We start from the raw sequence: 112,015 nt of genomic DNA, 5'->3' as shown, positions 1-112,015 counted from the left end.
CGAGACCTGGAGCTTCAACCGGACGGTCGGCGAGCGCACCGAGGCCAACGGTTTCGTCGACGGCGTCATGATCTACGACGACCAGTACCGGAAGGCGCCCGGCGGCGGCGTCTCCGCCGTGGCCACCACGGTCTTCAACGCCATGTTCTTCGCGGGCGTCAAGCCCGTCGAGTACGGCGCCCACTCCTTCTACATCGAGCGCTACCCCGAGGGCCGCGAGGCGACGGTCGCCTGGGGCAGCCTGGACCTCAAGTTCGCCAACGACTCCGGCAAGGCCCTCTACATCCAGGCCGAGTCCACCGACACCTCGCTGACCGTCAACTTCATCGGTACGAAGAAGTACGACGAGATCACGTCGGTCAAGGGTCCGCGCACCGCCGTGCGGGAACCGGAGACGAGGGTGAGCACCGACGAGCAGTGCGTGCCGCAGACCCCGCTCGAGGGCTTCGACGTCACCGTGGAGCGCGTCTTCCACGACGACGGCCGGGAAGTGAAGCGCGAGCCGTTCCGCACGCACTACAGCCCGCGCGACGAGATCACCTGCGACTAGAGCCGCGGGGCAGCACCCCCGCACGCCCGGACAGGTCCACGGGGGACGCCCGGACGGCCCCGGCGGCTCGCCTTCAGATCGCCGCGCCCGCCTCGGGGGCCATTTCCCCCGCTCGGCCGCGGGCCGGTGTCCGGTGACCCTCGGCGGCGGCGTGCGCCGTCGCTCCGGCGGCGACGGTTGCGGCGGGGGCGGCGCGTCGGCCGCGTCCGGCCAACCGGCATCCGACACACCCGGGGTGGCCTTCCGCGGCGGCCGCGTCCCTCACCCGCCAGTCGCGCTCGGAGAGGGGCCTGGGCCCGCCGGCCTTGCCCCACCCGGCCAGGTGCAGCACCCAGGTGACGCAGGCCGCGAGGGCGATGAGGCCCGCCCCCAGAGCGACTCCCGGGTACCACGTGGTGACCATCGAGCCGCCGGACACCACGCTTCCCGCGAGCGCCGTACCGGTACCCGTCCAGCCGGCGACGGTGTGGCCGTGGTCGTGGCCGCTGTGGGTGGGGTTCATGACGTGCTCCCGTGGCTTTGTATCTTCGGCAAGGACACCGAGCGACAAGACTCTTAGCTTCTAAGCTAAGTTTCTTAGATACTAAGGAGATAATTGGTGGAGGGCAAGCCGCGTCACGACGCGACAGCACAGGAGGCGCTGGACGCGATGGATCGCATGGTCGCCCTCGCCCTGGTGTCCCAGCACGACATCGCCCAGAGGCTCGGACTGAACGTCACCGACCTGACGTGCCTGGGGCATGTCATCGGCGCCGGACCACGGCACCTGACCGCCGGTGACCTGGCGCAGCACGCCAACGTGACCACGGGTGCGATCACCGGAGTGATCAACCGTCTCGAACGTGCCGGTTACGTGAGCAGGCAACCGGATCCCGCGGACCGACGCCGGGTCCGGGTGGTCCTGGACGAGCATGCCGCCGCCCGGGTCTTCGCCGTCTACGGCCCGCACTACCGGCGGTTGGCCGAACTCGCCGCCGACTACACGCCACAGGAGACCGCCGTACTGGCCGACTGGTTCACCCGGGCCAGGCAGGCCATGGAGGAGTCACTCGACGAGATCCGCGAACCCTCGTCCGCCGGACCGGACGCCCCACGCCCCTGACCACCGCCCCGCACCGGGGGACCGGTCACGGTGCCGGGCGGCGGCTGCCTCAGGGACGTGGGACGTTCCGCAGGTTGGCGCGGGCCAGGTCGAGCATCCGGCCGACACCGCCGTCGAGCACGGTCCGGCCGGCGGCGAAGGCGAAGCCCTTGACCTGGGCGGCCGAGATGTGCGGCGGGATCGACAGCGCGTTGGGATCGGTCACCAGGTCGACCAGGAAGGGCCCGTCGTGCGCGAGCGCTCGCTCGAGCCCTTCGGCGACATGCTCGGGGCGCTCGACGCGGATCGCCTCGATGCCCGCGCCGCGGGCGATCGCCGCGTAGTCCACCGGCTCGTGGTCGGTCTCGTGCTCGGGCATCCCCTCGACCAGCATCTCCAACTTGACCATGCCCAGGGAGGAGTTGTTGAAGACGATGGTCTTCACCGGCAGGTCGTGCAGCTTCACCGTGAGCAGCTCGCCCATGAGCATGCCCAGTCCGCCGTCACCGGACATCGAGATCACCTGGCGTCCGGGATGGGCGAACTGCGCGCCGATGGCGTGCGGCAGGGCGTTGGCCATCGTGCCGTGCAGGAACGAACCGATGACCCGGCGCCGTCCGTTGGGGGTGAGGTAGCGCGCCGCCCAGACGTTGGACATGCCGGTGTCCACGGTGAACACCGCGTCGTCCGAGGCGAGTTCGTCCAGGACGGAGGCCGCGTACTCGGGGTGGATGGGGGTGTGCCGCTCGACGTCGCGGGTGTAGGCGGAGACCACCTTCTCCAGGGACTTGGCATGCTTGTGCAGCATCCGGTCCAGGAAGGCGCGGTCCCGCTCCACCTCGACCAACGGCAGTACGGACCGCAGCGTCTCCCGGACATCGCCGTGGACGCCGAGTTCCAGCACGGTGCGACGGCCGAGGCGGCCCGCGTCGTGGTCGATCTGCACGGTCCTCGCCTGCGGCAGGAAGTCGTTGTACGGGAAGTCGGTGCCCAGCAGGACGACCAGGTCGGCCTCGTGCATCGCGTCGTAGCACGCGCCGTAGCCCAGCAGACCGCTCATGCCCACGTCGTACGGGTTGTCGAACTGGATCCACTCCTTGCCCCGCAGGGTGTGCCCGACGGGGGCGGCGGTCCTCTCCGCGAGCGCCATGACCTCGGCGTGCGCGTCCCTCACTCCCGCACCGCAGAACAGCATGACCTTCCGGGCCGCGTTCAGCTTCTCGGCCAACGCCCCGACCTGCGTGTCCGGCGGGACGACACGCCCCCGCTCGGTGACCAGGTCGCTGCTCCCCGTCGGGTGGGTCGCCTCGTCGTGCGCAACGTCGCCGGGTATGACCAGGACGGACACCGCGTTGTTGCCGAGGGCCCGCTGCATGGCGATCCGCAGGATCCGGGGCATCTGCCCGGGGGTGCCGATCATCTCGCAGTAGTCGCTGCACTCGGTGAACAGCCGTTCCGGGTGCGTTTCCTGGAAGAAGCCCGTCCCGATCTGATGGGACGGGATGTGCGAGGCGAGCGCCAGCACGGGCGCACCGGAGCGGTGCGCGTCGTAGAGCCCCTGGATCAGGTGCGTGTTCCCGGGACCACAGCTTCCGGCGCACACCGCCAGTTTGCCCGTCAGCTGCGCCTCCGCCGCCGCGGCGAAGGCGGCGGCCTCCTCGTTGCGTACGTGCACCCACTCGATGCCGTCGGTGCGGCGCACCGCGTCGACCACCGAGTTCAGGCTGTCCCCCACCACGCCGTAGATCCGCTCCACGCCGGCCTGCCGCAGAATGTCGACCATCTGCTGAGCCACTGTCGGATTGCGCATGTCCGGTTCTCTCCCGTCGGGTTGCACGTCTGCCCCACACCACTCTTGACCACCTCAATATAGTTGACGCATCTACTTCATGAGCGGGAGCGCCGTGGTCAGCCGCGGTGATCCGCCGGGAGCCATGACATTGACGTGCGGGACGATGGGGAACGGCGGACGCATGCCCGGGCTCAGCAGGTGGTGGCGGCTCAAGAGCACGCCGGAGAAGGTGGAGACGTACACGCGGTGGTCGTTCCACTTCTGCGGGGTGTGCGAGACCGCCGGCATCGGTCTGACGACGTACCTGAAGGTGGGACCGCCGCTGGCGACCGTGTGGGCGCTCATGGTCGTCACGCATGCCGTGGCGTGCACGGCGACCGTCGCACGGACGCTGGACTGGGCGCTCGGGCGCCGGGCCCGGCCGGTACGGGAGTTGTGGGGGCTCGGGGGCCTCACCGCCGTCCTCGCGGTCGCCTCTCTCGTCATCGGGAAGCACGGTCCGGCGGGCGAGAACGTCGAGAGCACGGCCCTCGGCGTGTGCCTGGGGCTGCACGGCTTCGGCGTGGGCGTGATGGCGCTCGCGGTGCATCACGACCGGCGGCATGTCGTCGGACTGGTGAGCGGTTCCGCAGTGGGCGCGGGGGCTGTGGCCTGCGCGGTGGGCCTGCCGTGGCCCGCCGCACTGACCACGGCGGGCCTTCTGCTGGTGACCGGGGCGTTCCTCGCCGCCACCGGGCTCTTCTCCGTCTGGCTGCTCGAGGCGGTGCACGCGCTCGACGACGCCGACGAGGCCCGGGTCGGGCTCGCCGTCGCCGAGGAGCGGCTGCGGTTCGGCCGGGACCTGCACGACGTGATGGGCCGGAACCTGGCGGTGATCGCGCTGAAGAGCGAGCTGGCGGTCCGGCTGTCCCGGCGCGGCCGGGTGGAGGCGGCGGAGCAGATGAGCGAGGTGCAGCGCCTCGCTCGGGAGTCGCAGCGGGAGGTCCGGGACGTCGTGCTCGGCTTTCGGAAGGCCGCCCTGGAGGTGGAACTGGCCGGTGCCCGGGGGGTGCTCTCGGCGGCGGGCATCGAAGCGGTGGTCATCGGTGAGACGGCCGGCCTGACCGCCGAGGTGCAGTCGGCGCTCGGCTGGGTGGTGCGGGAGGCGACCACGAACGTGCTGCGGCACGGCGACGCGCAGAACGTCGCGGTGACGGTGCGGGCCGAGGAGGGGTGGGTCGTGCTGACGGTGGAGAACGACGGGGTGACGGAGCGGACCGGGGAGGGCCCCTCGTCGGGCTCGGGCGGCTCCGGGCTCGCGGGACTGCGTGAACGGCTCTCCGCGGTGGACGGGACCCTGGAGGCGGGGCCCGCCGGCAAGGGCATGTTCCTGCTGACGGCCGCGGTGCCGCTGCCGGTTGCCGCGGCCGGGACCGCTCCGGAGGCCGCCTCATGACGACGGCCGTCGACTCGCCTCGGCGTTCCGGGGCGGAACCACTCAGCCGAGTTGCGGTTTCAGCCACCGTAGGACCTCAGGGGTGACCGGGTCGGTGATGTCGGCGAACTCGTCGTGCCGCTTGAGGAACTTGGCGACGTAGGGGCAGACCGGAACGATCCGCATCCCGGATGCGCGCACGTCGAGGAGTGCCTGCCGGACCAGGTGCGGGGCCAGTCCCCGGCCGGCGAACGCCTCGTCGATCTCCGTGTGGAAGAAGACACGTTGCACGCCCGCGTCACGGTAGGCGGTCAGACCGGCACGTCGGCCGTCGACCAGGATCTCGTACTGGCGTTCGGCGTCCGCCCGTTCGACGACCGCGGGGGTGGTGGACTCGCTCATGCTGTGCCTCTCCTGGGGGACGTGAACGGGGACATCGACGGGGACCTCAACGGGTCGGCGGGTTCCGGCGCGGTGTGATCACGGCGTTCGGCAGGGCCGGAGCGGGAAGGCGGCCGCCGGGGAAGTCCTCGATCAGGCCGAAGCGGTCGGAGGATGCCTCCCAGTCCTCGCGGGCCTTCACCACGTCCTCGTGGCTGCGGCCGATGAAGTTCCACCACATGACGATCGCCTCTCCGAAGGGCGGCCCTCCGAGGAGGATGGTCCGCGCCGGCGCGTCGGTCTCGTTCACCATCGTCAGGGTCTCCGCTCCCCGCGGGACGAAGCCGAGGTCGGCGGGCCGCACCATGGTGTCGAACAGGCGGACGTCCCCGCTGTCCACGAGGAGACCGTGCTCGAAGGCCCCGTCCACACCGAGGGTGAGGGTCGCACGGGGTGCGAGGACGATCTCGGCGCCGAGTAGCGGCGTGAAGGTCCGGACCGGGGAGGTGCGGCCCAGCAACGACCCCAGGAAGACCCTGATCTCAGCTCCGTCGGCCTGTACGGCTTCGGGCACGTGGTGCTGGAAGTCCCGGGCGGCGTCGCGGTGTTCTTCGGGCAGCGCCACCCACAACTGGACGCCGTGCAGCACGGTGGTGTGCGGGGTGGAGACCTCCGAGTGGGCGATGCCGTGCCCGCCGGTCATGAGGTTCACCTCGCCGGGCCGGATCAGGGCGTGGGTGCCGAGGGTGTCGCGATGCTCGATCTCTCCGCCGAACAGCCAACTCACCGTCTGCAGACCGGTGTGCGGATGCGGAGCCATGACCATGCCGCCCGACACGGCGACGTCGAGCGGACCGTAGTGATCGACGAAGCACCAGGCGCCGATGAGCGTGCGCGCCCGCTGGGGCAGCGTGCGCCGCACCCGCATCGCACGTGGTCCGCCGAGCGGGACCTCACGCGCCGACAGGACATCGACCCGGGGGGCACCGGCCGGCCGGTCGCCTCCGACGAGCGGGCCGCCGCTCGGAGCCTCGGTATCGCCTTCCGGACCGACCATCGAGAGCACCTCTTCCGTTCTGTGGTTGTCATGTCGGCGTTCGACGCCGCGGGGCCGCAGGGGCGGAGCCGAACGCTCTCCGCCGACTGCCCGGCTCCTCAGTCGCTGACCTTGCTGCGGGACTGGTACAGCAGATCCTGGTACTCGGGATGCCGGTTGATCCAGCCCGCGAAGAAGGGGCAGGTGGCCAGCACCCGCAGACGCGCGGCGCGCGCCTCGTCCAGGGCCGTGCGGACCAGCGCGGACCCGACCCCCGCCCCCTCGTACTCCGCCTCGACCTCGGTGTGCACGAACGCCACGAGTTCCGCCGTACGGATGTACTCCGCGACGCCCGCCACCTTGGATTCCCCGTCGACACGGGCTTCGTAGCGCTTCGCCCCGGGTACGTCGCTCACTTCGATCGTCATGCGTGCGTCCTCCTCGTCGGGCCCGATCCCGCACGACACGGCGGGATCTCGGGGCCAGGGCGCCACCCTAACCTCATCAGGTTGACACATCAACCTATCCATGGCGAGAGCGGTGCCCGCGAAGGGTGCGTCCCCGGCGCCGCTGGATGAGGTGTCAACGATCTCGTTAGACTTCCGCCATGGACGCACAGCCGCGCTGGCTCGACCCGGAACAGAAGGCCGCCTGGGACAGCTTCATCCGCATGCAGGAGAAACTCATCGGCCGGCTGTCCCGACGCGTCCAGATCGACTCCGGATTGTCGGCGGCGGACTACGTGGTGCTCGTCAGCCTCACCGAGAGGGGCAACGGGCGGATGCGCTTCCTCGATCTGGCCAAACTCGTGGAGTGGGAGAAGAGCCGGATGTCCCACCAGATCACACGGATGGCGAAACGCGGGCTCGTGGCCAGGGAGGAATGCCCCGACGACGGACGGGGAGCCTTCATCGTCGCCACCCCGGCCGGTCACGAAGCCATCGAGGAGGCCGCACCGCAGCACGTCGAGCACGTCCGTCGCCTCTTCGTCGACGCCCTCACCCCGAACCAGCTCAACACGCTCGGCCGGCTCTCCCAGCGCGTCCTGGACCACATGGAGAAGCAGCCGGACTGACCGGAGCCCCACGACAGGGCGGCCGACGCGGCCACCAGGCACGCGAGGGCGCGAGCAGGCGCAGCAGAAGACAGCCGGACGGACCGTCGTGCCCTGGGGCCCGGCGGGAAACGGACATGGAGGACCAGTGCGGCCGATCATCCCCGACTATCTGGCAGAGGTGCTGCGAGATGTGGAGTCGGACACCTCGGGAGAGCCGGCGGGGTACATCCCCGAGTTGGCGGCGGCGGACCCCGACCGCCTCGGTGCGGCCTTCGCCATGCTCGACGGAGAGGTCTACGGCGCCGGTGACATCGATATCGAGTTCACCATCCAGTCGATCTCCAAGCCGTTCGTCTACGCGTTGGCCCTGGCCGATCACGGGTTCGCCCCCGTCCTCGCCAAGGTCGGCGTCGAGCCCTCCGGCGAGGCGTTCAACGAGATCTCCCTCGAAACCGGGACCGGGCGCCCCCGCAACCCCATGATCAACGCCGGCGCGATCACCGTGCACTCGCTGGCCGGCGCGGAGGACCTCACCCCGGAGCAGCGTGTGGAACGCGTGCGCCGGGGCCTCTCGGCGTTCGCCGGCCGCCGGCTCACGATGGACGACGCGGTGTGTGCCTCGGAGATGGAGCACGCGCACCGCAACCTCGCCATCGCCCACATGCTCCGCAGCCACGAGGTCCTCACCAAGGACCCCGGGGCCGTCGTGGAGGGCTACACCCGCCAGTGTTCCGTGCTCGTCACCACGCGCGATCTGGCCATCATGGCCGCGACCCTGGCCAACCGCGGGACGAACCCTCTGTCGGGCGAGCAGGTGGTGCCGGAACCGGTGGTGCGCCAGGTGCTGAGCGTCATGTTCAGCTGCGGCATGTACGACGCCGCCGGTGACTGGGCGACCCAGGTCGGCATCCCGGCGAAGAGCGGGGTGGCGGGCGGCCTGATCGGAGCGCTCCCCGGACAGATCGGCATCGCGACGTTCTCACCGCGACTGGATCGTCACGGGAACAGCGTGCGCGGGGTGTCCCTGTTCGAGCGCTTCTCCTCGGACATGGGTCTGCATGTGATGGAGACCCCCGCCGCCGCGCGTGCCGTCGTGCGGTCCCACCATGTCGTGGGCAGCGGACCGGACGCGCTGCGGGTCCTGCAACTCCAGGGCGGCATCGGCTTCGCCGGAGCCGAGAGAGTGGTCCAGGAGGCCATGACCGTCCCGCCTTCGGACACGAGGGTGGCTCTGGACCTGACCATGGTCCATTCGATCGACGACGTGGCACGGCGCGTGCTGCTGGAGGTCGCGCGCCGGCTGACGCTCAGCGGCCACGAGGTCCACCTCGTCGACCCGGAATCGGTCGTGCCCGACCCCGACCCCGGAGACGGGGGCCGAGTCACGGTCGTCGACACCATGGACCAGCTCGTCAAGCCGACGCGGGACGACCCGGCGCGGGAGCAGTCCGGCGGCACGGCGAATCCCCCGACTCGCCTGAGCTGACGGCAGGTTCGCGCACGCGGACAGGGCGCCGGGCAGCAGGTCGTCCTGGGCCACGGAGTCGACCTCCGGTGTCGACACCGTGGCCGCCGACGCCGGGATCGACGCCGTGTCCGCCGACGCCGGGATCGACGCCGTGTCCGCCGACGCCGGGATCGACGCCGTGTCCGCCGATCAGCGGCTGTCAGACCTGGTCACCGGGGGGCGTGGCCAGGAGCTGCGTCTCCCAGGCGAAGGCCACCCCGCTGGCGCCGCCGTGCCGCGCCTGGACCTCGGCGACACCCGCCACGGTCCGCTCGCGGGCCCAGTCCCGCTGCCACTCGCCCAGCACGGCCATCCAGGTGATCGGCACCACGCCGGCCTGGATCATGCGCTGCACCGCCATGTCGTGGGCCTCCCTGGAGACACCGCCCGACGCGTCGGTGACCACGAAGACCTCGAAGCCCTCCCCCACCGCCTGTATCGCCGGCATGGCCACACAGATCTCCGTCCACAGACCGGCGATGATCAGCTTCTTGCGTCCCGTCGCCTTCACGGCGTCCACGACACGCGCGTCCTGCCAGGTGTTGATGAAGGTCCTGTTGATCGGCTTCTGCTCCGGGAACACCGCTTGCAGCCCCGGGAGGATGAAGCCGCCGCGCTCCTCCAGGACGGTGGTCAGAACGGTCGGAACGTCGAACACCTTGGCTGCCTCGGCGAGCCCCACGGCGTTGTTGATGACCATCGTCGGTTCGTGGCTGTGCAGGTTGGCGACCTGGAACGGCTGGTGGTCGACGAGGACGAGCACACTCTCCTCGGGCGTCAGCAGCGCGCCGAGTCCGGCCTTGACCCCAGTACTCACGAGATTCCCCTTCAGGCACTTCGCGTCCGCGGGTCTCCGGCAGTGCACCGACGTCCCGTGGCCCCGAGTGAGGCGGATACGGGACGACCGGGCCGGCGCCCCGCACACCAAGTGGTTGACGCGTCACCTACGCTAGAGGCAACTGGTTGATGGGTCAACCATGCCCGCCGGGCACCCGGCGTACCGATGCGCCTGACCACCGAGCGCCTGCTGGACCCGATCGGCGCCGCATTCGACGCGGCGTAGTCAGCACCGCATCAGCACGGGAGAGGTGAAGACGGGAGCCAGCATGGTGGCCGCACGTATACCCGGTCCCTCAACTATGGTGCCCCGCCACATGTGCGCTCGACCTGCGCGTTTCTACGGTGTCCCGAAACGTACCCGTCCCCACCGCACACGAGGAAGTGGCGCACATGGCCTCAGCAGCATCCGCTCCCCCGACACCCGGCAACCTCAAGCGCATCGTCGCCGCCTCCCTCATCGGCACCACCATCGAGTGGTACGACTTCTTCCTCTACGGTTCCGCCGCCGCCCTCGTCTTCAACAAGCTGTTCTTCCCGGACTCCGACCCCCTGGTCGGCACGCTGCTGTCGTTCCTCACCTATGCCGTGGGCTTCGCGGCGCGTCCCCTGGGCGCCCTGGTGTTCGGGCACTACGGCGACCGGCTCGGGCGCAAGAAGCTGCTGGTGCTCAGCCTGCTGCTGATGGGCGGGGCGACCTTCGCGATCGGGCTGCTGCCCACGCACGCCACCATCGGCACGACCGCTCCCGTGCTGCTGACCGTGCTGCGGCTGGTCCAGGGTTTCGCGCTCGGCGGCGAGTGGGGCGGGGCCGTCCTGCTGGTGTCGGAGCACGGGGACGCGCGGCGGCGCGGTTTCTGGGCCTCCTGGCCGCAGACCGGTGCGCCGGCGGGGCAACTGCTGGCGACGGGTGTGCTGTCGCTGCTGACGGCTCTGCTGTCCGACGCCGCGTTCAACAGCTGGGGCTGGCGGATACCGTTCCTGCTCTCGGGCGTCCTCGTGATGGTCGGCCTGTGGATCCGGCTCTCCGTCGACGAATCACCCGTCTTCAAACAGGCGTTGGCCCAGGCCGAGACGCGCAAGGCCGAGGCCGAGCCGCTCCCCCTGGTCGCCGTCATGCGGCACCACTGGCGCGACGTCCTGATCGCCATGGGCGCGCGGATGGCGGAGAACATCAGCTACTACGTCATCACGGCCTTCATCCTCGTCTACGCCACGACCGCCGCCGACGTGTCCAAGCAGACCGCGCTCAACGCGGTGCTCATCGCGTCGGCCGTGCACTTCGTCGTCATCCCCTGCTGGGGCGCGTTGTCGGACCGGATCGGCCGGCGCCCCGTGTACCTGCTGGGCGCGGCCGGGGTCGGGCTGTGGATGTTCCCGTTCTTCATGCTGATCGACAGCGGCGGCTTCGGCAGTCTGCTCCTCGCGGTCACCGTGGGCCTGGTGCTGCACGGCGCGATGTACGCGCCCCAGGCGGCCTTCTTCTCGGAGATGTTCGCGACCCGGATGCGCTACTCGGGTGCCTCCATCGGGGCGCAGTTCGCCTCGGTCGCCGCCGGTGCCCCCGCACCGCTGATCGCCACCGCGCTGCTCAGCGCGTACGACAGCTCCACCCCGATCTCCCTCTACGTCATCGCCTCGGTGGTGCTGACGCTGATCGCCGTGGGTGTGGCCAAGGAGACCCGCCACCGCGACCTCGCCGAGGTCGAGCCGTCCCCCGCGGACGGGGACGCGGGCGAGGCCGGGCTCAGCCAGGAGGCGGAGGCGGCGGCCTCCCGCGCACCGGGCGCGCGCAGTCTCTGACCCGCTCCGGGACCGGCCCCCGCACGCCCGTGCGTGCGGGGGTCAGTGCCGTGTCGGCGTCGCCGATGCCGTCGGCGTCGCCAACCGGTGGAGTCTGAGGGCCAGTTGGATCTCCAGCGCGCGGTCGGGGCTCTGCCAGTCCTCGCCCAGCAGGCGGCCGACGCGCTCCAGCCGTTGGGCGACCGTGTTCACGTGGACGTGCAGTTCGTCCTTGGTGCGGGCGGGGCTCATGCCGCAGGCGAAGTAGGCGTCCAGGGTGCGCAGGAGTTCGGTGCCGCGGCGCGTGTCGTAGGCGACGACCTGGCCGACGGTGCGCTCGACGAAACCCGTGACGTCCTGGTCGCCGGCGAGCAGCAGGCCCAGGAAGCCGAAGTCCTCGGCCGCGGCGCCGTCGCCGGAGCGGCCCAGCAGGCGCAGCGCGTCGAGGCAGCGTCTCGCCTCGGTGTACGCGGTGGCCACCGCGTCGGGGCGGGCGGTGAGATCCTCCACGGGGGCCGAGGCTCCGACCGTGACCGCCTCGTGGACGGCCGTCCCGAGGTGCCGGGCGGTACGGCGGGCCAGGTCCGTGGCGCCGTCCCCGGAGGTGAGGGGGAGCAGCAGCACGGTGCCGCCGTCCCGGGCGGCGGCCAGCCCGTGACGGGTCGCGGCGAGGTGGGAGGCGGCGGCCCACAGGCGTCTGCGCGCGTCCGCCTCCTGGTCGGCGTCGGCCGCGGTGGCGTCGAGGCGGGCGGCGAGCACGACGTGCGTGGCGTCCAGGTCGGCGCGCAGCCGGCGGGCACGGTCGCCCAGGAGGCGGGGGTCGCGGTCGCGGGCGTCGAGCAGGTCGTCCAGCAGCTCGCCGCGGACGCGCTGCTCGGCCTCGGCGGCGGAGCGACGGGCCAGCAGCAGGAGGGAGGTGACCATCGCGGCGCGTTCCAGGGTGCGCTGGTCGACAGGGTCGAGTCCCGGGTGGCCGCGCAGGACGAGTGCACCGAGCAGTTCGTCGCCGGCGGCGACGGCGGCGATCCAGTCCGCCTGGTGGGGCACCGCGTGTCCCTCGGCGCGGGAGGCCTCCAGGGCGTGCGCCGGTGCCGCGGCTGCCTCGGTGAACTGGACGGTGCCGTCCAGCACCTGGGAGACGGCGGCGGCCACGTCGTGGACGCCGCCGCCGCGCAGGACGAGTTCGGCGAGCCGGTCGTGGACGTCGGAGGCGCGCTCGATGACACCGCTGCGGTCCTGGATGATCTCGTTGGCCCGCTCCAGGTCCGCGAGGGCCGAGCGGGTCTCGGCGAGCAGGTTCGCGGTGTCGATGGCGGCCGCCGCGAGGGCGGCGAAGGAGCCCAGCAGGGCGATCTGCTCGCGCTCGAAGACGCGGGCCCGCCGGTCCGCGGCGAAGAGCACCCCGATCACATGGTGGCCGAGCATGAGGGGGACGCCGAGGATCGCGACGAGGCCCTCGTCGCTGACCCCCGCGTCGATGGTGCGGGTGTGCTGGAAGCGGGCGTCCTTGAAGTAGTCGTCGGTGACGTAGGGGCGGGCGGTCTGGGCGACGAGGCCGCCGAGCCCCTCGCCCATGCCGAGCCGCAGCTGCTGGAAGCGCGCCGCCACCGAGCCCTCGGTGACCCGCATGTAGGTGTCGCCGCGGGCCGGGTCGTTGAGACTGAGGTAGGCGACGTCGGTGCCGAGCAGCGAGCGGGCCCGCTGCACGATCGCGCGCAGTACGGCGTCCAGGTCGCGCAGTCCGGCCAGGTCGTGGGCGGTCTCGAAGAGCGCCGACAGCTCGGCCTCGCGGCGTCGGCGGCCCTCCAGCTCCGAGCGCACGCGGAGCGCGAGGCGCTTGGCCTGTTCGAGCGCGGCGAGTCGCTCCGCCGGTCCCCCCTCGGCGCGGGCCAGCAGCTCCGGCTGCTCGTAGGCGTCGGCGGAGGCGCCCCGGGCCAGCAGTTCGAGGAAGGGTGTCTCGACGGCGGCGGGCCTCCGGTCCGCGGCGTCGCCGGCCGGCGCTCCGGCATCGTGGACGGAGCGCTCGGCGGACTGCAGGTGATCGCGGGACATGCTCACAGGATTCCCCATCGCACGGTCGTCCCGGCAGCCCTGTGGACAACCCGGCGCGGACGGTCCGGGTTGTCCACAGGGCCGCCGGGGGTGCGGGCCGGCACGCGGTTCAGTGCGCGGTCCAGCCGCCGTCCAGGACGAGTGAGGTGCCGGTGACGAAGGAGGCCTGCGGGCCGCACAGGTAGGCCACGGCCTCGGCGACCTCCTCCGGTTCGATGAGCCGGCGCAGCGCGCTGTCCCGCAGCATCACGTCGGTCAGCACCTGCTCCTCGGGGATGTCGTGCGCCCGGGCCTGGTCGGTGATCTGCTTCTCCACGAGCGGTGTGCGCACGTAGGCGGGGTTCACGCAGTTGGAGGTGACGCCGTGGGCGGCGCCTTCGAGGGCCGCTGTCTTGGACAGGCCCTCCAGCCCGTGCTTGGCGGACACGTAGGCCGCCTTGTAGGCCGAGGCCCGCAGCCCGTGGACGGAGGAGATGTTGACGATGCGTCCCCAGCCCTGCCCGTACATGTGGGGCAGGGCGCCGCGGATGAGGCGGAAGGGAGCCTCCAGCATCACGGTGAGCACCGTGTGGAAGACGTCGGGCGGGAACTCCTCGATGGGCCGCACCAGCTGGAGTCCTGCGTTGTTGACGAGGACGTCGGTGCCGGCGGCGGCGCGTTCGGCGGCGTCCAGGTCGGTCAGGTCCAGGACCTGGGTCTCCACGCTGCCCGGGAGGTCCGCGCAGCTCCCGGCGAGCGCGTCCAGGCCACCTGCGTCCCGGTCGATCGCTCTGACCTCGGCCCCGGCCGCGGCCAGTCGCAGCGCGCAGGCACGGCCGATGCCGCCGGCGGCGCCGGTGACGAGGGCGGTACGGCCGCCGAGGTCGAGCGAGGGGGCGTGGGGGGCCGGGAGGACACTGGGCGAGGTCATGCTCCGACCCTAGGGAGGGCCCCCCTCACACCCCATGTGGGCACGCCCCATATTTCAGAGGCAGTCAGTGGTCTCGAACCATGTGGGTGCGTCGGACAGCGCCTGCTTGATGCGGAGCTGCCCGAACGGCCCGAGGTCGGGCAGCGCGTCCACCGCGAACCAGCCGACCTCCAGCGACTCGTCGTCGTTGACCCGGGCCTCCCCGCCCACGGCCCGGCAGCGGAAGGTGATGTCCATGAACTGGCAGACGTCGCCGTTCTCGTACGTGACCGGGTTCAGTGCCTGGACGAGCACCAGGCGCTCCACGGCGCAGCGGACGGCGGTCTCCTCCTCCACCTCGCGCACGGCGCAGGCGGCGGGCTGCTCCCCCGGGTCGGGGATGCCACCGATCAGCGACCACCGTCCGTTGTCGGATCGTCGGCCGAGCAGGACCCGGCCCTCGTCGTCGAAGACCACGGCGGTGACTCCGGGGAGCCACAGCAGCTGATGCCCGGCGGTGGCGCGCAGGTCGAGGAGGAAGTCGGGAGTAGCCATACCCCGACCCTAACGGGGCTCCCGGGGCTCCCCCGGTGCCCCGGCGGGGCGTGCGGTCGGCGTACGGCTACACGCCACGGGCGCGCCGCCCGCGCACACCCGCGCCGACGGCCCAGCCGAGCCCGCCGGCCGCGACCAGCACCAAGGCGATCTCGGGCACCACGCCGAGCCGGGTGGCGGGGGTCAGGGAGGAGCGCAGGGGCACCTCCTGCACCAGGGAGTCCGCCACGAACATGCCGGTCCGCTGGGTGATCGTCCCGTCCGGCATGATGATCGCGCTCACGCCGCTGGTCACCGGCACGGTGACCGTCCGGCTGTGCTCGACCGCACGGACGCGGGACATGGCGAGCTGCTGGTAGGTCATCTCGCTGCGGTCGAACGTCGCGTTGTTGCTGGGCACGGAGATCATCCGGGCGCCGTCGGTGACCTCGGAGCGCACGGCCCAGTCGAAGGCGGCCTCGTAGCAGGTGACGAGCCCCACCTTGGTGCCGGCCATGGTGAACACGCCCGGCTCGGTGCCCCGGCTGAAGTCCTGGCTGACCATCGAGGTCCAGTCGTCGTTGATCGCCCCGATGAGCGAGCGCAGCGGCAGGTACTCGCCGAACGGCTGGATCTGCCGCTTGTCGTAGGTGTCGATCGGGCCCTTGTCCGGGTCCCACAGGATCTGCTCGTTGAGCAGTTCACCGTCGCGTTCCACGACGCCGCCGACCGAGACGGGCGCGCCGATCGCCTTGACGGCGCGGTCGATGACCGCGCGCGCGTCGGCGTTGGCGAACGGGTCGATGTCCGAGGAGTTCTCCGGCCAGAGCACGAGATCCGGCCTGGCGACCCTGCCGGCCCTGACCTCGGCGGCCAGCCGCTCCGTCTCGCGCGCGTGGTGGTCCAGGACGGCCCGCCGCTGGGCGTTGAAGTCGAGGCCGGCCCGGGGCACGTTGCCCTGGATCACGGCGACGGTCGCGGTGCCGTCCTCCGCCGCATCGCCGACCAGGGGCCGGGCCGCCACGGCTCCCACGACGGGCGCGGCCACGCAGAGCAGGGCCACCGCGGCCGCGCCGCGCCGTACCTCGCGGGTGCGGCGGGCCCGCACGGCCCACCGCGCGGTCTCGGCGAGGCCGAAGCCGCACAGGACGACCGCGAACCCGAGGACCGGGGTGCCACCGACCGCGGCGAGCGGCAGGAACACGCCGTCCGCCTGACCGAAGGCGACCTTGCCCCAGGGGAAGCCCTCGAAGGGCACCCGCGCGCGTGCGGCCTCCCCGGCGGTCCACAGGGCGGCGGCCCACACCGGCCACCCGGGAAGCCTGGACACCGCGGCGACGCCCGCGCCGACCAGTGCGAGGAAGATCGCCTCGATCACGGCCAGGGCGAGCCAGGGGCCGGGGCCCACCTCCACGCCGGTCCACACCAGCAGCGGCAGCAAAAAGCCCAGACCGAAGAGGTAACCGAGCCCGAGGCCGGCCTTCCAGCCTCGTCCGCGCAGCACCCAGCCGAGGACGGCGAAGGCAGGCAGGGCCAGCCACCACAGGTCGCGCGGCGGGAAGCTGACGTAGAGCGCCACTCCGGAGAGCGCGGCGGCGGCGGCCGGGAGGAGGCGCGGGAGCCGGGCGGCGACGCGCGCGGCGGGCGTGGTCCGAGGCTGCGTCCGATCCGACTCGCCGACGGAGGTTGCGGTGGCTGTCACCCCCCGGAGTGTACGGCGGGTGAGCGCGCCGCCGACAGCGCGGTGGCCCCGTGACCGGGCCGGACGCGCTGTCCGGCGCGGTGCCTACGGCGCGGGCTCGGCGGACGGGCCGGGGGCCTTCGGACGCAGCCGGTTCTTGATGACCTGGACGGCCGCCTCCGCGTCGTCCACGGTGATCGTGAAGGTGTGGCCGTCGCCCAGGCGCAGGATCAGGCCCTCCCCGCGCCGTACGACGACCGCGGTGCCCTTCTCGGGCCGCCAGCGGTATCCCCAGCCGCCCCAGTGACGCGGGGTGACGTGCGGGGCGAACTCCGCGCCGACCACCTGGGAGAGCGGGATGCGGCGACGGGGCACGCCGATGTGGCCGCAGCGCACCTCCAGGCACTCCTCGTCGACTCTCAGGGCGACGTGCACGAAGGCCAGCGTCCCGAAGAGCACGAGGAGGCCCGCCGCGATGCAGCCGACGACGGCCATGGCCAGCGGGGCGACGCCGGACTCCCAGGCCGACTCGACGGCCAGCGCGATGCCGAACGCCACACAGGCGGCGCCGATGAGCGCCAGGAACCACTGGACCCGGTTGGTGGCGCGTCCGGTCCAGACGTCCGGTGGGGGGATGGTCTCGCCGTGGCGATGCCTCATGGCTATGAGGTTACCCAGGTTTCGCTGCGTGGGTAGTCGGTCGCACAGGGTGACTGGGCCGACCGGGCGTGCCGTCGGTCAGCGCGCGGGCGTCACCGTGCGCAGGAGCCGGCCCTCGTCGTACGTCAGCGCGGCGGCGGGCAGCACGCCCTCGCGTCCGCTGAGCAGCACGGTGAGGGTGCCCTCGGCCGGGGCGCCCGGCTCGGGACGGGCCCCGATCCGGCGCAGGGCCTGCGCCGCGACGGCGCCCGCGGAGCCGTGCAGGACAAGGCGCGGGGCCCCGGGGCGCTGCACGGCGGCGCGGATGCGTTCGGCGACCAGTTCGTAGTGGGTGCAGCCCAGGACGACGGTCGTCACGTCGTCGGGGGTGAGGGCGGCCGCCGCGGCGACGGCCGCGGTGATCGCCGCCTCGTCCGCGTGCTCGACGGCGTCGGCGAGCCCCGGGCAGGGCACCTCGGTGACCGCCGCGCCGCCACCGAACCGCTCGATGAGATCGCGCTGGTACGGGCTGCCGGTGGTGGCGGGCGTCGCCCAGATCGCCACGGGCCCGCCGCCCGCCGCGGCGGGCTTGATCGCCGGGACGGTGCCGACCACCGGCAGTGCGGGCTCGAACCGTTCGCGCAGCGCGGGCAGCGCGTGCACGGTGGCGGTGTTGCAGCCGACGATCAGGGCGTCCGGACGGTGCGCGGCCGCGGCCTCGGCGACGGCGAGGGCGCGCCCGGTGAGGTCGTCGGGGGTGCGCGGACCCCAGGGCATGCCGTCGGGGTCGAGGGAGAGGATGAGATCGGCGTCCGGTCGCAGGCGCCGTACCGCGGCGGTGGCCGCCAGCAGGCCGATTCCGGAGTCCATGAGCGCGATCTTCACCCGGCCACCATAGTCGATGGTCCGCCGCGGGCCCCTGTCGTGGGGCACACTGCGCACGTGAGCGCCGATGTGTGGTCTTCCGCCGTGACCGTCGTTCCCGCCCTCTCCCTCGCCGCCTGGCTGTGGCTGCTGCTCGCCCGGGGCTTCTTCTGGCGTACGGACGTGAGGCTGCCCGAGCTGCGGGAGCCCGCCGACTGGCCCTCGGTGTGCGTCGTCGTCCCGGCGCGCGACGAGGCGGCCGTCCTCGGTGCGAGCCTGCCGTCGCTGCTGGGTCAGGACTACCCCGGGCGGGCGGAGGTCTTCCTGATCGACGACGGCAGCACCGACGGGACGGGCGGGCTGGCGTGCGAGCTGGCCCGCGAGCACGGCGGGCTGCCGCTGACGGTGGCCTCACCGGGGGAAGTGCCGGCCGGCTGGACGGGCAAGCTGTGGGCGGTGCGGCACGGTGTCGGCCTGGCCCGGGGGCGCGGACCCGAGTACCTGCTGCTGACGGACGCCGACATCGCGCACGCCCCGGACAGTCTGCGACGGCTGGTGGCGGCGGCCCGCACGGGCGGTTTCGACGTCGTCTCGCAGATGGCCCGGCTGCGCGTGGAGAGCGGGTGGGAGCGGCTGGTGGTGCCTGCCTTCGTGTATTTCTTCGCGCAGCTGTACCCGTTCCGGTGGATCTCCGGGGAGCGCGGGCGTCGCGGGACGGGAACGGCCGCCGCGGCGGGGGGCTGTGTGCTGATGCGCGCCGACGCTGCCGAGCGGGCGCGGATCCCGGACGCCATCCGGCACGCCGTCATCGACGACGTGGCCCTCGCCCGGGCCGTCAAGGGCCGCGGCGGCCGCGTCTGGCTGGGTCTCGCGGACGGGGTGGACAGCGTGCGCCCCTATCCGAGCCTGCGCGACCTGTGGCGGATGGTCTCGCGCAGTGCGTACGCGCAACTGCGGCACAACGTGCTGCTGCTGGCCGGGACCGTGGCCGGCCTGGTGCTCGTGTACCTGGTGCCGCCCGTGGCCGTGGTGGTGGGCGCGGTGACCGGGTCCGCGGCGGCGGCCGTCCTCGGCGCCGCGGCGTGGCTGGTGATGGCGGGCACCTACCTGCCGATGCTCCGCCACTACCGGCAGCCGGGGTGGCTCGCTCCGCTGCTGCCGTTCACGGCGTTCCTGTACCTGCTGATGACGGTGGACTCGGCGGTGCAGCACCACCGCGGGCGCGGTGCGGCCTGGAAGGGCCGCACCTACGCACGTCCCGCGGTCGTGCCGGACGAGGGCCGGCCCGCCGCGGGTGGCTGATCACTTCCGGCCGGGGGTCCAGTTCATGCCCCACCCGTAGGCGTGGTCGACCGTGCGCTGCGGGCTCACGCCCCGCTCGGGCACCAGGTAGCGGGCCTCGCGCTGGACGACCAGGTCGCTGCCGGTGCTGGTGATCAACGCGAGGGCGCAGACGGTCGAGGGGACCGTGCACTCGTCGAGCGAGAAGTCGATCGGGGCGCCGTACTGCGGTTGGAGGGTGACCGTGGCGTGCAGGTCGGCGAAGGAGCGGGCGCCCTCGTAGATGGTCACGAAGACGAGGACGCGCCGGAAGTACTGCTTGTGGTCGAGGTTGACCGTGAGGTTCTCGCCGCTCGCCACGGCGCCGGTGCGGTCGTCGCCGTCGAGGTGGATGAAGGGTGGCTGGTGGAGGGCGCCGAAGGCGTTGCCGAGGGCCTGGACGACGCCTTTGCTGCCGTCGGTGAGTTCGTACAGGCAGCACAGGTCGAGATCGAGGTCGTCGTGCATGGCGACCGGGCGGCCCAGTTTGCGGGCCCAGCCGGAGAACTGCTTGCGCACCTCCCAGTTGAGGTTGACCCGCAGGGCGCCGGAGGTGCCGCCCTGCTTGGTCAGGGAGACGGAGGGCGCCGCCTTGGTGAGCGTGACCTTGGTCAGCCGGACCGGCTCGGCGGGGGGTGCGGCCGGAGCGGGCGGCGGGGCGGTGGCCGGCCGCGTCACGGCAGGGGCCGGGGGCGGCGCGGTGGGGGCCGGCGCGGCGGCCGGCGGTGCCTGCTGCGGTTCGTCCACCGAGATGCCGTAGTCCGTGGCCAGGCCCTCCAGCCCGCTGTCGTAACCCTGGCCGACGGCCCGGAACTTCCAGGCACCCTGGCGCCGGTAGAACTCGCCGAGCACGAAGGCGGTCTCCACCGTCGCGCCCGGGTTGTCGAAGCGGGCCGCCACGGTGTTCCGCGCGGCGTCGCGGACCTCGATGTACAACTCCGGCACCCTGCCGAACGATCCACCGTCGGAGGAGGCCGCGAGGATGACGGTCTCGATCGCGGGCTCCACGCGCGTGAGGTCGACGAGCAGGCTGTCGGTCACCCGGCCGCCTGCCTCCCGCTTGCCCTCGTGGCGGACCGCTCCGGAGGAGTGTGCCGACTGGTTGTAGAAGACGAAGTCCGCGTCGGAGCGGACCTTCCCGCCCACCAGGAGCAGGGCCGAGGCGTCCGCGTCGGGCACCCCGGGGCCGGACCGCCAGCCCAGCTCCACCCGCAGCGCCGTCGTCGGCACCGGGGTGTTGGAACCTTTCGACATCGACATGTCCGCCCCCATCACGTTCCACCGAGCCGGGCCGTTTCCCGGCGGGTCCGCCAGTTTTCCGCGTCAACCCGCTCCCCCGCCACCCACCCCTGGCGAGGAGTGTGCGAAGACGGGGGGACAACCGCCGGTAACCCGCCCGGAACTCGGCCTTTACCCCTGGAGAGCGTGGCGTGACGCCCCATTTCGGCGCGTTCGCTCCCATTGGTGGTACCAGGGCGTCGCGGACACGGAAAACAACCCTCTTATCGGTCTCCCCAACCAGCACATCGTGGGCTTAACTTATGTGCCATGACCTCCCCCCGCTCCACTTATGGCGGCGGCTACTACTCCGCCTCCTTCCCGGACACCCCGATCTACGACTCCCTCGTCGCCGAACGGGGCACTCCGCAGATCGCCCCGATCCGGGTTCCGGCCGCGTACGACGCGCCCAGCCACCTGCCGGCCCTCCCGTCGGCCCTGCCCGCCCTCCCGGCGGCACCTTCGCAACCCTCCTACGGCTACCCGCAGCAGGCCCAGCCCGCCCCGCTGCAGCAGGCCCCCGCCGCGTACATCCCGCAACAGGCGACCGCGCCCCGCGGGTACCCCGGCCCCCAGTACCAGCAGCAGCCCCGGCCGGCCGCTCCCGGCCCGGCGGGCTACGAGGCGATGCGTCCCGCGGCACCCCGGCCGGCGCCGGCGCCGTACCAGGACCCGTACCACCAGCAGCAGTACCGCGGCTACTGAGCCGACCCCGGGGTCTGTCGGTGCCACCTGGCACGATGGCGTCATGGGGAACGCGCGACTGCAGTCGATCCACGTCCATCCGGTCAAGTCGTCCCGGAGCCTGTCGCTCCGGGAGGCCGTCGTGGAGCCCTGGGGGCTGGCCGGAGACCGCCGCTGGATGCTGATCGACGACGGGGGAAAGGTCGTCACGCAACGCCAGCAGCCGCGCCTCGCCCTGGCCGCCGCCGAGCTTCTGCCCGGCGGCGGCCTCCGGCTGTCCGCGCCCGGCCGGGAGCCGCTGACGGTGCCGGTCCCGCGCGCGACGAGCACCGTCGTCACCCAGGTCTTCCGCGACAAGGTCGAGGCGGTCCCCGCCGAGGACGAGTCCGCGCACGCCTGGTTCAGCGCCTTCCTCGGCATCGACGTGCGGCTGGTGTACCTGGACCACCCCGCCACCCGCCGGCCCGTGGACCCGCAGTACGGGCTGCCCGGGGAGACCGTCACCTTCGCCGACGGGTATCCGCTGCTCCTGACGACGACGGCCTCTTTGGACGCCCTCAACTCCCTGATCGCCGAGGGGGAGCACGCGGACGAGGGCCCGCTGCCCATGGAGCGCTTCCGGCCGAACGTGGTCGTCTCCGGTACCGCGGCCTGGGCCGAGGACGACTGGTCCCTCGTCTCCGTCGGCGAGGTCACCTTCCGGGTCGCCAAGCCGTGCGGACGCTGCGTCGTGACCACCACCGACCAGGGCACCGCCGGGCGCGGCAGGGAGCCGCTGCACAGCCTCGGCCGGCACCGCCGCGTCGACGGCAAGCTGGTGTTCGGGCAGAACCTGGTGCCGGTCGGCCGCGGCACGGTCCGGGTCGGCGACCCGGTACGGGTCGTCGAGTGACCCGTCGCCCTCCCACGGACGGATTCCGGTCAGGCGCCGGAGCGCGGGAACCCGGGCCACGGCCCGGGGCGTTGGGGTTCATGAGAGTTGCGCGAGAAGCGCGGTGGGGGGTCGTCCGCGCAGGACGGAGTCCCCCCGACGGCCCGCGTGGGTACGACTCGGCCGGGGGCGAGCGGGAGGGGTGAGCTGACCGTGCGGGCGATCGGAGGGCTCTGGCACTGGCGGCACAATCCGCTGTGCCGCAGGACCGACCTCTCCGAGGCCTGGGTGGCCCTGGCCGGACTGCTCTCGATCCTTCTCGTGGCGCCCCTGATCGGCGTGGCCGTGGGCGGGGCGGTGCAGGACGTCCTCCAGCGCTCGGTGCGCGAGCAGCACGAGTCCCGGCACCGGGTGACGGCCACGGTGATACGCACCCTGGAGCGTCCGCCGCTGACCCTCGACCCGGAGGGCGCGGCCGGCGGGGACCTGCGCAGCCGGGTCCTCGCCGGCTGGTCCGCGCCGGACGGCTCGCGACACGAGGGGCCGGTCACGGCCGGCCTGGACGACCCCCACGCAGGTGACCGCTTCGCACTGTGGACGGACGGGCAGGGCAGGGCGGTGGCCCGGCCGCTCGACTCCGCCAGCGCCACGACGCACGCCGCCCTCGCCGGGCTCGGCGCAGCCCTGGGGACCGCGGCCCTGGTCGAGGCCGGTCGGCGGTTCGTCGTCTGGCGCATGGTCCGCCGCCGGTACGCCCGCCTGGACCAGGAGTGGCAACGGGCGGGGCCGGACTGGGGCAGGGCCGGCACGGGCAGCTGATGGGCTTCCGCCTCCGGTCAACTCACCACCTGCGCGCACGCTACGGTGGACCGGCCGAACCGAATCGGCGACGACCCGCGTACGACGAGGTGGGGGCACAGCAACGCCATGGCACAGGGCACGGTCCAGGTGACGCACACCGGCACCTCGCGGTGGCGGCGCCGCACAGGTGAGTACGCATCGCTCGCCGCCGCCCTGGAGGCCGCGGCCGACGGGGACGTCCTCACCGTCGCCCCCGGGACCTACCGGGAGAACCTGGTCGTCCAGCGTGCGGTGACCCTCCGCGGGCCCGAGGGCGGACAGGGCTCGGTGCGCATCGCGCCGGTCGACGGTGTCCCGCTGACCGTGCGGGCCGCGGCGGTGATCCAGGACCTGCACGTGGAGGGCCAGGACGCGGCGGCTCCCGCGGTCCTCGTCGAGGACGGTACGCCGGAGCTGCTGGGCCTGCGGGTGGTGGCGCGTTCGGCCTCCGGGATAGAGGTGCGCGCGAGCGCGCGTCCCACGGTGCGACGCTGCACCGTCGACAACCCGGCCGGTGTCGGTATCGCCGTCCTCGACGGCGGGGGCGGTGTCTTCGAGGAGTGCGAGGTCGTCTCGGCCGGTCAGGCGGGCGTCGCGGTGCGCTCCGGCGCGCACCCCCGGCTGGACCGCTGCCGGATCCACCACGCGGCGGGCTCGGGCCTCACGGCCACGGGCGAGGGTTCCGCGCTGGAGGCCGTGGGCTGCGAGGTCTACGAGGTACGGGGCAGCGGCGTACAGGTCACCGGCCGCGCCACCGCGCACCTGACCGACTGCGACGTGCACCGCACCACCGGCGACGGCATCACCCTCGACACGGACGCGGTGCTCACCCTCGCCGACTGCCGGATCCACGACATCCCGGAGAACGCGGTCGACCTGCGCTCCCGCTCCGTCCTCACCCTGACCCGCACCACCGTCCGCCAGTTCGGCCGCAACGGCCTGTCGGTGTGGGACCCGGGCACGCGGGTGGACGCCAACCAGTGCGAGATCTTCGACAGCACCGGCGACTATCCCGCGGTCTGGGTGAGCGACGGCGCCACCGCGGTGCTCGACTCCTGCCGGGTGCACGACGTGCCGGACGCGCTGTTCGTCCTGGACCGCGGCTCCCGCGTGGACGTGGTCGACAGCGACCTCTCCCAGGTCCGCAACACCGCGGTGTCGGTCAGCGACGGCGCCACCGCCCAGCTCGACGACTGCCGCATCCGGGACGCGGCGACCGGCGCCTGGTTCCGCGACCACGGCAGCGGCGGCACCCTCAACAACTGCACCCTGGACGGCAACCGCACCGGCGTGATCGTCACCAAGGGCGCCGACCCGACCATCGAGCGCTGCACGGTCGACTCGCCCTCGGAGGCGGGGGTCTACGTGTCGGCCGGGGGCCGCGGCAGCTTCCTCGGCTGCCGTGTGACCGGCAGCGCCGGCTACGGCTTCCACGTGATCGACGGCTGCCGTACGACGCTGCGCAAGTGCCGCACGGAGCGGTGCGCGCGCGGCGGGTACGAGTTCGCGGACGCCGGCCCGGACGCGGGGTCCGACTCGGGTCCGCTGGTCGAGGACTGCACCAGCGACGAGAGCGGCGGTCCGGCGGCACCCGCGCCACCGGAGCCGGTCGTGCAGACCGCGGGCCGGTCCGCGGGGCTCCTCGGTTCGATCCCCGGCCAGCGCAGTACCGAGCAGGAGTCCCTGATCGCGGACGCCGGACCGCGGGAGCCGGCCCGCACGTCGAAGGAGGTCCTGGGCGAACTGGACGCGCTGGTCGGCCTGGACAGCGTCAAGCGCGAGGTGCGGGCCCTGACCGACATGATCGAGGTGGGCCGGCGCCGCCGGCAGGCGGGCCTGAAGGCCGCCTCGGTCAAACGCCACCTGGTCTTCACCGGCTCCCCGGGCACCGGCAAGACCACCGTCGCCCGGCTGTACGGCGAGATCCTCGCCTCCCTCGGCGTGCTGGACAAGGGGCACCTCGTGGAGGTGTCCCGGGTGGACCTGGTCGGCGAGCACATCGGCTCCACGGCGATCCGCACCCAGGAGGCGTTCCAGCGGGCGCACGGCGGCGTGCTGTTCATCGACGAGGCGTACGCCCTCTCCCCCGAGGACGCGGGCCGCGACTTCGGCAAGGAGGCCATCGACACGCTGGTGAAGCTCATGGAGGACCAGCGGGACTCGGTCGTCGTCATCGTCGCGGGGTACACGGCGGAGATGGAGCGGTTCCTGTCCGTCAACCCGGGGGTGGCGTCCCGCTTCTCACGGACCATCACCTTCGGCGACTACGGGCCCGAGGAGTTGCTGCGGATCGTGCGGCAGCAGGCCGACGAGCACGAGTACCGGCTGGCGCCGGGTACGGCCGAGGCGCTGACGGAGTACTTCACCGCGCTGCCGAAGGGCCCGGCCTTCGGCAACGGCCGCACGGCACGCCAGACCTTCGAGGCGATGGTGGAACGGCACGCGAGCCGGGTCGCCCAGCAGCCCGACCCCAGCACGGACGACCTGACGCTGCTCTACGCCGAGGACCTGCCGGAGCTGCCGTAGCGCACCGGCGGTCGCCTCAGCAGGATCCGGGCCCGTCGTCCGCCGCCGGAACGGACTCCGGCCGGCCGGTGCGGCGCGGGGCGGGCACCTCCGGGCGCAGCCGGGCCAGCAGGCGCCGCCGCTCCTCGGCGAAGGCCGGATCGGCCTGGTAGTCGGAGTGACCGAGGATCGGTGCCGGCAGGGGGTGCAGTGCGGTGCGGCCGTAGCTGAGCGGGTCCTGGAGGGGGGCGCGGTCCACGGCGGGGCCCGAGTCGCCGGGCAGCCGCACCGGGCCGCCGATCGGGTCGGTGGGCCGGTACAGGTTGCGCCAGCAGTCGACCTCCGCGTGCAGGGAGTCGAGCGCGGCCGGTCCGAAGTGGGCGGGGAACCAGCGGCCGTACAGCCGCTCCAGCGGGGAACCGTAGGTGAGCAGGGCGACCCGCTTGCGGGCCGACGGCTCCAGCTGCCAGGCCGCCGAGGCGGCGAGGACGCTGCCCTGGGAGTGCCCCGAGATGACCAGCCGTCCGCCGGTCGCCCGGGTCCAGGACGCCATCCGCCAGGTCAGGTCGGGGACCGCGCGCTCGGCGTAGCAGGGCGGGGCGAAGGGGTGGGCGGCGCGCGGCCAGAAGGTGCCGACGTCCCACAGGATGCCGATCGTGCGCCGCGCGGAGGCGTCCTTGTAGGCACGCCTGCCCCAGGTCACGAACAGTATGAAGCCGAGGCCGATGAGCCAGGAGCCCAGGGCCTGCGCGGTCTCGGCGGCGCCGTGCACGGCGGCGGGCGTTCCCCGTGCGGCGTCGGCGGGCGACCGGTCGGTCGTCATCGCGCCGACCAGGGCCGCGGCGCCCAGCAGCAGGGTGGCGGCGGAGGTGATCGCGACGAGGAGGGGCGCCCGGTCGGTGAGACCGGCCGTGGCGCGGGCGAACGCGATGCGCCGGGTGCGTCCCGGGTCTCCGGCCTCGTCGGCGTGGCCGTCCTCCACGGCGGCCCGTTCGGCGCGGACGAGGCGCCAGGTGTGCCGGGCGAGGACGGCGCACATCAGCAGCACGACGACGAGCAGCGGCGGGATGACGGACGCCTGCCAGGTCAGCAGGACGGGCGGGCCCTCGATGGAGGCGTCGGTGCCGTCCAGCCAGTCGGACACGCGCTGGGAGACGCCGCCGGACATCACGCCGCCCAGCGCGCAGGCCAGCATGGCGACGGCGGGGCCGCCGAGGCCGCGGATCGCGGCGCGGGCGTCGGGGAGGCTGCGGTGCAGCAGGTGCGCGACCACGGCGAGCACGATGACCAGCAGGCCCTGCGTCAGCGCGAGCCCGCCGAAGGCCGTGTCCCCGGGCAGCCGGCCGGCCGACGTCCACCCCGGGCGGGCCCAGCCGCCGTACAGCAGGGCGCCGGCGAACAGGAGGAGGGCCGCGAGCGGCAGGCGCCGGACGAGGCGCTCGTCCAGGGCCCGGTCGAGGCACCTCTCGCTGCGGCCACGGCGGCAGACCACGGCGACCACGGCGACTGCCCCGGCGGTCAGCGCCGCCGTCAGGAGCCAGCCCAGTGTGTCCAGCGGCGCGGGTCCGCCGTCCCGGCGGTCGAACCGGGCCGCCGGTACGCCGACCGCCGCGGCGACCGTCAGCAGGGCGGCGGCGGTGTGCGCGGCGCGCAGCCGGGCCACCAGGCGGCGGCCGTACCAGAATCCGGGCCGGCTCAGGGCGTTGCGGGCGGGTTCCTCCTCGGGTGCCGTGCCGCGGTCGATCGGCTGCTGGGACTCGTACGCCCGCCAGGTGCGCAGCGACAGGTACCACAGCAGGCCGGTGAGCGCGGCGGGCACCGCGGCGGCCAGGGCGAGCCTGCGGCCGGGCGCGCTCCACCAGCCGCCGTCCGACATCGCCGGCGACAGGAACCCCAGCCAGGAGTGCCGCTCGGCGCAGCGCAGCGTGCCCGCGCACTGCCAGGCGACGAGGTCCAGCGCGACCTCGCAGGCCGCGGCGACCAGCAGCACCGTCAGGGTCAGCCCGGCGAGCCGCACCAGCAGGCCGTAGAGGCGGACGGTGCGCGTCCTGCCCTCGGCGGTGGGCCGCATCCAGTGGGCGAGGTTGACCACCATGAAGGGCAGGAGGAGCAGCCACAGGGCGCGGGTGCCGTTGCCGGAGGTGAGGTTGCACCAGACGTAGGCCTCGGGCACCGGCCGGCCCCGGTAGTCCTCCGGCCGGGACTCGGCGTCGGCGTCCTCGGTGCGCCGGAAGACGGCCGCGACGTCGTCGCCCGTGACGCGTACGGTCCGCGGGTCGTCCAGCATGTCCGCCGGGGTGGTGCCGCCCACTCCGTGGACCAGGAGTTCCAGGGCGGTGCCGGCTCTCCCGTCTTGCCCGCCATCGGGCCCGGGGGTGTCCGGCGTGTGCGTCCCGGCCGGTTCCTGCGCCTGTTCCACTGTCCGCACTCCCCCGTGACGCGCCGTCGGCTCTGTCCGCGCGGGCACAAGGATCTCCGTTGCGCGGACGTCGCACACCCCTCGGCACAGGATCTCCCCCGAACCGTGTGACAGGCGACACCGGAACGGGACAGAAATGGCATGTGCGCGGCAGACAGGCGGTGGCGCGGCCCGTGGCACGGCGTGCGAGGATGGGACGTCCGCGCACCGGAGCGGGGAGAACTCCTCGTCGGAGCCGGTGCGCCGGGTGTGGCGGACGGTGTGCGGCGAAAGGACCGAGGCGTACGTGAGTGAGAATCCGAACCTCCTCGCGGAGCAGCGGCGCGCCCTGATCCTCGACGAGGTGCGCCGCCGGGGCGGGGTCCGCGTCAACGAGCTGACCCGCAAGCTCGGCGTGTCGGACATGACGGTCCGCCGCGACCTCGATTCGCTGGCCCGCCAGGGCGTGCTGGAGAAGGTGCACGGCGGTGCGGTCCCGGTGGTCGAGGCCAGCACGCACGAGCCGGGGTTCGAGGCGAAGTCGGGTCTGGAGCCGACCGCCAAGGAGGACATCGCGCGGGCCGCGGCGGAGCTGGTCGCGCCGGGCGCGGCCATCGCCCTGTCGGGCGGTACGACGACGTACGCGCTGGCGCACCGGCTGGTGGACGTGCCGGATCTGACGGTGGTCACCAACTCCGTGCGGGTGGCCGACGTGTTCCACGTGGCCCAGCGCACCTCGGGGGCGAGGCAGGGTGCGGCCACGGTGGTGCTGACGGGAGGGGTGCGCACTCCCTCCGACTCCCTGGTGGGACCGGTCGCGGACCAGGCGATCGCGACGCTCCACTTCGACGTGCTGTTCCTCGGTGTGCACGGGATATCGGCCGAGGCCGGTCTGTCGACGCCGAACCTGGCGGAGGCCGAGACCAACCGGCGGCTGGTGCAGTCCGCGCGGCGTGTCGTGGTCGTCGCCGACCACACCAAGTGGGGGGTCGTGGGACTGAGTTCCTTCGCGGGACTGGAGCAGGTGGACACCCTGGTGACCGACGCCGGTCTGCCGTCGGACGCCCGCGCGGAGATCCCGGAGCACCTGGGCCTGGTCGTGGCCGGAGACGTCGCGGCCGACGAACCGGAGACGGCCGGCTGAAGCCCCTCCCGTCCGGTCCGGCCCCGCTGACACCGGGGCGGTCCGCGGCTATCGTGGCGCCACCCGCCCGGTCGCCCGCGTCCGCGGCTCTGCCCAAGGGGGTTGCGTCCATGGCTCGCCGTCTGCGTCCGGTGGGACTCGGCTTCGTCGAGACGGCACCGGTACGCCTGGTCTTCGCCAGGGAGATCTCCGCCTCTCCGGATGCGGTCTTCCGGGCGCTCGCCGAGGACGTGCGGGGCTGGCCCGCGTGGTTCTCGGCGGTGACACAGGCCCGGCCCATAGGCGAGGGAGCGGGACGCGAGATCCGGCTCAGGGGCGGGACGCGCTTCGTGGAGACCGTCCTGACGGCCCGGCGGCCCGAGGTGTACGCCTATCGCGCGGACGTCACCAACGCGCCCGGCGCCCGGGCCCTGGTCGAGGAGTGGCGGCTGGCGCCCGCCGGGACGGGTACGCGCGTGCGGTGGACGTGCGCCGCGGACGGTACGGCTCCGTTCCGTTTCGTGCTGAACCGTGCCCGGCCGGGCCTGGGACGCGCCTTCCGGGACGCGGTCACCTCGCTGGACCGGCGCCTGACCCGTCCGTAGCCTCCGGCCGGGGGCGGGTCAGACCGGCCACTCCCCCGTGCGCAGCAAGGACTCGATCGCCGCCGTGTACGGCCCGATGTCGAGGCCCTGGCCGGCGAGCCAGGCGTCCGAGTAGTACTTGTCGAGGTACCGGTCCCCCGGGTCGCACAGCAGCGTCACCACGCTGCCCCGGCGGCCCTCGGCCACCATCTCGGCGACGATCTTCAGCGCGCTCCACAATCCGGTGCCCGTGGAACCGCCCGCCTTGCGGCCGATGGCCCGCTCCAGGGCCCGGACGGCGGCCACGCTCGCCGCGTCCGGCACCTTCATCATGCGGTCGACGGCGCCGGGCACGAAGCTCGGCTCCATCCGGGGCCGGCCGATGCCCTCGATACGGGAGCCGCAGTCGCAGGTGACGTCCGGATCGCCGGTGGTCCAGCCCTCGAAGAAGCACGAGTTCTCGGGGTCGGCGACGCAGATGCGGGTGTCGTACTGCATGTAGTGCACGTAGCGGGCGAGGGTGGCCGAGGTCCCGCCGGTGCCGGCCGTGGCGACGATCCACGCGGGTTCGGGGAACCGTTCGAGCCGCAGCTGCCGGAAGATCGACTCGGCGATGTTGTTGTTGCCGCGCCAGTCCGTGGCACGTTCCGCGTAGGTGAACTGGTCCATGTAGTGGCCGCCGGTCTCGGCCGCGAGGCGGGCGGACTCCTCGTACATCCGCCGGGAATCGTCCACGAAGTGGCACCGTCCGCCGTGGAACTCGATCAGACGGATCTTCTCGGCGCTGGTCGTGCGCGGCATCACGGCGATGAAAGGCACGCCGATCAGGTTCGCGAAGTACGCCTCGGAGACGGCCGTCGAACCGCTGGACGCCTCGATCACCGGATGGTCGGGCCGGATCCAGCCGTTGCACAGGCCGTAGAGGAAGAGCGAACGGGCGAGCCGGTGCTTGAGGCTGCCGGTGGGATGGGTCGACTCGTCCTTCAGGTACAGGTCGATGCCCCACCGCTCGGGCAGCGGGAAGAGGAGCAGGTGGGTGTCGGCCGAGCGGTTGGCGTCGGCCTGGACCTTGCGCACGGCTTCTTTCAGCCAGGCTCGGTAGGCGGTGTCGCTGTGGTCGACGTCGAGGGTGGCGCCGGTACGGGTGTGCTGGGGGGTGCTCACGAGGGGCTCCTTACGCTGCGCGCCGACGGCGCTTCACGCGGCCGACGCCTCGATCATAGGCACCTGCGGCACGCTTCTCACCTGCATAAACACACCTTTGACGGCACCAAAGGCAGGCCTGGGGCAGGGCGTCCGGCCCGGTGGGGGGCGCATTCGCGCGAATGCTCCGGTCGCCCTCGGAAAGGGAGGGTGCGTACTGGTGCTCGGCGCGTGGTGCGGGCAGACTGCCAGCGGGCGGGACCGGGTTCCCGTCGCGGACGCACACGGGAGCACGACACGAGCCGGCCGTACCGGGGGCCCAGCGCGGTACACGGTCCGGCCGATCGAGGGGCAGGGGGGCGACGGCATGGCGGAGCCGGAGTTCAGGGCCACGGGGGTGCGGATCGGCAAGCGGCTGCGCTCCCTCACCCGGGCCGGGACGGTCCGGATCAGCGGTGGCAGGGTGGAGTTGCTCACCAGCTACGGCAGTGAGATCGACAGCGCTCCGGTGCAGGCCGTGCGTGCCTCCCGGCCCTGGTTCGCACCGGAGGACCGGGCACTCGCCGACCTCGACGGCAAGCGCTACCTGCTGACCCTCGGCGAGCGCGACCCCGCGCCGGGTGAGCCGGGGCCGCCCGCGGCCCGCCGTTTCATCGAAGCGGTGCGCAGGGCGGCCGGGCATCGCGGTTGAGATGTCCGTAAGTTGCGGTGCCTCACCCCTTGCGTCACTCTGGTCTCACGTCACTCTGGGTTTACCGGCGATAACGCTGCGAACCAGCCCGCCGGCCACGACAGCAGGCGGCGGCGTGCCGCGTGCGCCCTGCTGGATCCGAACTCCGTGTTCTTCCGGACCTCTATGTCGGGGAGTCGCAGCCGTGATCAGTCACCCAAGCAGACACTGCACGGTGGAGCTCCAAGCCCTGCCGTCGCGGATCGGCCAGGTCCGCAGAATCGTATCTGCGCAATTGCGCTACTGGCATATGGACTCCCTGATCGACCGGGCCGCGCTCGGCGTGACGGAGTTGCTGACCAACGTCCATCTGCACGCCCAGCCCGACAAGACGTGCACCGTGGAGATAGAGCTGCTCCTGGACCGGCTCACCGTCTCCGTGCGGGACCACGATCCGCGCCTGCCCGTGGTGGACGACGCCGAGCCGCTGGCGACGTGCGGGCGCGGGCTGTCCATGGTGGCCTCGCTGAGCGAGAGCTGGGGTGCCCGGCCGGACGGCGAGTCCGGCAAGGTCGTCTGGTTCACACTCCCGACGGCCGCCGGTGCGCCGCTCACCGCGCCACCCGTCTCCGCCCGTCCGCCGCGGCGCCTGGTCGAGGAGGTGCCGGCCGCCGCCTTCGCGGCGGAGGTCGAGCACTCGGTCGACCTGCGCGCTCCCCAACCCGCTCCCGCCCGGTCGGCCGTTGCAGGCTGACCGGGCGGTGACCCCTCGCTGTCGCGGGCCGTGCGGTGGGCTGCCTCGCGGGCTGCCGGGCGGGTGACGCGCCGACCGCGAGCGGTTCGGTGCCGGGGCTTCGTGCCGGTCGCCTTGCGCTGGTTGCCGTGCGCCCGTGCGCCTCGTTCCGCGCACCCGTGCGTCTCGTGGCGGGTGCCTGGTGCCCGGTGTCTGGTGCAGGCTCGTGGACAGGGTGTCGGCGAGCCCGGGTGGCCGGCGCGGCGGCAGTGCGCATGTCTCGCGGGGTGTGCCCCCTGGCCTCCCGGGACCGGGCGGCGCGCACGACCGGGACTCCGGCCGGGCTACGCGGAGCAACGTCGTAGGCTCGCAGCCATGTTGAGACTCGGTATCCCCGTCATCGGCGTCACGGACCTGCCCCGCGCCGTGGAGTTCTGGACCGCGGCCCTGGACCTGGTCGTGGCGGAGGAGTGGACGAGCGAGACGTGGCGGACGCTCGCTCACGCCGACGGCTCCGGGCGGGCCCTCGGTCTGATGCGCAGCGACTCTCCGGCCGAGCCGCGCCCCCGCCTCCACCTCGACCTCTTCACGGACACGGAGGAGGAACAGCGGGCACAGGTGCGGCGGCTGATCGGCCTGGGTGCGCGCGCCGTCGAGTGGGACCTGTACCCGCCGGACCCCGACTTCGTCGTCCTCGCCGACCCGGACGACAACGTCTTCTGCGTCGTCGACCTCAGCCGCGCCCCCAGCGGCGGCAGCCGGCCGACGCCCTGACCGGACGGGTCCGCCCGCTCCCCGTCCCGGGCACGCCCCGCTAGGGCCTGTCCGACAATTCCCGTCGTCGCCCGGAGGGCGGCCTCGCGGCGTCAGGTGCGTGCTCTGGGGGTCCCCCCGGCCGGAGGCTGGGGGGTGCCGGGCGCAGAGCCTTGTACTGGATGTACTTGGCTCTGCGCCCGGTGCGGCGAGAGTGCGTGCATGGCGTCGCGAGGCAGGCGGGATTGTCGGACAGGCCCTAGGCCGACACGCCCAGCGGGTCGTCGAGGACCGGCTGCCAGGCCAGTTCGGCCGCGCCGACCAGGCTGTTGTGGTCGAGGCCGCAGGGCAGGATGGGGACCCCGCCGCTCTGCCCCCACAGGCTGCGGTCGGCGACGACGGCGCGCAGGCGCTGGGGGTCTGCGTCCAGCAGTGACCGGTGGAGTCCGCCGAGGACGATGCGGTCCGGGTTCAGGATGTTCACCAGACCGGCGAGACCGAGCCCCAGCCGGTCGATGAGGGTCTCGGTGGCGGTGCGGACGGCCGGGTCGGTGTAGTGGTCGCGGATCAGGTCGTGGGACTGCTGGAGGAGGGACACCTCGGGTCCCGGCTCGCGGCCGGCCGTCCTCAGGAAGGCCAGGGGGTCGGTCTCCACGTCCAGGCAGCCGCGGCTGCCGCAGTGGCAGGGGCGGCCTTCGGGGTTGACGGTGAGGTGGCCGACCTCCAGGGCGAGACCGGAACTGCCGCTGTGCAGGCGGCCGTCGAGGACGAGCGCGCCGCCGACGCCCCGGTGGCCGGTGGCCACGCACAGCAGGTCGCGCGCGCCGCGCCCGGCGCCGTGCCGGTGCTCGGCCAGCGCCGCGAGGTTGACGTCGTTCGCGGCGAACGCCGGTCCCTCGATACCGGCGGCGCGCACCTGCTCGGCGAAGATCCGCCGCACGGGCGCGCCGGCCGGCCAGGCCAGGTGCAGCGGGTTCAGGGCCAGACCCTCCGGCTCGGCGACGGCGGACGGTACGGCGAGCCCCGCACCGACGCAGCGCCGCCCGGTCTCCCGGAGGAGTTCGGCACCCGCCTCGACGACGGAACCGAGCACCTTCGCCGGGTCGGCGTCGACGACCTCGCAGCCGGGCGCGGTGGCGACGATGCGGCCCCCGAGACCGACCAGGGCCGCGCGGAACCCGTCGGAGTGGACCTGGGCGGCGAGGGCGACCGGCCCGTCCTCGGCGACCGCGAGACGGTGCGAGGGGCGGCCCTGCGAACCGGCCGCCGCGCCGGGCCGCGCGTCGACCCTGATCAGGCCCAGCGCCTCCAGTTCGGCGGCGACCGCGCCGGCCGTGGCGCGGGTGACGCCGAGTTCCGCGGTGAGGACGGCCCGGGTGGGGGCGCGTCCGGTGTGCACGAGTTCCAGCGCGGGTCCGAGCGCGCCGCGCCCCCGGTCCAACCGCGTCCTGGAGGTGGTCCCTTCCCCCGCCCGGGGGTCCGCCTTGCCGGTCATGGGGGCGAGTCTAGGCTTTGGAAGCCGCTGACCCGCAGCGTGATGTTCAGACGCCCGGAGAGGCCCAACGCGGGCGGCGCGGTGCCCGCGTGCACCCGCGGCACCCCGTGGTACGCCTGCCGGGACGGCCCGCCGAAGACGAACAGGTCGCCGCTGCGCAGCTCGACGTCGGTGTAGGGGCGGGTGCGGGTGTCGGGGTTGCCGAAGCGGAAGACGCAGGTGTCGCCGAGGCTCAGGGAGACCACCGGCGCGTCGGACGTCTCGTCGGCGTCGCGGTGCATGCCCATGCGGGCGTCGGCGTCGTAGAAGTTGATCAGCGCGATGTCGTAGGGCGTCTCCGCCACCGCGTCGGCGCCCAGCGCGTCGGTCACCGCCCGGCGGCCCAGCTCGCCCAGCCGGTCGGGGAAGGGCTTCACGGGCGCGCCGTCGCCGTCGACGACGGTGCGGGCGTAGCCGTACGGGTGCCAGTGCCAGCCGAGGCACACCTGCCGGGCGCTCATGGTGCCGCCGGGGGTGCGGACCGTGCGGAGTCCGGCCGGGGGGCGGGCCCACGCGCGGCAGGCGTGCAGCAACTCGCGCTGCCGCCCGGCGTCCAGCCAGTCCGGCACGTGGACGGCGCCGGGCGCGATCTCGGCGGGGGCCCTGGGGAACAGCTCGGCGTCCATGCCTCCCATCCTGCCCGGCCCGGCCCCGCTCCGCCCGACCCGGCCTGAGCTGCGGCTCGGCTAGCCTGGTCGCACGATGAACGACCGCGACGACCGTATGACGACACCATGGGGCGAGCTCGTGCTCGCCCGCTTCCCCGAGGACCCGCGTGAGCGGCTCCGTGCCTGGGACGCCTCCGACGAGTACCTGCTCCGGCACCTCGCGGAGCGGGAGGTCCCGCTGTCCGGCACCGTCGTGGTGCTCGGCGACCGCTGGGGCGCGCTGGTGACGGCGCTGGCGGCGCACCGGCCGGTGCAGGTCACCGACTCCCACCTCACGCGGGAGGCGACCCGCGCCAACCTGGAGCGGGCCGGCGTCGAGCCGGGTTCGGTGCGCCTGCTGACCACGCAGGACCCGCCGCCGGACCGCGTCGACGTGCTGCTGGTGCGGGTGCCGAAGAGTCTGGCGCTGCTGGAGGACCAGCTGCTGCGGCTGGCGCCCGCCCTGCACGAGGGCACGGTCGTCGTCGGCACCGGGATGGTCAAGGAGATCCACACCTCGACGCTCAGGCTCTTCGAGCGGATCGTCGGGCCGACCCGGACCTCGCTGGCCGAGAAGAAGGCCCGGCTCGTCTTCTGCACGCCCGACGTCTCGCTGACGCGCCCCGCCAACCCGTGGCCGCTCGCCTACCGGCTCCCCGACGACGTCGGTCCGTTCTCCGGCCTGGAGGTCGTCAACCACGCCGGTGTCTTCTGCGCCGACCGCCTCGACATCGGCACCCGCTTCTTCCTCGGGCACCTGCCGAAGGCGGGCGCCCGGCGGGTGGTGGACCTGGGCTGCGGCAACGGTGTGGTGGGGACGGCGGTGGCGCTGACCGACCCCGGGGCCGAGGTGCTGTTCACCGACGAGTCCTTCCAGGCCGTGGCCTCGGCGCGGGCGACGTACCGGGCGAGCGGGGCCGCGGGGAAGGCCGAGTTCCGGGTCGGTGACGGGCTGGACGGGGTGCCGGACGGCAGCGTCGACCTGGTGCTCAACAACCCGCCCTTCCACTCCCACCAGGCGACGACGGACGCCACCGCCCGGCGGATGTTCGCCGACGCGCGGCGGGTGCTGCGCCCCGGCGGTGAGCTGTGGGTGGTCGGCAACCGGCACCTGGGCTACCACGTCACCCTGCGGCGGCTGTTCGGCGGCAGCCGCCTGGTGGCGAGCGACCGGAAGTTCGTGGTGCTGAAGGCCGTCAGGAAGTAACCGCCAGGAAGCAGCCGTCAGGAAGCGGTCGGGGCGACCACCCGGATGATCGAGGCGACCGTCCGCACCATGGCCTCCCGGCCCGCGGTGAGGTAGCCCCGCGAGTCGGCCGCGTCGGGGCGGGCGGCCAGGTACTCCCTGATCGCGCCGGTCATGGCGAGGTTGAGGGCGGTGCCGACGTTGACCTTGGCGATGCCGCCCGCGACCGCTGCCCTGAGCTCGTCGTCCGGGACCCCGGAGGAGCCGTGCAGGACGAGCGGCACCTCCAGTGCGGCGGAGAGTTCCTTGAGCAGGCCGTGGTCGAGGGCGGCGGTGCGGGTCGTCATCGCGTGCGAGCTGCCGACGGCGACGGCCAGGGCGTCCACGCCGGAGTCGGCGACGAAGGCCCGCGCGTCGGCGGGCCGGGTGCGGGCTCCGGGAGCGTGGGCGTCGAGCGGCGCGGCGGCCCTCCCTCGCCCGTCCGGCCCCGTCTTGCCGCCGACCTCCCCCAACTCGGCCTCGAGCCAGAGCCCCTGGGCGTGCGCCCAGTCGGCGGCGGCCCGGGTCGCCGCGAGGTTCTCCGCGTACGGCAGCCCGGAGGCGTCGTACATCACGGAGCTGAACCCGGCGTCCGGGGCCTGCCGCAGCAGGCTGTCGCTCTGGACGTGGTCGAGGTGCAGCGCGACGGGAACGGCGGCGGCCTCGGCGGCGGCGACGGCCGCGCGGGCCAGCGGCAGCAGGCGGCCGTAGCGGTACTTCACGGCGTTCTCGCTGACCTGGAGGACGACGGGGCTGTGCACGGACTCGGCGCCGGCCACGACGGCCTCGATGTGCTCCAGGGTGATGACGTTGAAGGCGGTGACGGCGGAGCGCGCGGCGGCGGCGCGGCCGACCAGGTCACCGGTGGTGGCGAGGGGCACGGCTCTCCCTTCCCGGGCGTGCGAACGCGGGTGTCGGGGTGGGTGTCGGGGCGGATGTCAGGGGGCGAGGATCACCGAGCGGGTGAGGTGCCGGGGCCGGTCCGGGTCGAGGCCCCGGGCGGCGGCGACGGCCACGGCGAGCCGCTGGGCGCGGACCAGTTCGGCGAGCGGGTCGAGGTCTCCGGGCACCCACAGCGCGCCGGTGTCCCGGACCTGGCCGGCCAGGCCCTCGGGTGCCTCGCCGAGCATCCAGGTCGCCGTGCCGGCCGTGCTGATGCTGATGGGACCGTGTCGGTACTCCATCGCCGGGTATGCCTCGGTCCAGGACAGGGAGGCCTCACGCATCTTCAGACCGGCCTCGTTGGCCAGTCCGACGGTCCAGCCCCGGCCGAGGAAGGTGAACTGGGTGCACTCGACGAGCCCTTCGGGCAGCTCGGCCGCGAGGGCGGTCCGGGCGTCGCCGACGACCGCGTCGGTGTGCAGCCCCAGATGGGCGCGGAGCAGGGTGAGGGCGGTGGTCGCGAACCGGGTCTGCACGACCGAGCGTTCGTCCGCGAAGTCGAGCACCACCACGTCGTCGGCGGTGGCCATGACGGGCGTGTCCGGATCGGCGGTGAGCGCGACGGTACGGGTGCGGCCCCGGAGCGCGGCGAGCAGCTCCAGGACTTCGGTGGTGGTGCCGGAGCGGGTCAGGGCCACGACGCGGTCGTACGCGCGCCCCCGCGGGAACTCGGAGGCGGCGAAGGCGTCCGTCTCGCCCAGTCCCGCCTCCTCGCGCAGTGCCGCGACCGACTGCGCCATGAAGTACGAGGTGCCGCAGCCGACGACGGCCACCCGCTCCCCCGCCGCGGGGAGCGCCGCCGTGTGCCGGGCCGCCTGTTCGGCGGCGCGTGTCCAGCACTCGGGCTGGCTGTTGAGCTCGTCCTCGACGTACGTCATGCCGCACACTCCCCGGTTCCTGGCGCCTCGATCAGCAGGCTGATTGTTCCTGCAAGATATAGCGGCCTTTCAAGCACAATCAAGCAATTCGAGCAAAGAGTGCGGTGCGCTAGGGTCGCGGGAGATCGAGGAACGGAGGCGCGGATGTCGCGCGACGCCCGCTGGAAGGCGCTGCTGGAGCTGCTCGTCGAGCGCGGCCGGCTGGACGTCGAGGAGGCGGCGACCGAACTGGAGGTCTCGGCCGCGACCATCCGCCGCGACTTCGACCGGTTGGCCGAGCAGCAGATGCTGGTGCGCACGCGCGGGGGCGCGGTGGTGCACGGGGTGTCGTACGAACTGCCGTTGCGCTACAAGACCGCCCGGCGGGTCTCGGAGAAGCAGCGCGTCGCGCAGGCGGTCGCCGCCCTGGTGGCACCCGGCGAGGCCGTGGGGCTCACCGGGGGCACGACCACCACCGAGGTGGCGCGTGCCCTCGCCGTGCGCGCCGATCTGGCCTCCGGTACGCCCGCGTTGACCGTGGTCACCAACGCGCTCAACATCGCCAACGAGTTGGCCGTCCGGCCCCAGTTCAAGATCGTGGTGACCGGCGGGGTGGCCCGGGCGCAGTCGTACGAGTTGATCGGGCCGCTCGCGGACGGGGTGCTGGGGCAGATCACGGTGGACGTGGCGGTCCTGGGCGTGGTCGCCTTCGACGTGGCGCACGGTGCCGCCGCCCATGACGAGGCGGAGGCCGCGATCAACCGGCTGCTGTGCGAGCGCGCCGAGCGCGTGGTGGTGGCCGCCGATTCCAGCAAGCTGGGCCGGCGGGCCTTCGCCCGGATCTGCGCGGCCGAGTCGGTGGACACCCTGGTCACGGACGGCGCGGCCGACCCGGACCTGGTGCGGGGCTTCGAGGAGGCGGGGGTCCGGGTCGTACTGGCCTAGCGGCGCACGGGCGTGACCTCTGGGGCCCGCGATCGCACCGGCCCGGGGGCGGGCGTCAGTGCCCGTGCCCCTCGGAGTGCTCCGTCTCAGCGGTCGGGTCGGAGGGCTGGGTGCCCGGCGCCGTGCCGGCCCGCACGGTGAAGGCCGCGGTGTGGACCGTGCCCTGGTGCCGGAAGTCCAGGAAGAGGCGGTAGGTGCCGGAGCTGGGCGCGGTGGCCGTGAAGGAGACCTCCGGGCCGGACTTCGTGGCGCCGTCGCCGGGTTCGCCGTTCGGGTGGACGTGGAGGTAGGCGAGGTCGCCGGAGCGCAGGGCGACCAGGTGGCCGTAGGCGCCGAGGTACGGCTGCAGGTCGGTGACGGGCCCGCCGCCGCGGGAGACCCTCAGCTTCAGTTCGCTCGCCCTGCCGGGGCGCAGTGTGCCGTCGAGCCTGACCTGGTAGTCGCCGGTCCGGACCGTGCTCTTCGGGGCCGGCAGGGGCGCGGGGTCGAACGGGCCGGATGCGGCGAGGTCGGCGCCGAGGGTGAGGTTTCCGGCACCCTTCCGCGCGGGGGTGAAGTCGGCGAAGACGCGGTAGCCGCCCGCGCGGGGCAGGTCGACGGGGGTGCTCCAGGTGCCGTCGGCGGCCCGGGTGGGGTGCAGGTGGCGGTAGGTGGTCAGGTCGCGTGAGGCGAGGACGAGGTGGAGTTCCTTGTCGTGCTCGCGCTGGTACGCGGTGACGGCCCTGTCGTTGCCGTCCCGGACGGTGAAGCGCAGTTCGGTCCGCTGACCGGCGGTGACCCGCGCGGTGGAGAGGTCGAGGGTGTAGCCGTTCTCCGAGATCTGGAGTCCGCCGGGCGGGGCGCTCTCCGGCTCCTCGTGACCGCCGCCCTCCTTCCGTTCCTGCTGTTCCGCCGAGGGCCGGCTGTGTGACTCGTGGGGCGCGGGCGCCTTGTCGGCGACGACCGGGTCCACTCCCCTGCCTACGCCGTAGGCGGTGCCGAAGGTGGCGGCCAGCGCGGCGGCGAACGCGGTGATCCTCAGTCCGGTGTGCATGGCGGTCGGTCCCCTCTGATGCCGGGCCTGGCGCTCGTACGAGGCCCCTTCATACACTTCACCATACCCCGGGGGGGTAGGCAGTCAAGTGCTGGGAAGGCTTGCTCTCGGTACCCCCTAGGGGTATACATGGTGGACGCGCCGGGATACCCCCGGCCCGTACCCGTACCCCCTCACGGAGGAAGCCATGACCTCGACCGCCACCACCCCGGCCACCCCGGCCGTCAGCGTCGCCTACGCCGTCGCCGGCATGAGCTGCGGACACTGCGAGGCGACGCTCACCCGGGTGATCGGCGAGCTGGACGGCGTCACCGACGTCGAGGTCCGGCTCGCCACCGGCCGCGTCACCGTGACCGGCACGGCCGAGCCGGACGACGCCGCGATCGCCGAGGTCGTCGAGGGCGCCGGTTACGAACTGACCGGTCGCGTCTGACCGGCCCGCCCTCCCCCACCGCCGCACCGCCGGGACCCGCGCACCGGGTCGCGGCCGACGCCCCCGCACCAGGAGCTGCCATGACGACCAGTACGACCAGCGCACCGGCCGAGGTGGAACTCGCCATCGGCGGCATGACCTGCGCCTCGTGCGCGGCCCGGATCGAGAAGAAGCTCAACCGGATGGACGGGGTCACCGCCACCGTCAACTACGCGACGGAGAAGGCCAGGGTCAGCTACGGCGCCGGCGTGTCCGTCCCCGAGCTGATCGCCACGGTCGAGGCGACCGGTTACACGGCCCGCGAGCCGGAGCCGGCGCACACCGCGTCCGAGTCCGGCACGGAGCCCGCAGCGGCCGCCGACGAGCTGCGGCCGCTGCGGGAGCGGCTCGTCACCGCCGTGGTGCTGAGCGTCCCCGTCATCGCGATGGCGATGGTGCCGACGTTGCAGTTCGAGTACTGGCAGTGGCTGTCGCTGACCCTGGCGGCGCCCGTGGTGACCTACGCCGCCTGGCCCTTCCACAAGGCCGCCGTCACCAACGCCCGGCACGGCGCGGCCACCATGGACACCCTGATCTCGGTCGGCACGTCGGCGGCGTTCCTGTGGTCGCTGTGGGCCCTGTTCCTCGGCACCGCCGGCACCCCGGGCATGACCCATCCCTTCGAGCTGACCATCGCGCGCACCGACGGCGCGGGGAACATCTACCTGGAGGCCGCCGCCGGGGTCACCGCCTTCATCCTGGCCGGCCGCTACTTCGAGGCCCGCTCCAAGCGCAGGGCGGGGGCCGCACTGAGGGCGCTGCTGGAGCTGGGCGCCAAGGACGTCACGGTCCTGCGCCACGGCCGCGAGGAGCGGATGCCGGTCGCCGAACTGAAGGTCGGGGACCGCTTCCTGGTCCGTCCCGGCGAGAAGATCGCGACCGACGGAAGGGTCGCCGAGGGCACCTCGGCCATCGACGCGTCCATGCTCACCGGTGAGTCGGTTCCGGTCGAGGTCGGCGTCGGTGACGCGGTCACCGGTGCGACCGTGAACGCGGGCGGCCGGCTGGTGGTCGAGGCGACGCGGGTCGGTGCCGACACCCAGCTGGCGCGGATGGCGAAGCTGGTGGAGGACGCCCAGAACGGCAAGGCCGCTGCCCAGCGGCTCGCCGACCGCGTATCCGGTGTCTTCGTCCCCGTCGTCATCGCCCTCGCGCTGGCCACCCTCGGCTTCTGGATCGGCAACGGCTCCGGGCTCACGGCCGCCTTCACCGCCGCCGTGGCGGTCCTGATCATCGCCTGCCCCTGCGCCCTCGGCCTGGCCACCCCGACCGCGCTGATGGTCGGCACCGGACGCGGTGCCCAGCTCGGCATCCTCATCAAGGGTCCCGAGGTGCTGGAGTCCACCCGCCGGGTCGACACCGTCGTCCTCGACAAGACCGGCACCGTCACCACCGGCCGCATGACCCTGCTCGCCGTGCACACCGCGGGCGACGCGCGGGAGGACGACGTGCTGCGCCTGGCCGGCGCGCTGGAGCACGCCTCCGAGCACCCGGTCGCCCGGGCCGTCGCCGACGCGGCACGCGAGCGGGTGGGTGCGCTGCCCGCCCCCGAGGATTTCGCCAACGCCCCGGGGCTCGGCGTGCAGGGCGTGGTCGACGGCCACGCCGTCCTCGTGGGGCGCGAACAGTTGCTCGCGGAGTGGGCCATGGAGCTTCCGGCAGGCCTCGCACGGGCCAAGGCCGAGGCGGAGAACGCCGGCCGGACCGCGATCGCGGTCGCCTGGGACGGCGAGGCACGGGCGGTGCTGGAGGTCGCCGACGCGGTGAAGGAGACCAGTGCCGAGGCGATCGCCGGGCTGCGTGCCCTCGGTCTGACGCCGGTACTGCTGACCGGCGACAACCGTGCCGTGGCGCACTCCGTCGCCCGCGAGGTCGGCATCGACGCCGAGCACGTGATCGCCGAGGTCATGCCGCAGGACAAGGTCGACGTCGTCAAGCGGCTTCAGGGCGAGGGCCGTTCGGTGGCGATGGTCGGCGACGGGGTCAACGACGCCGCCGCGCTCGCCCGGGCCGACCTCGGACTGGCCATGGGCACCGGCACCGACGCCGCCATCGAGGCCGGTGACCTCACCCTCGTCCGGGGCGACCTGCGGGCCGCCGCCGACGCCATCCGGCTGGCCCGCAGGACCCTCGGCACCATCAGGTCCAACCTGTTCTGGGCCTTCGCCTACAACATCGCCGCCCTGCCGCTCGCCGCGGCCGGCCTCCTCAACCCCATGATCGCCGGGGCCGCGATGGCGTTCTCCTCGGTCTTCGTCGTGGGCAACAGCCTGCGCCTGCGGAGCTTCAAGGCGGCGAACTGACCCGTCTCGCCCCCGGTCCGGGCGAGCGGGGTGTCCGTATCGAGCAGCTCCGAGCAGACCGGAGCGGGCCGGCCCTCACCGGTCGGCCGGCCGCTCACGCCGGCCGTCCCCCGGACGGCCCCCGCCGGCGCGCCCCGCGCCCGCGGACCGGCCAGGCTGGTGCGCCGACGGACCCGCCGCCCCGTCGGGCGTGCCGCAGACCCCCTCGACCCGCGGAGCAGGAGCCATGAGCGAACCGACCGCCGCCGACGGTGACACGAGCGGTGCGTCCGGGCCCGCCCCCGGGCCGCATCGCTCCCGTAGGTGGGGTCCCGCCGCCGTGCTCGGTGAACTGCGGGCCGTGGACGGCGCGCTGTACGCGGCGGTGGCCGCCACCTCGACGCCCACGCTCGACCGTTGGCTGCGCCGGCTGTCCCGCGCCGCCGACCGTTCCAAGGTGTCGCTCGGGATCGCGGGCGCGCTCGCCCTGGGCGGGGCGCGGCAGCGCCGGGCCGCCCTGGTCGGGCTGGGCGCCCTGAGCGTGGCGTCGGCCTGCGCGAACCTGCTGGGCAAACGGCTGGTACGCAGGGCACGGCCGGACCGGGAGGCGGCGCGGGTGACGGTCGACCGGCATGTGCCCATGCCCTCTTCGGCGTCGTTCCCGTCCGGGCACACGGCCTCGGCGGTCGCGTTCGCCACCTCGGTCGGCGTGGTCGTGCCCGAGGCCGCCGTCCCCCTCGGAGTGCTGGCGGGCGCCGTCGGCTACGCCCGGGTCCACACCGGTGTGCACTATCCCGCGGACGTGGCCGCGGGCGCCGTCCTGGGCGTCGCGAGCGCGGCAGCCGTGCTCGCGGTGGCGGCCGCCGCCGATATGCCGGGCCTGCGGCCGCTCCGTTCGGCGGCGCCGGCCCGGCCCTCACCCGGACTCCGTGTGACGGGGCGTGTGACGGATCGCGTGACGGGACGTGCGACGGGTCGTATGACGATCCGTCAGCCGAATGCCTTCACGGCCTGGTAGTACGTCCATGCCGTGCTGTTGCAGGCGGTCTTGGTGGCACCGCCGTACCCGGCGCAGACACGCTTGAGATCCTCGTGGAAGGCGTTGTCGAGACGGGACTTGTTGGCGCTGAAGGTGCCCGCGGCCTTGTAGTTGCGGTACCCGAAGTCGTGCCGCGCACAGGAGGTGCTGAAGGGGAAGCCGAACGGGTTGTCCGGCGAGGAGGAGCAGTAGTCGGTCGTCCAGTCGAACCCGTAGGCGGCCCAGGCGGACTGGTTGGCCCGCGCGGCGGTCCAGGTGTTGTAGCTCGACGCGCTGGTCTGGGTCCAGCTCGCGAGGACCTGCGATTTGTCGGCGGGAGCGGCTTCGGCGGTCGCGGCGGTGGCGAAGACGGTGGTCACGGCCATGGCCGAGGCGGCGAGTCCGGTGGCGAGTCTGCGGTGCATCCCACACCTCCATGAGGCTGCGACCCGCCACTCGGGCCGCAGGTTCATGCCAAGATGATGCGCACTTCACCCACCCCTTCACACCTCCGCCGCCCTAATGAACCGTTAACTCTGAGGCCCCGCGAGGGATGGGGACGTGAACGTCCACCGACGGGCGACCGCGCCGGGCGCGGACAGCGGGCGAACCCGGGCGTCCGCTCACCACGGCAGTCCCTCCAGATGCGCCCCGACCCGGTCCCGGTCCCAGGCGCCGTCGGCGACCACGATGCGGTACCGGTAGGAGAAGGACCCGCCGGCCGGCAGCTCGAACTCCTCGAAGAAGGCCCAGGAGACCGCCACGGACGGGATCGGCTCGGCGCGCACGAACCAGTGCGAGGGGTGGATCGCCCGCTTCTCGTCGAGGTTCTCGGGCGCGTGCGCGAAGACGACGGTGGAGTGCGCGTCGACCTCGTCGTGCTCGGCGGTGAAGGCGAGCCACGCGCTCCGGGTCCCCATCAGCTCGGCGGCGCCCGCCTTCCCGTCGGAGGCGAAGGCGGTGCCGCCGGTGAAGTCGCGGGGACCGCGCCACTGGAGTCCGGTGTAGCCGGCCAGCTCGCGGCCCGCGGTGGTCGGGGAACCGAACACCAGCGGTTCGGTACGGATGTTGGTGAGGCGCAGCGACCAGTCGAGGACCCAGGCACCCGCCTCCGTGTCGACCGAGTGGAGGGTCAGGCCCCGCTCCTCGCGGGCCCATTCGGCGCCGCCGTTCTCGATCCAGGTCAGGTGCTCGGTGAGGGCGAACCGGTCGTCCTCGACGACTGGCCCCGGGAAGCCGTCGTGGCGCATCGAACCGATCCGCTCGGGCAGCGGCCGGTAACCCTCGCCGTGGACGTAGGAGTTGCCGCCCCAGAAGTTCTGCCCGGAGAGGTGGCTGGCCGTCATCTGCAGTCCTTTGTGCCAGCGGTGGTCGCTGGGGCGGTATCCGGTCACCGTCCGTCCGGCGAGGGTGCGCACCGGGTGGGCGTAGGGCTTGCGGGACTCGAAGGCCTCCGGGTCGGGGCGGTAGACGTAGCGGAGGATCTCGGTGCCGTTCTCCGCGGCGACCGCGACGTGGTCGCCGTGGACGTGGGTGACGCTCAGGGTGCTCATGCGCGCTCCTCGGGGGCCCAGCCGGGGTGACCGCCGTGCATGGCCGTATGGAAGGGGTCACCGGGGGTGATCTCACCCGCGAGCACCGGACGCCCGGTGAACGCCGCCTTGTAGAGGGACGCGGCGAACTCCAGCGTGGCGCGGGCGTCGGAGCCGCTGCCGGGCGGCCTCGCTCCCGCGTCCCGGGCGTCGAGCACGGCACCGAGCTGCCCGGTGTGCGAACTGGGCACGTCCGTCGGCGGGGTGCGCCAGGCGGCGGTGCGTTCGGGGTCGACGTGCCGGGCGGGGGTGTAGGTCCAGTCGTCGTTGCGGTGGCCGTACAGGTGGGTCAGCTCGACCGTCGCGTCGGCGCAGTCGATGCGGACACGACTCACCTCGTCGGGCGAGAGCACGCTGTTGACGACGGTCGCCAGGGCGCCGTTCACGAAGCGCACCAACGCCGTGGACACGTCCTCGCTCTCGGTGTCGTGGACCAGGCGCGCGGCCATCGCCCGCACCTCCGCCCAGGGGCCGAGCAGGTGCAGCAGCAGGTCGTACTGGTGGATGCCGTGGCCCATGGTCGGACCTCCGCCCTCACCGGCCCAGCGGCCACGCCACGGTGCGGCGTAGTAGGCGGCGTCGCGGTGCCAGGTCGTCTGGCAGTGCGCGACCAGCGGCGCGCCCAGCTCACCACGCGTGATCAGGTCACGGGCGTGCGCCGCCCCGGAGCCGTACCGGTGCTGGAAGACCACGGAGGCGTACGCCCCGGACGCCTCCTCGGCCGCCGCGATGTCGTCGTACTCGGCGAGCGAGAGGCACAGCGGCTTCTCGCACAGCACCCAGGCGCCCGCCTTCAGCGCGGCCACCGTCTGCTCCCGGTGCAGGGACGGCGGTGTGCCGACCAGGACGAGGTCGGGGCGTACGGCGTCCAGCATGGCGCCCATCGAGGTGTACCCGGCGACGTCCCCGCCGGCCTGGGCCCGGAAGGCGTCGAGCCGGGCCCCGTCCACGTCCACGGCGGCCACCAGTTCCACGCGGTCGGCGTGGGCGCGGAGAGCGGGCAGGTGGCCGCCGGTGACGACGGCACCGGTGCCGACCACGGCGACACGGTGGCGGGCGGGACGTGGGGGCATGCGGTCCTCCTCGGACAGCGGACATCAGACACCGGACAGCGGACACCGGACACGGACACGGACACCGGCGCACGACAGGCTGCGCTCCCGGCCAGAAAGCGCTTTCTCACCGCCCGACCCTAGGCGGAGGGTGAGCGGCTGGACAACCCCCGGCAGGCATGGCCCGGCGTTGCCGAACTCCTGGCCGACGCGCCCCGTCACGCTCCGTGCACCCCCGGGCGAGGGCGCTCTTGATGCCCTTTCACCGCGGCTGTGGAAACGTCCGGGGCATGCCCCACATGTCCCACGGCGCCCACGCCCAGCCTCCGACGCGCGGGCAGCGGTGGTCCACCTTCCGGCGGTCCCCGTTCTGGCCGGCCACCGTGCTGGTGCTCATCCTCGCCGCCGCGGCGGGCCTCTTCGCGGGTTCGTACACGTACTCGATGGCGGATCCGACGCCGCGCTCGATCCCCACGGCCGTGGTCGGCTCCTACGAGGAGGCCCGGGGGCGGGCGTTCCTGGACGGTCTGGAGAAGGCGCTCAACGCCTCGGTCAAGGTGCACGCCTACGACAGCACGGCCGAGGCCCGGGAGGCGATCCAGGACCAGGAGGTCTTCGGGCTCTTCGAGTTCCGCGGCGACGGACGGACCGCGGTGCTGGACCTGTCCAGCGCCTCGGGTGCCTCGGTCGCCGAGGTGCTCGCCGAGACCGCGCCGGCCGTGGGGCGGCAGACGGGTGTGCGGGTCACCGTCCGGGAGGTCAACCCCTTGCAGGAGGGCGACCCCCGCGGACTGGCGATCTTCTACATCTCCCTGGCCGCCGTGATCATCGGCTTCGTCGGGGCCATCCAGCTCAGCGTGCACGCGCGCTCGCTGACCCCGTTCGAACGCATCCTCTTCACGGCGGCCTACGCGCTGCTCGGCGGGTTCGCCATCGCCGCGACGGTGGACTGGCTGCTGGACGCGCTCGACCTGCCGTTCGCCGAGTCGTGGCTGATCCTCGCGCTCACCCTGTTCGCCTCCGGCATGGTCTTCACCATGTTCAACACCCTCTTCGGGCGCTGGGCGATGCTGCCGACCTGGGGCCTGATGGTGCTGCTCGGCAACCCGTCGTCCGGCGGCGCGGTGTCCTGGCCGCTGCTGCCGTCCCCGCTGGGGACGATCGGCCAGTGGCTGCCGCCCGGGGCCTCGGTCAACGCGCAGCACACGGCGGTGTACTTCCAGGGCCACCAGCACGCCTTCCCCTTCCTGGTGCTGGGCGGATGGGCGTTGCTGTCCTGCGCGGTCTTCTGGACCTGGCGGCACCGCCATCCCGGCGGCAGGGACAAGGAGTCGCCGGAGCCGACGCAGGAAGCCACCGGGTCCTGAGGGCCGTCGGGGTGGGGGCTCCGCATGCTCGGGGACCGCGCCGGGGTCCGTTCCACGGTCCGGGGAGGTGGCGGCCGGCCCTTTCGCGGTGCCGCGCCGACGACGTCCCGCCCGCCCCTGTCGCCGACCCGACGGCGGCTGCGATCATGTGCCCGGAGTCGCGGATACGGTCCGGGCCGCGGCCCAGCCGCACGACGTTCCCGCCGCCCCGGCCGAAGGACCGCACCGCCCGCCCCTCCTGCCCCACCCGCCCGGCCCCCGTGTCCCTGGAGTTGAGCCATGGCCCTCGACGTCGCCGCGATCCGCGCGCACGTGCCCGCCCTGAAGTCCGGTACCGCGCGGTTCGACGCGCCGGGCGGCACGCAGACGCCGCAACCGGTGATCGACGCGATCGCCGCGGCGCTCACCCTCCCGCTCGCCAACCGGGGCCGGAACACCGAGGGCGAACGCAACGCGGACCGGATCGTCACCGAGGCCCGCTCCGCCCTCGCCGACCTCCTGGGCACCACGCCGGGGACGGTGGTCTTCGGGCGCAGCGCCACGCAGCTCGTCTACGACCTGTCCCGGACGCTGGCCAAGGACTGGGCGCCGGGCGACGAGGTGGTGGTCACCCGGCTCGACCACGACTCCAACATCCGGCCCTGGGTGCAGGCGGCGGAGGCGGCCGGGGCGACCGTGCGGTGGGCCGACTTCGACCCGGCCACGGGCGAGCTGCGGCCCGAGCACGTCGAGGCGGTGCTCGGTCCGCGCACCAGGCTGGTCGCGGTCACCGCCGCGTCCAACCTGATCGGGACCATGCCCGACCTGCCGGCCCTCTCCTCCCTCGCGCACGCGGCCGGGGCGCTCTTCCACGTCGACGCGGTGCACTACGCCTCGCACGCCGTGGTGGACCTGGCGGCGACCGGCGCGGACACCCTGGTCTGCTCGCCGTACAAGTTCCTCGGGCCGCACCTGGGCGTGCTCACCGGCCGGGCGGAGCTGCTGGAGTCGCTGCGCCCGGACAAGCTGCTGCCGTCCGCCGACACCGTGCCCGAACGGTTCGAGCTGGGCACGCTGCCCTACGAGTCGCTGGCCGGGGCGCGGGCCGCGGTGGACTTCCTCGCGGAACTCGACCCGCGGGCCCGGGGCTCCCGCCGGGACCGCCTGGTGGCCTCCTTCGCGGCGCTGGAGTCCCACGAGGACGCGCTGCGCGAACGGATCGAGCGAGGACTCGCGGACCTCGGCGGGATCACCGTGTTCTCGCGCGCGGCCCGGCGCACGCCGACCCTGCTGTTCACCGTGGCGGGGCTGCGCCCGGCCGAGGTGTACCGGCAGCTCGCCGAGGCGGGGGTCGACGCGCCCGCCGGTTCCTTCTACGCGGTGGAGACGGCACGCCGGCTGGGTCTCGGTGACGCGGGCGGCGTACGGGTCGGGCTCGCGCCGTACAGCAGCGCGGAGGACGTGGACCGGCTCCTGACGGCGCTGGGCGCCCTGCGGCGCTGAGGTGCGCGTGCGGTGGAGCGGCACGCCGTCCGCATGCCGCTCCACCGCCCCGCCTCACACCAGCGGCACCGCGACCTCCACGCTGCCCCGCTCGCTCGCCCCGCCCGCGACCCGCACGGTGAAGGGCCGGTCGGTGCCGTGCGCGGTGACCCGCAGGGCGTCGCCGTCCCGCCGGACCCGGAAGGTCGCGGCCGGCGTGCCCAGCAGGTCGGGCACGGTGACCTCGGCGGCGTAGCCGGGTGAGGCCGGCGGGTGGACCAGCAGCGTCGGCTCGTCCAGCCAGTCCCCGTCGGGGCGCCGGTCGTCGGAGGCCAGGGGCAGGACGGCGCCCTCGCGGACGTACAGCGGCAGGCTGTCGTAGCCGTGGCGCTCGGTGCGCCAGGCCGGGCCGGTGACGCGCTCGCCGGACAGCAGGTGCGTCCAGGTGCCTTCGGGCAGGTAGACCTCGACCTCGCCGTCCTCGGTGAAGACCGGGGCGACCAGGAGGTCGGGGCCGAGCATGTACTGGCGGTCCAGCGTCCGGCAGCCCGGGTCGTGCGGGTACTCCAGGACCATCGGCCGCATCATCGGCACGCCGGTGCGGTGGGCCTCGGCGGCGACGCCGTAGAGGTAGGGCATCAGGCGGTGCTTGAGGAGGGTGAAGCGGCGGGCGACGTCGACCGCCTCCTCGCCGAACTCCCACGGCACCCGGTACGACGAGGAGCCGTGCAGCCGGCTGTGCGAGGAGAGCAGCCCGAAGGCGAGCCAGCGCTTGAAGACGGCCGGGTCGGGCGTGCCCTCGAAGCCGCCGATGTCGTGGCTCCAGAAGCCGAAGCCGCTGAGCGACAGGGACAGGCCGCCCCGGAGCGACTCGGACATCGCCTCGAACGACGACCAGCAGTCGCCGCCCCAGTGGACCGGGTACTGCTGGCCGCCCGCGGTCGCGGAGCGGGCGAAGAGGACGGCCTCGCCCTGTCCGCGCTCCTTCTCCAGGAGTTCGAAGACGGTGCGGTTGAAGAGGTGGGTGTAGTAGTTGTGCATCCGCTCGGGGTCGGAGCCGTCGTGCCAGACGACGTCGGTCGGGATCCGCTCGCCGAAGTCGGTCTTGAAACAGTCCACGCCCTGGTCGAGCAGCGGCTTGAGCTTCCCGGCGAACCAGTCGCGGGCCGCGGGGCTGGTGAAGTCGACCAGGCCCATCCCGGCCTGCCACAGGTCCCACTGCCAGACGTCGCCGTCGGGCCGGCGCACCAGGTGTCCCAGGGCGGCGGCCTCGTCGAAGAGGGGGGACTTCTGGGCGATGTAGGGGTTGATCCAGACGCTGACCTTCAGGCCCTTGGCCTTGAGCCGGGCGAGCATGCCGTCCGGGTCGGGGAAGACGTCCGGGTCCCACCGGAAGTCGCACCACTGGTACTCGCGCATCCAGAAGCAGTCGAAGTGGAAGACGGTCAGCGGGATGCCCCGCTCGGCCATGCCGTCGACGAACTTCGTCACCGTCTCCTCGTCGTAGGAGGTGGTGAAGGACGTGGTGAGCCAGAGGCCGAAGGACCAGGCGGGCGGCAGGGCGGGACGGCCGGTGAGGGCGGTGTAGCGGGCGAGGACGTCCTTCGGCGTGGGGCCGGCGACGACGTAGTACTCCAGCGTCTGGTCCTCGACGCTGAACTGCACCTGGCCGACGGACTCGGAACCGATCTCGAAGGAGACGGCACCGGGGTGGTTGACGAAGACGCCGTAGCCCCGGGAGGAGAGGTAGAACGGGATGTTCTTGTACGCCTGCTCGCTGCTGGTGCCGCCGTCGGCCTGCCACATGTCGACGACCTGGCCGTTCTTCACGAACGGGGTGAAGCGCTCGCCGAGGCCGTAGACCTGCTCGCCTACGCCGAGGGCGAGCCGGCTCAGCATGTGGTGGGCACCGTCGCCGGTGGTGGCGAACGCGGTGCCCTTGGCGTTCGCACGGGTCAGTTCGCGGCCGTCCGCGTCGTGGAAGACGAGGCCGAAGGGGCCCTCGCGGTCCAGGCGGAGGGTGAGCGGGCCGCTGGTCAGCTCGGTGACCGTGCCGTCCTCGCGTACCGTACCGGCACCGTCCGCCGCGCCCGCGAGGGCGAAGTCGGGGCCCGGACGGCGTTTGCCGGCGTGGTGGGTGACGCGGACGCCGATGACGCCCTCGGCGGGAGAGAAACACTCGACCGTGAGGAGCGGCGCGTTGAGCGTGTCCCCCCTCCGCGTCACCTTCTTCACGGCGGCATGGGCGGTGAAGCGCTTCGATTCGGGGCGCACATCGCGTACCTCGGTCGCGTACGAGAGATGCACGCCCTCACGGATGAGCCAGAAGCCGTCGGTGAACTTCATGATCTTCCTCGGGTGGGGCGGAGCTGTCGGATGGGGAGCACGGGGACCGTCTCACAGCATTTTGATCGTACACAAAACAAAACCGCCAGCCGAGCCCTTCGCACCGATCACACCGTGCTGAACAGGCAGGATCACCGACAAGAACAGGTCCCTCACCCCACGGAGCAGAGAGACCGGGGCCACTTTCCTCTAGCGCGACAGCAGGTCCTTGACGTATTAGTCATCCCATCAAACAAAACGGTCCGGCAAGGAAGCCGGACGGTACGACAGCAAGGGCCGCACCATGTCGAAGCGCTTCACTTCGCTCGCCTTGACAGCACACCCTCCTGCCGCCAGGCACCGCGGGCGAGGACCCTCACGCCGCGTCGTCGCCCCGTTCGCCGCCGTCTCCGTGCTGGTCGCCGGGGTGGCGCTCACCGGCTGCGGACAGCAGCGCGACGCCGATGTGTACACCGTGCTGAACTCCTCGACCGACGAGTCCTACCACCGCTGGGACGCGGAGGCGATGGCCCGGTGCGGGGAGCGGCTGGGCATCACCATCGAGCAGCAGAGCGTGCCGGCCGCGCAGGTGATGACCAAGGCACTGCGGATGGCGTCGTCCAAGTCGCTCCCCGACGTCGTGCAGTTCGACGCGTCCGAGATGCCGACCTTCGCCGACGCGGGCGGGCTGGTCGACCTGAGGTCCGTGGGACTGAGCACCGACGACATCCCCGAGGGCATCGTCGACTTCGGCTCGTACGAGGGCACGTACTACGGCGCGGCCCGGTCGGTGAACACCCTGGCGCTGTTCTACAACAAGGACGTCCTCGACGAGGCGGGTGTGGAGGTCCCCGCCACGTGGGCCGAGCTGCGCGAGACCGCGAAGCAGCTCACCCGGGGCAAGCAGTACGGCCTGGCGCTGAGCGCGGGCGGCGCGGAGGACGGGGTCTTCCAGTTCACGCCGTTCATGTGGTCCAACGGCGGTGACGAGACCGACCTCGACAGCCCGCAGGTCGTCGAGGCCCTCGACTACTGGAAGGACCTGCTCGAGGACCGTTCGCTGTCGAAGTCGACGGTCAACTGGACGCAGGCGGACGTCAACGACCAGTTCATGGCCGGCAACGCGGCGATGATGATCAACGGGCCGTGGCAGGTGGAGACCCTCAACGCCGAGAAGTCGCTGCACTGGGGCATCGCCCCCATCCCCGTGCCCGAGGCCGGCGAGGACTCGGTGGGCCCGCTGGGCGGCGCCGTGCTCACCGTCCCGAACACCGGTGACGAGGCCCGCGAGAAGACCGCCGGTAAGATCGTCGCCTGTCTGTCCAGCGAGAAGGAGCAGCTGACCTACGCGCTCAACAGCTGGATGGTCCCGGCCAACGCCGAGGCCGCCGAGGTCTGGCGCGAACGGGTGCCGGAACTGGACTCCCTCGCCGACCAGGTCGCCGTCGCACGCTCCCGGACGGCGCAGCTCGGCGCCGGGTGGTCCAGCGTGTCGCTCGCCCTACAGAGCGCCTTCCAGTCCGCCCTGACCGGCCAGTCCAGTGAGACCGCCCTGAAGCGCGCCCAGCAGCGGGCCACGAGCGGGAACTGAGGTAGAAGCGCCCCATGACCACGTCCACCGTCACCGCACAGACGCCCGCGAAGGTGTCCGCGCCGGACCCCGGCCGCGCCGCACGCCGGCGCCGGCTCGCCCAGTGGGGGTTCGTCGCCCCCGCCGTCGCCTTCATGCTGCTGTTCTTCGGCTACCCGCTCGTCCGCAACGTCGTGATGAGCTTCCAGCACTACACGCCGGAGACCTTCTTCACCGGCGAGGCACCCTTCAACGGTGCCGACAACTGGTCCAACGTGTTCCAGGACGCCCTGTTCGGCAAGGCGCTCTGGCACACCCTCGTCTTCACCGCGGGCTCGCTGGTCGGGCAGTTCTGCATCGGGATGGCACTCGCGGTGTTCTTCAGCCGCCGCTTCCCGCTGAACGGCGTGCTGCGCTCGCTGATCCTGCTGCCGTGGCTGGTTCCCATGGTCGTGTCCGGCATCGTCTGGCGGCGCATCCTCGACCAGGACACGGGCGTGCTGAACTCCTTCCTGGACACCCTCGGCATCGGCGGGAGCACGCCCTGGCTGACCAGCCCCGAGATGGCGCTGCTCTCCGTGATCCTGGTCAACATCTGGATCGGCATCCCGTTCAACATGGTGATCCTGTACGGCGGCCTCCAGGAGATCCCGAAGGAGCTGCACGAGGCGGCGGCACTGGACGGCGCCTCGGCATGGCGGACCTTCCGCTCGGTCACCCTGCCGGTGCTCAAGCCCGTCATCACGGTCGTGCTCGTGCTCGGCTTCATGTCGACGGTCAAGATCCTCGACCTGATCCTCGCCCTGACCGACGGCGGCCCGGCCGACGCCACCCAGACGCTGGGCACGCTCACGTACCAGAACTCGTTCGTACAGCTCGACTTCGGCGCCGGCGCCGTCGTCGGCAACGTACTCATCCTGATCTCCGCCGTGTTCGCGGTGTTCTACCTGCGGGCCAACCGCACCGAGGGGAAGTGACCTCCATGGCCGCCCACACGCCCACCGCCTCCCGGCGCCGCTGGGGTTCCACCGTCGCCGGCGTTCTCGTCCTCGGCGTGATGCTGTTCCCGCTGTACTGGATGCTCAACACCGCGCTCCAGCCCGAGTCGGGGCTGCTCGAGGTCGACCCGGTGCCGGGCAGCCTGGACCTGTCCGGTTTCTCCAAGGCCCTCAGCGACCAGGGAGGGCACCTGCTGACCTCGCTGGCCGTCTCGCTCGGCGCGGTCGCCATCTGCCTGGCGATCTCGGCGCCGGCGGCGTACGGGCTGGCGCGGTTCGGGCTGCGCGGCTCGCGCACGATCGTGTTCGGCACGCTGATCACCCAGATGGTGCCGGGCATCGTGATCGCCAACGCGCTCTACAGCTCGTACGTCGACCTGGGCCTGGTCAACTCCTACTTCGGCCTGATGCTGGCGGACGCCTCGCTGGGCATCCCGTTCTCCATCGTGCTGATGCGCTCCTTCATGGTGTCGATCCCGGGCGAGGTGATCGAGGCCGCCCAGATCGACGGTGCCGGGCCGGTGCGGACGTTCACCCGGGTCGTGCTGCCGATGAGCCGGAACTCCCTGATCACGTCCGGGCTGTTCGCGTTCCTGTTCTCGTGGAGCGACTTCATGTTCGCGCTCACCCTGAACACGACCGACGAGGTGAAGCCCATCACCCTGGGTATCTACCAGTACATCGGCGCGCACGTCGGTGACTGGGGCTCGGTGATGGCCGCGTCCGTGCTCTCCGCGGTGCCCGCGGCGATCCTGCTCGTCCTCGCCCAGAAGTACATCGCCGCCGGGATCACCGGCGGTTCCGTCAAGTGACCCTCGCACACGCCGTACGTGCCGCACACGCCGTACGTGCCGCACACGCGGTACGTGCCGCACGCGCCGTACACCTCGTTCAACCCGTACACGCCGTACACCCCGTTCACATGGAGATGAGCCGCACAGCATGAGTGAGTACCCCAGCTTCCCGCCCGGCTTCGTGCTCGGCGCCGCGACCGCCTCGTACCAGATCGAGGGCGCGGCGCGGGAGGACGGCCGCGGTCCGTCGATCTGGGACACCTACAGCCACACGCCCGGCCTGGTGGCGAACGGTGACACCGGCGACGTGGCCTGCGACCACTACCACCGCTACCCGCAGGACGTGGCGCTGCTGCGCGACCTGGGCGTGGACTCGTACCGCTTCTCGATCGCCTGGCCGCGCATCGTGCCGGAGGGCTCGGGCGCGGTGAACCGCAAGGGCCTGGACTTCTACTCCCGCCTGGTCGACGAACTGCTCGCGGCGGGCGTCGAACCCGCCGCCACCCTCTACCACTGGGACCTGCCGCAGGCCCTGGAGGACCGGGGCGGCTGGCGGGTGCGGGAGACGGCGGAGCGGTTCGCCGAGTACACCGCCGTGGTCGCGGAGCACCTGGGTGACCGGGTGCCGCGCTGGATCACCCTCAACGAGCCGTGGTGCAGTTCCTTCCTCGGCTACTCCATCGGCCGGCACGCCCCCGGCGCCAAGGAGGGCCGCGGAGCGCTGGCCGCCGCGCACCACCTGCTGGTCGGGCACGGTCTGGCCGTGCGGGCGCTGCGCGCTGCCGGGGTGCGCGAGGTCGGCATCACGCTCAACCTGGACCGCAACCTGCCGGCCACCGACTCCCCCGCCGACCTGGCGGCCGTGGTCCGCGCCGACACCCAGCACAACCTGGTGTGGACCGAGCCGATCCTGGCGGGCCGCTACCCGGCCACCGAGGAGGAGACCTGGGGCGAGCTGATCACCGGCGCGGACTTCCGGCTCGACGGCGACCTGGAGCTGATCTCCCGGCCGCTGGACTTCCTCGGCGTCAACTACTACCGCCCGATCGTGGTCGCCGGCGCCCCGCACCGCGAGAGCGACCCGGCACGGCGGGTGGCGACCGACAACCGCTACGAGGAGGTACGGCTGCCCGGCGTCCGGGAGACGGCGATGGGCTGGCCGGTCGTCCCGGACAGTTTCACCGAACTGCTGGTGCGCCTGAAGAAGCAGTACGGCGACGCGCTGCCGCCGATCCACATCACGGAGAACGGCTCGGCGGAGGACGACACCCTCTCGGCCGACGGCGCGGTGCACGACGCCGACCGCGTCGCCTACCTGCGCGACCACCTCCGCGCGCTGCGGGCGGCGATGGACGCGGGCGTGGACGTGCGCGGGTACTACGTGTGGTCGCTGCTGGACAACTTCGAGTGGGCGTACGGCTACGACAAGCGCTTCGGCATCGTCCGGGTCGACTACGACACCCAGGAGCGCACGCCGAAGGACAGCTACCACTGGTACCGGGAGATGATCGCCGCCAACCGCGGATGACCTGACGTACCGCGCGGGGGCCGCCGGACGGCTCCCGCGCGGTTCGCCGCGCGTCGCACTCAGGCCCCCTCGTCGGCCCTGCGTCGGCCCCTCGTCGGCCCTGCGTCGGCCCCTCGTCGGCTCGCCTCGCGCTCCGCGTACGTCTCCCCCGGTCAGTCCACCGCGCGCTTCGGCAGGTGCCTCCCACTTCGGTTCGCCGCGCGCAGCGCGTTCGCCTCCCGCGTCAGTCCGCCGCGCGCTCCGCGTACGCCGCCGGATCGGCCAGCACCTCACGCACGATCACGCCGGCCGCGCCCCGGGCCGCGTCGCCCAGGGACGAGGAGGCCCGCAGCCGCTTCCCGTCCTCGGTCCACAGCCCGGACACGACGCGGAGCGCGAGTTCCCGGTCGACGGCGGGCGCCAGCCAGTCCATCAGTTCGCGGTAGACACCGCCGAGCATCACCGCGTCGGGGTCGAAGAGGTTCACCGCGCCGGACACCACGACGCCCAGTCGGCGTCCGGCGCCCTCGATCGCCGCCAGCGCGGCCGGGTCGCCCCGCCGGGCGCGGCGTTCGAGTTCGGCGACGCCCTGCACGCCGGCGTCGGCGTCGAGGCCCGCGGCCCTCAGCAGCGCGGCCTGTCCGGCGTACTGCTCCAGGCAGCCGCGGGCCCCGCACCGGCACAGCGGCCCGTCCGGGTCGACGACCATGTGCCCGATCTCCCCGGCGAACCCGTGCGCACCGCGCAGCAATTCGCCCCGGAGCACCAGCGCACCGCCGACGCCGATCTCACCGGTCAGGTACAGGAAGCTGCGTACACCCTCGGTGCCCGCGCCGAACCACAGTTCGGCCAGGGCGGCGGCATTGGCCTCGTTGTCGGAACTGACCGGCAGCGGGCGGTGGGCGGGGCGCAGCGCGAGCAGCGCGTGGGCGAAGAGGCCCTCCACGGCGACCCGCTGCCAGCCGAGGTTGGGGGCCTGGCGCACGGTGCCACCGGTGACCAGACCGGGCAGCGCCACGTGGGCGCCGACCGGCGCCAGGTCCTGCTCGGCCGCCGAGCCGATGGCGCGCGCCGCCAGCCGCGCCGCGCGGGCCAGTACGTCGGCGGGCTGCGCCCCGCGGTTGTCGAAGTGCTCCACGAGCCGCACACGGTCGGTCCCGGCCAGGTCGACGACGCACACGGCGATGTAGTCGATGTTGACCTCGACCCCGAGACCCGCCGGACCCGACCGGGACACCTTCAGGACGGTGCCGGGCCGGCCCGCCTGGCCGCTGCTGGTCTTGCCCCATTCGGAGACGAAGCCGTACTCCAGCAACTGCTCGACCAGGGACGACACCGCCGCGCGGGTGAGCCCGACATGCGTGGCGACCCCTGCCCGGGTCACCTCCCCCGCGTCGTGCACGGCTCTCAGGACCAGGCTGAGGTTGTGCCGTCTGACCGAGGCCTTGTCGGCCTTCGGGCCCAGGGGGGTGAGGTTGTTCTTCATGGTGGTGTCGAGCGTATGCGACACCCGGCGCCGGGCCGCGCCCCCGTCGGCGGGTCGGTGACGCCCCTTGCCTGAGTTCCGTCCCCGCCCCTAGCCTGCTTTTGTGCCGCAAATAAACAAAACCCGATCGCACAACGCCGTGCCGGGTCCCCACGACGACCTCACCCGCCTCCGTGTCGCCCTGACCGCCTTCTTCGCCCTCGACGGCTTCGTCTTCGCCGGCTGGGTCGTCCGGATCCCCGCCATCAAGGAGCAGACCGGCGCCTCGGCCAGCGCCCTGGGGCTGGCGCTGCTCGGTGTCTCCGCGGGTGCCGTCGTCACCATGACCCTCACCGGGCGGCTCTGCCGCCGCTACGGCAGCCACCCCGTCACCGTCGCGTGCGCGGTCCTGCTCTGCCTCAGCATCGCCCTGCCCCCGCTCACCCACTCCGCCCTGGCCCTCGGCGCCGTCCTGCTGGTGTTCGGCAGCGCCTACGGCGGGATCAACGTCGCCTTCAACAGCGCCGCCGTCGACCTGGTGGCCGTGCTGCGGCGTCCCATCATGCCGAGCTTCCACGCGGCCTTCAGCCTCGGCGGCATGGTCGGCGCCGGGCTCGGCGGACTCGTCGCCGGGTCGCTGTCCCCGCTGCGGCACCTGCTCGGTCTCACCGCGATCGGCCTGCTCGTCACCCTGTTCGCGGGCCGTGCCCTGCTGCGCTGCGCACCCGCCGTCCCGCCGGACCGCAAGGCCGAGGACGACGGCGCCCCACGCCGGCTGGACCGCCGTACCCGCCGCCTCGTCATCACCTTCGGCCTGATCGCCCTCTGCACGGCCTACGGCGAGGGTGCCATGGCCGACTGGGGTGCCCTGCACCTGGAGCAGGACCTCGACGCCTCGCCGGGCATGGCGGCGGCCGGCTACTCCTGCTTCGCGCTCGCCATGACCGTGGGCCGGCTGACCGGCACCACGCTGCTGGAGCGACTCGGCCGCACCACCACGGTGGTGGCGGGCGGGACGACCGCCGTGGCCGGCATGCTCCTCGGCTCGCTCGCCCCGTCCGTCTGGGCCGCGCTGTTCGGCTTCGCCATCACCGGCCTCGGGCTCGCCAACATCTTCCCCGTGGCGGTGGAACGGGCGGGCGCGCTCGGCGGCCCCACCGGCGTCGCGACCGCGTCCACCCTCGGCTACAGCGGCATGCTGCTCGGGCCGCCGGCCATCGGATTCATGGCCGACTGGTTCTCCCTGCCGGCCGCGCTCACCAGCGTGGCGGCGCTCGCGGCGGTGGCGGTGCTGGTGGCGGTCGCCACCCGGCGTGCGGGGGTGCCGGGCTGAGGGGTCGGCCGCTTCCCCTCGGCCCGAGGGAGCGACCGTGTCCCCTCGCCGAGCAGGGACGACCGCGCCCCGGCTTCGTCCCGGCTTCCCCGTACCCGGTCCGGCGGCCACCCCTCAAGGTCACTCCCGCCGGCACACTCACCGTCTTGGAGACCACCGCGTTCGTCGAAGCCCTGCGCCGCGAGAACGACTTGCGGCCGCCTCCGCCGAACTCACCGGCCCCGACGCCAAGGTGTCGGCCCGACCGCGATACTCGTCCGCATGGACACCCACGGGCGACGACGTACCCAGGGCGAACGGGACGCCATCACCGTCGAGATCGGATACGCGCTGTGCAGCGCCGTGTTCGCGGCGGCAGTGCTGTACGCAGCCGTGGCGGGACCCGCGTACCTCTTCGACCCACCCCCGGGTGCCCGGGCGTTGCTCGTCGGCGTGGGCACGGTGCTGGCCGTCGCGGTGTTCCTGGCCCGCGTGGTGAGCGTGCTCGTCCGGTTCGGCCGGGGGGATCAGCCCGGTCGCAACAAGCCCGGTTCGTAGGCCGGGTGACCCGGGTGCGCCCAGTGCGGGCCATCGTCCGGACAGCCGGTACGTCACGGTGTTCCCCGCGGTCGTGGCAGCGCTCGCGGCGGGGTGCGCAGGACCTCGCCGAGGTGACCCGGCCCCGAGGGCGGGACCACCCGGAGGGCGTCCCGGTAGCGCTGGGTCCCCGTCTGCCAGGTGTGGTAACCGCTCATCCACGCGGTCATGACGCGCACGTAGCGGGCCACGTCGGCCCGCTCCCGCTCGGGCAGGGCGAGCTGAGCGCAGAGGGTGGGTACCTGTCCGGCCAGGTCCTGGAAGCGCAGGATGCGTCGGTCCACCTCGGCGCGGGCCGCGAGGAGGGCTTCGCCGCGGGTGAGGTGCCGGGCCTTCTCGAGGACGAGGACGAGGTTGTCCATGTCGCCGCGGGCCTCCTCCTTCTCCAGGGAGTACACGTCGTTGCACATCAGGGTGACGTCGATGGCGGCCCGGCGCATGATGCGCAGCTCGGGGCTGTGGAAGGCGGACGCCGGGAGGACGAGGCCGGCCGCGCGCTCCCCGAGCGAGAGGGGCAGGTCGGTGGCGGCGACGCCGCGTCTGACCTGTAGGTAGGCGTCGAGGTCTGCCGGGGTGCCGCGCAGACGGCCTCGCGCCTCGTGGGCCTGCGCGGCGAAGTAGTACTCCCACTCGTGTGCGGTACGGGCCGTCCAGGCCGGGTGGGCGCCGTCGATGCCGCGGGACCGGATGTCGGCGAACGCCCTCGTGCAGGGGTCCGCTCCGGTCGTTGGCGGGGCGCCGTGCGTGATGTCGATCAATGCCTGGCAGACGCGTCCGGTCTCGGCGGGGCTCCGGCCGAGGGGACCGTCGAACTGGTCGTCGAAGACGAAGAAGAACCCCATCGTGTCCGTCAGCAGGTCCAGGGCAGGACCCCGGGCGTACGGGAAGCCGAGCGCGGCCAGGCGCGGCATGTCCCAGGACGTGTACCAGGCCAGGGACCGGTCGTCACCGACCAGAGCGGTGCGGCGCACCCAGTCCTGGTTGTGCCTGCGGGCGCTCTCGAGGTCGGGGCTGACGTCCGTGGCGGCGGGAAGGTCGAAGTCCATGTCCTGTGGCACAGGTCCTCCCGGAGCCGTAGTGGGCGGCGCGGCGCGGGTGTGGGCCGGTCACGCGCGACCGGGCGGGGTCGTGAGGTCGAGGGCCGGCGACCCGGCCGCTCCGGCGCCCAGCCGGGCCAGGGAGTAGCCCATGGACTCGCTGACACTCCCCGGTGTGCGGAACGCCGCGGTGTCGCACACCTGCAGGAAACCGTCCCGGACCGTCTCCGGCGTGGGGTCCTCCGTCCACACGACACCTTCGGTGGCGCCCAGGAAGATCCGGGCGGTGCGACGGCCCGCGGCATGGAGGAGTCGGCCGGTGCAGGGGGCGCTGACATGGGCCAGCACTGCCACCACCGGGGCGACGTGCCGGGCGGGGAACAGGTCGGTGAGCAACGCGGTCGTCCGTTCGTCGTCGCGGACCGCCTCCAGGGACATGCGCGTCGCGGCGACGGGCACGACTGCGTTGACCTTGATGCCGTGTGCGGCTCCCTCCGCTGCCGAGGAGGTGGTCAACCCCAGCACGGCACCCTTGCCGGCGGCGTACGCGCTGAGCCCGGTGTCACCGAACAGGGCGTCGGAGCACGTGTTGACGATCCGCCCGTACCCGGTGGCGGTCATGTGCGGCCATACGGCCCGCAGCATGTTCAGCGTTCCGCCCGCGTGCGTGTCCAGTACCCGCCGGCACTCGTCGTCGGTGAGTTCGCCCAGCGGGCGCAGGACCGAGATGCCCGCGTTGTTGACGAGGGCGTCCAGCCGCCCCCACCGTTCCAGCGCGGCCGCGACGAGGGCCCGCGCTCCGGCGGCGGTGGCCACGTCGTGCCCGTCCGCCAGCGCCTGCCCGCCCGCAGCCCGGATCTCGTCGACCACGTCCCGAGCGGGTGCGGGCGACGTCCCGGGTCCGCCGGTCGTGGTCCCCACGTCGTTGACCATGACCCGCGCACCGCGCGCGGCCAGGAGCAGCGCGTACTCCCTGCCCAGTCCCCGGCCCGCGCCGGTCACCACGACCACACGGCCGTCGAAACGGACCTCGTCGTCTCCGTCGTCCACCCGCCCACCCACCTCTCCGAGACCACGCACCGGGACGGCAGTGCCCCCGGGCAACCGCCCACCCTGCCCCCGCAACCCGCCTCGGTGCAGGGAGCGCACGGACCGAGCGGACGCATTCGTTCGCACCTCGAACCCCTTTTCCGCTCCGTGCGCCCTGCCGCGCTCCGGCACGGTCCGTCGTGCCCGTGAGCGGGTCCGGCTCGATGCTGTGCCTGTGCCTGCGCCCGGGCCTGCGCCTGTGCCTGGCGGTGGAACAGGTGCGCCCGGGTCGGGAGGCGGCGCGGCGGACGTGCGACGTGATTCGGCCGGGCCCGACGGCCACCGGATGCCTGGCCGGAGTCGCGCGGATCATGCCGGGGCACCCCGTCGGCTCGTTGCTGGTGGGAAGCCCAGCGAGATGGCAGGCATGACACAAGACGGTGATGTGGTCGTTCCCGCCGGTTTCGAAGAGGCGAATCCCTTGGTGGTCGTTGCTGCCGCGATCGTTCAGGACGGGCACCTGCTCGTGGTGGGTAAGAAGGCGGCTCCCGACGTGTTCTACCTTCCCGGCGGGAAGCCGGACGCGGGCGAGGAGCTGCTGGAGGCGCTGGCCCGAGAGCTTGACGAGGAACTGGGAGTACGTCCGCTGGAGCCGGAGTTCCTGGCCGTCGTCGAGGCGAGCGCGGCTCTGGAGGGCGTGCCCATGAAGATGACGGTCCTCGAGGCGGCCATCGGCCCGGACCCCCGGCCCGCGGTCGAGCTGGCGGGCTTGCGATGGATCTCCGGCGGCGAACCGGACGTACGGCCGGCTCCCGCGGTGCGGGATCAGATCCTGCCGCTGCTCCGGGACCGGGGCCTGCTCGCCTGAGCCCAACGGCCCGCCGCCCCCCTCCGCATCGCTCCCCGTGAAGCCCGGACCGGCCGGCCCGGACCCGGACCCGGTGACCATCGAGCCGGTCGGGCGCCAGGCCGGGTTGCTTGAGCGAGGGCGGCCGGGACCATGCGTGTGAGCAGGGGGGAGCGAGCGTCTGAGCCACCGTGCCGTGGCCGGCCGGGCGCCCTGATCATCTGGATTCCGTATGAGCGATCTGCCCCCGCCCGTCACGCCCTTCCTGGAGCCGGCGGCGAAGGAACTCGCCGAAGCGACCGATCCCCACCCGCGGATCTACGAGGTTCCGCCGGAGAAGGGCCGCGAGATCCTCCTCGGCCTGCAGAGCGACACCAGCGTCCCCCGCCCCGACGTCGAGGAGGAGTAGGTCGAGGTCGACGCGGGCGAATGGGGCACGGTCCGTACCCGGATCATCAAGCCCAAGGGGGACTACCGGCCCGCTGCCGGTCGTCTTCTACATCCACGGCGCCGGCTGGGTCTTCGGCGACGAGAAGACCCACGACCGGCTCTTCCGGGAGCTGGCCGTCGGTGCGGGCGCGGCCGGGGTGTTCCCGGTGTACGACCGGGTGCCGGAGGCGAAGTACCCGACGCAGGGTCGAGCAGAACTACGCCGTGGGCCGGTGGCTGCTGGAGAACGGCTCCGACCACGGCCTGGACGTATTGCGCGTGGCGGTCACCGGTGAGTCCGTGGGCGGCTGCACGTCCGCCGTCTTCGCGCTCATGAACAAGGAGCGCGGCGGCCTCGACCCGAAGGCGCAGGTACTGCTCTGCCCCGTCGCCGACGCGGACTTCGACACCCCGTCGTACCGGCAGTTCGCCGAAGGCTGCTACCTGACCCGGGACGGCATGATCTGGTTCTGGGACCAGTACTCCGAGCCCGCTCAGCGCACCGAGCCGCACGCCGCTCCCCTGCGGGCGAGCCTGGAGCAGCTCAAAGGGCTGCCCACCACCCTGGTCATCACCGACGAGGCGGGCGTCCTGCGCGACGAGGGCGAGAAGTACGCCGACAAGCTGCGCGAGGCCGGCGTCGACGCCACCTCCGTACGCGTGGCCGGTATGGTCCACGACTTCCTGCTGCCAGACAGCCTCCGCGACACGCGCGCCGCGAACGTGGCCCGGCACTTGGCCGTCGACGCCCTGAAGAAGGCGCTCCACGACGGCTGACTCCGCGCAACGGCCGGGGCCGGGCAGGGCACCGGCCCCGCAAGTCATGCGTGCACGCCGTCCCACCACCCCGCAAGGGAAGGGGCGGGAGGTGGCGTCGTGCCGTCCGGCAGCGAGCCGCACGTCCCGGTGGGCGCGGTCGCCTCCCTCACCCGGAGGGGAAGACCAGGCCCACCCCGTGGGCGAGCCGTTCCGCCGCGTGGCGGAAGAACGTCTCCCGGTCCTCGACGACCCCGTTGAACTGCCCGAACACCTCGAAGCCGACCAGCCCGAACAGCTCGGCCCAGGCCGCCACGAACGCCGTCACCGTCTCCGGCGGAAGGTCGGGGGCGAGGTCCGCGGCCATGCGGTGGGCCTCGGGGCGCAGTTCGGCGGGCAGCGGAGGCTTGGCCAGACCAGGCCCCCGGTGCGCGTCGCGCACGATGCCCATGAACACGTAGGCCACCCGGGAGGCGGCGGGAACGGTGTCCGTCGGCGCGCTGTAACCGGGCACCGGCGAACCGTAGATCAACGCGTACTCGTGCGGGTGCGCCAGCGCCCACGTGCGCACCGCCTCGCACACCGCGGTCCAGCGGCGGATGTGCCCGGCGTCGGCCACCGCGCCGTGTGCCGCCTCGGCGGCCTCGCCCAGCGAGTTGTAGGCGTCGATGATGAGGGCGGTCAGGAGATCGTCGCGACTGGGGAAGTAGCGGTAGAGGGCGGATGACGCCATGCCCAGTTCGCGGGCCACTGCCCGCAGCGAGAGCTTGGCGGCGCCCTCGGCCGCGAGTTGCGCGCGCGCCGCGTCCTTGATGGCGGCGGTGACCTCGATACGGGCGCGGGCTCGAACGCCCTGTGCGGTGCTGCTCATGCGGTCCAGTGTTCCACAGCGCCGGAGCGGTGCACACAAACGAGATCGCCGCACGCAAACGAGAGCGGTGCGCACAATCGAGCGCGCCGTACACAAGTGCGAGCGATGCGCACAGTTGCGAGCGGTGCGCGCCCCTCCAGAGCACCGCTCCCCCGAAAGAGCGGCGCACGCAAACGAGAGCACCGCTCTTGCCTTTTCATGTCGACAGCGCGCACACTGGAAGCACGAAGAGAGCAGTGCTCACAAAAGTGAGCGACGCTCTTGGCGTCGGGGCGAGTCCTCGGCGCCTCAGCGACCTGGGGGTCACCGATGTCGTCAGCGACGTACTACCGCAAGGGCAGCAAGGCCAACGTCCGGTTCAACAGCGTCATCGGCTGGCTGGCCCGGCACGGTCTCAGCCTCGCCGGCGCCGCCGAGATGTCCGTCCGCGGCCGCAAGAGCGGACAGATGCAGCGCGTCCCCGTGAACCCGCACACTCACGGCGACGGGCAGTACCTCGTCTCCGCCCGCGGCCACTCCCAGTGGGTCCGCAACATGCGCGTCGCCGGGGGCGGGGAACTGCGCGTCGGGCGCCGCGTCCGCTGCTTCACCGCGGTGGAGCTTCCCGACGCGGAGAAGCTCCCGATCCTGCGGACCTACCTGGAGAAGTGGGGCTGGGAAGTGAACCAGTACTTCCAGGGCGTCACCGCCGCGTCCTCCGACGAGGAGATCGCCGCGGCCGCCGCGGACCACCCCGTCTTCCGGATCGAGGTCAGCCGCTGACCTCGTCGCCCGCGGCACCCGCGCCGTCCGGACCGCGCCCTGGAGTCGCCGCACCGCCCGCCGCATCCGCACCGCCTGCACCGCCCGCACCACCCACGCCGCTCGCGGAGCCCGCGGAGTCCGCGGAGTCCGCGGGATCCGCCGCAGCCGCCGGTCGCCGGTCGATCGCCGCCAGCGCCCGCTGTGCCAGCGGGTGGCCGCGGACCAGTTCGCCCAGCGAGGTCGAGCCCTGCGTGATGTCCCTGAACGCCTTCCACGCCGGACGGAATCCGGTCAGGGCGGCGTGGAAGAGCCCGGGCCGGCGCTCGAACACCGCCAGCATCCGCTTGCCGACGCTCATCTCGACGCCGAGTCCGGCCTTGATCGCGAAGGCGTAGTTCAGGGCCTGCTTGCGCGCGTCCACGGCGTCGTGCGCCTCGGAGATCCGCACCGCCCACTCCCCCGCGAGCCGCCCCGAGCGCAACGCGAACGAGATGCCCTCCCGCGTCCACGGTTCCAGCAGCCCCGCCGCGTCCCCGCAGACCAGGACCCGGCCGCGGGACAGCGGCGAGTCGTCGGCACGGCAGCGCGTGAGGTGGCCGGAGGAGATGCTCGGCTCGAAACCGGCGAGGCCGAGCCGGCCGACGAAGTCCTCCAGGTACCGCTTGGTCGCCGCGCCCTCGCCGCGGGCCGAGATGACACCGACCGTCAGCGTGTCGCCCTTGGGGAAGACCCAGCCGTAACTGCCGGGCATCGGCCCCCAGTCGATGAGCACCCGCCCCTTCCAGTCCTCGGCGACGGTCTCCGGCACCGGGATCTCCGCCTCCAGGCCGAGGTCGACCTGGTCGAGCTTCACCCCGACGTGCGCCCCTATGCGGCTGGCGCTGCCGTCGGCGCCGACGACCGCCCGCGCGAGGACCGTCTCGCCACCCTGGAGGACGACGGCGACCGTGCGCCGGTCCGGAACCGCCGACCCGTGCTGCTCCACCCGTGTGACCGTCGCCCCGGTGCGCAGCTCGGCGCCCGCCTTCTGGGCGTGCTCGACGAGTTGCTGGTCGAACTCGGGCCTGTTGATCAGCCCGAACAGTATCTGCCGGGAGCGCCGGGTCCGGGTGAACCGCCCGTTGTTCGAGAACGTCACCGCGTGCACGCGGTCCCGGAAGGGCAACTCGAAGCCGGGCGGCAGGGTGTCGCGCGAAGGACCGATGATGCCGCCGCCGCACGTCTTGTAGCGGGGCAGCTCCGCCTTCTCCAGCAACAGCACGCGCCGCCCCGCGACCGCCGCCGCGTAGGCGGCCGAGGCCCCTGCCGGTCCCGCGCCCACCACGACGACGTCCCAGACCTGACGCGCGTCGTCCGCCGAAGAGTTCTCGCTGCTCACGATGGTCTACTGCTCCGATCAAACCGCATGCCGCACCTGACCCCCGCATCCTACGGCGGGCATCGCCGCAGGCCACTGTGGGAGGATCGGGCCCATCAATCCAAGTACTCCTTGGTACAACGTCGCACCCACAAGGAGCGTGCCCATGTCGTCGAATCCGGTCGCCGAGACCGTCTCCGCCCTGATGCCGAGGGCTAAGGAGGAACTCGCCGCGCTGGTGGCCTTCAAGTCGGTGGCGGACTTCGACCAGTTCCCGCGGAGCGAGAGCGTGGGCGCCGCCGAGTGGATAGCCACCGCGCTGCGCGCCGAGGGCTTCCAGGACGTGGACCTGCTCGACACGCCGGACGGCACGCAGTCGGTCTACGGGTACCTGCCCGGCCCCGAGGGCGCGAAGACGGTGCTGCTCTACGCCCACTACGACGTGCAGCCGCCGCTGGACGAGGCCGGCTGGGTCACCCCTCCCTTCGAGCTGACCGAGCGCGACGGCCGCTGGTACGGGCGCGGTGCCGCCGACTGCAAGGGCGGCGTGCTGATGCACCTGCTCGCGCTGCGCGCGCTGAAGGCGAACGGCGGCGTGCCGGTGCACGTCAAGGTCATCGCCGAGGGCTCGGAGGAGCAGGGCACGGGCGGCCTGGAGCGGTACGCCGAGCAGCACCCCGAGTTGCTCGCGGCGGACACCGTCGTCATCGGCGACGCGGGCAACTTCCGGGTCGGGCTGCCGACGGTCACCTCGACGCTGCGCGGCATGACCCTGGTCCGGGTGAAGGTCGACACGCTCGAAGGCAACCTGCACTCGGGGCAGTTCGGCGGCGCGGCCCCCGACGCGCTGGCCGCCCTGATCCGCGCCCTGGACTCGCTGCGCGCCGAGGACGGTTCGACGACCGTCGACGGTCTGGCGGCGGACAGCGGGTGGGAAGGTCTGGAGTACGACGAGGAGCAGTTCCGCCGGGACGCCCGCGTCCTCGACGGCGTGGAACTGATCGGCTCCGGCTCGGTCGCCGACCGGATCTGGGCGCGCCCCGCCGTCACGGTGCTCGGCATCGACTGCCCGCCGGTCGTCGGCGCCACCCCGTCGGTGCAGGCGGGCGCCCGCGCGCTGGTCAGCCTGAGGGTGCCGCCGGGCGTGGACGCGGCCGAGGCCACCAAGCTGCTCCAGGCCCATCTGGAGGCACACACGCCGTGGGGCGCCCGGGTCGGTGTCGAACAGATCGGTCAGGGCCAGCCGTTCCGTGCCGACACCACCAGCCCCGCCTACCAGGCCATGGCGGACGCGATGGCGGTCGCGTACCCCGGGCAGGAGATGCAGTACGCCGGCCAGGGCGGCTCCATCCCGCTGTGCAACACCCTGGCCTCGCTCTATCCGCGGGCGGAGATCCTGCTGATCGGGCTGAGCGAGCCGGAGGCGCAGATCCACGCCGTGAACGAGAGCGTGTCCCCCGAGGAACTGAAGCGGCTGTCGGTGGCGGAGGCGCTGTTCCTGCGCAACTACGCGGCGAGCTGAGCCCACCCCCGGCCCCGCCCGCCTGAACGGGAAGCTGAGCCCGCCTCGGTCGCGATCGAGCCGCCCGGGTCCTGTCCTGCCGTCGGCAGCGCCCGTTGCGGCAGCGCCCGTTCCGGCGGCTCCCCGAGGGTGGCTTCGAGCGTCGGGCGCGGGTGACCGAGGTGGCCGGCGACGACATGCCGGACTGGGGCGGCGGGACGCGTGTCGTCCACGCCGTCGGCTGACGTCAGCCGACCGGAGTGCCCGCCTCCAGGTAGAGCGCCGCCCCCCGTTCCCGGGCCCGCAGGGCCCAGCGCAGCCGCTCGTAGCGGACCGGGGGGAGCAGGCCGGCCGCCTCGTCCTCGGTGACGAACCGCCAGGCACGCAGTTCCGGGCCGGGCAGCAGCACCCGCGCCGCGTCGGCGGAGTCGAGCCGGCCCCCGTCGAAGAGCAGGCGCAGCCCTCCGTAGCCGGGGGGCACAGGCGCCTCCCAGTCGACGACCAGCAGGGCGGGTACGTCGTCGAGGCGCAGGCCGGTCTCCTCGGCGACCTCGCGCATTCCGGCGCGGGCGGGTGCCTCGCCGGGTTCGACGACGCCGCCGGGGAACTCCCAGCCGGGCTTGTACGTCGGGTCGACGAGCAGCACCCGGTCCTGTTCGTCGAAGAGGAGCACGCCCGCGGCGGTGGTCTCGGCGGTGGGCTCGGGTGTCTGCACGATGTCGCAGACCGGCACGGAGCCGGAGCCGACGGCCTCGGCGATCCGTGCGGCGGCCTGGCACGGGGTGAGGGCGCCGGTGTCGATCGGGTGGGCGTCGGCCGTCAGCCAGGAGGCGAGGGCGGTCCGGTACGGCTCTATGTGGTCGTACGACCACTGCCGTACGCGTACCTCGCCGTCGGGCGCGCCCTCCAAGGTCTCGCGGCCCGCTATCCGCTCCCGCAGGATCGTTTCCGCCGGAGCCAGCAGGACGTGCCGCACCGCGATCCGGCGGGCGGCGAGGCCGCCGAAGATCTCGTCGCGGTACTCCTGGCGCAGCAGGGTCATGGGCACCACGAGCGTCCCGCCGAGCTCGGCGAGCATCGCGGCCGCCGTGTCGATCACCAGGCGGCGCCAGATCGGCAGATCCTGGAAGTCCCCGACCTCGGCGAGGCGCTTGGGCGGCAGGAGATGCGCGAGTGCGCCGCCGATGACCTCGGGGTCGAAGAGTGTGCTGTTCGGGATCAGTTCGATCAGTTCCCGTGCGGTGGTGGTCTTCCCCGCACCGAACGCGCCGTTGATCCAGACGACGGTCACAGGTCCCCCTCTTCTGTTGGCCCCCTGTGGCTTGCCCGCTCCACCCTGCCACGGAAACCAGGCCCAGTTGAGGGCGCACGACAACGGCGCCGACGCCCCTCGGAAGGGCACCGGCGCCGTGCGGTCCGTGCGGGGCGACGCGGCCCGTGCGTCAGCCCAGCTGCTTCAGGGTGTCCTCGTCCACGCTCAGGCTCTCGACGGCGACGGTGTCCTGGACGGTCCCGACGGCGTCCTCGACACCGAGGTGGAGCGGGAGTTCGGCCGGGGCGGAGTGGGAGGGGCTGACGGCGGCGACGACGAAACCGGTGGCCAGGGAGGCGATGGCGAGCATGCTGCGCTTCTTCATGCCCTGCTTCAACTGCGTCGCGGCTCCGTGGTCACGGCCGGGGGCGCCGGAGCCGCAGAATCGGTCCCCCGCCGGCCCCGGCCGGGACCCCGCTCGAACCCGCCCGCATCAGCACCCGCGCTCGGCTCAGACCCCCGCCGGGGTCACGCCGGCCGTCCTCGTGAGTGCCGCGGCGGCAGCGCCCACCAGCCCCGCGTCCGTCCCCATCTGGGCCGGCACCACCGTCAGGCGCTGCACGAAGGACAGGGTCGCGTAGTCGGTCAGGGCCTTGCGCAGGGGGGCGAAGAGGACGTCCCCCGCCTTGCCCACGCCTCCGCCGATCACCGCGATGTCGATCTCGACGAGGGTCGCGGTGGCCGCGATGCCGGCGGCCAGGGCCTGCGCGGCCCGTTCGAAGGACGCCACGGCGACCGGGTCGCCCAGCCGGGCGGCGGCGGCGACCGCGGCGGCGGAGGTGTCGCCGTCCGGACCGGGACGCCAGCCGGCGTCCAGGGCACGCCGCGCGATGTTGGGGCCGCTCGCTATGCGCTCCACGCAGCCGCGCGCGCCGCACGGGCACGGGTCACCGTCCAGGTCCACGCTGATGTGACCGATGTGCCCGGCGTTGCCCGTGGGGCCAGGGTGCAGCCGTCCGTCCAGGACCAGACCGCCGCCGACACCCGTGGAGACCACCATGCACAACGCGTTGTCGTGCCCGCGGGCGGCGCCCTGCCAGTGTTCGGCCGCCGTGATGGCCACCCCGTCGCCGATCAGCTCGACGGGCAGGCCACCGGCGACGGCACGGACCCGACGGACGAGCGGGTAGTCGCGCCAGCCGGGCACGTTCACCGGGCTCACGGTGCCGGCGGAGGCGTCCACCGGGCCCGCGCTGCCGATACCGACGGCCGTGGCCCGTCCCCACAGCGGCGACGCCGCCAGCTCCCCGATCACGGCCTCGACGGCCCGCATCACGGTGTCGCCGTCCTCCCGGGCGGGCGTGGCGCGCTGCGCGCGGGCCTGGATGTGGCCGTGGCCGTCCACCAGCGCCCCGGCGATCTTGGTGCCGCCGATGTCCAGCGCTGCCACGAGATCGGTGTGCATCAGAGTCGGATCTCCCCGTCGGACCGAAAAAGAAGGAATGACGAACCCAAGAGCACGCAGCAGACCGGCCCCCGGGTGGGGGACGAGGGCCGGAGAGTGCGATGAACAGTGTCTCCCGCATCTGACAACGTTGTCCAGGCTCTATGCTCGACGCCACATCCTCATACAAACGCACGACCGACACATCCCCTCGGACGACACCGTGGACGACAGGAGCCGACGCACTCCCGTGGACGACAGGACAGGACACCGCATCGTGCCCCACACGCCCCGCCGCGCAGACCGCCTCCCCGGGAACCGTTACGGCAATCGGCCGACCATGAAGGACGTCGCCGCCCGGGCCGGGGTCGGTCTCAAGACCGTCTCCCGGGTGGTCAACGGCGAGCCGGGGGTCACTCCGGAGACGGAGCGCCGGGTCCAGGAGGCCATCGACGCGCTCGGCTTCCGCCGCAACGACAGCGCGCGGGTGCTGCGCAAGGGCCGTACGGCCAGCATCGGCCTGGTCCTGGAGGATCTGGCCGACCCCTTCTACGGGCCGCTCAGCCGTGCCGTGGAAGAGGTGGCCCGCGCCCACGGGGCCCTGTTGATCAACGGGTCCAGCGCGGAGGACCCGGACCGCGAACAGGAGCTGGTGCTGGCGCTGTGCGCGCGGCGCGTGGACGGCCTGGTGGTGATCCCGGCCGGGGACGACCACCGGTACCTGGAGCCCGAGCTCAAGGCGGGCGTCGCCACGGTCTTCGTCGACCGTCCGGCGGGCCGGATCGACGCCGACGTGGTGGTGTCCGACAACTTCGGCGGCGCCCGGGACGGTGTCACCCACCTCATCGCGCACGGGCACCGCAGGATCGGCTTCATCGGTGACATGCCGCGCATCCACACCGCCGCCGAGCGGCTGCGCGGCTACCGGGCCGCCATGGAGGACGCGGGCATACCGGTGAAGGACTCCTGGATGTCCCTGGGCGTCACCGACCCCGAGCGGGTGCGCAGGGCGGCGGAGGAGATGCTGGCCGATCCGCACCCGGTCACCGCGATCTTCACCGGCAACAACCGGGTCACGGTCACCGTGATCCGTGTGCTGGCCGAGCACACGCGCGCGGTCGCCCTCGTCGGCTTCGACGACATCGAGCTGGCCGACCTGCTTCAGCCGGGCGTCACCGTGGTCGCCCAGGACGCGGCGGCCCTCGGCCGGACCGCTGCCGAACGGCTCTTCCAGCAGCTGGACGGCACCCTGCTCACGCCCGACCGCATCGAACTGCCCACCAGGCTGGTCACCCGGGGTTCGGGCGAGCTGCGGCCGGCGGACTGAGCGGCCCCGTGACGGACGACCCCACGGACGGGCGCGACGCGGGCACACGAGCGCGGACCTCCGCCCGGACCGCACCGGATGCCACCGACAGCACGGACCGGACCCTGCGGAGCCTCGGGCTGGACGGGGTCCCGCGCGAGGAGCCGCTGCTCTACCCCGGCGCGTGGCCGCGGGAGTCGGGGCTGCTCGACGGGGACCGGCTGCTGCCGCTGGACCGGCTGACGTACGAGGACCGCGTCCCCGTACTGGCCATCGGCTCCAACGCGTCCCCGGCCCAGCTCCGGCACAAGATGGCGGAGTTCGGGGTCGACGCCCCGCTGCCCATGGTCCGGGCCCGGGTCACCGGCGTCGACATCGGCGTCTCCGCCCACGTGAGCCGCATGGGGTACCTGTCCGCCTCACCGGTGGGCGCCCCCGGCGTCGTACGGGAGCTGTTCGTCCTCTGGCTCGACACCGAGCAGCTCGCGGTGATCGACGCGAGCGAGGGGGTGCCGATGGCGGGCGGCAACTTCGACCGGGCCTGGCTCCCCGCGCCCGACGTACGCGTGGAGCCCGAGGAGGGCACGGTGCTGCGCGGCGCCTACGCCTACGTCAACCGGCACGGTGTCCTGCGCGGCGCTGACGGAGCGGTGCGCGGGCACCCCGGCGACCAGCGGGTGCTGATCGGCGAGCTGCTGGGCGGGTCGGCCCGGCTGCGGGGGCTGTTCGGGACGACGCCCGAGGAGTTCTGCGCGCGGGCCCGGGCCGACCGGCGGCTGTGCGAGCGGGGGACGCGGCTGTTCGCCGAGGAGGGCCGGGCGACCGCGTCCGGCCTGGAGCGCTACGTGCACTCCGACGGCCGGGCGGGCGGCCCCGCGCCGCTCCCCCGCACCCAGCCGCCGCCTACTGCGCCGATGCCGTGAGGTCACCGCGCCGCGGCGAGGAGAAGCCCTCCAGGTCGGCGCGGGTCAGCCCGGTCAGCCGGGCCACCTCGCCGATGTCGAGGGCGCCGCAGTCCAGACCGCGCAGCAGGTAGCCGCTGAGGGCCTTCGCGGTGGCGGGCTCGTCCATGACGTCGCCGCCGGTGCGGTTGGCGTAGCGGGCGAGGCGGGCGGCCGCCTGCTCGAAGCCCTCGCGGTAGAAGGCGAAGACGGCCGCGTACCGGGTGGGGATGTGACCGGGGTGCATGTCCCAGCCCTGGTAGTAGGCGCGGGCCAGGGCGCGGCGGGTCAGGCCGAAATGCAGGCGCCAGGCGTCGTGGACCTTCGCGGTGGGGCCGACCGGCAAGACGTTGGTGGAGCCGTCCGAGACGCGTACACCGGTGCCGGCGGCGGCGACCTGCATGATCGCCTTGGCGTGGTCGGCGGCCGGGTGGTCGCTGGCCTGGTGGGCGGCGGAGACGCCGAGGCAGGCGCTGTAGTCGAAGGTGCCGTAGTGGAGGCCGGTGGCGCGGCCCTCGGCGGCCTGGATCATGCGGGCGACGGCGGCGGTGCCGTCGGCGGCCAGGATGGACTGGCTGGTCTCGATCTGGATCTCGAAACCGATCCGGCCGGGCTCCAGGCCGCGCGCCTTCTCGAAGGCCTCCAGGAGCCGCACCATGGCGGTGACCTGCTCGGGGTACGTCACCTTGGGCAGGGTGAGCACCAGCCCGTCGGGCAGGCCGCCGGCCTCCATCAGGCCGCTGAGGAAGACGTCGAGGGTGCGGATGCCCCGGGCCCGCACCGGGGCCTCCATGCACTTCATGCGGATGCCCATGTACGGGGCCGCCGTGCCCCGGTCGTACGCCTCGGCGATCAGACGTGCCGCGCGGGCCGCGGCCTCGTCCTCCTCGGCGTCGGAACGGTTCCCGTACCCGTCCTCGAAGTCGACGCGGAGGTCCTCGATCGGTTCGCGCTCCAGCTTGGCGCGCACGCGGCTGTACACGGGCTCGGCGAGGTCGTCGGCGAGGCCGAGGACGGCGGCGAAGGAGGCGGCGTCCGGCGCGTGCTCGTCGAGGGCCGCGAGTGCCTGGTCGCCCCAGGTGCGGATCGTGTCGGCGGCGAAGACGTCGCCCGGGACGTAGACGGTGTGGACGGGCTGACGGGTGCCCGGGTCGCCGGGGTAGCAGCGCTCCAGTTCCGCGTCGACCGGCGCGAGGGAGGCACTGATCTCCTCGCTGACGGCGCCCGCGAGGCTCGTTGCCACCTTCTCCTGCTGACCCATCCCACACCCTCCTGTTTTCCGCTGAACGGAATCAATAATCCGTAGAGCGAAGTTATCTGCCGGTCACGCGCCGGTCAACACCCATCCTGCGCAGACACCGAGGCCCCCGCGACCAGGACGGTCGCGGGGGCCTCGGCCGGTGTCCGGGGGATGCTCAGCCCTTGCGGGTCTTCACTTCCTCGGTCAGCTGCGGGACGACGTCGAAGAGGTCGCCGACGACGCCGTAGTCGACGAGGTCGAAGATCGGGGCCTCGGCGTCCTTGTTGATCGCCACGATCGTCTTCGAGGTCTGCATGCCCGCACGGTGCTGGATGGCGCCGGAGATGCCGGAGGCGATGTACAGCTGCGGGGAGACCGACTTGCCGGTCTGGCCGACCTGGTTGGTGTGCGGGTACCAGCCGGCGTCCACCGCGGCGCGCGAGGCGCCCACGGCCGCGCCGAGGGAGTCGGCGAGGGCCTCGATGATCGCGAAGTTCTCCGCGCCGTTCACGCCGCGGCCGCCGGAGACGACGATCGCGGCCTCGGTCAGCTCCGGGCGGCCGGTCGACTCGCGCGGGGTGCGCGAGGTGACCTTGGTGCCGGTCGCGGCGGCGGAGAAGGTCACGGACAGGGCCTCGACCGCACCGGCGGCCGGGGCCGCCTCGACGGCCGCGCTGTTCGGCTTGACCGTGATGACCGGGGTGCCCTTGGAGACACGGGACTTGGTGGTGAAGGCGGCGGCGAACACCGACTGGGTGGCCACCGGGCCCTCGTCGCCGGCCTCCAGGTCGACGGCGTCGGTGATGACGCCGGAGCCCAGGCGCAGCGCCAGGCGGGCGGCGATCTCCTTGCCCTCGGCGGAGGACGGGACCAGCACGGCGGCCGGGGAGACGGCTTCGACGGCGGCCTGGAGGGCGTCGACCTTGGGGACGACCAGGTAGTCGGAGTACTCGGCGGCCTCGTGGGTGAGGACCTTCACGGCGCCGTGCTCCGCGAGGGCGGCGGCGGTGTCGCCGGCGCCGTTGCCGAGGGCCACGGCGACGGGCTCGCCGACGCGGCGGGCGAGCGTCAGCAGCTCCAGGGTGGGCTTGCGGACGGCACCGTCCACGTGGTCGACGTAGACGAGAACTTCAGCCATGGGACTTCTTCTCTCCTGCTTGCGAGATGTGAGGGGCGGTCGGCCGGGCGGGGCTCAGATGAACTTCTGGCCCGCGAGGAACTCGGCGAGCTGCTTGCCGCCCTCGCCCTCGTCCTTGACGATCGTGCCCGCGGTGCGCGCCGGGCGCTCCGCCGCGGAGTCGACCGTGGTGTAGGCGTTCTCCAGACCGACCTCGTCCTCGTCGATGTCGAGGTCCGACAGGTCCCAGGACTGAACCGGCTTCTTCTTCGCCGCCATGATGCCCTTGAACGACGGGTAACGCGCCTCGCCCGACTGGTCGGTGACCGAGACGACGGCCGGCAGGGACGCCTCCAGCTGCTCCGTGGCGGCGTCGCCGTCGCGGCGGCCCTTGACCGTGCCGCCCTCGACCGAGACCTCGGACAGCAGCGTCACCTGCGGCACGCCCAGGCGCTCCGCGAGCAGGGCCGGGACGACGCCCATGGTGCCGTCGGTGGAGGCCATGCCGGAGATGACCAGGTCGTAGCCGGCCTTCTCGACGGCCTTGGCCAGGACCAGGGAGGTGCCGATGGCGTCGGTGCCGTGGAGGTCGTCGTCCTCGACGTGGATGGCCTTGTCCGCGCCCATGGACAGCGCCTTGCGCAGCGCGTCCTTCGCGTCCTCGGGGCCCACCGTCAGGACGGTGATCTCCACGTCGTCGTCGGAGTTCTCCGAGATCTGCAGCGCCTGCTCGACCGCGTACTCGTCCAGTTCGGAGAGCAGACCATCGACGTCGTCGCGGTCGACGGTCAGGTCATCGGCGAAGTGCCGGTCGCCGGTGGCGTCGGGCACGTACTTCACGGTGACAACGATCCTCAAGCTCACGCCGGCTCTCCTACTGCGTCGACATTTCAGTGCTGCCTCTTGCAGGCAGCATAGGCGCCCCAAGCGGCCGATCCCGGTCGGGGCGACCCGCGCTCCGCCCGGAATATTACTCGTCAGTACATCCAGTTCTTTCCCGCTAAGCAAGCGCTTTGAACTGTGACCTTCGCAACGCAGCGTAACCGGAACCCGACGCCTCCGCAGAAGCGCCCCGGAGGACGGTCACTCCCGCAGTCCGTTGTATCGCCCCTGGTGGTAGAGGAGTGGACTGCCGAGGCCCGTGGGGTCGCCGAGCAGGACCTCCGCGAGCACGACCCGGTGGTCGCCCGCGGGCACGCGGCCGACGACGCGGCACACGAGCCAGGCGAGCACACCGTCCAGCACGGGCACGCCCTCGGGACCCTCGCCCCAGGCGGTGGGCGGCGCGAACCGGTCGGCGCCGCTGCGGGCGAACGTGGCCGCCAGCTCCTCCTGGTGCTCGCCGAGCAGGTGGACGCCGACGTGCTCCGCCTCGGACACCGCGGGCCAGCTCGAGGAGCCTGCCCCGATGCCGAAGGAGAGCAGCGGCGGCTCGGCGGAGACCGAGGCGAGGGAGGTCGCCGTGAACCCGACGGGGCCGGCGTCACCGCGCGCGGTGATCACCGCGACCCCCGCCGCATGGCGCCGGAAGGCGGACCGGAGCAGGTCGGCGCCGGCGAGCCGCGCCGCGGCCAGGTCGGGGGTGACCGTCATACGGGATGTCCTTCCGCGGGGCGCCTCGGTCCGGGGCGTGGGGATCGAGGACCTGGGGGCAGGCTGACGACGGGTGGCACACACAGTCAAATACGTCCCGGAAGCTGGAAGCCGTGGAGAACGCCTCACCGGTGAGGTGTCGGTCGTCACACCGCCTCGCCCAGCGCGGCGATGACGTCCGCCTTGCGCGGCTGCCCCACGGCGCGCCGTACGACACGTCCGCCGGCGTCGAGGACCAGCACGGTGGGGGTCTTGAGCACGCCGAGGGCGCGGACCAGCTCCAGGCGGGCCTCGGCGTCGACCTCGACGTGGACGACGCCCGGGACCATGCCGGCCACCTCCGCGAGGATCCGCCGGGTGGCCCGGCAGGGGGCGCAGAAGGCGCTGGAGAACTGGACGAGCGTCGCGCGGGCGCCCAGCTCCCCGTCCAGGTCGCTCGCGTCAAGGCGGGGGCCGTCCGGATCGAGCCGCCTGCCGTCGCCCTGCCCGCCCACCCGCGCACTCCGTTCCGCCGCCCCGCGGCACTCCCGGGCACGCCTCACACGCGTGCCACCAGTTCGGTCGTCCACAGGTGCAGCGCTCGGGGGACGGGTGAGATTCCCGGGTCACCGGCGTGTTTCGGCCATCGGAGGGCCGGGACGTGATGAGGATCTCGCCGTGGGCGGGCACCAAGGCTGGTACACCGGCCGTTCTTGGGGCACGATCTGCGACAAGCCGTAAACCTACGGCTGCGTAACTTTTGACTGGGAGCCCCTTCCCAGGCTGACAAGGAAGGGTTCGACCCGCCCATGGCTGAACTCGTCTACCGCCCGGTGGTCGGTCTCGCCCGCACGCTGTTCAAGGTGTGGGACCTCAAGATCGACTGCCAGGGTTCGGAGAACATCCCGCGCTCGGGCGGCGCCGTGCTGGTGAGCAACCACATCAGCTACCTGGACTTCATCTTCGACGGCCTGGCCGCGCTGCCCCAGAAGCGTCTGGTGCGCTTCATGGCGAAGGAGTCGGTCTTCCGGCACCGGGTCTCCGGCCCGCTGATGCGCGGCATGAAGCACATCCCCGTGGACCGCAAGCAGGGCGAGGCGGCGTATGCGCACGCCCTGGACTCGCTGCGGTCCGGCGAGATCGTGGGGGTCTTCCCGGAGGCGACGATCTCCGAGTCGTTCACGCTCAAGAGCTTCAAGTCGGGGGCAGCGCGCCTGGCGCAGGAGGCCGGCGTCCCGCTGGTCCCGATGGCGGTGTGGGGCACCCAGCGACTGTGGACCAAGGGGCACCCGCGCAACTTCAAGCGCAGCCACACCCCGATCACGATCCGGGTCGGCGAGGCGATGGAGGCCCCCCGCGACCAGTACGCGGGCGCCATCACCCGTCGGCTGCGCGAGCGGGTCCAGGAGCTGCTGGAGGCGGCGCAGCGCGCCTACCCGGTGCGCCCCAAGGGAGCGGACGACACCTGGTGGATGCCGGCCCACCTCGGCGGCACCGCCCCCACCCCGGAGCAGGTGCGCACGGCCGAGGCGCACTGAGCCCGCCCCGGGCCGCCTCCCCTACGACGGCAGCCCGGGCGGGAGCGTCGCCCAGAGGCGGGAGCGGTCGGTGGCGGCCTTCAGGACGTCCAGGACGACCGGGTGCGGCGCCGCGTACAGCTGCGGGTAGTCCTCCTCACCGGCCGCGGTGTCCGGCGTGAAGGCCAGCCGCTCCTGCCCGAGCGAGAATCGGGCGTCCACGCCGGGCTTGTTGCCCCGCGGGTCCTGCCGGTGCCAGGCGCCGTCGAGCCGGACGGCGACCAGCCCGTGCAGCACACCGAGCCGCTGGTAGCACAGGGCGGTCGGGATGTCCTCGGCCCGCAGCAGCGCGGCCAGCGCGTGCGCCTTGGCGTAGCAGATGCCGGTGCGCTGCTCCAGGACGTCCGAGGCGCGCCAGGTGACGCGCGGATCTCCGGAGTCGTGCGAGTGCGGGATGGTGTCGCGTACGAACTCGAAGGCCAGCCGTGCATAGGCATACGAGTCCTCGGCTTCCTTGGCCAGCCGCCCGGCCACGTCCCGCACACGCGGATGGTGGTGGTCGATGGCATCGTCGGCGGCAAGGTAGTCGGACAGATCGGGGGACTTCTGGATCAGCTCCATGCCCGCAGAGCATAGGAACACGATCACCCTCCGGTCAATGACTTTTCAGTTGAACGCATATCTATGCATGACCTGGGCACGCTCCCGCCGACCGGGTCACCGTGCGGCGGTCAGACCCGGTGCGAAAGGTCCGACAGGCGTACGCCGTGCAGTACGCGCAGGCGCCGCAGTTGCCAGTAGGCCAGGAGGACCAGCGTCACCGGACCGGTGAGGCCGAGGACCAGCCGCACCGGCATGGAGACCCGGTCGTACATCGGGTCCCCCAGCGTGGGGAGGGTCAGGCAGAGCATGTAGAGCGTGGGCAGCAGCACCGGAAGGCAGTCGTTGACGTCGGCGGTGCGCCCTCCGTTGAGGACGAGCAGGAACATGCCGTAGACACCGAAGAGACCGAGCCACAGGCCGCCGGCGGCCGCCACGGGTGATTCCGGCGGCCAGTCGGAGAGGCCGGTCTGAACGACGACCATCCATGAGGCGCAGGCGAGGACGTAGGCCAGGAGGGGGCCGCGCCACAGCTTGGTCGCGGCCCACTTCCGGCCCTTGGGAGCCATCGCGACCGCCATGCCGCAGAGGTTGAAGACCAACAGCATGGCGCCGCCCGTGTAGGCGAAGCTCTCCCAGAACCGGCCGGGGATCTCGCGCGCGGGCACGAGCCCGAGGACCAGCCAGGCGGCGACGGTCAGGGCGAGACCGAGTGCGCCGCGGAAGATCAGCGCCCTGTTCATCGCGCGGTCCCTGACCCGGTCGGGGCGAGTCGGTGAGCACAGGCGGTGGGCCGCGATCACCGGCACCAGCCAGCTCAGCCACCACAGGACACCGCGCCGCCCGCGGGGCGGGACCCGGAGGAGGGGCGCGGGAGTCGGGCGGGGGCGGGCCCCCGGGGGCGGCGCACTCGGACGTCTCGTACTCGGTAGCGCCATCGCTGCCCCCCAGGTCCGGTCTCCGCACCACCTTAGGGAGGGGCCGCCTCGGCGTCACCGGGGCGGCCCGAACGAGGACCGGCCCGGATCCGTCGTGCGGACCGGGCCGGCCGGAGGGAGCTGCGGGTGGCGGCGGGGTCTAGCGCGCCATCTCCTCCTTGAGGGCCGCCACGAAGGTGTCCACGTCGTCCTCGGTGGTGTCGAAGGCGCACATCCAGCGGACGTCGCCCGCGGCCTCGTCCCAGAAGTAGAAGCGGAACCGCTTCTGCAGGCGTTCGCTCACCTCGTGCGGCAGTCGGGCGAAGACCGCGTTGGCCTGCACCGGGTAGAGGATCTCCACGCCGTGCACGGCCCGCACTCCCTCGGCCAGGCGCTGGGCCATCTCGTTGCCGTGGCGGGCGTTGCGCAGCCACAGGTCCTTGGCGAGCAGGGCCTCCAGCTGCACCGACACGAAGCGCATCTTGGAGGCGAGCTGCATCGACAGCTTGCGCAGGTGCTTCATGTGGCGCACGGCGTCCTGGTTCAGGACCACGACCGCCTCGCCGAACAGGGCGCCGTTCTTGGTGCCGCCGAGCGAGAGGAGGTCGACGCCGACCGCGTTGGTGAAGGTGCGCATGGGCACGTCGAGGGAGGCGGCGGCGTTGGCTATCCGGGAGCCGTCCAGGTGCACCCGCATGCCGTGCGCGTGGGCGTGCTCGCAGATCGCGCGGATCTCGTCGGGCGTGTAGAGGGTGCCCAGCTCGGTGCTCTGGGTGATCGAGACGACCTGCGGCATCGCACGGTGCTCGTCGTCCCAGCCGTAGGCCTGCCGGTCGATCAGGTCGGGCGTGAGCTTGCCGTCGGGGGTGGGGACGGTGAGCAGCTTCAGGCCGCCCATGCGCTCGGGGGCGCCTCCCTCGTCGACGTTGATGTGCGCGCTCTCGGCACAGATCACCGCGCCCCAGCGGTCGGTGACCGCCTGGAGCGCGACGACGTTGGCACCGGTGCCGTTGAAGACCGGGAACGCCTCGGCGCCGGAGCCGAAGTGGCTGCGGATCACCCGCTGGAGGTTCTCGGTGTACTCGTCCTCGCCGTACGCGACCTGGTGACCGCCGTTGGCCAGGGCCAGGGCGGCCATCACCTCGGGGTGTGCGCCGGCGTAGTTGTCACTGGCGAAACCGCGGACCTCGGGGTCGTGGTGGCGACGCGCGTCGGTCTTCGGAGGGTTCACGGCTTCTCGGTCAGCCACAGACGGTTTCCGTTCACTTCCGCGGCGGACTTCTCCCAGACTCCGGCGACGGCCTCGGCGAGGTCGCGCACGTCCGTGAAGCCCGCGAACTTCGCGTTGGGGCGCTCGGCGCGCATCGCGTCGTGCACCAACGCCTTGACCACCAGGATCGCAGCCGCCGACGTCGGGCCCTGCTCGCCCCCCGCCTTGCGGAAGTAGTCCGCCATGGCCAGCGTCCACGCCTCGGCGGCGGCCTTGGCGGCCGAGTAGGCGGCGTTGCCCGCGGTGGGGTTGCTCGCACCCGCGGCGCTGATCAGGACGTAGCGTCCGCGGTCGCTGCGCTGGAGCGCCTCGTGGAAGGCGAGGGAGGTGTGCTGCACGGTGCGGATCAGCAGCAGCTCCAGCAGGTCCCAGTCGTCGAGGTTGGTCTTGGTGAAGCTCTGGCTGCCGCGCCAGCCGCCGACGAGGTGGACGAGGCCGTCGATCCGCCCGTACTCCTTCTCGATGCCGTCGGCCCACTCGCGGACGGAGTCCCGGTCGAGCAGGTCGACGGTCTCGCCGGTGACGGTGGCGCCGCCGTGCGCGTAGCGCGCCGCGTCGACCGCCTCGGCCAGCCGCTGCGGGTCGTTGTCCGCACCGACGACCGTCGCGCCCGCCTCCGCCAGCCGCAGCAGCGCGGCCCGTCCGGCGGGCCCGCCCGCTCCCGCCACCGCGATCACCGCGCCGTCGAGCGCCCCGTTCCCCATGGTCCTCGCCTCCCGAGCCTGTGCCTGTGCCTGCCTGTCCGTACCGTCGCTCACGCGGCGGCCCGCTCGGCGCCGTCCCTGGTGATGCCCCGGGTCGACGCGATCACGCCCTTGAGCTTCTTGGACAGGGCCTCGTAGAACATGCTGAGCGGAAACTCGTCAGGAAGCACGTCATCGACGAGTTTGCGCGGCGGCAGGGTCAGGTCCAGGGCGTCGGGGCCCTTGGCCCACTTCGAGCCCGGGTGCGGGGCGAGGTAGGTGGAGACCAGCTCGTAGCCGGCGAACCAGTGGACCAGCTTGGGCCGGTCGATGCCGTCGCGGTAGAGCGTCTCGATCTCGGCGCACAGCTCGTTGGTGACCTGGGGGGCGCGCTGCCAGTCGATGAAGAGCTTGTTGTCGGTCCAGCGGACGACGTCGTGCTTGTGCAGGTAGGCGAAGAGGAGCTGGCCGCCCAGGCCGTCGTAGTTGCGCACGCGCTCGCCGGTGACCGGGAAGCGGAACATCCGGTCGAAGAGCACCGCGTACTGCACGTCACGGGCCTGCGGGACGCCGTCGCCCTCCAGCTTCACGGCCTCCCTGAAGGCGGTGAGGTCGCAGCGCAGCTCTTCCAGGCCGTACATCCAGAACGGCTGGCGCTGCTTGATCATGAACGGGTCGAAGGGCAGGTCGCCGTGGCTGTGGGTGCGGTCGTGGACCATGTCCCACAGGACGAAGGCCTCCTCGCAGCGCTTCTGGTCGTCGACCATCGCGGCGATGTCCTCGGGCAGCTCCAGGCCGAGGATGCCGACGGCGGCCTCGGTGACGCGGCGGAAGCGGGCGGCCTCGCGGTCGCAGAAGATGCCGCCCCATGAAAAGCGCTCGGGGGCCTCGCGCACGGCGATGGTCTCCGGGAAGAGGACGGCCGAGTTGGTGTCGTAGCCCGAGGTGAAGTCCTCGAAGGTGATGCCGCAGAAGAGCGGGTTGTCGTACCGGGTGCGCTCCAGTTCGGCCAGCCAGTCGGGCCAGACCATGCGCAGCACGACCGCTTCGAGGTTCCGGTCGGGGTTGCCGTTCTGCGTGTACATGGGGAAGACGACCAGGTGCTGGAGGCCGTCCGCACGGCTCGCGGCGGGCTGGAAGGCCAGCAGCGAGTCGAGGAAGTCGGGCACCTGGAAACCGCCGTCGGCCCACCGGCCGAGGTCCTTCACGAGGGCCTCGTGGTAGGCGCCGTCGTGCGGGAGCAGCGGGGACAGCTCCTGGACGGCCCCGGCGACACGGCGTACGGCGTCCTCGGCGGCGGCCCGGTCCGGGGCGCCCTCGGAGTCGAAGTCGATCGACCCGTCCTTGGACTGCCATGGCCGGATCCGCTCCACGGCATCCTTGAGCACGGGCCACGCCGGGTGCTCCACCACCCTGCTTGCCGGAGGAACGTTCCCCTCCGCACCCACCTGCACAAGAATTTCCGTCATGTCCCATCCTCCACGGGAGAAGCTATCGTCAGGACACCGTATGCATACGAGGTTTCTTCCAGCAAGGGAGGCCTCCGTAAATTATCCTGCCCGACCCGGTCCTCGACCGCATTTTTTCCTGCGGGGTCCTGGAGTCGTATACCAGGCGCGGCAGAGGGGAAACGGTCCGGCAGGGCCGTTAGGCTGCGCCCTGCCATCGCCGCCGTCGACGGAAGCGAGTCGAGCCTTGAACTTCCTCACCATCGGTCACCGCGGAGCGATGGGTGTCGAACCCGAGAACACCCTGCGTTCCTTCGTCGCCGCCGAGCGGGCCGGCCTCGACGTCGTCGAGCTGGACCTGCACCTGAGCAAGGACGGCGCGCTCGTCGTCATGCACGACGCCGACGTGGACCGCACCACGGACGGCACTGGCGCGATCGCCGGCAAGACCCTCGAGGAACTGCGGGCGCTGGACGCGGGCCGCGGGGAGCGGATCCCGGTCTTCGAGGAGGTGCTGGACGCCGTCTCGGTGCCGTTGCAGGCCGAGATCAAGGACGCGGCGGCGGCGCGGACGCTCGCCGAGGTGATGCACCGGCGGGACCTGGTGGACCGGGTGGAGGTGATCTCGTTCCACGACGAGGCCATCGTCGAGATCGCCCGGCTGGTGCCGGGGGTGCGGACCGCCCTGGTCGCGCAGTACTACGGCCCCGAGGTCGTGGACCGTGCCGTCGAGGCCGGTGCCGGGACCCTGTGCCTGGACATCAACCGCATCACGCTGGAGATCGTGGAACGGGCCCGCAAGGCAGGCCTCCGCGTCCTGTGCTGGACGGTGAACACGCAGGACCAGCTGCGGCTGGTGCGGGCCCTCGGTCTCGACGGCGCGACGACCGACTACCCGGAGATCAAGCGCACCGGCCGCTTCACGGCGTGAGCCCCGTGCGCGTCACGCGGCGCGGACCAGTGACTTGACCAGCAGCTCGAAGCGCAGGTCGTCCCGCTGCGGTATGCCGAAGCGCTCGTCGCCGTACGGGAACGGGGTCGTCTCTCCCGTACGGCGGTAGCCGCGGCGCTCGTACCAGGCGATGAGGTCCTCGCGCACGGAGATCACGGTCATGTGCATCTCGCTCACGCCCCAGGTCTCTCGGGCCCGGCGCTCCGCCTCCGCGATGATCGTCTTGCCGAGTCCCCCGCCCTGGAGGGCCGGGCTGACGGCGAACATGCCGAAGTAGGCGTGCGCACCGCGGTGCTCCAGCTGGCAGCAGGCGACGAGCACGCCGTCGCGTTCCACGGTCAGCAGGCGGCTGTCCGGCGACTTGACGACCTCGAGCACGCCCTCGGGGTCCGTGCGCTGCCCCTGGAGGATGTCCGCCTCCGTGGTCCATCCGGCCCGGCTGGACTCGCCCCGGTACGCGGACTCCACGAGGGCGACGATCGCGTCCACGTCCGCGTCCGTCGCGTCGCGGTAGGTCAGTCGGCTGGCGGCGGTGTCCATGGAGGCTTCTCCGGTTCGTTCTCGGGCGCGGCGCGGGCACCGATGAGCGTAGCGCCGCCAGTAGGCTCGGGGCGCATGGTGCATGTACTCAGCAGCCGCATCCTGATCCGCCCCACCGACCCCGAACGCTCCCGGGCCTTCTACGGGGAACAGCTCGGCCTCGCCGTCCACCGCGAGTTCGGCACGGGACCCGAGCGGGGCACGGTCTACTTCCTCGGCGGCGGCTTCCTGGAGCTCTCCGGCCGCGCCGACACCCCGCTCTCGCCCTCGCTCGGGCTGTGGCTCCAGGTGGAGGACGCGGCGGCCGCCCACGACGAGCTGCGCGCCAAGGGGGTCGGGATCGTGCGGCCGCCGGTCCAGGAGCCGTGGGGGCTGGTCGAGATGTGGATCGAGGACCCGGACGGGACCCGGATCGTCCTGGTCGAGGTGCCCGCGGACCATCCGTTGCGCTACCGGCCCGGCATCTGAGCGGTCGGGGCGGATCGTGCCGGATGGCCCGGGTCCGGAGCCGGCCTTAGCGTGCTGGAGGGGGACGGACGGGTCTGCGGCCGAGCGGAAGGACGCCCCACACGATGAAGCTCCACGAACCGGTGACCGGCGGGCCCTGCTGGGCCGAGCTGGGGACCAGCGACCTGGCAGCGGCCGAGCGGTTCTACGCCGGACTGTTCGGCTGGCACTGCGGGACGGACGCCGGTACGCCGGCGGGCGGCCGCGCGATCGCCCGCCTCGACGGCGCGGCCGTCGCCGCCCTCGCCCCGCTGGACCGGCAGGGCCGGCCGGTCGCGTGGAACGTCTCGTTCGCCGTGCGCGACGCGGACGCCGCCGTACGGCAGGTGACGGCGGCCGGCGGGACGGTCGCCCAGGGCCCCGTCGACGTCTTCGACGCGGGTCGGTCCGTGGTGGCCGCCGACCCGACCGGGGCGGTGTTCCAGCTGTGGCAGGGGCGGTCCTTCCCGGGCGCGGAGCTGTTCAACGCGCCCGGTTCGCTGGGCTGGGTGGAGCTGCTGACCCGGGAACCCGGCCGGGCCGCCGACTTCTACACCACGGTGTTCGGCTGGACCGTGACCGCCTCCGACCGCTACCCGCAGTGGGGGATCGACGGCGCGGACTTCGGCGGGATGGTGACGATGGACGAGAAGTTCCCGCACGAGGTGCCGGCGCACTGGCTGCCGTACTTCGCGGTCGCGGACGTGGACACCGCCGCGGCCGGCACGACGGGTGCCGGCGGCACCGTACTGATGCTGCCCACCTCCGTGCCCGAGGGCCCGCGCATCGCGGTGCTGCGGGATCCGCAGGGGGCGATGTTCGGCGTCTACCGGGCGGGCGACGAGCGCTGACGGCCACGCGGGGGCCCGGGGGTCACGACCTCGGGCGGAACCGGGGGTCACGGCCACGGGCGGGGCCCAGAGGTCACGGTCCTGCGCGGGACCTAGAGGCCACGGCCACACGCAGGACCTAGAGGCCACGACCACGCGCGAGACCCGGGAGCGGCCTCGCCGGTACGGCATCGGGGCGGGGCGCCCGCGCGTCGTACGGGGGGCGGGCGGTCACCGGCCGGGGCGGGCCGGGTGTCACCGTCGCAGGGCGTCCAGGCGGCCCTCCAGCCGGCCCAGCAGCCCGCCGAGGAGCACCGCCAGCTCGTGCTGCTCGGCGCCGTCGACACCGGAGAGCACGGCGGACTCGTAGGCGAGCTGCTCGGGCAGGATGCCGTCGACGAGGTCGCGTCCGGCGTCCGTGAGGCGGACGTGGGCCACCCGGCGGTCGCGGGTGTCGCCGCGCCGCTCCACCAGGCCGTGCTCGGTGAGCTGCTTGAGGCGCTTGGTGACGGCCGCACCCGAGGAGAAGGTCTCCCGGGCCAGGTCACCGGGGGTCAGCTCGTGCCCGGTGCGGCGCAGCGCCCCGAGCAGGTCGAACTCGGCGCGGCTGAGGCCGGCCCGGCGCAGCGGGGCGTCCTCGGCCTGCTGGAGGAGGGCCGCGCAGCGGTTGATGCGGCCGATGATCTCCATCGGCCCGGTGTCGAGGTCGGGATGGACGGCCCGCCACTGCCGTACGACCGCGGCGACCGTGTCCCCGCCCGGTCCGCCCCTCGCGTCGTCCCCGGCCGCCGAGCCCCCGTCGGTTGCGGTCATGGCCGTACGTCCTCCACTCTCGTGCCCGTTTCCCGGTCCGCGCGCGCTGCCCGGCGTCGGACCGTTGCGGCGAGCGTACGGTGTCCGGACTGCTCGGCGAGCACGACCCTCTCCTGGGGAAGGGCGCGCCCCCACCATTCGCCGGCCGCCGCGTCGACGGTGGTCCGCAGGTCGGTCAGTGCGGCGGCCAGGCCCCGGCGGGCGGCTTCCAGAGCGCCGGGAGCGGGGTCCGGCCCGGCGAGGAGGCGGGCGGCGTGCTCGCGGGCGCGGTCGGCGGCGGTCACCGCCTGTCCGACGCGGCTCCCGGCGCGCCGGTCGGTGACGACGACGGCGGCCAGGAAACCGACGAGGGCGCCGACGAGGGTGTCCACGACGCGCTCCGTGATCAGCTCGCCGGGCGCCTGGTATCCGGTGAACTCGGTGATGAGCAGCGCCATCGGGGTGACGCAGACGCTGCCGAGCCAGTAGTTGCGGGTGATGAGCGCCTCGGCACCGAAGTTGAGGGCGAGACAGAACAGGACCAGCAGCGCCTGCCCGAGGTGGGCCAGCGGGGAGATGGCGGCGAACACCAGCACCCCCGCGACGTTGCCGACCACGCGCTGGACCGCACGGCTCCACGTCAGGGTCAGGTTGGCCTGGTACAGGGCGGCGGCGGTGACCAGCGCCCAGTAGGGGCGGCCGATACCGAGTGCGAGGGAGGCGTAGCCGGCCAGGGCGCAGCCGAGGGCGGTGCGCAGGGCGATCGGGGTCAGTGGACCGAGCCGCTGCCACAGGGGCGCGGGGCGGGCGGCGAGTTCGGCCTCCACGCCGAGGAGTTCCTCCACGGCCCCGGGGGCGTCGCCGGTGCGGGGGACGCGGCCGGTGCCGCGCAGGGCTCGGGCCCAGGTCCGCAGCCGCTCGGGGTCGGAGTCGGCGGGCGCGGCGAGCGCGACCTCGGCACGGACCACGAGGTGTTCCAGGGCGCGCCGGGTGGTGGCGCCCCTGCCGGTCGCGGGGAGGGAGAGCAGTGTCTGCCAGGCGGCCTGCACCGCGGCGTAACCGGCGGCACGGGCGGGATCGTGACCGTCGTCGCCGCGGGTGTCGGCGTACGCGGCGGCGGCGTGCAGGGCCTGCGCGGTGGCCCGGCGCTCGGGACCGTGCGGCCGGACGAGCGCGGGGGCCATGCCGACGATCCAGGCCCAGGCGCCGGCGGCGGCGCCCAGGGCCAGGTGCCCGGGGACCTGGCCGAGGGTCGGCGGGACGAAGAGGGCGGCGGAACTGATGAAGGTCAGGACCACGTTGCCCGGCGGACCGAGGCGGGTGGCGTCGCAGAGGGCCTTCTGCACGGCGGCCAGCAGGGCGCCGACGGTGACCAGCACGACGGCGTTGTGCGTGAGCGAGGCGGTGACCAGGGCGACGGCCATGCCGCCGAGCATGCCGAGCACCACCCCGGCCAGGGTGCGGGCCCGGGCGGCGTAGGGGCGGTTGTGGGCGTAGAGCGCGCACAGGGACCCCGCCATGGTGTACATCGCGAGGTCGAGCCGGCCGAGCGCCAGCAGGATCAGGTTGGGCGGGGCCACGGCGGCGACCGAACTGAGGGCGGGCTTGAACCAGATCTCGGAGGGACGGCGCAGGCGCAGCACGCCCGACAGGGACAGGCGTCGGCCGAGTGAGGGGCCGGAGGTGGGGGTCGCACTGCTCATACGAAAAGATTAACAGGTGTTTTACTTGTAAATGAAAGCTCGCTGTGTGAGCTGGACCTCGGCCATCTGCGGCGATCCGCCACGCTCCCCCCAGTACTCCCCGTGTACTTCCTTGCGCTCGCGTGTGCGCCGCACGGCCCGGGCAGGCCTTGACCGACCGGCGAGCGTCGAACGGGGAGGCACGCGTGCACGGACCGGCGTCGTCCGGATGGCTGCTGGTCGCGCTCTGCGCGGCGACCGGCGCCTACTGCCTGCTGCGCATGCGCAGCAGCGTCGAGGAGCAGCGCCGCGCGGCGGGCGGCGAGGCCCTCATGGGATTCGGCATGGCCGCCATGGCGGTGCCGGCGGCGGTCTTCACTCCGCCGCGGTGGGCCTGGCCCGTGTACGCGGTGGTGTTCGGGGCGGCCGGGCTGCGCGCCCTGTGGGCGGCCCGGTCCGGACGGCACCACCTGCACCATCTCGTCGGGGCCGCGGCCATGGTGCACATGGCGGCGGCGATGGCGGCCTCCCCCGCCCACGCCCACGGGCACGGCTCTTCCGGCGCTCCCGTTCTGACCGGGCTGCTGCTGCTCTACTTCACCGGGTACGTGCTGCTGACCGGCGTGCGCCTGATACCGGTCGCCGCCGTGGCCGGAGGCGTTCCGACGGCCGGCGGTCCGGCGGCGGGCGCTCCGGCGGCGGGCGTTCCACCGGAGGGCTGGGGCGATCGGCCGGAGCTGGCCCGGGCCTGCCGGCTCTCGATGGGGATCGCGATGCTCGCCATGCTGCTGACGATGTGACACCGCCGCGCGCCCGCCAGACCCCGCCGGGTCGGCGGGCGACCGGCGGGCGGCCGTTGCCTGCGTCACTTTGCGCCGCGGGCCGTACGCCCGGCCCCCAGGCGCTCATAGGCTGCTCCCATGATTCTCCCCGCGGCACTGCTGCTGCTCGGCGCCCTGGCCGCCGTCCTGGCCCCCAGGCTGCTCGCGCGGGCCGACTGGCCGGACCGCGAGCCGGTGGTCGCCCTGTGGGTGTGGCAGTGCGTCGTGGCGGCCGTGATCCTGTGCTGCGCGCTGTCGATGACGTTCAGCGCGGCGGCGGCCTGGCACGCGGTGGGCGGACACGTCTTCGCGACGGCTCCCGGCCCGGCGGTCGAGGCCTACGCGCTCGGTACGTCCGGCCCGTGGGCGGACGCCACCGCCGTGACGCTGGCCTGCGGCGGGCTGTGGAGCGTCGCGATGCTGGCCCGGGAGATCGTCCGGGCCAGGGCCCGGCGTCGCCGCCGCCGGGCCGAACTGCTGCTGCGCGCTCCGCTGTTGCCCGGCGAGGCGCCCCGCTCGGAGCCGCTGGTCGTCCTGGAGGGCGAGCGGCCCGACGCCTGGTGGCTGCCCGGCACTCCCCCGCAGCTGGTCGTCACCACCGCCGCGTTGCGCCGCCTCAAGGGCCGGCAGCTGGACGCGGTCCTCGCTCACGAGAAGGGGCACGCGCAGGCACGGCACGACTGGCTGCTGCACTGCTCGGCCGCGCTGGCGGACGGATTCCCGCAGGTCCCGGTGTTCGCGGCGTTCCGCGACGAGATGCACCGCCTGGTCGAGCTCGCCGCCGACGACATGGCCTCCCGGCGCTTCGGCCGGCTGACCACCGCCCTCGCCCTGGTCGAACTCAACGAGGACCGCGGTGTCTTCGGCCCCTGCCCGACCGCGCAGGCCCACGTCCCGCAGCGGGTCGACCGGCTGCTCACCCCGCCGAACCGGTTGACGGCGGCCCGGCGGCTGCGGCTGACCGCGGCGGCCGCGCTGGTGCCGGTCGTGCCGGTGCTGGTGGCGTTCGTCCCGGGACTGCGGGCGCTGGGGTAGGTCCCGCACCGCTCGCCCGTCCCGGGAATTGGCCCCGGAGCCCTCGAGTCCGCGAGTATCGCAGCATGCAGACGCCGCCCGTCGAATCCCCGCCCGGTCCCCCGCAGGCCCGCACCGCCCTCCACGTGACGTGGGTACTCGCCCTGTGCTCCGCGCTGTTGCTCACCCTGGTCGCGATCGAGTGGCACCCGCTGATCGCCATGGACGACGACATCGCCGGCACCACGCACCGCTGGGCGGTCGACGAGCCGGGCATCACACAGGCCATGCGGATCCTCACCGACTGGGTGTGGGACACCTGGACGATGAGGCTGCTGTGCGCGGTGGTCGTCCTGTGGCTGTGGCTGCGGCGCGAGGACCGGTGGACGGCCGTGTGGCTGGGGGCGACGTGTCTGCTGGGCAGCCTGCTGCAGCAGGCCCTGAAGGCGGCGGTGGACCGCCCGCGCCCGGTCTGGACCGATCCCGTGGACTCCGCGCACTACGCGGCCTTCCCCTCCGGCCACGCCATGACCGCCACCTTCGTGTGCGGCCTGCTGGTCTGGCTGGTCCATCACTACGGCGCACCCCGTGGCGCGCGCCTGGCCGTCCTGGCGGTGGCGGTGGTCTCCGTCGCCGGCGTCGGCGTGACCCGGGTGTGGCTCGGCGTCCACTGGGCCACGGACGTCGTCGGCGGCTGGCTCATGGGCTCCCTGGTCGTGGCCGTGGCGGTACTGGTCCACCGGCGCCGCCACCCCTGAGTGGCCGGCTCAGGCCCTCCACGGCCGTTGCGCGGACCGTCCCGGCCGCGACGGTCACCGTGCCGTACGAGCCGCACGGAGGGACGCCGCACGGCACCGCCCACCGGGGGGAGGGCGCGAAGGACGGGGGAACGAAGTCGTCGCCGGAGCAGCTTCTCCGGCGGACACGTGGCGGGAGCGGCCTCCCGCCGGGCACGTAGCCCGAGGCAACCAGCGGGACGAGCCGTCCGCCTCGGACGATCCCCCGTGTCGCCCGAGGCAGACGTGGCCGGACGGGACCCACCGGGGCCCGTCCGCCTGCGCTGAGTATAGTTGGCTGGCAGCCAGTCAACGCAGGAGTACAGCATGTCCCCGCGCAGCGCCTCGGTCAATGAAGAGTTGCGGCGGCGTTCCCAGGAGCGGCTCCTGCAGGCCGCGGTGGAGCTGGTGGGCGAGCACGGGTACGACGCGACCACGCTCGGCGACATCGCCGACCGGGCCGGTGCGGCGCGCGGTCTGGTCTCGTACTACTTTCCCGGCAAGCGCCAGCTGGTGCAGTCCGCCGTGCACCGGCTGATGCACCGCACGCTGGAGGAGGCGCTGGAGCGCGAGCCGCGCACGGTCGAGGGGCCGGAGCGGATGGCCCGGGCCATCGACGCGATCCTGGGCCTCGCCCGGGACCGGCCGGTGCTCATGCGGCAGCACATGGCGGGCCTGCTCCAGGCCGAGGTGGGTTTCGTGCCGTGCCCGGAGCAGCGGCGGCTGGCCGAGCTGCTGCGGGACACGGTGGCCCGGCACGGCTCCCGGAACGTCGACCACGACTACCCCATGCTGCGCGCCCTGCTGATGGGCGCCGTCTTCGCCGCTCTGGTGCCGGGCGCTCCGATGCCCGTGCCGGTGCTGCGCGCCGAGTTGTTCGGACGCTACCGGCTGGCCTGGGAGCTGGGCGTCCCGCCGGACGCCGAGGCGCCCGGCGGGACGGGGTGCGAGACGGACCTGTCGCGCTTCTTCGCGACCGGCGGGTCCCGCCGGCCGGCCCGGACGGACCGGGCCGACGGGACCGGCCGGACGGCTCAGTCGAAGTAGTCCGGCTGCGTCTGCGTGTTCAGCTCGCGCAGGTGGACCCGCTTGGCCGGGTCGGTGCGCCGGTCGCTGAGCTTCAGGACGTCGAAGCCCTTGGCGATGTCGTTCGAGTAGATGTAGCCGTTGTAGTAGTACGCCGACCAGGAACCGCCCGTGGTGACACCGTCCGTGGTGAGCGGGCCGCGCTCGAAGTAGGCGATCTCCTTGGGGCGCTTGGAGTCGGTGAAGTCCCAGACGGAGACGCCGCCCTGGTACCAGGCCTGGACCATGAGGTCGCGGCCCTTGACCGGGATCAGCGAGCCGTTGTGGGCGACGCAGTTCTCGGTGTCCGCCTGGTGGCGGGGGATCTTGAAGTAGCTGCGGAAGACCAGTTCGCGGTGGTCGCCCCGGCCGACGATGTCGTAGATGCCGTCGGCGCCGCGGTTCGGGCCGATCTCCGCGTTGCAGGTGGCGGCGCCGCCGCCGCCCAGCTCGTCGGTGAAGACGATCTTGTTCGCCTTCTGGTTGAAGGTCGCCGAGTGCCAGAACGCGAAGTTGACGTTGTCCTGGACGCGGTCGATCACCTTCGGGTGCTCGGGGTCCTTGATGGAGAACAGGATGCCGTCGCCCATGCAGGCGCCCGCCGCCAGGTCCTGGGAGGGCAGCACGGTGATGTCGTGGCAGCCGGTGGTCTTGGAGACGCCCGGGTTGGTGGGCCCGCCCGGGTTGCCGCCGCCGTCGGGGCCCTCACCCGGGAACAGCACGGGGAAGTCGACCACCGCCGCCCGCTCGGGCGCCTTGCGCGGCACCTTGATGACCGAGATGCCGTCGTGCGGCGGCTGGCAGTCCGGGTACGCGGCGTTCGGCGAGTACGAGGAGACGTACACGTAGACGTTCTTGCGCTCGGGCACCAGGGTGTGGGTGTGCGAGCCGCAGGCCGTCTCGACGGCGGCGACGTACTTCGGGTTCCGCTTGTCGCTGATGTCGAAGACCTTCATGCCCTCCCAGGAGGACTTCTCGGTCGCCGGCTGCGTGGTGCTGTTGCAACTGCTGTCGCTGCGCGAGGAGTCCGTCGACAGAAACAGCAGGTCTCCGGAGACGGAGATGTCGTTCTGGGAGCCCGGGCAGAGCACCTGGGCGACGGTCTTCGGCTTCTTCGGGTTGCTGATGTCGAAGACGCGGAAGCCGTCGTAGTTGCCGGCGAACGCGTACCGGCCCTGGAAGGCCAGGTCCGAGTTGGTGCCGGGCAGCGCGTCCTTGGGGATGTTGGCCAGGTGCTCGATGTTGTCCGAGTGGACTATCTCGTCCTGACCGGGTATCTCGCCGCTCTCGATCGCCTCGCGGACCTCGGCGCGCGCGCTCTTGGACACCTCCTTGGAGGCGGCCGGTCCGTCACCCGGGTCGGGGGTCGCCATCGCCGGGCCGGCCGTCAGCAGCGCGGACAGGAGACCGGCGGCGGCCGCCGCAACTCCGAGACGTCTGCGCCGCGTTCGCGGGTCATTGAACAGGGTCACTGTTTCCTCCCTACGTCCGTTCCCTTCGGAACGGTTCACGCACCCCGCAGTATCGTCTTCACCATGCACATATCAACAGGGGGCAACAAACTCGCAATGAAGTTTTTTGATCAGTGACGCGCGGAACCGTGCTAAGACGGTCACGGCACTCACGAGGTGTTCCGCTTTCCTCCCCCACCGGGGGCCCAGCCACAGGAGGACGTTGTGCCCTTCCGTTCCGCGTCGACCCGCGCCTCGCTCGTCACGGCCTCACTGACCGCACTGGCCGTGCTCGGCCTCGGCGCCTGCGACTCCGGTTCGGACACCGGGTCGGCGGCCTCGGCCGGCCCTTCGGTGATCGCCCCCGGCAAGCCGGGCGAGGCCAACCGGACGCTCTCCGCGCAGGACGCGGAGGAGCAGCGCGCCGACGACGACTCCCCCAACTCCGCGGACGTCTCCTACGCCCGCATGATGATCCAGCACCACAGGCAGGCCCTGGAGATGACCGAACTCGTGCCGGAGCACGCCGAGTCCGGCCAGGTCCGCAAGCTCGCCGACCGGATCTCCGCGGCGCAGGGCCCGGAGATCACGGCGATGCAGGGCTGGCTGAAGACGCACGGCGAGAAGGAGACGGACGGCGGGCACGACCACGCCGCGATGCCCGGCATGGCGAGCGAGGCCCAGCTCGAGAAGTTGCGCGCGGCGAAGGGGAAGGCCTTCGACCAGCTCTTCCTCAAGCTGATGATCACTCACCACGAGGGGGCGATCACCATGGCCACGGACGTGAAGTCACAGGGCAACAACGTCCAGGTCGAGGAGATGGCGGACGACGTGGTCGCCCAGCAGACGAGCGAGATCTCGCGGATGCGCGGGATGCTCTGACGCGTCCGGCGGCGCCTCAGCGACGGGCGCGGCGCGGCGCCAGGAAGCCCTCGTCGCGCGCCTGCCCGATCAGCCGGAGCGACCTCCGCCGGCTGTGCCCCGTCGCGCACATCACCGCGAGCACGGGGTCGGCGCCCTCCGCGCGGGCCGCCCGGTACTCCTGAGCGACCAGCCGGCGCCCCTCCCTGCCCCGCGGCCAAGCGGGACGGGCCCGCCGGCCCGCGGCCCGGGCGGCGCCGACGGAGGCCGGCAGGCACGCCTCGAAGAGCGGACTCTCCAGCCACTCGGCGAGTGCCGCAAGGTCGTCGAGGGACAGGGGTGGTTCGGCCCGTACGTCCTCGACCAGCACGCCCTGACCGGAGAGCACGGCGAGCGCCTCCACCCGGGCGCCGTCGGTGAACGTCAGCCGGACGTCGAACCAGGAGGTCGTGTCGCCGCCCTCGCGCACCACCCAGGTCTGCCGTACGGACATCGCCCCGTCGTCCGGACAGCGGTCGGAAAGCTGAAGAGAACGATCAACGAAGGATGCTTCGAGCACACACGCAACGTAACCGCATGATCACATTCCATACGAACGGAACACGCACGGAACAAGTGCCGTTCACCGGGCGCAGCACCCTGTCAGCGGAGCGGCGCGGCGAACCTAGCCGCACGAAGGTCCGGGCGGTGCGGCACCCGCTCGGTCCCGGGCCGGCGGCGGCTGCGCGCGGCACGGCGGAACTCCCGCCCCGGACGGACGGAGGGGCGCCGGGCCTCCCGCATCACGAGGTGCGCGCCGACGCCCCGGGCCCCGCCGTACGGGCCGGCGACGCTGCCCGACGGGGAGTCGCCGCCGGCGGCGGCGCGTACCGCCGCGGGCCGGGCAGGTCCGGCCGACCGAGGGTCAGCCGGCGCCGAGGCGGGCGGCCTGGCGGGCGGCGGCGGCGAGGAGGGCGTCGAGCAGCCCGGGGAACAGCGCGTCCAGGTCGTCCCTGCGCAGGCCGTTCATCTTGGCCGTGCCCCGGTAGACCTGCCGGATCACCCCGCTCTCCCGCAGCACCCGGAAGTGGTGCGTGGTGGTGGACTTGGTCACCGGCAGGTCGAAGTACGAGCAGGAGAACAGCTCCGCGCTGTCCGCGGCGAGGGCGCGCACGATCCGCATCCGCACCGGATCGGAGAGCGCGTGCAGCACGCCCTCCAGCCTGATCTCGTCCCGCGCCGGGTGCGGCAGGTCACGGGTGCCGGCGGCGGTCGCGGCGGGGGTCACGGCGGCTCCAGTCGTCCGGGAGGGCCCACCGTCCGGGAGGGGCCTCCGTCGAGAACCTCCATTGTACGAAGGACACCGTAGTTTGACACTCACCGTACTACGAGGTCTATCGTACGAGACGTCCCGCCCCGCCCTCGACCTGGGAGCAGCCCTCCATGAGCGCCCTTTTCCAGCCTCTCCAGCTGCGCGGCACCACGATCCCCAACCGGGTCTGGATGTCGCCGATGTGCCAGTACTCCGCCGCCCCCCAGGGCCCGGCGGCCGGGGTGCCCGGCGACTGGCACTTCGCGCACTACGGCGCACGCGCGGTCGGCGGCACCGGCCTGATCGTCGTCGAGGCCACCGGCGTCACACCGGAGGGCCGCATCTCCCCGCAGGACCTCGGCCTGTGGAACGACACCCAGGTCGAGGCCTTCCGCCGGATCACCGGCTTCCTCCGGGACCGGGGCACGGTGCCGGCGGTCCAGCTGGCCCACGCCGGCCGCAAGGCGTCGACCGCGCAGCCGTGGAAGGGCGGTGCCCCGGTGGGCCCGGACGCCTACGGCTGGCAGCCGGTGGCACCGAGCGCGCTCGCGTTCGACGAGCGGCACCCGGTGCCGACCGAGCTGACGGTCGCACAGATCCAGGAGCTGGTCGGCCGGTTCGCCGACGCGGCCCGCCGGGCCCTCGCCGCCGGCTTCGAGATCGCCGAGCTCCACGGCGCCCACGGCTACCTGATCCACGAGTTCCTGTCCCCGCACTCCAACCACCGCACCGACGCGTACGGCGGGTCGTACGAGAACCGCACGCGGTTCGCCCTGGAGGTCGTCGACGCCGTGCGGGAGGTGTGGCCCGACGACAAGCCGCTGTTCTTCCGGGTCTCGGCGACCGACTGGCTGGAGGAGGGCGGCTGGACGCCCGAGGACACCGTGCGCTTCGCCGGCGACCTCCAGGCGCACGGCGTCGACCTCCTGGACGTCTCCACCGGCGGCAACGCACCGCGCGTCCGCATCCCGACCGGGCCGGGCTACCAGGTGCCGTTCGCCGCGCGGGTGAAGTCGGGGACCACCCTGCCGGTCGCCGCCGTCGGAATGATCACCGACGCCGGACAGGCCGAGAAGATCCTCGCCAACGGCGAGGCCGACGCGATACTGCTGGGGCGCGAGCTGCTGCGCAACCCCTCCTGGGCCCAGCACGCGGCCCGGGAGCTGGGCGACGAGGTCCCGATGCCGGACCAGTACGGCTGGGCCATGTGACGGGGAGCGGCCGGGGCACGGGGCGGGATCTTCGCGGGAAGCGTTGACTAGAAAGCGCTTGCCCTCTACGGTCCGTTCATCAGCATGACCGCCGCGGACGCTGACGACCGGCGCTGACCGCGCAAGTCGTTCGGCGTCCGCGCGGATGCGGACAAGAGCAAGCACAACGTTCACGTACATGTTCCGTTCCAGCCCCCACTCCCTCCGGAAGGGACCAGAACATGACTCCTGCGACACGGCTCCGCACCCACGGGCGCGCGGCGACCGGCGCGCTCGCCGCCCTCGGCCTCTCGATTGGCATGCTCATGTCATTCGGGAGCACCGGCGCGCACGCCGCGACCTGGCCGACCCCCAACGGCAGCCAGGGCGTCTCCTCCACCATCGCGGTCTCGGGCACCAAGGACTACGGGATGAAGCGCCTGTACGGCACCGGCGACCTCGGCTCCGGCGGCCAGGACGAGGACCAGGGGCCGATCCTCGAACTGGCGCCCGGCGCCGTCCTCAAGAACGTGATCCTCGGCGCCCCCGCCGCGGACGGCGTCCACTGCAAGGGCAGCTGCACGCTCCAGAACGTCTGGTGGGAGGACGTCGGCGAGGACGCGGCGACCTTCCGCGGCTCCTCCTCGTCGAACGTCTACACCGTCTCCGGCGGCGGCGCGAAGGAAGCCGGCGACAAGGTGTTCCAGTTCAACGGCGCCGGGACGCTGAACGTGTCCAACTTCGCCGTCAAGAACTTCGGCACCTTCGTCCGCTCCTGCGGCAACTGCTCGACGCAGTACAAGCGGACGATCAACCTCAACACCATCGAGGTGAGCTGGAAGGGCAGCCGGATCGCCGGCATCAACACCAACTACGGCGACAGCGCGACCCTGCGCAACATCACGATCGTCGGCGACAGCAGCAAGAAGATCGTCCCGTGCCAGAAGTACATCGGCAACGACGACGGGGACGAGCCGGACTCGAACGGCTCGGGCCCCGACGGCACGCACTGCAAGTACGCGTCGTCCGACATCACGTACAAGTGAGCCGCGGATGACGTGCGGGTGATCCCGCCCCGTCAGGTCCGGGTGCTCCGCGTCCGGACCTGACGGGCCTGCTCCCGCTGGTACGCCGTGTAGGCCTCCCGCAGGGCCCCGCCCGGCCAGTGGGCCGGGAGGAGTTCCGGGGGCAGGACCGGGTCCGCGAGCAGATGGCGCACGACGGCCGCGAAGGCGGTCAGGCGGTCGCCCGCGCTCCCGGCGCGGTCCACCCGGGCGAGCAGCGCCGCCGCCGTCGCGGACCAGTCCGCCAGCGGCCAGAGCCTTGCCGCCAGTTCGCGGGACGGCCGGCCGGGGCGGGCGTCGAGGCGCTCGGCCACCCGGTCGAGCCCGGCGGGCAGCGGGCGGCGCAGATTGGCGGGGCGCATCCAGACGCCCTCGCGCAGTTCGGCGAGGCGCAACGCGGTCAGCCGGGCCCGCAGGTCGGCGCGCTCGCCGGGCTCGCGCCCGGTGGCGGTGATCACGAGCGTCTCCCAGTCGCCCTCCCACGCGCGCGTGCGCGGGTGCACGGCCTCGTCCTGGCGCCGCTGGCGCTCCAGCAGCCGCTCGCTGAGGCGGTAACCGCCGTCCGTGCGCCGCAGGTCCCCGGTGGCGGCCATCCGGCTGAGCGCGGCGCGCACGGTGGACCCGCCGATCCCGAATCCCTCCACCAGGCGCACCAGCTCCCGGACCGGCAGCTCGGGGGGATGGGTGCCGAGCAGCAGGCTGAGGACGACCGAGCGCGCGGACAGCGGGCGCAGCGCGAGATCGCCCGGGTATGCCGGAACGTTCATCCGGTCCCTCCGTTCGAGCACGAGTCGTCCGTCCGCATGGAGGACGTACTGTACGTGCGCCCTTGATGTTGCACTATTGCTGCGGCCGTAGCGCGAGTGCAACACTCGGTCCATGACGACACGCGCGCAGGAGCCGTACGAGGAGTCCGTCGGCCCTTCGGAGGGTCACGCCACGCACGACGTCACCAACCAGCCCCCTCCCCTGGCTCCCTACGACGCCTTCGACGACACGGCCCTGCGCGAGGGCCTGCGGCGGGAGGGCGCCGGGTGGGCCGAAGAGGAGCTGCGGCGGCTGGGCCGGCGGGCCGGGAGCGTGGCGGCGCAGGAGTGGGGCGATCTGGCCAACCGCCACGAGCCCGTGCTGCGCACCCACGACCGGTACGGCAACCGGGTCGACGAGGTCGAGTACCACCCGAGCTGGCACCACCTGATGCGCGTGGCGGTCGGCGAGGGGCTGGCGGGAGCGCCCTGGGCCGACGACCGCCCGGGCGCCCATGTGGCGCGCACGGCGGGTGGGCTGGTCTGGGGGCACACGGAGGCCGGCCACGGCTGTCCGACGTCCATGACCTACGCGGCCGTCCCGGCGCTGCGCGCCCAGCCGGATCTCGCGAAGGTCTACGAACCCCTGCTGACCAGCCGGGAGTACGAGCCGGGGCTGCGCCCGCCCACGGAGAAGCGGGGCCTGCTGGCCGGGATGGGGATGACCGAGAAGCAGGGCGGCTCGGACGTCCGCACCAACACCACGGCGGCCACCGCGACCGCCGAGCCCGGCGTGTACACGCTGCGCGGGCACAAGTGGTTCACGTCGGCACCGATGTGCGACGTCTTCCTGGTCCTGGCCCAGGCGCCCGGGGGCCTGTCCTGCTTCCTGGTGCCGCGCGTGCTGCCCGACGGCAGCCGCAACACGTTCCGCATCCAGCGGCTGAAGGACAAGCTCGGCAACCGCTCCAACGCCTCGTCGGAACCCGAGTTCGACGGCACGGTCGGCTGGCTGGTCGGGCCCGAGGGGCAGGGCGTGAAGACGATCATCGAGATGGTCAACTGCACCCGGCTGGACTGCGTGATGGCCTCGGCGACGCTGATGCGCAAGACACTCGTCGAGGCAGGACACCACGTGCGGCACCGCAGCGCCTTCGGCGCCCGGCTGGTCGACCAGCCGCTCATGCGCAACGTCCTGGCCGACCTGGCGCTGGAGTCGGAGGCCGCGACGACGCTCACCCTGCGGCTGGCGGGCGCGGCGGACCGGGCGGCGCGCGGCGACGCCGGGGAGGCGGCGTTCCGGCGGATCGCCACCGCCGTCGGCAAGTACTGGGTGACCAAGCGGGGCCCGGCGTTCACCGCGGAGGCCCTGGAGTGCCTGGGCGGCAACGGCTACGTGGAGGAGTCGGGCATGCCCCGCCACTACCGCGAGGCGCCCCTGCTGTCGATCTGGGAGGGCTCGGGGAACGTCAACGCCCTCGACGTGCTGCGGGCACTCGGCCGCTCCCCCGCCGCCGCGCACGCCCTCTTCGCTGAACTCGCCCTCGCGCGCGGAGCGGACGCCCGCCTGGACGCGGCCGTGGCGCGGCTGGAGTCCGGGCTGGCCGAGGCGTCCGAGCGCGGTGCCCGCCGCCTGGTGGAGCTGATGGCGCTCGCCCTCCAGGCCTCCCTCCTGGTCCGGCACGCCCCGGCCGCCGTCGCCGACGCCTTCTGCGCGAGCCGGCTCGGTGGCGACTGGGGGCACTCCTTCGGCACGCTGCCGGCCGGGGCGGACCTCGGCGGCGTCCTGGCGCGGGCGCTGCCCGGCGAGGGCTGAGCACGCCGGAACCCCGTGTCGGACCCGACGCCACCGCCCCGACCTGCGGCGACGTGCCGTGCAGGGGTGACTGTCAGTGCCTGGGTGCAGACTGGCCCGTGTCCGAGACGAAGGCGTCGACGACGCCGCGGAGGTGATCGGCATGACCGAGGTACTGCTCGCCGTGGGCACCCGCAAGGGCCTGTTCATCGGGCGCCGGCAAGGTGGCACCTGGGAGTTCGACGAGAGTCCCTACTTCAACGCGCAGGCCGTGTACTCGGTCGCCCTGGACACCCGCGGCGACACCCCGCGGCTGCTGGCCGGCGGCGACAGCGCGCACTGGGGCCCGTCCGTGTTCCACTCGGACGACCTGGGCCGCACCTGGACCGAACCGGCCCGGCCGGCCGTGAAGTTCCCCAAGGAGACCGGCGCCTCGCTGGAGCGCGTGTGGCAGCTGCACCCGGCCGCCGCCGAGCCGGACGTCGTCTACGCGGGCACGGAGCCGGCCGCGCTCTACCGCTCCGAGGACCGCGGCGAGAGCTTCGAGCTGGTCCGGCCCCTGTGGGAGCACCCGACGCGGTCCCAGTGGGTACCGGGCGGCGGCGGCGAAGGCCTGCACACCGTGCTCACCGACCGGCGGGACCCGAAGTCGGTGACGGTCGCCGTCTCGACCGCGGGCGTGTTCCGCACGGTGGACGGCGGCGAGAGCTGGGCACCGTCCAACTCCGGTGTCTCCGCGGTCTTCCTGCCCGACCCCGACCCGGAGTTCGGCCAGTGCGTGCACAAGGTCGCACGGGACGCGGCCACGCCGGACCGGCTCTACCTGCAGAACCACTGGGGGGTGTACCGCAGCGACGACGCGGGCGCGCGGTGGACGGACATCGGCGAGGGGCTGCCGTCCACGTTCGGCTTCGCGGTGGCCGCCCACCCGCACCGCGGTGACACGGCCTACGTCTTCCCGATCAACGCCGACGCGGACCGGGTCCCGGCGGACCGCCGCTGCCGGGTCTTCCGCACGGCGGACGCGGGCAAGAGCTGGGAGCCGCTCTCCGCGGGGCTGCCGCAGGAGGACCACTACGGCACGGTGCTGCGGGACGCGCTGTGCACCGACGACGCGGACCGGGCGGGCGTCTACTTCGGCAATCGCAACGGCGAGGTGTTCGCCTCCCCCGACGACGGGGACAGCTGGGAGCAGTTGGCCTCCCACCTGCCGGACGTGCTGTGCGTGCGCGCGGCGGTCGTGGGGTGATCCGGACCGGGGGGGCCGGCCCGGGCCACGGGTTGATCCACGTCACCCGTACGGCAGTAGGGTGACGCCCGTGGCACCACGACCCTTGAACGAAATCGTCGAAGCGGGCTGGGCGAAGGCCCTGGAACCCGTCGCCGGGCAGATCACCTCGATGGGTGAGTTCCTGCGCGCGGAGATCGCCGCCGGACGCACCTACCTGCCCGCCGGGGCCAACGTCCTGCGGGCCTTCCAACAGCCCTTCGACGACGTCCGGGTCCTGATCGTCGGACAGGACCCGTATCCCACCCCGGGGCATGCCGTGGGGCTGTCGTTCTCGGTCGCGCCCGAGGTGCGGCCGCTGCCCGGCAGCCTCCTCAACATCTTCCGGGAGCTGAACACCGACCTGAACCTCCCGCAGCCGTCCAACGGGGACCTGACCCCGTGGACCCGTCAGGGCGTGCTGCTGCTCAACAGGGCGCTCACCACCGCCCCGCGCAAGCCCGCCGCGCATCGCGGCAAGGGCTGGGAGGAAGTCACCGAGCAGGCGATCCGGGCGCTGGTGGCGCGCGGCAAGCCGATGGTGTCCATCCTCTGGGGCCGCGACGCCCGCAATCTCCGCCCGCTGCTGGGCGACCTGCCCTCGGTGGAGTCCGCGCACCCCTCCCCGATGTCGGCCGACCGGGGTTTCTTCGGCTCGCGCCCCTTCAGCCGGGCCAACGACCTGCTGGTCCGGCTGGGAGGTCAGCCGGTCGACTGGCGCCTGCCGTGAGCGGCGGCTTCCTCGCCGTGGACTCCGGCGGTTCGGGTCTGCGGGCCGTCGTCGGCAGGACCGGTGACGGCGGTGGCGGCGCGGAAGGGCTGGCGCGGCGTTCGTCACGGGAGCCCGTCCGCACCGGGGAACGGGGTATCGATCCCGCGCACCTGCTGGCGCAAGTGCTGCCCATGGCCAGGGCGTTGAGCGCGGAGACCGGCGTGGACCGGCTCGGCACCGTGGTCGTCGGGGCCGCGGGACTGGCCACCCTGGGCGACGCCCTGCGGGCCGAACTGCCGGGCGCGCTCGCCCGGGAGCTGGGGGTACGGACGGTCGCGCTCGTCGCGGACGCCGTCACCGCGTACGTCGGCGCCCTCGGCCCCCGCGCCGGGGCGGTGGTCGCCGCGGGCACCGGGCTGATCGCCACCGGCACCGACCTGGTCCGCTGGCGCCGGGCGGACGGCTGGGGTCATCTGCTGGGCGACTGCGGCGGTGGCGCCTGGATCGGCCGGGCCGGCCTGGAGGCGGCGCTGCGCGCCCACGACGGGCGCCAGGGCGGTTCCCCGCCGCTGCTCGCCCGGGCCGAGGAGCGGTTCGGGCCGGTGGCCGGGCTGCCCGGCCGGCTGTATCCGCGGACGGACCGCCCCGCCGTCCTCGCCTCCTTCGCGCCCGACGTGGCCGCCTGCGCCGCCGACGACCCGGTCGCCGCGGACGTCCTGCGGGCCGCCGCCGGGCACATGGCCGACTCCGCCGCCGCGGTGTGCCCCCCGGGCGGGGAGCCGCGCGTCGCGGTCACCGGCGGCCTGCTGAAGCTGGGCGACCCCCTGGTCGTCCCGCTGGAGGAGGCACTGGCGCGGCGGCTGCCGCACGCGCGCCGGACGGCCGCGGAGGGCGATCCCCTGCGGGGCTCGGTGCGCATCGCGACGGACCTGGCGGCCGGCTCGCTCACCCTTCCGGGCGATGACCGGATGCTGTGGGTGACGACCGTGCCGGGCGGCCGGTAATCGCCCTCCGGTGAGGTGAATCGTGCCGATGTCAGCCGATCCGTACATCACTCTTCCGACAAAACCGGACGGATACCGCTCACCTGCACCCTCCCCGAACAGGGAAACCCGGGAAACCAGTAACATGCGGCGCCATGAGCTCCCCCACTGGGCCCGCCGGCCTGCCAGTACGAATGCCGCGCCCCCGCCAGCCCGGACGGCACCGCCGTCCCGAACCGCTGGTGGCTCCCGAGGGCGCGCCGGCGCTCGTCCTCGCGGTGCCGGGGACGCCCAGCAGCGCCACCCGAGGCCTCGCCGACGAGGTCATCAGCATCGCCCGCTCGGAGCTTCCCGGCCTCGACGCGCGGATCGGCCACCTCGACGGGGACGACGAGGAGTTCCCCTCCCTGTCGACCGTGCTCGTACACGCCGCCGAGGAACGCGCGGCACGCTACGAGCAGGCGGTCGCCGCCGGTCTTGACGTGAAGGAGCCCGAGGGCCCCGTCGCCGTCGTCGTGCCCCTGCTCGCCGGCCCGGACAACGCGCTGCTGCGCCGCATCCGGCAGGCCGTCATGGACAGCCGGATCGCGGCCGAGCTGACCGACGTGCTCGGCCCGCACCCGCTGCTGGCCGAGGCGCTGCACGTGCGGCTCTCCGAGGCCGGACTGGCCCGCGCCGACCGTGCCCGCCTGTTCACCGTGGCGACCGCCGCGGACGGCATCATCCTGGCCTCCGTGGGCGGTGACGAGGCCGTGCAGGCGGCCGGGATCACCGGCATGCTGCTCGCCGCGCGCCTCGCGGTGCCGGTGATGGCGGCGGCCCTGGACGACGAGGGCTCGATCGCCTCGGTGGCCGAGCAGCTGCGTTCCTCCGGTTCCCAGCAGCTGGCGCTCGCGCCGTACCTGATCGGCCCGGAGATCGAGGCGAGCCTGCTGGCGGAGGCGGCCCAGGAGGCGGGCTGCTCCACCGCCGAGCCCCTCGGCCCCTACCCGGCCATCGGGAAGCTGACGCTGGCCAAGTACACGACGGCGCTCGGCATCTCGCCGCAGCAGCCGCAGGGCACGCCGGTCCGCTGACGCGCGCGGCGGGCGCAGGCGCGACCCGTACGACGGAAGGGGCCCGCTCCGTTGCAGGAGCGGGCCCCTTCCGTCGTACGGTCGCGTGGTTCGCCGGGGCCACCGTGTGACCTGCGGCGCGTGGCCGCCGGGGTCCGGCGGAACCGGCGAAGGGCCGCCGGCCGCGCCGGTCAGCCGAAGACCACGCAGGACGCCGCGGGCACCGCGAGCGAGCCGGCCCGCCGGGGGACGCCCGTCTCCGGGTCCGGGACGAACCAGGTCACGTCTCCCGAGCGCTCGTTGGCCGCGTACAGGAAGCCGCCCGACTCGGTGATCTCCCGCGGCCAGTGCCCGCCGCACGGCACGGTCCCGGACAGCCGCAGCCCGTCCGTCTCGACGGCGAACACGGACAGGACGTCCTCACCGCGGGTCGCGGTCCACACGAAGCGGCCGTCGGACGAGACGACGATCCCGGACGGGTAGGCGTCACCGGACGGAGCCCCGGGCAGCACCGGCACCTCGCTGACCGGCTGAAGGACGCCGTCGGCGGCGTCCCACTGGCAGACGGTGACCGTCGGCGCCAGTTCGTTGACCACGTAGGCGCGGGAGCCGTCCGGGTGGAACGCCAGGTGCCGGGGGCCCGAGCCGGGGCGCAGCGCGATCTCCCGGTGCACGGCGAGGACGCCGTCCGTCAGGGTGCAGACCCGCACCGAGTCGGTGCCGAGGTCCACGCTGACCACCCACCGCCCGCTCGGGTCGGGCCGCACCTGGTGGGCGTGCGGTCCCTGCTGGCGCTGGGCGTGCGGGCCGGAGCCGGTGTGCCGGAGGACGCCGGACGGGGTGCGGGCGAGGGTGCCGTCGGGCCGGACCGGCACGGCGGTGACGCTGCCGGAGCCGTAGTTGGCGGTCAGGACGTGTCCGGCGTGCAGGCTGAGGTGGGTCGGCCCGTCGCCCCCGACGGACACCGGCCGCCCGGCGGGCTCGGGTTTGTCCCCGCTCACCCGGTAGGCGGCCACCGCGCCCTCGGCCGTCTCGCTGACCGCGTAGAGCGTGTCCCCGTCGGGCGCCAGCGCCAGGTAGGAGGGGTCGGGCAGGCGGTCCGTGCCGTTCAGGACCGTCAGCGCACCGGTGTCGGGTGCGACGGCCGCCATGACGATGCCGGGCCCGCCGGCCGCCGTGAACGACCCGATGAACGCCCGTCGCTGCCGCCTGCCGCCGTCTGCCACCGCTGGCCCCTCTCGTGTCGGCTCACGCCGCCTCGTACGCCTCGCGCCGCTCGTGCGGCTCCTGGTCGAGCGCCGACTGATCGTCTGCCCCGGGGCGACGGTAGCAGTCGATCAGCTGCGGTCTAGACCAAACGGGTGACGCGGGGCCGGGCGGGATCAGGCGCCGGCGATCGGTGAGCGGGAGGGGGCGTGCAGTGGCGCGGCGAGTTCGGCCAGGGCGCGTTCCACGCCGTGGAGGTGGACCAGCGCGGGTTCGGTGGCACCGGGTCCCTCGGCCCGGGCGGGGACCGCTCCGCCTCCGGTGAGTGCCTCGACGGCGTGCTCGACCCGCCAGCAGGCGGCGGCCAACCGTGCGTCGTGCGAGGCCTCGGGGTCGGCGGCGACGGCGACCAGGCCGCGGATCTCCCGGGCGCAGTCGTCGAGCAGCGCGAGGACCCGGCGGGCGCGGCGCTTGCGGCCGTACATCGGGTTCAGCGGGTGCACGAGCGGGGCGAGCGACAGCCGTACCCGGCCGAGGAGCTGCTCCAGCTCGGCCACCCGCGGTGCCGGGTCGGCGCCCTCGGTCCCGGCGAGGCGTGCGGCCGCCTCGGCGGTGCAGGCGTGGACGCAGCGCAGGGCGCGCTGGATCCAGGCGTCGTTGACGGCGTGCGTGGTGACGGGCAGGACGAACAGCACCGCGAGCGCGGCTCCCAGCGCGCCCACTCCGGTCTCCACGAGCCGCAGGGCGAGCAGCCCGGGGGTGAGGACGCCCAGCAGGCCGTAGAGCAGCTCGGCGAGGAGCGTCACGCAGAGCATCATCCAGGTGTAGGAGACGGCGGCGGTGTAGAAGATGCCGAAGACGCAGGCGGCGGCGAGCACGGCGGTGGGCACCGCGGACCCGGCGACCGGGACGGCGACGAGGAAGCCGAGACCGATGCCGACGACCGTGCCGAGGACCCGGCGGAAGCCGCGGACCAGGGTCTCGCCGCGCGAGGTGGTGTTGACGAACACCCACCAGGTGGCACCGACGGCCCAGTACCAGCGCTCGTCGGACACCAGCTGGCCCACGACCAGGGCGAAACCGGCGCCCGCCGTGGCCTGGACGGCCTGGCGGGTGGTGATGCGGTGCCCCCACGGCGGCGCGGGGACGGCGGGCGGGGGCAGGCGTCGCTCGTAGCACCACATGCCGAAGCGCACCGCCGCGGCGACGGCCACGGACAGCAGGACGGCCGCGAACATCTCGGGCAGCCGGTCCGTGGTCGCGTGCAGGAACTGGGCGACGAAGAAGGTCATGAAGGCGAACACGCCGAGGCTGTGCCCGCGCGGACCCCAGCGCCGGGCGTACACGCCCACGCCGACGACGGCGAGGAAGGTGAGGTCCCGTGCCACGGGGAGGTCGTGCAGTGCGGCCGCCGCGGCGAGCACGGGCAGTCCGGTGGCCGGCAGCAGCGCGGTGGTCAGCGCCTGCCCGCGCACGGTGGCGTCGGTGACGGTGAACAGGGCGAGCAGCGCGGCGAGCCCGCCGATGACGGCACCCACCAGGGAGGTGCCGGCCAGACCGCAGACGACGACGGCCAGACCGATACCGAGGACGGCCCGGGCGGCGAACCGCAGCCGCGTCCGCCCCGGGTCCGGGCTCACGAACACCCTCTTCAGCACTGATTACCGCCCCCTTCTACCGACCCGGACGTCACCGGCACGAAAAAGGCGCCGCGGGATCCGCAGCGCCATCGACTCGTCTATAGGAGCATCTCTTCCACCACTGGCTCAACAGGCCCGCGCACGAGTGGGCCATTGGTACAGTTTCCGCGGCACTTCCACGGCCACCGAAGAGCCAATGGCCGACGAAGGGAACCGGCACCATGGCGGTCGACGAACTCGACACCCGCATCCTCCGGCTGCTGCTGGAGCGGCCGCGCACCAGCGTGCGCGAGTACGCGCGCCTCCTCGGGGTCGCCCGGGGCACGCTCCAGGCCCGGCTGGACCGCCTGGAACGGGACGGTGTGATCACCGGCACCGCACCCTCCCTCTCCCCCGCCGCCTTGGGCCACCCGGTCCTCGCCTTCGTGCACATCGAGGTGACCCAGGGCCACCTGGACGAGGTCGGCGAGGCGCTGGCCGCCGTCCCGGAGATCGTCGAGGCCTTCTCCATCACGGGCGGCGGTGACCTGATGACCCGCGTGGTGGCGCGCGACAACGCACATCTGGAGGACGTGGTCCAGAAGCTGATCAGCCTGCCCGGCGTCGTGCGGACCCGCAGCGAGGTGGCGCTGCGCGAGCGCGTCCCGCACCGGCTGCTGCCCCTGGTGGAGTCGATCGGGCGGACGGCGCGGAAGTGACCCACGGCCCCTTGGCATGCTGGGCACCATGAGCACTCTCGGCGGCATCTCGGTCATCTTCGATCTCGACGGAACGCTCGTGGACAGCGAGCCGAACTACTACGAAGCGGGCCGTCGGACCCTGGCCGAGTACGGCGTGCCGGACTTCGGGTGGGCGGACCACGAGGGGTACGTGGGCATCAGCACCCGGGAGACCGTCGCCGACTGGAGGCGGCGCTACGGCCTGCGGGCCCCGGTGGAGGAACTGCTGGCCGTCAAGAACCGCCACTACCTGGAACTCGCGCACACCTCGGTCCGCGCGTACCCGCAGATGCGCGCGTTCGTCGAACTGCTGGCGGACCACGGGGTGCCTCTGGCGGTGGCGTCGGGTTCGTCACCCGAGGCCATCGCGGCGATCCTGGCCCGCACCGGGCTGGACGCGTGGCTGCGCACGGTCGTCTCGGCGGACGAGGTCAGCGAGGGCAAGCCCGCCCCCGACGTCTTCCTGGAGGCGGCCCGCCGGCTCGGGGCGGACCCGGGCGACTGCGTGGTCCTGGAGGACGCCGCCCCCGGAGCCGCCGCCGCGCACGCGGCCGGAATGCGCTGCATCGCGGTCCCGTACCTCGCGGCGCAGGCCGATGCCCCGGAGTTCGCCACCGCCGGCCTGCTGGTGCGCGGAGGGCAGGCGGAGTTCACGGCGCGGGCGGCGTACGAGTGGCTCGTACGGGCGGCCCGGACCGCCTGACCGTACCGGACGCCGAGATTTTGCCCGGGGAGGTGATCGGTTCGCCGCCCGCGTCCGTACCTCCTGGTGTCCGAGTCTGCCCTCGCCCCAGGAGGCACGATGCGCATCACGCGCACCACGGCAGGGACCGCCTTCGTGGCCGGTGCCCTGGTCCTCACCCTCACCGCGCTCGCGTATCCGACCATGCTCGGGGTGCAGAACACGTCCAGTGCCCAGGACCGCGTGATCACCAACACGCTGTACGGGCCGGTCACCGAGGCCGACCGGGACTTCGTGGTGAAGGTCAGGGCCGCGGGGCTGTGGGAGCACCCGCTGGGGCTGATGGCGATGGAGCGGGGGACGACCCCGGAGATGAAGGAGGCCGGGGAGCACCTCGTCGTCGGGCACTCGCGGCTCGACGCGACCTGCCGCAAGATCGCGCCCGAGCTGGGGATCACCCTGCCCAACCTGGCTTCCCCGCAGCAGCAGCAGTTCGTGTCGACCGTGGACGGGACCACGGGCAAGCAGTTCGACACGACGGCGGTCAACATCATGCGCATCACGCACGGCCAGATCTTCCCGGCGATCGCCAAGATCCGCGCCAACACCAAGAACTCCCTGGTGCGGCAGCTGGCCGACCAGGCCAACGACACGGTCCTGGATCACATCACCGTGCTGGAGAAGACCGGCCTGGTCAATTTCGACCAGGTCAACTTCCAGCAGTCTGCCCCGCCCGGCCTGCCCAAGGTGCAGCTCACGCCACCGGCGCCGCAGCCGGGTGAGCCGGTGCTCTCCCTCACCCAGCCGCCCGGGCTGGACGTCAACACCTCGGCGCCGACGCCCGGTCCGACGGTCCGCTGACGCGGCCGCCCCTCCGTGTCACCGCTGGCGGGGCCTGCCGCGCCGCCCGCCGCCCTTGCCGGCACCGCTTCCCTTGCCGCCGCCCCTGGCTCCGCCCTTGGCGCCGCTCCTGGCTCCGCCCTGGGCGCCGCCTTTCCCTCCGCTCTTCCCTCCGCCGCCGGCCCGTCCCCCCGTGGTCGGCTTGCGCCCGGCGTGGGCCGCTCCGGTGCGCTCGCCCTGCTGTGCCGTGGCGGCCGGCCTGCCGCGGGTGCTGTTGACGGTCCGGCCCCGGACGATGCCGATCAGGTCCTCCACGCGGTCCGTGTGCGCGTCCTCCGGCCAGCACAGCGCCACGCCCGACTCGGGCGCGTCCGTGACCGTCCGGTACGTGAGGTCCTTGCGGTGGTGCAGCCGGGCCAGGGACAGCGGCACGAGCAGCACACCGATCCCGGCCGCGACCAGCTCGACGGCGTCCGCCGTGGTGGCCGGACGCTCGAGCGCGGGCCGGCCGGGCGGCCGCTCCCAGCCGAGGACGTCGTCCAGGGGGTGCAGCACGATCTCGTCGCCCAGGTCCTCGACGGTCACCTCGTCGGCCGCGGTGACGAGGTGGTCCTTGGGGACCACCACGACCGTGGTCTCGGTGTAGAGCGGGATCGCGCTGAACACGGTCCGGTCGACGGGCAGCCGGACCAGTCCGGCGTCGGCGTCACCGGCCAGCAGCACGCCGCCCGCTTCGGCGGGGGTCGTCTGGGTCAGGGACAACGGGACGTCGCGCACTCGCTCGTTCCAGATGCGCACCCATTTGTCGGGCGTCACCCCCGGGACGTAGGCGAGCCGGAACGAGGGGGGTTCTACCGAGCCAGTCACCCGGCCAGGTTACCGGGCGTGGTCGCGGAGCGCGGTCGAGGACCGGGGGCGAGAGAACCGGGGGGCGAGAGCCGGGGGACGAGGGACCAGGTCGACGCCCGTGGCCGAGGACGTGGTCGCCGGGGGGCCGGGTTCCGCCGTCACCCGGCGTGGTCGGCGGTCGCTCGCACGCTCGATACCCTTGTCACCATGACGTCGCACCAGAACACCCAGACCATGAAGCCCGCGACCGCGGCCAAGAAGCTGGGTGTGTACCTCGAGGCCACACCCGCCGAGTTCCGGGAGGGCGTCGTCACGCGCGCCGAGCTGAACGCGCTCCAGACCGATCCGCCGTCCTGGCTGCGGGACCTGCGGCGCGACGGTCCGCACCCGCGGCCGGTGGTGGCGGCCAAGCTGGGTGTCTCCATCGCGGGCCTGCACCGGGGCGGCGTCTCGGAACCGCTCACCACGGACCAGATCGAGGCGCTGAAGCAGGAGCGCCCGGAATGGCTGGAGCGGGAGCAGAACGTCCAGGCCGACGTGCGCAAGGAGACGGCCCGCGTGAAGAAGCTGCACGCCGAGCGCGCGGAGCGGGCCGAGCGCGACTGACGTACGCGACGGACGTGCTCGCGGGCACGGGACCGGTCACCGTCACCGTCACCGTCTCACCGTGCGCGCCGGCTCGCGGCCGTCCGCGGCCCACCGACCTATCGGCCCGCCCCCCTGCGCTCACTCCTCGGCGCTCACTCCTCGGCCTTCTGCTCCGTCAGGCTCCAGGCGTACTGCAGCCAGTCCGACACGGCCACGGCGCTCAGACCCGCGCTCAGCAGCCGGGCGG

The 112,015-nt window shown here is 73.1% G+C and carries 107 protein-coding genes and 1 pseudogene (2 of these 108 running past the window's edge); 55 read left to right on the top strand and 53 right to left on the bottom strand.

Annotation, left to right across the window (positions count from 1 at the left end; translation table 11 throughout):
- On the top strand, positions 1–550 hold the final stretch of the coding sequence (locus AC07FV_RS13715) for a VanW family protein (protein WP_479087095.1). 1,151 nt of this gene lie to the left of the window's left edge; 550 of the gene's 1,701 nt are visible here — the last part of the coding sequence; its start codon lies beyond the left edge, outside the window; the stop codon is at positions 548–550.
- A gap of 73 nt (positions 551–623) precedes the next feature.
- On the opposite strand, the gene AC07FV_RS13710 is transcribed toward AC07FV_RS13715, so the two are convergent.
- Complete coding sequence (locus AC07FV_RS13710; protein WP_479087094.1) at positions 624–1,052, bottom strand: HGxxPAAW family protein; 429 nt, start codon at positions 1,050–1,052, stop codon at positions 624–626.
- 96 nt (positions 1,053–1,148) lie between these two features.
- Here AC07FV_RS13710 and AC07FV_RS13705 point away from each other — a divergent pair, with 96 nt between their 5' ends.
- Positions 1,149–1,652: a MarR family winged helix-turn-helix transcriptional regulator gene (locus AC07FV_RS13705; RefSeq protein ID WP_479087092.1), complete on the top strand. Its 504-nt coding sequence runs from the start codon at positions 1,149–1,151 to the stop codon at positions 1,650–1,652.
- Between the two features lie 49 nt (positions 1,653–1,701).
- Here AC07FV_RS13705 and AC07FV_RS13700 read toward each other — a convergent pair whose 3' ends face one another.
- Positions 1,702–3,441, bottom strand: a complete 1,740-nt coding sequence (locus AC07FV_RS13700) for a pyruvate dehydrogenase (protein WP_479087090.1) — start codon at positions 3,439–3,441, stop codon at positions 1,702–1,704.
- 163 nt (positions 3,442–3,604) lie between these two features.
- Here AC07FV_RS13700 and AC07FV_RS13695 point away from each other — a divergent pair, with 163 nt between their 5' ends.
- Positions 3,605–4,858, top strand: a complete 1,254-nt coding sequence (locus AC07FV_RS13695; RefSeq protein WP_479087089.1) for a sensor histidine kinase — start codon at positions 3,605–3,607, stop codon at positions 4,856–4,858.
- 42 nt (positions 4,859–4,900) lie between these two features.
- Here the strand turns inward: AC07FV_RS13695 and AC07FV_RS13690 are convergent, their stop codons facing one another.
- The 3 genes from AC07FV_RS13690 to AC07FV_RS13680 all read right to left on the bottom strand — a co-directional run bounded on the left by AC07FV_RS13690 (position 4,901) and on the right by AC07FV_RS13680 (position 6,682).
- Positions 4,901–5,239 (bottom strand): GNAT family N-acetyltransferase, encoded by a 339-nt coding sequence (locus tag AC07FV_RS13690; RefSeq protein WP_479087087.1) that lies wholly within the window; start codon positions 5,237–5,239, stop codon positions 4,901–4,903.
- A 46-nt stretch (positions 5,240–5,285) separates the two neighbouring features.
- Positions 5,286–6,275 (bottom strand): pirin family protein, encoded by a 990-nt coding sequence (locus tag AC07FV_RS13685; RefSeq protein WP_479087086.1) that lies wholly within the window; start codon positions 6,273–6,275, stop codon positions 5,286–5,288.
- 98 nt (positions 6,276–6,373) lie between these two features.
- Complete coding sequence (locus AC07FV_RS13680; RefSeq protein ID WP_479087084.1) at positions 6,374–6,682, bottom strand: GNAT family N-acetyltransferase; 309 nt, start codon at positions 6,680–6,682, stop codon at positions 6,374–6,376.
- 179 nt (positions 6,683–6,861) lie between these two features.
- On the opposite strand from AC07FV_RS13680, the gene AC07FV_RS13675 reads away from it, so the two are divergent.
- Both AC07FV_RS13675 and AC07FV_RS13670 read left to right on the top strand, forming a co-directional pair.
- Positions 6,862–7,329 carry a MarR family winged helix-turn-helix transcriptional regulator gene (locus AC07FV_RS13675; RefSeq protein ID WP_479087082.1) on the top strand — a complete coding sequence of 156 codons (468 nt, stop codon included), beginning with the start codon at positions 6,862–6,864 and terminating at the stop codon, positions 7,327–7,329.
- Positions 7,330–7,456: 127 nt separating this feature from the next.
- Complete coding sequence (locus AC07FV_RS13670) at positions 7,457–8,797, top strand: glutaminase (protein ID WP_479087080.1); 1,341 nt, start codon at positions 7,457–7,459, stop codon at positions 8,795–8,797.
- Positions 8,798–8,978: 181 nt separating this feature from the next.
- Here the strand turns inward: AC07FV_RS13670 and AC07FV_RS13665 are convergent, their stop codons facing one another.
- A complete protein-coding gene (locus tag AC07FV_RS13665; RefSeq protein ID WP_479087078.1) occupies positions 8,979–9,635 on the bottom strand; it encodes a hydrolase in 657 nt (218 codons plus the stop codon).
- 413 nt (positions 9,636–10,048) lie between these two features.
- On the opposite strand from AC07FV_RS13665, the gene AC07FV_RS13660 reads away from it, so the two are divergent.
- A complete protein-coding gene (locus AC07FV_RS13660) occupies positions 10,049–11,458 on the top strand; it encodes an MFS transporter (protein WP_479087077.1) in 1,410 nt (469 codons plus the stop codon).
- Between the two features lie 42 nt (positions 11,459–11,500).
- Here the strand turns inward: AC07FV_RS13660 and AC07FV_RS13655 are convergent, their stop codons facing one another.
- The 6 genes from AC07FV_RS13655 to AC07FV_RS13630 all read right to left on the bottom strand — a co-directional run bounded on the left by AC07FV_RS13655 (position 11,501) and on the right by AC07FV_RS13630 (position 18,117).
- Positions 11,501–13,489, bottom strand: coding sequence for a helix-turn-helix domain-containing protein (locus tag AC07FV_RS13655; RefSeq protein WP_479087075.1), 1,989 nt, complete (start codon positions 13,487–13,489; stop codon positions 11,501–11,503).
- A 109-nt stretch (positions 13,490–13,598) separates the two neighbouring features.
- Positions 13,599–14,399, bottom strand: a complete 801-nt coding sequence (locus AC07FV_RS13650) for a 3-hydroxybutyrate dehydrogenase (RefSeq protein WP_479087073.1) — start codon at positions 14,397–14,399, stop codon at positions 13,599–13,601.
- 54 nt (positions 14,400–14,453) lie between these two features.
- Entirely contained in the window at positions 14,454–14,933 is a 480-nt protein-coding gene (locus tag AC07FV_RS13645; RefSeq protein ID WP_356606793.1) for an NUDIX hydrolase, read from the bottom strand.
- Positions 14,934–15,000: 67 nt separating this feature from the next.
- Positions 15,001–16,614, bottom strand: a complete 1,614-nt coding sequence (lnt, locus tag AC07FV_RS13640; RefSeq protein WP_479087071.1) for an apolipoprotein N-acyltransferase — start codon at positions 16,612–16,614, stop codon at positions 15,001–15,003.
- 84 nt (positions 16,615–16,698) lie between these two features.
- Complete coding sequence (locus AC07FV_RS13635) at positions 16,699–17,253, bottom strand: hypothetical protein (RefSeq protein WP_356606789.1); 555 nt, start codon at positions 17,251–17,253, stop codon at positions 16,699–16,701.
- A 78-nt stretch (positions 17,254–17,331) separates the two neighbouring features.
- A complete protein-coding gene (locus tag AC07FV_RS13630; RefSeq protein WP_479087069.1) occupies positions 17,332–18,117 on the bottom strand; it encodes a glutamate racemase in 786 nt (261 codons plus the stop codon).
- Positions 18,118–18,156: 39 nt separating this feature from the next.
- On the opposite strand from AC07FV_RS13630, the gene AC07FV_RS13625 reads away from it, so the two are divergent.
- A complete protein-coding gene (locus AC07FV_RS13625) occupies positions 18,157–19,398 on the top strand; it encodes a glycosyltransferase (RefSeq protein WP_479087068.1) in 1,242 nt (413 codons plus the stop codon).
- Here AC07FV_RS13625 and AC07FV_RS13620 read toward each other — a convergent pair whose 3' ends face one another.
- A complete protein-coding gene (locus AC07FV_RS13620) occupies positions 19,399–20,670 on the bottom strand; it encodes a TerD family protein (protein WP_479087367.1) in 1,272 nt (423 codons plus the stop codon).
- Between the two features lie 294 nt (positions 20,671–20,964).
- On the opposite strand from AC07FV_RS13620, the gene AC07FV_RS13615 reads away from it, so the two are divergent.
- The 4 genes from AC07FV_RS13615 to AC07FV_RS13600 all read left to right on the top strand — a co-directional run bounded on the left by AC07FV_RS13615 (position 20,965) and on the right by AC07FV_RS13600 (position 25,615).
- Positions 20,965–21,399, top strand: coding sequence for a DUF6643 family protein (locus AC07FV_RS13615; protein ID WP_479087067.1), 435 nt, complete (start codon positions 20,965–20,967; stop codon positions 21,397–21,399).
- A 43-nt stretch (positions 21,400–21,442) separates the two neighbouring features.
- Positions 21,443–22,270, top strand: a complete 828-nt coding sequence (locus AC07FV_RS13610; protein ID WP_479087065.1) for an MOSC domain-containing protein — start codon at positions 21,443–21,445, stop codon at positions 22,268–22,270.
- A gap of 192 nt (positions 22,271–22,462) precedes the next feature.
- Positions 22,463–23,068, top strand: coding sequence for an Rv1733c family protein (locus tag AC07FV_RS13605; RefSeq protein ID WP_479087063.1), 606 nt, complete (start codon positions 22,463–22,465; stop codon positions 23,066–23,068).
- A gap of 108 nt (positions 23,069–23,176) precedes the next feature.
- Positions 23,177–25,615, top strand: coding sequence for a right-handed parallel beta-helix repeat-containing protein (locus AC07FV_RS13600; protein ID WP_479087061.1), 2,439 nt, complete (start codon positions 23,177–23,179; stop codon positions 25,613–25,615).
- A 16-nt stretch (positions 25,616–25,631) separates the two neighbouring features.
- Here AC07FV_RS13600 and AC07FV_RS13595 read toward each other — a convergent pair whose 3' ends face one another.
- Complete coding sequence (locus AC07FV_RS13595) at positions 25,632–28,013, bottom strand: hypothetical protein (protein ID WP_479087060.1); 2,382 nt, start codon at positions 28,011–28,013, stop codon at positions 25,632–25,634.
- Positions 28,014–28,299: 286 nt separating this feature from the next.
- Between AC07FV_RS13595 and AC07FV_RS13590 the strand changes: the two genes are divergently transcribed.
- Positions 28,300–29,136, top strand: a complete 837-nt coding sequence (locus AC07FV_RS13590) for a DeoR/GlpR family DNA-binding transcription regulator (protein ID WP_479087058.1) — start codon at positions 28,300–28,302, stop codon at positions 29,134–29,136.
- A gap of 110 nt (positions 29,137–29,246) precedes the next feature.
- Positions 29,247–29,720, top strand: a complete 474-nt coding sequence (locus AC07FV_RS13585) for an SRPBCC family protein (RefSeq protein ID WP_479087056.1) — start codon at positions 29,247–29,249, stop codon at positions 29,718–29,720.
- 18 nt (positions 29,721–29,738) lie between these two features.
- On the opposite strand, the gene cds1 is transcribed toward AC07FV_RS13585, so the two are convergent.
- On the bottom strand, positions 29,739–30,863 hold the full coding sequence (gene cds1, locus AC07FV_RS13580) for an L-cysteine desulfhydrase Cds1 (protein ID WP_479087054.1): 1,125 nt from the start codon (positions 30,861–30,863) through the stop codon (positions 29,739–29,741).
- 346 nt (positions 30,864–31,209) lie between these two features.
- On the opposite strand from cds1, the gene AC07FV_RS13575 reads away from it, so the two are divergent.
- The 3 genes from AC07FV_RS13575 (at position 31,210) to AC07FV_RS13565 (ending at position 33,019) form a co-directional block, all read left to right on the top strand.
- Positions 31,210–31,533, top strand: coding sequence for a hypothetical protein (locus tag AC07FV_RS13575; protein ID WP_383636670.1), 324 nt, complete (start codon positions 31,210–31,212; stop codon positions 31,531–31,533).
- A 184-nt stretch (positions 31,534–31,717) separates the two neighbouring features.
- Positions 31,718–32,266 carry an ATP-binding protein gene (locus AC07FV_RS13570; RefSeq protein WP_479087052.1) on the top strand — a complete coding sequence of 183 codons (549 nt, stop codon included), beginning with the start codon at positions 31,718–31,720 and terminating at the stop codon, positions 32,264–32,266.
- Positions 32,267–32,620: 354 nt separating this feature from the next.
- On the top strand, positions 32,621–33,019 hold the full coding sequence (locus AC07FV_RS13565; RefSeq protein WP_479087051.1) for a VOC family protein: 399 nt from the start codon (positions 32,621–32,623) through the stop codon (positions 33,017–33,019).
- Positions 33,020–33,257: 238 nt separating this feature from the next.
- On the opposite strand, the gene AC07FV_RS13560 is transcribed toward AC07FV_RS13565, so the two are convergent.
- Together AC07FV_RS13560 and AC07FV_RS13555 are read right to left on the bottom strand one after the other, a co-directional pair.
- A complete protein-coding gene (locus tag AC07FV_RS13560; protein ID WP_479087050.1) occupies positions 33,258–34,493 on the bottom strand; it encodes an ROK family protein in 1,236 nt (411 codons plus the stop codon).
- Positions 34,490–35,158, bottom strand: coding sequence for an alpha-ketoglutarate-dependent dioxygenase AlkB family protein (locus tag AC07FV_RS13555; protein WP_479087048.1), 669 nt, complete (start codon positions 35,156–35,158; stop codon positions 34,490–34,492). Before AC07FV_RS13555 ends, AC07FV_RS13560 begins: the two co-directional genes overlap by 4 nt.
- Positions 35,159–35,255: 97 nt before the next feature.
- Between AC07FV_RS13555 and AC07FV_RS13550 the strand changes: the two genes are divergently transcribed.
- Entirely contained in the window at positions 35,256–36,386 is a 1,131-nt protein-coding gene (locus tag AC07FV_RS13550) for a methyltransferase (RefSeq protein ID WP_479087365.1), read from the top strand.
- Between the two features lie 17 nt (positions 36,387–36,403).
- On the opposite strand, the gene AC07FV_RS13545 is transcribed toward AC07FV_RS13550, so the two are convergent.
- On the bottom strand, positions 36,404–37,285 hold the full coding sequence (locus tag AC07FV_RS13545) for a class II fructose-bisphosphate aldolase (RefSeq protein WP_479087047.1): 882 nt from the start codon (positions 37,283–37,285) through the stop codon (positions 36,404–36,406).
- A gap of 57 nt (positions 37,286–37,342) precedes the next feature.
- Entirely contained in the window at positions 37,343–38,224 is an 882-nt protein-coding gene (locus AC07FV_RS13540; protein ID WP_479087045.1) for an SIS domain-containing protein, read from the bottom strand.
- Between the two features lie 144 nt (positions 38,225–38,368).
- Between AC07FV_RS13540 and AC07FV_RS13535 the strand changes: the two genes are divergently transcribed.
- A complete protein-coding gene (locus tag AC07FV_RS13535) occupies positions 38,369–39,148 on the top strand; it encodes a DeoR/GlpR family DNA-binding transcription regulator (RefSeq protein WP_391969262.1) in 780 nt (259 codons plus the stop codon).
- Positions 39,149–39,203: 55 nt separating this feature from the next.
- Here the strand turns inward: AC07FV_RS13535 and AC07FV_RS13530 are convergent, their stop codons facing one another.
- On the bottom strand, positions 39,204–40,181 hold the full coding sequence (locus AC07FV_RS13530; RefSeq protein WP_479087043.1) for a hypothetical protein: 978 nt from the start codon (positions 40,179–40,181) through the stop codon (positions 39,204–39,206).
- A 187-nt stretch (positions 40,182–40,368) separates the two neighbouring features.
- Between AC07FV_RS13530 and AC07FV_RS13525 the strand changes: the two genes are divergently transcribed.
- The 3 genes from AC07FV_RS13525 to AC07FV_RS13515 all read left to right on the top strand — a co-directional run bounded on the left by AC07FV_RS13525 (position 40,369) and on the right by AC07FV_RS13515 (position 43,953).
- The gene (locus AC07FV_RS13525; RefSeq protein ID WP_479087041.1) at positions 40,369–40,614 is read left to right on the top strand and encodes a heavy-metal-associated domain-containing protein; all 246 of its coding nucleotides are present in this window, start codon (positions 40,369–40,371) and stop codon (positions 40,612–40,614) included.
- An 80-nt stretch (positions 40,615–40,694) separates the two neighbouring features.
- Entirely contained in the window at positions 40,695–42,956 is a 2,262-nt protein-coding gene (locus AC07FV_RS13520; RefSeq protein ID WP_479087040.1) for a heavy metal translocating P-type ATPase, read from the top strand.
- A gap of 226 nt (positions 42,957–43,182) precedes the next feature.
- Complete coding sequence (locus AC07FV_RS13515) at positions 43,183–43,953, top strand: phosphatase PAP2 family protein (RefSeq protein WP_479087039.1); 771 nt, start codon at positions 43,183–43,185, stop codon at positions 43,951–43,953.
- Here the strand turns inward: AC07FV_RS13515 and AC07FV_RS13510 are convergent.
- The 3 genes from AC07FV_RS13510 to AC07FV_RS13500 all read right to left on the bottom strand — a co-directional run bounded on the left by AC07FV_RS13510 (position 43,926) and on the right by AC07FV_RS13500 (position 46,618).
- Positions 43,926–44,378, bottom strand: coding sequence for a phospholipase (locus tag AC07FV_RS13510; protein ID WP_479087037.1), 453 nt, complete (start codon positions 44,376–44,378; stop codon positions 43,926–43,928). The two genes, AC07FV_RS13515 and AC07FV_RS13510, sit on opposite strands and share 28 nt — an antisense overlap.
- Before the next feature lie 198 nt (positions 44,379–44,576).
- Positions 44,577–45,506, bottom strand: a complete 930-nt coding sequence (locus AC07FV_RS13505) for a DUF6807 domain-containing protein (protein ID WP_479087035.1) — start codon at positions 45,504–45,506, stop codon at positions 44,577–44,579.
- Complete coding sequence (locus AC07FV_RS13500) at positions 45,503–46,618, bottom strand: Gfo/Idh/MocA family protein (RefSeq protein ID WP_479087034.1); 1,116 nt, start codon at positions 46,616–46,618, stop codon at positions 45,503–45,505. Before AC07FV_RS13500 ends, AC07FV_RS13505 begins: the two co-directional genes overlap by 4 nt.
- 278 nt (positions 46,619–46,896) lie before the next feature.
- On the opposite strand from AC07FV_RS13500, the gene AC07FV_RS13495 reads away from it, so the two are divergent.
- Positions 46,897–47,964, top strand: coding sequence for an ABC-2 transporter permease (locus AC07FV_RS13495; protein WP_479087363.1), 1,068 nt, complete (start codon positions 46,897–46,899; stop codon positions 47,962–47,964).
- Positions 47,965–48,243: 279 nt separating this feature from the next.
- A complete protein-coding gene (locus AC07FV_RS13490; RefSeq protein WP_479087032.1) occupies positions 48,244–49,446 on the top strand; it encodes a cysteine desulfurase-like protein in 1,203 nt (400 codons plus the stop codon).
- Positions 49,447–49,500: 54 nt separating this feature from the next.
- On the opposite strand, the gene yicI is transcribed toward AC07FV_RS13490, so the two are convergent.
- The gene (gene yicI, locus AC07FV_RS13485; protein WP_479087031.1) at positions 49,501–51,771 is read right to left on the bottom strand and encodes an alpha-xylosidase; all 2,271 of its coding nucleotides are present in this window, start codon (positions 51,769–51,771) and stop codon (positions 49,501–49,503) included.
- A gap of 283 nt (positions 51,772–52,054) precedes the next feature.
- On the opposite strand from yicI, the gene AC07FV_RS13480 reads away from it, so the two are divergent.
- The 4 genes from AC07FV_RS13480 (at position 52,055) to AC07FV_RS13465 (ending at position 56,640) form a co-directional block, all read left to right on the top strand.
- Positions 52,055–53,341, top strand: coding sequence for an ABC transporter substrate-binding protein (locus AC07FV_RS13480; protein ID WP_479087029.1), 1,287 nt, complete (start codon positions 52,055–52,057; stop codon positions 53,339–53,341).
- Between the two features lie 14 nt (positions 53,342–53,355).
- Positions 53,356–54,297 carry a carbohydrate ABC transporter permease gene (locus AC07FV_RS13475; protein ID WP_479087027.1) on the top strand — a complete coding sequence of 314 codons (942 nt, stop codon included), beginning with the start codon at positions 53,356–53,358 and terminating at the stop codon, positions 54,295–54,297.
- Between the two features lie 5 nt (positions 54,298–54,302).
- Positions 54,303–55,130, top strand: a complete 828-nt coding sequence (locus AC07FV_RS13470) for a carbohydrate ABC transporter permease (RefSeq protein ID WP_383636726.1) — start codon at positions 54,303–54,305, stop codon at positions 55,128–55,130.
- 130 nt (positions 55,131–55,260) lie between these two features.
- Positions 55,261–56,640: a GH1 family beta-glucosidase gene (locus AC07FV_RS13465; protein ID WP_479087025.1), complete on the top strand. Its 1,380-nt coding sequence runs from the start codon at positions 55,261–55,263 to the stop codon at positions 56,638–56,640.
- Positions 56,641–56,863: 223 nt separating this feature from the next.
- Here the strand turns inward: AC07FV_RS13465 and AC07FV_RS13460 are convergent, their stop codons facing one another.
- Positions 56,864–58,105, bottom strand: coding sequence for an ROK family protein (locus AC07FV_RS13460; protein ID WP_467806288.1), 1,242 nt, complete (start codon positions 58,103–58,105; stop codon positions 56,864–56,866).
- Between the two features lie 139 nt (positions 58,106–58,244).
- On the opposite strand from AC07FV_RS13460, the gene AC07FV_RS13455 reads away from it, so the two are divergent.
- Together AC07FV_RS13455 and AC07FV_RS13450 are read left to right on the top strand one after the other, a co-directional pair.
- Complete coding sequence (locus tag AC07FV_RS13455) at positions 58,245–59,417, top strand: MFS transporter (protein WP_479087022.1); 1,173 nt, start codon at positions 58,245–58,247, stop codon at positions 59,415–59,417.
- 261 nt (positions 59,418–59,678) lie between these two features.
- Positions 59,679–59,954, top strand: a complete 276-nt coding sequence (locus AC07FV_RS13450; protein WP_479087021.1) for a DUF6332 family protein — start codon at positions 59,679–59,681, stop codon at positions 59,952–59,954.
- A 53-nt stretch (positions 59,955–60,007) separates the two neighbouring features.
- Here AC07FV_RS13450 and AC07FV_RS13445 read toward each other — a convergent pair whose 3' ends face one another.
- Positions 60,008–61,051 carry a terpene synthase family protein gene (locus tag AC07FV_RS13445; protein ID WP_479087020.1) on the bottom strand — a complete coding sequence of 348 codons (1,044 nt, stop codon included), beginning with the start codon at positions 61,049–61,051 and terminating at the stop codon, positions 60,008–60,010.
- Positions 61,052–61,099: 48 nt separating this feature from the next.
- Positions 61,100–62,080: an SDR family NAD(P)-dependent oxidoreductase gene (locus AC07FV_RS13440; RefSeq protein WP_479087018.1), complete on the bottom strand. Its 981-nt coding sequence runs from the start codon at positions 62,078–62,080 to the stop codon at positions 61,100–61,102.
- A 406-nt stretch (positions 62,081–62,486) separates the two neighbouring features.
- On the opposite strand from AC07FV_RS13440, the gene AC07FV_RS13435 reads away from it, so the two are divergent.
- Both AC07FV_RS13435 and AC07FV_RS13430 read left to right on the top strand, forming a co-directional pair.
- The gene (locus AC07FV_RS13435; RefSeq protein ID WP_479087016.1) at positions 62,487–62,927 is read left to right on the top strand and encodes an NUDIX hydrolase; all 441 of its coding nucleotides are present in this window, start codon (positions 62,487–62,489) and stop codon (positions 62,925–62,927) included.
- A 211-nt stretch (positions 62,928–63,138) separates the two neighbouring features.
- Positions 63,139–64,112: pseudogene (locus tag AC07FV_RS13430) on the top strand (alpha/beta hydrolase).
- A 148-nt stretch (positions 64,113–64,260) separates the two neighbouring features.
- Here AC07FV_RS13430 and AC07FV_RS13425 read toward each other — a convergent pair.
- Positions 64,261–64,962, bottom strand: coding sequence for a TetR/AcrR family transcriptional regulator (locus tag AC07FV_RS13425; protein ID WP_479087014.1), 702 nt, complete (start codon positions 64,960–64,962; stop codon positions 64,261–64,263).
- Between the two features lie 309 nt (positions 64,963–65,271).
- Between AC07FV_RS13425 and AC07FV_RS13420 the strand changes: the two genes are divergently transcribed.
- Entirely contained in the window at positions 65,272–65,724 is a 453-nt protein-coding gene (locus AC07FV_RS13420) for a nitroreductase family deazaflavin-dependent oxidoreductase (protein WP_479087012.1), read from the top strand.
- Here the strand turns inward: AC07FV_RS13420 and AC07FV_RS13415 are convergent.
- Positions 65,714–67,084 (bottom strand): geranylgeranyl reductase family protein, encoded by a 1,371-nt coding sequence (locus tag AC07FV_RS13415; RefSeq protein ID WP_479087010.1) that lies wholly within the window; start codon positions 67,082–67,084, stop codon positions 65,714–65,716. The genes AC07FV_RS13420 and AC07FV_RS13415 overlap by 11 nt on opposite strands.
- Positions 67,085–67,229: 145 nt before the next feature.
- Here AC07FV_RS13415 and AC07FV_RS13410 point away from each other — a divergent pair, with 145 nt between their 5' ends.
- Positions 67,230–68,585: a M20/M25/M40 family metallo-hydrolase gene (locus tag AC07FV_RS13410; RefSeq protein ID WP_479087009.1), complete on the top strand. Its 1,356-nt coding sequence runs from the start codon at positions 67,230–67,232 to the stop codon at positions 68,583–68,585.
- A 226-nt stretch (positions 68,586–68,811) separates the two neighbouring features.
- On the opposite strand, the gene AC07FV_RS13405 is transcribed toward AC07FV_RS13410, so the two are convergent.
- The 3 genes from AC07FV_RS13405 to AC07FV_RS13395 all read right to left on the bottom strand — a co-directional run bounded on the left by AC07FV_RS13405 (position 68,812) and on the right by AC07FV_RS13395 (position 71,281).
- Complete coding sequence (locus AC07FV_RS13405; RefSeq protein ID WP_479087008.1) at positions 68,812–69,855, bottom strand: NUDIX hydrolase; 1,044 nt, start codon at positions 69,853–69,855, stop codon at positions 68,812–68,814.
- A gap of 151 nt (positions 69,856–70,006) precedes the next feature.
- On the bottom strand, positions 70,007–70,201 hold the full coding sequence (locus tag AC07FV_RS13400) for a hypothetical protein (RefSeq protein WP_383636759.1): 195 nt from the start codon (positions 70,199–70,201) through the stop codon (positions 70,007–70,009).
- 126 nt (positions 70,202–70,327) lie between these two features.
- Complete coding sequence (locus AC07FV_RS13395; protein ID WP_479087007.1) at positions 70,328–71,281, bottom strand: ROK family protein; 954 nt, start codon at positions 71,279–71,281, stop codon at positions 70,328–70,330.
- A gap of 229 nt (positions 71,282–71,510) precedes the next feature.
- Between AC07FV_RS13395 and AC07FV_RS13390 the strand changes: the two genes are divergently transcribed.
- Both AC07FV_RS13390 and AC07FV_RS13385 read left to right on the top strand, forming a co-directional pair.
- A complete protein-coding gene (locus AC07FV_RS13390; protein WP_479087006.1) occupies positions 71,511–72,587 on the top strand; it encodes a LacI family DNA-binding transcriptional regulator in 1,077 nt (358 codons plus the stop codon).
- 104 nt (positions 72,588–72,691) lie between these two features.
- The gene (locus AC07FV_RS13385; RefSeq protein WP_479087361.1) at positions 72,692–73,489 is read left to right on the top strand and encodes a hypothetical protein; all 798 of its coding nucleotides are present in this window, start codon (positions 72,692–72,694) and stop codon (positions 73,487–73,489) included.
- On the opposite strand, the gene AC07FV_RS13380 is transcribed toward AC07FV_RS13385, so the two are convergent.
- From AC07FV_RS13380 to AC07FV_RS13360, 5 genes are all read right to left on the bottom strand, one after another.
- A complete protein-coding gene (locus AC07FV_RS13380; protein ID WP_479087005.1) occupies positions 73,470–74,768 on the bottom strand; it encodes a DUF6986 family protein in 1,299 nt (432 codons plus the stop codon). The genes AC07FV_RS13385 and AC07FV_RS13380 overlap by 20 nt on opposite strands.
- A 154-nt stretch (positions 74,769–74,922) precedes the next feature.
- A complete protein-coding gene (locus tag AC07FV_RS13375; protein ID WP_479087003.1) occupies positions 74,923–75,885 on the bottom strand; it encodes an electron transfer flavoprotein subunit alpha/FixB family protein in 963 nt (320 codons plus the stop codon).
- A 54-nt stretch (positions 75,886–75,939) separates the two neighbouring features.
- Positions 75,940–76,728, bottom strand: a complete 789-nt coding sequence (locus AC07FV_RS13370) for an electron transfer flavoprotein subunit beta/FixA family protein (protein WP_479087002.1) — start codon at positions 76,726–76,728, stop codon at positions 75,940–75,942.
- A gap of 219 nt (positions 76,729–76,947) precedes the next feature.
- The gene (locus tag AC07FV_RS13365) at positions 76,948–77,457 is read right to left on the bottom strand and encodes a flavin reductase family protein (protein WP_479087001.1); all 510 of its coding nucleotides are present in this window, start codon (positions 77,455–77,457) and stop codon (positions 76,948–76,950) included.
- A 146-nt stretch (positions 77,458–77,603) separates the two neighbouring features.
- Complete coding sequence (locus tag AC07FV_RS13360) at positions 77,604–77,951, bottom strand: TlpA family protein disulfide reductase (protein WP_479086999.1); 348 nt, start codon at positions 77,949–77,951, stop codon at positions 77,604–77,606.
- Positions 77,952–78,245: 294 nt separating this feature from the next.
- Between AC07FV_RS13360 and AC07FV_RS13355 the strand changes: the two genes are divergently transcribed.
- The gene (locus AC07FV_RS13355; RefSeq protein ID WP_356606696.1) at positions 78,246–78,974 is read left to right on the top strand and encodes a lysophospholipid acyltransferase family protein; all 729 of its coding nucleotides are present in this window, start codon (positions 78,246–78,248) and stop codon (positions 78,972–78,974) included.
- Between the two features lie 21 nt (positions 78,975–78,995).
- Here the strand turns inward: AC07FV_RS13355 and AC07FV_RS13350 are convergent, their stop codons facing one another.
- The 5 genes from AC07FV_RS13350 to AC07FV_RS13330 form a co-directional block, all read right to left on the bottom strand.
- The gene (locus tag AC07FV_RS13350) at positions 78,996–79,574 is read right to left on the bottom strand and encodes a transglutaminase domain-containing protein (protein ID WP_479086997.1); all 579 of its coding nucleotides are present in this window, start codon (positions 79,572–79,574) and stop codon (positions 78,996–78,998) included.
- Positions 79,575–79,684: 110 nt separating this feature from the next.
- The gene (locus AC07FV_RS13345; RefSeq protein WP_479086996.1) at positions 79,685–80,296 is read right to left on the bottom strand and encodes a hypothetical protein; all 612 of its coding nucleotides are present in this window, start codon (positions 80,294–80,296) and stop codon (positions 79,685–79,687) included.
- A gap of 334 nt (positions 80,297–80,630) precedes the next feature.
- Positions 80,631–81,701, bottom strand: coding sequence for a threonine aldolase family protein (locus AC07FV_RS13340; protein ID WP_479086994.1), 1,071 nt, complete (start codon positions 81,699–81,701; stop codon positions 80,631–80,633).
- Positions 81,698–82,444, bottom strand: coding sequence for an SDR family NAD(P)-dependent oxidoreductase (locus AC07FV_RS13335; protein WP_479086993.1), 747 nt, complete (start codon positions 82,442–82,444; stop codon positions 81,698–81,700). The genes AC07FV_RS13340 and AC07FV_RS13335 overlap by 4 nt, the downstream gene beginning before the upstream one ends.
- A gap of 50 nt (positions 82,445–82,494) precedes the next feature.
- The gene (locus AC07FV_RS13330; RefSeq protein WP_479086992.1) at positions 82,495–83,892 is read right to left on the bottom strand and encodes a DUF6421 family protein; all 1,398 of its coding nucleotides are present in this window, start codon (positions 83,890–83,892) and stop codon (positions 82,495–82,497) included.
- Between the two features lie 226 nt (positions 83,893–84,118).
- Between AC07FV_RS13330 and AC07FV_RS13325 the strand changes: the two genes are divergently transcribed.
- Positions 84,119–84,802 (top strand): glycerophosphodiester phosphodiesterase, encoded by a 684-nt coding sequence (locus AC07FV_RS13325; RefSeq protein ID WP_479086990.1) that lies wholly within the window; start codon positions 84,119–84,121, stop codon positions 84,800–84,802.
- A 12-nt stretch (positions 84,803–84,814) separates the two neighbouring features.
- Here AC07FV_RS13325 and AC07FV_RS13320 read toward each other — a convergent pair whose 3' ends face one another.
- Positions 84,815–85,363, bottom strand: a complete 549-nt coding sequence (locus tag AC07FV_RS13320; RefSeq protein WP_479086988.1) for a GNAT family N-acetyltransferase — start codon at positions 85,361–85,363, stop codon at positions 84,815–84,817.
- 75 nt (positions 85,364–85,438) lie between these two features.
- Between AC07FV_RS13320 and AC07FV_RS13315 the strand changes: the two genes are divergently transcribed.
- The gene (locus AC07FV_RS13315; protein WP_479086986.1) at positions 85,439–85,831 is read left to right on the top strand and encodes a VOC family protein; all 393 of its coding nucleotides are present in this window, start codon (positions 85,439–85,441) and stop codon (positions 85,829–85,831) included.
- A 104-nt stretch (positions 85,832–85,935) separates the two neighbouring features.
- On the top strand, positions 85,936–86,700 hold the full coding sequence (locus AC07FV_RS13310; protein WP_479086984.1) for a VOC family protein: 765 nt from the start codon (positions 85,936–85,938) through the stop codon (positions 86,698–86,700).
- Positions 86,701–86,934: 234 nt separating this feature from the next.
- Here the strand turns inward: AC07FV_RS13310 and AC07FV_RS13305 are convergent, their stop codons facing one another.
- Both AC07FV_RS13305 and AC07FV_RS13300 read right to left on the bottom strand, forming a co-directional pair.
- Positions 86,935–87,492, bottom strand: a complete 558-nt coding sequence (locus AC07FV_RS13305) for a MarR family winged helix-turn-helix transcriptional regulator (protein WP_384691294.1) — start codon at positions 87,490–87,492, stop codon at positions 86,935–86,937.
- Positions 87,489–89,174, bottom strand: coding sequence for an FUSC family protein (locus AC07FV_RS13300; RefSeq protein ID WP_479086982.1), 1,686 nt, complete (start codon positions 89,172–89,174; stop codon positions 87,489–87,491). The genes AC07FV_RS13305 and AC07FV_RS13300 overlap by 4 nt, the downstream gene beginning before the upstream one ends.
- Before the next feature lie 185 nt (positions 89,175–89,359).
- On the opposite strand from AC07FV_RS13300, the gene AC07FV_RS13295 reads away from it, so the two are divergent.
- The 4 genes from AC07FV_RS13295 to AC07FV_RS13280 all read left to right on the top strand — a co-directional run bounded on the left by AC07FV_RS13295 (position 89,360) and on the right by AC07FV_RS13280 (position 92,811).
- A complete protein-coding gene (locus AC07FV_RS13295) occupies positions 89,360–89,953 on the top strand; it encodes a DUF5134 domain-containing protein (protein WP_479086981.1) in 594 nt (197 codons plus the stop codon).
- 120 nt (positions 89,954–90,073) lie between these two features.
- The gene (locus AC07FV_RS13290) at positions 90,074–91,009 is read left to right on the top strand and encodes a M56 family metallopeptidase (protein WP_479086979.1); all 936 of its coding nucleotides are present in this window, start codon (positions 90,074–90,076) and stop codon (positions 91,007–91,009) included.
- A gap of 65 nt (positions 91,010–91,074) precedes the next feature.
- The gene (locus AC07FV_RS13285; RefSeq protein ID WP_479086978.1) at positions 91,075–91,746 is read left to right on the top strand and encodes a phosphatase PAP2 family protein; all 672 of its coding nucleotides are present in this window, start codon (positions 91,075–91,077) and stop codon (positions 91,744–91,746) included.
- A 345-nt stretch (positions 91,747–92,091) separates the two neighbouring features.
- Entirely contained in the window at positions 92,092–92,811 is a 720-nt protein-coding gene (locus AC07FV_RS13280) for a TetR/AcrR family transcriptional regulator (RefSeq protein ID WP_479086976.1), read from the top strand.
- Here the strand turns inward: AC07FV_RS13280 and AC07FV_RS13275 are convergent.
- Complete coding sequence (locus AC07FV_RS13275; protein WP_479086975.1) at positions 92,799–94,301, bottom strand: LVIVD repeat-containing protein; 1,503 nt, start codon at positions 94,299–94,301, stop codon at positions 92,799–92,801. The genes AC07FV_RS13280 and AC07FV_RS13275 overlap by 13 nt on opposite strands.
- Before the next feature lie 204 nt (positions 94,302–94,505).
- Between AC07FV_RS13275 and AC07FV_RS13270 the strand changes: the two genes are divergently transcribed.
- Positions 94,506–95,162 carry a DUF305 domain-containing protein gene (locus tag AC07FV_RS13270; RefSeq protein WP_479086973.1) on the top strand — a complete coding sequence of 219 codons (657 nt, stop codon included), beginning with the start codon at positions 94,506–94,508 and terminating at the stop codon, positions 95,160–95,162.
- Between the two features lie 16 nt (positions 95,163–95,178).
- Here AC07FV_RS13270 and AC07FV_RS13265 read toward each other — a convergent pair whose 3' ends face one another.
- The gene (locus tag AC07FV_RS13265) at positions 95,179–95,634 is read right to left on the bottom strand and encodes a DUF6214 family protein (protein ID WP_479086972.1); all 456 of its coding nucleotides are present in this window, start codon (positions 95,632–95,634) and stop codon (positions 95,179–95,181) included.
- Positions 95,635–96,045: 411 nt separating this feature from the next.
- A complete protein-coding gene (locus tag AC07FV_RS13260; protein WP_356606662.1) occupies positions 96,046–96,408 on the bottom strand; it encodes an ArsR/SmtB family transcription factor in 363 nt (120 codons plus the stop codon).
- 155 nt (positions 96,409–96,563) lie between these two features.
- Here AC07FV_RS13260 and AC07FV_RS13255 point away from each other — a divergent pair, with 155 nt between their 5' ends.
- Positions 96,564–97,643: an NADH:flavin oxidoreductase/NADH oxidase gene (locus AC07FV_RS13255; RefSeq protein ID WP_479086971.1), complete on the top strand. Its 1,080-nt coding sequence runs from the start codon at positions 96,564–96,566 to the stop codon at positions 97,641–97,643.
- A gap of 221 nt (positions 97,644–97,864) precedes the next feature.
- The gene (locus AC07FV_RS13250) at positions 97,865–98,668 is read left to right on the top strand and encodes a pectate lyase (protein WP_479086969.1); all 804 of its coding nucleotides are present in this window, start codon (positions 97,865–97,867) and stop codon (positions 98,666–98,668) included.
- A 32-nt stretch (positions 98,669–98,700) separates the two neighbouring features.
- Here the strand turns inward: AC07FV_RS13250 and AC07FV_RS13245 are convergent, their stop codons facing one another.
- Positions 98,701–99,453 (bottom strand): PaaX family transcriptional regulator C-terminal domain-containing protein, encoded by a 753-nt coding sequence (locus tag AC07FV_RS13245; protein WP_479086968.1) that lies wholly within the window; start codon positions 99,451–99,453, stop codon positions 98,701–98,703.
- Between the two features lie 112 nt (positions 99,454–99,565).
- On the opposite strand from AC07FV_RS13245, the gene AC07FV_RS13240 reads away from it, so the two are divergent.
- The 5 genes from AC07FV_RS13240 (at position 99,566) to AC07FV_RS13220 (ending at position 105,265) form a co-directional block, all read left to right on the top strand.
- On the top strand, positions 99,566–101,248 hold the full coding sequence (locus AC07FV_RS13240; protein WP_479086966.1) for an acyl-CoA dehydrogenase family protein: 1,683 nt from the start codon (positions 99,566–99,568) through the stop codon (positions 101,246–101,248).
- Between the two features lie 76 nt (positions 101,249–101,324).
- A complete protein-coding gene (locus AC07FV_RS13235; RefSeq protein WP_479086965.1) occupies positions 101,325–102,476 on the top strand; it encodes a WD40/YVTN/BNR-like repeat-containing protein in 1,152 nt (383 codons plus the stop codon).
- A gap of 70 nt (positions 102,477–102,546) precedes the next feature.
- Complete coding sequence (locus tag AC07FV_RS13230; protein WP_479086963.1) at positions 102,547–103,224, top strand: uracil-DNA glycosylase; 678 nt, start codon at positions 102,547–102,549, stop codon at positions 103,222–103,224.
- Complete coding sequence (locus AC07FV_RS13225; RefSeq protein ID WP_479086961.1) at positions 103,221–104,210, top strand: N-acetylglucosamine kinase; 990 nt, start codon at positions 103,221–103,223, stop codon at positions 104,208–104,210. The genes AC07FV_RS13230 and AC07FV_RS13225 overlap by 4 nt, the downstream gene beginning before the upstream one ends.
- 134 nt (positions 104,211–104,344) lie before the next feature.
- Positions 104,345–105,265 carry a sirohydrochlorin chelatase gene (locus tag AC07FV_RS13220; RefSeq protein WP_479086960.1) on the top strand — a complete coding sequence of 307 codons (921 nt, stop codon included), beginning with the start codon at positions 104,345–104,347 and terminating at the stop codon, positions 105,263–105,265.
- 170 nt (positions 105,266–105,435) lie between these two features.
- Here AC07FV_RS13220 and AC07FV_RS13215 read toward each other — a convergent pair whose 3' ends face one another.
- Both AC07FV_RS13215 and AC07FV_RS13210 read right to left on the bottom strand, forming a co-directional pair.
- Complete coding sequence (locus AC07FV_RS13215) at positions 105,436–106,470, bottom strand: lactonase family protein (protein ID WP_479086959.1); 1,035 nt, start codon at positions 106,468–106,470, stop codon at positions 105,436–105,438.
- A 156-nt stretch (positions 106,471–106,626) separates the two neighbouring features.
- Positions 106,627–108,108 carry an FUSC family protein gene (locus AC07FV_RS13210; RefSeq protein WP_479086958.1) on the bottom strand — a complete coding sequence of 494 codons (1,482 nt, stop codon included), beginning with the start codon at positions 108,106–108,108 and terminating at the stop codon, positions 106,627–106,629.
- A gap of 203 nt (positions 108,109–108,311) precedes the next feature.
- Here AC07FV_RS13210 and AC07FV_RS13205 point away from each other — a divergent pair, with 203 nt between their 5' ends.
- From AC07FV_RS13205 to AC07FV_RS13195, 3 genes are all read left to right on the top strand, one after another.
- Positions 108,312–108,788, top strand: coding sequence for an Lrp/AsnC family transcriptional regulator (locus AC07FV_RS13205; protein WP_356606641.1), 477 nt, complete (start codon positions 108,312–108,314; stop codon positions 108,786–108,788).
- A gap of 28 nt (positions 108,789–108,816) precedes the next feature.
- The gene (locus AC07FV_RS13200) at positions 108,817–109,512 is read left to right on the top strand and encodes an HAD family hydrolase (protein WP_479086956.1); all 696 of its coding nucleotides are present in this window, start codon (positions 108,817–108,819) and stop codon (positions 109,510–109,512) included.
- A 99-nt stretch (positions 109,513–109,611) separates the two neighbouring features.
- Complete coding sequence (locus AC07FV_RS13195) at positions 109,612–110,352, top strand: DUF4142 domain-containing protein (protein WP_479086954.1); 741 nt, start codon at positions 109,612–109,614, stop codon at positions 110,350–110,352.
- Positions 110,353–110,370: 18 nt separating this feature from the next.
- On the opposite strand, the gene AC07FV_RS13190 is transcribed toward AC07FV_RS13195, so the two are convergent.
- On the bottom strand, positions 110,371–111,198 hold the full coding sequence (locus AC07FV_RS13190; RefSeq protein ID WP_479086952.1) for a LysR substrate-binding domain-containing protein: 828 nt from the start codon (positions 111,196–111,198) through the stop codon (positions 110,371–110,373).
- A 189-nt stretch (positions 111,199–111,387) separates the two neighbouring features.
- Between AC07FV_RS13190 and AC07FV_RS13185 the strand changes: the two genes are divergently transcribed.
- Positions 111,388–111,786, top strand: a complete 399-nt coding sequence (locus AC07FV_RS13185; RefSeq protein ID WP_383636871.1) for a DUF5997 family protein — start codon at positions 111,388–111,390, stop codon at positions 111,784–111,786.
- A 134-nt stretch (positions 111,787–111,920) separates the two neighbouring features.
- Here AC07FV_RS13185 and AC07FV_RS13180 read toward each other — a convergent pair whose 3' ends face one another.
- A protein-coding gene (locus tag AC07FV_RS13180; RefSeq protein WP_479086951.1) for a DUF1360 domain-containing protein crosses the window boundary here: on the bottom strand, positions 111,921–112,015 show its 3' portion. It continues 400 nt past the right edge of the window; only the last 95 of its 495 coding nucleotides appear in the window; the start codon falls outside the window, past its right edge — the gene reads right to left on this strand; it ends in the stop codon at positions 111,921–111,923.

The sequence above is a fragment of the Streptomyces sp. NPDC045956 genome (assembly GCF_056430705.1).
The sequence above is the reverse complement of the archived record's forward strand: the minus strand, read 5'-3'. Positions and strand labels throughout refer to the sequence as shown.

Coding starts and splice junctions, on each gene's coding strand:
- AC07FV_RS13550 (WP_479087365.1), top strand. CDS start 35,256: ATGACGACACCATGGGGCGAGCTCGTGCTCGCCCGCTTCCCCGAGGAC.
- AC07FV_RS13615 (WP_479087067.1), top strand. CDS start 20,965: ATGACCTCCCCCCGCTCCACTTATGGCGGCGGCTACTACTCCGCCTCC.
- AC07FV_RS13700 (WP_479087090.1), bottom strand. CDS start 3,441: ATGCGCAATCCGACAGTGGCTCAGCAGATGGTCGACATTCTGCGGCAG.
- AC07FV_RS13435 (WP_479087016.1), top strand. CDS start 62,487: ATGACACAAGACGGTGATGTGGTCGTTCCCGCCGGTTTCGAAGAGGCG.
- AC07FV_RS13680 (WP_479087084.1), bottom strand. CDS start 6,682: ATGACGATCGAAGTGAGCGACGTACCCGGGGCGAAGCGCTACGAAGCC.
- yicI (WP_479087031.1), bottom strand. CDS start 51,771: ATGAAGTTCACCGACGGCTTCTGGCTCATCCGTGAGGGCGTGCATCTC.
- AC07FV_RS13395 (WP_479087007.1), bottom strand. CDS start 71,281: ATGCACACCGATCTCGTGGCAGCGCTGGACATCGGCGGCACCAAGATC.
- AC07FV_RS13520 (WP_479087040.1), top strand. CDS start 40,695: ATGACGACCAGTACGACCAGCGCACCGGCCGAGGTGGAACTCGCCATC.
- AC07FV_RS13465 (WP_479087025.1), top strand. CDS start 55,261: ATGAGTGAGTACCCCAGCTTCCCGCCCGGCTTCGTGCTCGGCGCCGCG.
- AC07FV_RS13420 (WP_479087012.1), top strand. CDS start 65,272: ATGTCGTCAGCGACGTACTACCGCAAGGGCAGCAAGGCCAACGTCCGG.
- AC07FV_RS13355 (WP_356606696.1), top strand. CDS start 78,246: ATGGCTGAACTCGTCTACCGCCCGGTGGTCGGTCTCGCCCGCACGCTG.
- AC07FV_RS13280 (WP_479086976.1), top strand. CDS start 92,092: ATGTCCCCGCGCAGCGCCTCGGTCAATGAAGAGTTGCGGCGGCGTTCC.
- AC07FV_RS13310 (WP_479086984.1), top strand. CDS start 85,936: ATGAAGCTCCACGAACCGGTGACCGGCGGGCCCTGCTGGGCCGAGCTG.
- AC07FV_RS13375 (WP_479087003.1), bottom strand. CDS start 75,885: ATGGCTGAAGTTCTCGTCTACGTCGACCACGTGGACGGTGCCGTCCGC.
- AC07FV_RS13585 (WP_479087056.1), top strand. CDS start 29,247: ATGGCTCGCCGTCTGCGTCCGGTGGGACTCGGCTTCGTCGAGACGGCA.
- AC07FV_RS13400 (WP_383636759.1), bottom strand. CDS start 70,201: ATGAAGAAGCGCAGCATGCTCGCCATCGCCTCCCTGGCCACCGGTTTC.
- AC07FV_RS13185 (WP_383636871.1), top strand. CDS start 111,388: ATGACGTCGCACCAGAACACCCAGACCATGAAGCCCGCGACCGCGGCC.
- AC07FV_RS13575 (WP_383636670.1), top strand. CDS start 31,210: ATGGCGGAGCCGGAGTTCAGGGCCACGGGGGTGCGGATCGGCAAGCGG.
- AC07FV_RS13205 (WP_356606641.1), top strand. CDS start 108,312: ATGGCGGTCGACGAACTCGACACCCGCATCCTCCGGCTGCTGCTGGAG.
- AC07FV_RS13560 (WP_479087050.1), bottom strand. CDS start 34,493: ATGACCGGCAAGGCGGACCCCCGGGCGGGGGAAGGGACCACCTCCAGG.
- AC07FV_RS13195 (WP_479086954.1), top strand. CDS start 109,612: ATGCGCATCACGCGCACCACGGCAGGGACCGCCTTCGTGGCCGGTGCC.
- AC07FV_RS13265 (WP_479086972.1), bottom strand. CDS start 95,634: ATGTCCGTACGGCAGACCTGGGTGGTGCGCGAGGGCGGCGACACGACC.
- AC07FV_RS13500 (WP_479087034.1), bottom strand. CDS start 46,618: ATGCCCCCACGTCCCGCCCGCCACCGTGTCGCCGTGGTCGGCACCGGT.
- AC07FV_RS13450 (WP_479087021.1), top strand. CDS start 59,679: ATGGACACCCACGGGCGACGACGTACCCAGGGCGAACGGGACGCCATC.
- AC07FV_RS13315 (WP_479086986.1), top strand. CDS start 85,439: ATGGTGCATGTACTCAGCAGCCGCATCCTGATCCGCCCCACCGACCCC.
- AC07FV_RS13540 (WP_479087045.1), bottom strand. CDS start 38,224: ATGACGTACGTCGAGGACGAGCTCAACAGCCAGCCCGAGTGCTGGACA.
- AC07FV_RS13330 (WP_479086992.1), bottom strand. CDS start 83,892: ATGACGGAAATTCTTGTGCAGGTGGGTGCGGAGGGGAACGTTCCTCCG.
- AC07FV_RS13495 (WP_479087363.1), top strand. CDS start 46,897: ATGTCCCACGGCGCCCACGCCCAGCCTCCGACGCGCGGGCAGCGGTGG.
- AC07FV_RS13475 (WP_479087027.1), top strand. CDS start 53,356: ATGACCACGTCCACCGTCACCGCACAGACGCCCGCGAAGGTGTCCGCG.
- AC07FV_RS13490 (WP_479087032.1), top strand. CDS start 48,244: ATGGCCCTCGACGTCGCCGCGATCCGCGCGCACGTGCCCGCCCTGAAG.
- AC07FV_RS13425 (WP_479087014.1), bottom strand. CDS start 64,962: ATGAGCAGCACCGCACAGGGCGTTCGAGCCCGCGCCCGTATCGAGGTC.
- AC07FV_RS13660 (WP_479087077.1), top strand. CDS start 10,049: ATGGCCTCAGCAGCATCCGCTCCCCCGACACCCGGCAACCTCAAGCGC.
- AC07FV_RS13675 (WP_479087082.1), top strand. CDS start 6,862: ATGGACGCACAGCCGCGCTGGCTCGACCCGGAACAGAAGGCCGCCTGG.
- AC07FV_RS13650 (WP_479087073.1), bottom strand. CDS start 14,399: ATGACCTCGCCCAGTGTCCTCCCGGCCCCCCACGCCCCCTCGCTCGAC.
- AC07FV_RS13530 (WP_479087043.1), bottom strand. CDS start 40,181: ATGCACACCGGACTGAGGATCACCGCGTTCGCCGCCGCGCTGGCCGCC.
- AC07FV_RS13635 (WP_356606789.1), bottom strand. CDS start 17,253: ATGAGGCATCGCCACGGCGAGACCATCCCCCCACCGGACGTCTGGACC.
- AC07FV_RS13710 (WP_479087094.1), bottom strand. CDS start 1,052: ATGAACCCCACCCACAGCGGCCACGACCACGGCCACACCGTCGCCGGC.
- AC07FV_RS13365 (WP_479087001.1), bottom strand. CDS start 77,457: ATGACGGTCACCCCCGACCTGGCCGCGGCGCGGCTCGCCGGCGCCGAC.
- AC07FV_RS13200 (WP_479086956.1), top strand. CDS start 108,817: ATGAGCACTCTCGGCGGCATCTCGGTCATCTTCGATCTCGACGGAACG.
- AC07FV_RS13305 (WP_384691294.1), bottom strand. CDS start 87,492: ATGACCGCAACCGACGGGGGCTCGGCGGCCGGGGACGACGCGAGGGGC.
- AC07FV_RS13510 (WP_479087037.1), bottom strand. CDS start 44,378: ATGCACCGCAGACTCGCCACCGGACTCGCCGCCTCGGCCATGGCCGTG.
- AC07FV_RS13555 (WP_479087048.1), bottom strand. CDS start 35,158: ATGGACGCCGAGCTGTTCCCCAGGGCCCCCGCCGAGATCGCGCCCGGC.
- AC07FV_RS13610 (WP_479087065.1), top strand. CDS start 21,443: ATGGGGAACGCGCGACTGCAGTCGATCCACGTCCATCCGGTCAAGTCG.
- AC07FV_RS13320 (WP_479086988.1), bottom strand. CDS start 85,363: ATGGACACCGCCGCCAGCCGACTGACCTACCGCGACGCGACGGACGCG.
- AC07FV_RS13690 (WP_479087087.1), bottom strand. CDS start 5,239: ATGAGCGAGTCCACCACCCCCGCGGTCGTCGAACGGGCGGACGCCGAA.
- AC07FV_RS13300 (WP_479086982.1), bottom strand. CDS start 89,174: ATGAGCAGTGCGACCCCCACCTCCGGCCCCTCACTCGGCCGACGCCTG.
- AC07FV_RS13565 (WP_479087051.1), top strand. CDS start 32,621: ATGTTGAGACTCGGTATCCCCGTCATCGGCGTCACGGACCTGCCCCGC.
- AC07FV_RS13410 (WP_479087009.1), top strand. CDS start 67,230: ATGTCGTCGAATCCGGTCGCCGAGACCGTCTCCGCCCTGATGCCGAGG.
- AC07FV_RS13335 (WP_479086993.1), bottom strand. CDS start 82,444: ATGGGGAACGGGGCGCTCGACGGCGCGGTGATCGCGGTGGCGGGAGCG.
- AC07FV_RS13240 (WP_479086966.1), top strand. CDS start 99,566: ATGACGACACGCGCGCAGGAGCCGTACGAGGAGTCCGTCGGCCCTTCG.
- AC07FV_RS13470 (WP_383636726.1), top strand. CDS start 54,303: ATGGCCGCCCACACGCCCACCGCCTCCCGGCGCCGCTGGGGTTCCACC.
- AC07FV_RS13345 (WP_479086996.1), bottom strand. CDS start 80,296: ATGAACAGGGCGCTGATCTTCCGCGGCGCACTCGGTCTCGCCCTGACC.
- AC07FV_RS13645 (WP_356606793.1), bottom strand. CDS start 14,933: ATGGCTACTCCCGACTTCCTCCTCGACCTGCGCGCCACCGCCGGGCAT.
- AC07FV_RS13535 (WP_391969262.1), top strand. CDS start 38,369: ATGTCGCGCGACGCCCGCTGGAAGGCGCTGCTGGAGCTGCTCGTCGAG.
- AC07FV_RS13515 (WP_479087039.1), top strand. CDS start 43,183: ATGAGCGAACCGACCGCCGCCGACGGTGACACGAGCGGTGCGTCCGGG.
- AC07FV_RS13220 (WP_479086960.1), top strand. CDS start 104,345: ATGAGCTCCCCCACTGGGCCCGCCGGCCTGCCAGTACGAATGCCGCGC.
- AC07FV_RS13480 (WP_479087029.1), top strand. CDS start 52,055: ATGTCGAAGCGCTTCACTTCGCTCGCCTTGACAGCACACCCTCCTGCC.
- AC07FV_RS13380 (WP_479087005.1), bottom strand. CDS start 74,768: ATGGGTCAGCAGGAGAAGGTGGCAACGAGCCTCGCGGGCGCCGTCAGC.
- AC07FV_RS13525 (WP_479087041.1), top strand. CDS start 40,369: ATGACCTCGACCGCCACCACCCCGGCCACCCCGGCCGTCAGCGTCGCC.
- AC07FV_RS13290 (WP_479086979.1), top strand. CDS start 90,074: ATGATTCTCCCCGCGGCACTGCTGCTGCTCGGCGCCCTGGCCGCCGTC.
- AC07FV_RS13655 (WP_479087075.1), bottom strand. CDS start 13,489: ATGTCCCGCGATCACCTGCAGTCCGCCGAGCGCTCCGTCCACGATGCC.
- AC07FV_RS13285 (WP_479086978.1), top strand. CDS start 91,075: ATGCAGACGCCGCCCGTCGAATCCCCGCCCGGTCCCCCGCAGGCCCGC.
- AC07FV_RS13685 (WP_479087086.1), bottom strand. CDS start 6,275: ATGGTCGGTCCGGAAGGCGATACCGAGGCTCCGAGCGGCGGCCCGCTC.
- AC07FV_RS13505 (WP_479087035.1), bottom strand. CDS start 45,506: ATGAGCACCCTGAGCGTCACCCACGTCCACGGCGACCACGTCGCGGTC.
- AC07FV_RS13460 (WP_467806288.1), bottom strand. CDS start 58,105: ATGAAGAACAACCTCACCCCCCTGGGCCCGAAGGCCGACAAGGCCTCG.
- AC07FV_RS13350 (WP_479086997.1), bottom strand. CDS start 79,574: ATGGAGCTGATCCAGAAGTCCCCCGATCTGTCCGACTACCTTGCCGCC.
- AC07FV_RS13620 (WP_479087367.1), bottom strand. CDS start 20,670: ATGTCGAAAGGTTCCAACACCCCGGTGCCGACGACGGCGCTGCGGGTG.
- AC07FV_RS13250 (WP_479086969.1), top strand. CDS start 97,865: ATGACTCCTGCGACACGGCTCCGCACCCACGGGCGCGCGGCGACCGGC.
- AC07FV_RS13695 (WP_479087089.1), top strand. CDS start 3,605: ATGCCCGGGCTCAGCAGGTGGTGGCGGCTCAAGAGCACGCCGGAGAAG.
- AC07FV_RS13600 (WP_479087061.1), top strand. CDS start 23,177: ATGGCACAGGGCACGGTCCAGGTGACGCACACCGGCACCTCGCGGTGG.
- AC07FV_RS13255 (WP_479086971.1), top strand. CDS start 96,564: ATGAGCGCCCTTTTCCAGCCTCTCCAGCTGCGCGGCACCACGATCCCC.
- AC07FV_RS13245 (WP_479086968.1), bottom strand. CDS start 99,453: ATGAACGTTCCGGCATACCCGGGCGATCTCGCGCTGCGCCCGCTGTCC.